The 115343-nt window shown below is 52.6% G+C and carries 98 protein-coding genes, 1 other RNA gene and 1 pseudogene (1 of these 100 only partly in view); 50 read left to right on the top strand and 50 right to left on the bottom strand.

Going from position 1 to position 115343, the window contains the following annotated elements; all coding sequences use genetic code 11:
• The first annotated feature begins 131 nt into the window (after positions 1–131).
• Entirely contained in the window at positions 132–842 is a 711-nt protein-coding gene (locus EO763_RS06580; RefSeq protein WP_161528457.1) for an aspartate/glutamate racemase family protein, read from the top strand.
• A 171-nt stretch (positions 843–1013) separates the two neighbouring features.
• Here EO763_RS06580 and ypfM read toward each other — a convergent pair whose 3' ends face one another.
• A complete protein-coding gene (ypfM, locus tag EO763_RS23900; protein ID WP_137739554.1) occupies positions 1014–1073 on the bottom strand; it encodes a protein YpfM in 60 nt (19 codons plus the stop codon).
• Between the two features lie 233 nt (positions 1074–1306).
• On the opposite strand from ypfM, the gene EO763_RS06570 reads away from it, so the two are divergent.
• Genes EO763_RS06570 through EO763_RS06555 form a run of 4 tightly spaced genes read left to right on the top strand, consistent with a single transcriptional unit; the run spans position 1307 to position 3681 of the window.
• Complete coding sequence (locus tag EO763_RS06570; RefSeq protein WP_161528456.1) at positions 1307–1684, top strand: ArsC family reductase; 378 nt, start codon at positions 1307–1309, stop codon at positions 1682–1684.
• A 1-nt stretch (position 1685) separates the two neighbouring features.
• On the top strand, positions 1686–2813 hold the full coding sequence (gene dapE / locus EO763_RS06565; protein ID WP_039488864.1) for a succinyl-diaminopimelate desuccinylase: 1128 nt from the start codon (positions 1686–1688) through the stop codon (positions 2811–2813).
• Positions 2810–3484, top strand: a complete 675-nt coding sequence (locus EO763_RS06560; RefSeq protein ID WP_161528455.1) for a M15 family metallopeptidase — start codon at positions 2810–2812, stop codon at positions 3482–3484. The genes dapE and EO763_RS06560 overlap by 4 nt, the downstream gene beginning before the upstream one ends.
• Before the next feature lie 2 nt (positions 3485–3486).
• Positions 3487–3681 carry a YpfN family protein gene (locus EO763_RS06555; protein WP_010309028.1) on the top strand — a complete coding sequence of 65 codons (195 nt, stop codon included), beginning with the start codon at positions 3487–3489 and terminating at the stop codon, positions 3679–3681.
• Between the two features lie 92 nt (positions 3682–3773).
• On the opposite strand, the gene EO763_RS06550 is transcribed toward EO763_RS06555, so the two are convergent.
• The 3 genes from EO763_RS06550 to EO763_RS06540 form a co-directional block, all read right to left on the bottom strand.
• Complete coding sequence (locus tag EO763_RS06550; protein WP_161528454.1) at positions 3774–5444, bottom strand: methyl-accepting chemotaxis protein; 1671 nt, start codon at positions 5442–5444, stop codon at positions 3774–3776.
• A gap of 370 nt (positions 5445–5814) precedes the next feature.
• Positions 5815–6432, bottom strand: a complete 618-nt coding sequence (ypfH, locus tag EO763_RS06545; RefSeq protein ID WP_161528453.1) for an esterase — start codon at positions 6430–6432, stop codon at positions 5815–5817.
• A gap of 164 nt (positions 6433–6596) precedes the next feature.
• Positions 6597–6824 (bottom strand): DUF1272 domain-containing protein, encoded by a 228-nt coding sequence (locus EO763_RS06540; RefSeq protein WP_103164828.1) that lies wholly within the window; start codon positions 6822–6824, stop codon positions 6597–6599.
• Between the two features lie 228 nt (positions 6825–7052).
• Here EO763_RS06540 and EO763_RS06535 point away from each other — a divergent pair, with 228 nt between their 5' ends.
• Positions 7053–10007, top strand: a complete 2955-nt coding sequence (locus EO763_RS06535) for an autotransporter domain-containing protein (RefSeq protein WP_161528452.1) — start codon at positions 7053–7055, stop codon at positions 10005–10007.
• Between the two features lie 88 nt (positions 10008–10095).
• On the opposite strand, the gene EO763_RS06530 is transcribed toward EO763_RS06535, so the two are convergent.
• From EO763_RS06530 to EO763_RS06515, 5 genes are all read right to left on the bottom strand, one after another.
• Positions 10096–12828: a M16 family metallopeptidase gene (locus EO763_RS06530; protein WP_161528451.1), complete on the bottom strand. Its 2733-nt coding sequence runs from the start codon at positions 12826–12828 to the stop codon at positions 10096–10098.
• A gap of 33 nt (positions 12829–12861) precedes the next feature.
• On the bottom strand, positions 12862–13869 hold the full coding sequence (locus EO763_RS24015) for an ABC transporter ATP-binding protein/permease (protein WP_280117254.1): 1008 nt from the start codon (positions 13867–13869) through the stop codon (positions 12862–12864).
• Complete coding sequence (locus tag EO763_RS24010) at positions 13862–14629, bottom strand: SbmA/BacA-like family transporter (protein ID WP_280117253.1); 768 nt, start codon at positions 14627–14629, stop codon at positions 13862–13864. Before EO763_RS24010 ends, EO763_RS24015 begins: the two co-directional genes overlap by 8 nt.
• Before the next feature lie 76 nt (positions 14630–14705).
• The gene (locus tag EO763_RS06520; RefSeq protein WP_161528450.1) at positions 14706–17081 is read right to left on the bottom strand and encodes a TonB-dependent siderophore receptor; all 2376 of its coding nucleotides are present in this window, start codon (positions 17079–17081) and stop codon (positions 14706–14708) included.
• Between the two features lie 88 nt (positions 17082–17169).
• Positions 17170–17418, bottom strand: a complete 249-nt coding sequence (locus EO763_RS06515) for a hypothetical protein (protein WP_161528449.1) — start codon at positions 17416–17418, stop codon at positions 17170–17172.
• A 74-nt stretch (positions 17419–17492) separates the two neighbouring features.
• On the opposite strand from EO763_RS06515, the gene EO763_RS06510 reads away from it, so the two are divergent.
• The 7 genes from EO763_RS06510 (at position 17493) to EO763_RS06480 (ending at position 23299) form a co-directional block, all read left to right on the top strand.
• Positions 17493–18014, top strand: a complete 522-nt coding sequence (locus tag EO763_RS06510; RefSeq protein WP_010301596.1) for a sigma-70 family RNA polymerase sigma factor — start codon at positions 17493–17495, stop codon at positions 18012–18014.
• A 9-nt stretch (positions 18015–18023) separates the two neighbouring features.
• On the top strand, positions 18024–18992 hold the full coding sequence (locus tag EO763_RS06505) for a FecR family protein (protein ID WP_244322068.1): 969 nt from the start codon (positions 18024–18026) through the stop codon (positions 18990–18992).
• Positions 18993–19208: 216 nt separating this feature from the next.
• On the top strand, positions 19209–20090 hold the full coding sequence (locus EO763_RS06500) for an energy transducer TonB (RefSeq protein ID WP_161528448.1): 882 nt from the start codon (positions 19209–19211) through the stop codon (positions 20088–20090).
• 78 nt (positions 20091–20168) lie between these two features.
• Complete coding sequence (locus EO763_RS06495) at positions 20169–20909, top strand: MotA/TolQ/ExbB proton channel family protein (protein ID WP_161528447.1); 741 nt, start codon at positions 20169–20171, stop codon at positions 20907–20909.
• Between the two features lie 14 nt (positions 20910–20923).
• On the top strand, positions 20924–21346 hold the full coding sequence (locus EO763_RS06490; RefSeq protein ID WP_039488841.1) for an ExbD/TolR family protein: 423 nt from the start codon (positions 20924–20926) through the stop codon (positions 21344–21346).
• Between the two features lie 126 nt (positions 21347–21472).
• Positions 21473–22738 carry a thioredoxin gene (gene trxA / locus EO763_RS06485; protein ID WP_161528446.1) on the top strand — a complete coding sequence of 422 codons (1266 nt, stop codon included), beginning with the start codon at positions 21473–21475 and terminating at the stop codon, positions 22736–22738.
• 189 nt (positions 22739–22927) lie between these two features.
• A complete protein-coding gene (locus EO763_RS06480; protein ID WP_161528445.1) occupies positions 22928–23299 on the top strand; it encodes a hypothetical protein in 372 nt (123 codons plus the stop codon).
• A gap of 80 nt (positions 23300–23379) precedes the next feature.
• Here the strand turns inward: EO763_RS06480 and EO763_RS06475 are convergent, their stop codons facing one another.
• The 5 genes from EO763_RS06475 to dapA all read right to left on the bottom strand — a co-directional run bounded on the left by EO763_RS06475 (position 23380) and on the right by dapA (position 28912).
• Positions 23380–25434, bottom strand: coding sequence for a tRNA(Met) cytidine acetyltransferase TmcA (locus tag EO763_RS06475; protein ID WP_161528444.1), 2055 nt, complete (start codon positions 25432–25434; stop codon positions 23380–23382).
• Positions 25435–25451: 17 nt separating this feature from the next.
• Positions 25452–25904, bottom strand: coding sequence for a DUF441 domain-containing protein (locus EO763_RS06470; protein ID WP_010301569.1), 453 nt, complete (start codon positions 25902–25904; stop codon positions 25452–25454).
• A 218-nt stretch (positions 25905–26122) separates the two neighbouring features.
• Positions 26123–26836, bottom strand: a complete 714-nt coding sequence (gene purC, locus EO763_RS06465; RefSeq protein ID WP_039488834.1) for a phosphoribosylaminoimidazolesuccinocarboxamide synthase — start codon at positions 26834–26836, stop codon at positions 26123–26125.
• 143 nt (positions 26837–26979) lie between these two features.
• Positions 26980–28017, bottom strand: a complete 1038-nt coding sequence (gene bamC / locus EO763_RS06460; protein WP_161528443.1) for an outer membrane protein assembly factor BamC — start codon at positions 28015–28017, stop codon at positions 26980–26982.
• 16 nt (positions 28018–28033) lie between these two features.
• Complete coding sequence (dapA, locus tag EO763_RS06455) at positions 28034–28912, bottom strand: 4-hydroxy-tetrahydrodipicolinate synthase (RefSeq protein ID WP_161528442.1); 879 nt, start codon at positions 28910–28912, stop codon at positions 28034–28036.
• Between the two features lie 441 nt (positions 28913–29353).
• Here dapA and EO763_RS06450 point away from each other — a divergent pair, with 441 nt between their 5' ends.
• The 6 genes from EO763_RS06450 (at position 29354) to arsC (ending at position 34382) form a co-directional block, all read left to right on the top strand.
• Positions 29354–29905: a glycine cleavage system transcriptional repressor gene (locus tag EO763_RS06450; protein WP_010286503.1), complete on the top strand. Its 552-nt coding sequence runs from the start codon at positions 29354–29356 to the stop codon at positions 29903–29905.
• 53 nt (positions 29906–29958) lie between these two features.
• Complete coding sequence (bcp, locus tag EO763_RS06445) at positions 29959–30426, top strand: thioredoxin-dependent thiol peroxidase (RefSeq protein WP_039356343.1); 468 nt, start codon at positions 29959–29961, stop codon at positions 30424–30426.
• A gap of 192 nt (positions 30427–30618) precedes the next feature.
• Positions 30619–31716: an AAA family ATPase gene (locus EO763_RS06440; protein WP_425281363.1), complete on the top strand. Its 1098-nt coding sequence runs from the start codon at positions 30619–30621 to the stop codon at positions 31714–31716.
• A 2-nt stretch (positions 31717–31718) separates the two neighbouring features.
• Positions 31719–32381, top strand: a complete 663-nt coding sequence (locus EO763_RS06435; protein WP_161530353.1) for a DUF4276 family protein — start codon at positions 31719–31721, stop codon at positions 32379–32381.
• A gap of 151 nt (positions 32382–32532) precedes the next feature.
• On the top strand, positions 32533–33996 hold the full coding sequence (gene bepA / locus EO763_RS06430) for a beta-barrel assembly-enhancing protease (RefSeq protein ID WP_161528440.1): 1464 nt from the start codon (positions 32533–32535) through the stop codon (positions 33994–33996).
• 14 nt (positions 33997–34010) lie between these two features.
• The gene (gene arsC / locus EO763_RS06425) at positions 34011–34382 is read left to right on the top strand and encodes an arsenate reductase (glutaredoxin) (protein ID WP_208851989.1); all 372 of its coding nucleotides are present in this window, start codon (positions 34011–34013) and stop codon (positions 34380–34382) included.
• Between the two features lie 82 nt (positions 34383–34464).
• Here the strand turns inward: arsC and hda are convergent, their stop codons facing one another.
• From hda to upp, 3 genes are all read right to left on the bottom strand, one after another.
• Positions 34465–35172 (bottom strand): DnaA inactivator Hda, encoded by a 708-nt coding sequence (gene hda / locus EO763_RS06420; RefSeq protein WP_005976214.1) that lies wholly within the window; start codon positions 35170–35172, stop codon positions 34465–34467.
• A gap of 98 nt (positions 35173–35270) precedes the next feature.
• The gene (gene uraA, locus EO763_RS06415) at positions 35271–36560 is read right to left on the bottom strand and encodes a uracil permease (protein WP_161528439.1); all 1290 of its coding nucleotides are present in this window, start codon (positions 36558–36560) and stop codon (positions 35271–35273) included.
• A 204-nt stretch (positions 36561–36764) separates the two neighbouring features.
• The gene (gene upp, locus EO763_RS06410; RefSeq protein WP_010307474.1) at positions 36765–37391 is read right to left on the bottom strand and encodes a uracil phosphoribosyltransferase; all 627 of its coding nucleotides are present in this window, start codon (positions 37389–37391) and stop codon (positions 36765–36767) included.
• Positions 37392–37711: 320 nt separating this feature from the next.
• On the opposite strand from upp, the gene purM reads away from it, so the two are divergent.
• From purM to speG, 3 genes are all read left to right on the top strand, one after another.
• The gene (purM, locus tag EO763_RS06405; RefSeq protein WP_161528438.1) at positions 37712–38749 is read left to right on the top strand and encodes a phosphoribosylformylglycinamidine cyclo-ligase; all 1038 of its coding nucleotides are present in this window, start codon (positions 37712–37714) and stop codon (positions 38747–38749) included.
• Positions 38749–39387, top strand: coding sequence for a phosphoribosylglycinamide formyltransferase (gene purN / locus EO763_RS06400; protein WP_040031266.1), 639 nt, complete (start codon positions 38749–38751; stop codon positions 39385–39387). Before purM ends, purN begins: the two co-directional genes overlap by 1 nt.
• Positions 39388–39574: 187 nt before the next feature.
• Positions 39575–40150: a spermidine N1-acetyltransferase gene (speG, locus tag EO763_RS06395; RefSeq protein ID WP_161528437.1), complete on the top strand. Its 576-nt coding sequence runs from the start codon at positions 39575–39577 to the stop codon at positions 40148–40150.
• Between the two features lie 398 nt (positions 40151–40548).
• Here speG and ybbP read toward each other — a convergent pair whose 3' ends face one another.
• A complete protein-coding gene (gene ybbP / locus EO763_RS06390; RefSeq protein ID WP_161528436.1) occupies positions 40549–42978 on the bottom strand; it encodes a putative ABC transporter permease subunit YbbP in 2430 nt (809 codons plus the stop codon).
• Positions 42975–43706 carry a putative ABC transporter ATP-binding protein YbbA gene (gene ybbA / locus EO763_RS06385; RefSeq protein ID WP_010307452.1) on the bottom strand — a complete coding sequence of 244 codons (732 nt, stop codon included), beginning with the start codon at positions 43704–43706 and terminating at the stop codon, positions 42975–42977. The genes ybbP and ybbA overlap by 4 nt, the downstream gene beginning before the upstream one ends.
• Here ybbA and tesA point away from each other — a divergent pair.
• The 3 genes from tesA to EO763_RS06370 all read left to right on the top strand — a co-directional run bounded on the left by tesA (position 43632) and on the right by EO763_RS06370 (position 46082).
• Positions 43632–44312 (top strand): multifunctional acyl-CoA thioesterase I/protease I/lysophospholipase L1, encoded by a 681-nt coding sequence (gene tesA / locus EO763_RS06380; RefSeq protein ID WP_208852007.1) that lies wholly within the window; start codon positions 43632–43634, stop codon positions 44310–44312. The genes ybbA and tesA overlap by 75 nt on opposite strands.
• Before the next feature lie 28 nt (positions 44313–44340).
• On the top strand, positions 44341–45111 hold the full coding sequence (locus EO763_RS06375; RefSeq protein WP_039540426.1) for an SDR family oxidoreductase: 771 nt from the start codon (positions 44341–44343) through the stop codon (positions 45109–45111).
• Between the two features lie 110 nt (positions 45112–45221).
• Positions 45222–46082 (top strand): thioredoxin family protein, encoded by an 861-nt coding sequence (locus EO763_RS06370; RefSeq protein WP_161528434.1) that lies wholly within the window; start codon positions 45222–45224, stop codon positions 46080–46082.
• A gap of 432 nt (positions 46083–46514) precedes the next feature.
• Here the strand turns inward: EO763_RS06370 and EO763_RS06365 are convergent, their stop codons facing one another.
• On the bottom strand, positions 46515–47708 hold the full coding sequence (locus EO763_RS06365; RefSeq protein ID WP_161528433.1) for a nicotinamide mononucleotide deamidase-related protein YfaY: 1194 nt from the start codon (positions 47706–47708) through the stop codon (positions 46515–46517).
• 220 nt (positions 47709–47928) lie between these two features.
• Between EO763_RS06365 and tyrP the strand changes: the two genes are divergently transcribed.
• Complete coding sequence (gene tyrP / locus EO763_RS06360) at positions 47929–49137, top strand: tyrosine transporter TyrP (protein WP_161528432.1); 1209 nt, start codon at positions 47929–47931, stop codon at positions 49135–49137.
• 262 nt (positions 49138–49399) lie between these two features.
• Here tyrP and EO763_RS06355 read toward each other — a convergent pair whose 3' ends face one another.
• Positions 49400–49939: a YfaZ family outer membrane protein gene (locus EO763_RS06355; protein ID WP_103198888.1), complete on the bottom strand. Its 540-nt coding sequence runs from the start codon at positions 49937–49939 to the stop codon at positions 49400–49402.
• Positions 49940–50188: 249 nt separating this feature from the next.
• Between EO763_RS06355 and EO763_RS06350 the strand changes: the two genes are divergently transcribed.
• Positions 50189–50401, top strand: a complete 213-nt coding sequence (locus EO763_RS06350; protein ID WP_244322067.1) for a catalase — start codon at positions 50189–50191, stop codon at positions 50399–50401.
• Between the two features lies 1 nt (position 50402).
• On the opposite strand, the gene menE is transcribed toward EO763_RS06350, so the two are convergent.
• From menE to menF, 6 genes are all read right to left on the bottom strand, one after another.
• A complete protein-coding gene (gene menE / locus EO763_RS06345; RefSeq protein WP_161528431.1) occupies positions 50403–51872 on the bottom strand; it encodes an o-succinylbenzoate--CoA ligase in 1470 nt (489 codons plus the stop codon).
• Positions 51860–52831, bottom strand: a complete 972-nt coding sequence (gene menC / locus EO763_RS06340; RefSeq protein WP_161528430.1) for an o-succinylbenzoate synthase — start codon at positions 52829–52831, stop codon at positions 51860–51862. The genes menE and menC overlap by 13 nt, the downstream gene beginning before the upstream one ends.
• Complete coding sequence (gene menB / locus EO763_RS06335; RefSeq protein ID WP_010301311.1) at positions 52831–53688, bottom strand: 1,4-dihydroxy-2-naphthoyl-CoA synthase; 858 nt, start codon at positions 53686–53688, stop codon at positions 52831–52833. The genes menC and menB overlap by 1 nt, the downstream gene beginning before the upstream one ends.
• Before the next feature lie 5 nt (positions 53689–53693).
• On the bottom strand, positions 53694–54509 hold the full coding sequence (gene menH / locus EO763_RS06330; RefSeq protein WP_161528429.1) for a 2-succinyl-6-hydroxy-2,4-cyclohexadiene-1-carboxylate synthase: 816 nt from the start codon (positions 54507–54509) through the stop codon (positions 53694–53696).
• Positions 54497–56179 carry a 2-succinyl-5-enolpyruvyl-6-hydroxy-3-cyclohexene-1-carboxylic-acid synthase gene (gene menD, locus EO763_RS06325; protein ID WP_161528428.1) on the bottom strand — a complete coding sequence of 561 codons (1683 nt, stop codon included), beginning with the start codon at positions 56177–56179 and terminating at the stop codon, positions 54497–54499. The genes menH and menD overlap by 13 nt, the downstream gene beginning before the upstream one ends.
• Before the next feature lie 245 nt (positions 56180–56424).
• A complete protein-coding gene (gene menF, locus EO763_RS06320; protein ID WP_161528427.1) occupies positions 56425–57747 on the bottom strand; it encodes an isochorismate synthase MenF in 1323 nt (440 codons plus the stop codon).
• 330 nt (positions 57748–58077) lie between these two features.
• Between menF and EO763_RS06315 the strand changes: the two genes are divergently transcribed.
• From EO763_RS06315 to rcsB, 3 genes are read left to right on the top strand one after another with little or no spacing between them, the layout of a single operon-like run.
• A complete protein-coding gene (locus EO763_RS06315) occupies positions 58078–59247 on the top strand; it encodes an MFS transporter (protein WP_161528426.1) in 1170 nt (389 codons plus the stop codon).
• A 16-nt stretch (positions 59248–59263) separates the two neighbouring features.
• On the top strand, positions 59264–61948 hold the full coding sequence (gene rcsD, locus EO763_RS06310) for a phosphotransferase RcsD (protein ID WP_161528425.1): 2685 nt from the start codon (positions 59264–59266) through the stop codon (positions 61946–61948).
• Between the two features lie 8 nt (positions 61949–61956).
• Positions 61957–62607: a response regulator transcription factor RcsB gene (rcsB, locus tag EO763_RS06305; protein WP_005976164.1), complete on the top strand. Its 651-nt coding sequence runs from the start codon at positions 61957–61959 to the stop codon at positions 62605–62607.
• A 43-nt stretch (positions 62608–62650) separates the two neighbouring features.
• On the opposite strand, the gene rcsC is transcribed toward rcsB, so the two are convergent.
• Positions 62651–65506: a two-component system sensor histidine kinase RcsC gene (rcsC, locus tag EO763_RS06300; RefSeq protein WP_161528424.1), complete on the bottom strand. Its 2856-nt coding sequence runs from the start codon at positions 65504–65506 to the stop codon at positions 62651–62653.
• 115 nt (positions 65507–65621) lie between these two features.
• A complete protein-coding gene (gene gyrA, locus EO763_RS06295; RefSeq protein WP_161528423.1) occupies positions 65622–68261 on the bottom strand; it encodes a DNA topoisomerase (ATP-hydrolyzing) subunit A in 2640 nt (879 codons plus the stop codon).
• Between the two features lie 260 nt (positions 68262–68521).
• On the opposite strand from gyrA, the gene ubiG reads away from it, so the two are divergent.
• From ubiG to EO763_RS06265, 6 genes are all read left to right on the top strand, one after another.
• A complete protein-coding gene (gene ubiG / locus EO763_RS06290; RefSeq protein WP_104213327.1) occupies positions 68522–69241 on the top strand; it encodes a bifunctional 2-polyprenyl-6-hydroxyphenol methylase/3-demethylubiquinol 3-O-methyltransferase UbiG in 720 nt (239 codons plus the stop codon).
• Positions 69242–69587: 346 nt separating this feature from the next.
• Positions 69588–71873: a class 1a ribonucleoside-diphosphate reductase subunit alpha gene (gene nrdA, locus EO763_RS06285; protein ID WP_039494145.1), complete on the top strand. Its 2286-nt coding sequence runs from the start codon at positions 69588–69590 to the stop codon at positions 71871–71873.
• Between the two features lie 122 nt (positions 71874–71995).
• Positions 71996–73126, top strand: coding sequence for a class Ia ribonucleoside-diphosphate reductase subunit beta (nrdB, locus tag EO763_RS06280; protein ID WP_161528422.1), 1131 nt, complete (start codon positions 71996–71998; stop codon positions 73124–73126).
• Between the two features lie 3 nt (positions 73127–73129).
• Positions 73130–73390, top strand: a complete 261-nt coding sequence (gene yfaE, locus EO763_RS06275; protein ID WP_161528421.1) for a class I ribonucleotide reductase maintenance protein YfaE — start codon at positions 73130–73132, stop codon at positions 73388–73390.
• Positions 73391–73663: 273 nt separating this feature from the next.
• Positions 73664–74578 (top strand): SPFH domain-containing protein, encoded by a 915-nt coding sequence (locus EO763_RS06270; RefSeq protein WP_010301277.1) that lies wholly within the window; start codon positions 73664–73666, stop codon positions 74576–74578.
• On the top strand, positions 74578–75033 hold the full coding sequence (locus EO763_RS06265; RefSeq protein ID WP_161528420.1) for an NfeD family protein: 456 nt from the start codon (positions 74578–74580) through the stop codon (positions 75031–75033). Before EO763_RS06270 ends, EO763_RS06265 begins: the two co-directional genes overlap by 1 nt.
• A gap of 57 nt (positions 75034–75090) precedes the next feature.
• On the opposite strand, the gene cueR is transcribed toward EO763_RS06265, so the two are convergent.
• On the bottom strand, positions 75091–75492 hold the full coding sequence (gene cueR, locus EO763_RS06260) for a Cu(I)-responsive transcriptional regulator (RefSeq protein ID WP_161528419.1): 402 nt from the start codon (positions 75490–75492) through the stop codon (positions 75091–75093).
• Positions 75493–75608: 116 nt separating this feature from the next.
• On the opposite strand from cueR, the gene copA reads away from it, so the two are divergent.
• The 3 genes from copA to ybaK all read left to right on the top strand — a co-directional run bounded on the left by copA (position 75609) and on the right by ybaK (position 79875).
• The gene (copA, locus tag EO763_RS06255) at positions 75609–78332 is read left to right on the top strand and encodes a copper-exporting P-type ATPase CopA (RefSeq protein WP_161528418.1); all 2724 of its coding nucleotides are present in this window, start codon (positions 75609–75611) and stop codon (positions 78330–78332) included.
• 174 nt (positions 78333–78506) lie between these two features.
• The gene (locus EO763_RS06250) at positions 78507–79325 is read left to right on the top strand and encodes a TraB/GumN family protein (protein WP_161528417.1); all 819 of its coding nucleotides are present in this window, start codon (positions 78507–78509) and stop codon (positions 79323–79325) included.
• A 70-nt stretch (positions 79326–79395) separates the two neighbouring features.
• Positions 79396–79875, top strand: a complete 480-nt coding sequence (ybaK, locus tag EO763_RS06245; RefSeq protein WP_039494133.1) for a Cys-tRNA(Pro)/Cys-tRNA(Cys) deacylase YbaK — start codon at positions 79396–79398, stop codon at positions 79873–79875.
• Between the two features lie 309 nt (positions 79876–80184).
• Here the strand turns inward: ybaK and EO763_RS06240 are convergent, their stop codons facing one another.
• The 7 genes from EO763_RS06240 to ushA form a co-directional block, all read right to left on the bottom strand.
• Positions 80185–81567 carry a glycoside hydrolase family 28 protein gene (locus EO763_RS06240; RefSeq protein ID WP_039485995.1) on the bottom strand — a complete coding sequence of 461 codons (1383 nt, stop codon included), beginning with the start codon at positions 81565–81567 and terminating at the stop codon, positions 80185–80187.
• A 266-nt stretch (positions 81568–81833) separates the two neighbouring features.
• On the bottom strand, positions 81834–82820 hold the full coding sequence (gene yjiA, locus EO763_RS06235; protein WP_039472416.1) for a GTPase: 987 nt from the start codon (positions 82818–82820) through the stop codon (positions 81834–81836).
• Positions 82821–82836: 16 nt separating this feature from the next.
• The gene (locus tag EO763_RS06230) at positions 82837–83040 is read right to left on the bottom strand and encodes a YbdD/YjiX family protein (RefSeq protein ID WP_161530350.1); all 204 of its coding nucleotides are present in this window, start codon (positions 83038–83040) and stop codon (positions 82837–82839) included.
• 145 nt (positions 83041–83185) lie between these two features.
• Entirely contained in the window at positions 83186–85339 is a 2154-nt protein-coding gene (locus EO763_RS06225) for a carbon starvation CstA family protein (RefSeq protein WP_039494130.1), read from the bottom strand.
• Between the two features lie 291 nt (positions 85340–85630).
• On the bottom strand, positions 85631–87637 hold the full coding sequence (locus tag EO763_RS06220; protein WP_161528416.1) for a discoidin domain-containing protein: 2007 nt from the start codon (positions 87635–87637) through the stop codon (positions 85631–85633).
• Positions 87638–87799: 162 nt separating this feature from the next.
• Positions 87800–89818 carry a discoidin domain-containing protein gene (locus tag EO763_RS06215; RefSeq protein ID WP_161528415.1) on the bottom strand — a complete coding sequence of 673 codons (2019 nt, stop codon included), beginning with the start codon at positions 89816–89818 and terminating at the stop codon, positions 87800–87802.
• A 235-nt stretch (positions 89819–90053) separates the two neighbouring features.
• Positions 90054–91703, bottom strand: a complete 1650-nt coding sequence (gene ushA, locus EO763_RS06210) for a bifunctional UDP-sugar hydrolase/5'-nucleotidase UshA (protein ID WP_161528414.1) — start codon at positions 91701–91703, stop codon at positions 90054–90056.
• 668 nt (positions 91704–92371) lie between these two features.
• Between ushA and ybaL the strand changes: the two genes are divergently transcribed.
• Entirely contained in the window at positions 92372–94057 is a 1686-nt protein-coding gene (gene ybaL / locus EO763_RS06205; protein WP_161528413.1) for a YbaL family putative K(+) efflux transporter, read from the top strand.
• Between the two features lie 104 nt (positions 94058–94161).
• Here the strand turns inward: ybaL and hemH are convergent, their stop codons facing one another.
• The 8 genes from hemH to EO763_RS06165 form a co-directional block, all read right to left on the bottom strand.
• A complete protein-coding gene (gene hemH, locus EO763_RS06200) occupies positions 94162–95124 on the bottom strand; it encodes a ferrochelatase (protein ID WP_107332486.1) in 963 nt (320 codons plus the stop codon).
• 418 nt (positions 95125–95542) lie between these two features.
• Positions 95543–96187, bottom strand: a complete 645-nt coding sequence (adk, locus tag EO763_RS06195) for an adenylate kinase (protein WP_010303043.1) — start codon at positions 96185–96187, stop codon at positions 95543–95545.
• Positions 96188–96451: 264 nt separating this feature from the next.
• A complete protein-coding gene (htpG, locus tag EO763_RS06190) occupies positions 96452–98335 on the bottom strand; it encodes a molecular chaperone HtpG (RefSeq protein ID WP_180829749.1) in 1884 nt (627 codons plus the stop codon).
• A gap of 180 nt (positions 98336–98515) precedes the next feature.
• Positions 98516–99121 (bottom strand): recombination mediator RecR, encoded by a 606-nt coding sequence (gene recR / locus EO763_RS06185; protein WP_014914551.1) that lies wholly within the window; start codon positions 99119–99121, stop codon positions 98516–98518.
• Complete coding sequence (locus EO763_RS06180) at positions 99121–99450, bottom strand: YbaB/EbfC family nucleoid-associated protein (RefSeq protein ID WP_005976112.1); 330 nt, start codon at positions 99448–99450, stop codon at positions 99121–99123. Before EO763_RS06180 ends, recR begins: the two co-directional genes overlap by 1 nt.
• Positions 99451–99490: 40 nt before the next feature.
• Positions 99491–101554, bottom strand: coding sequence for a DNA polymerase III subunit gamma/tau (gene dnaX, locus EO763_RS06175; RefSeq protein WP_161528412.1), 2064 nt, complete (start codon positions 101552–101554; stop codon positions 99491–99493).
• 74 nt (positions 101555–101628) lie between these two features.
• On the bottom strand, positions 101629–102180 hold the full coding sequence (gene apt, locus EO763_RS06170; RefSeq protein WP_161530349.1) for an adenine phosphoribosyltransferase: 552 nt from the start codon (positions 102178–102180) through the stop codon (positions 101629–101631).
• A 217-nt stretch (positions 102181–102397) separates the two neighbouring features.
• On the bottom strand, positions 102398–102793 hold the full coding sequence (locus EO763_RS06165; protein ID WP_161528411.1) for a DUF454 family protein: 396 nt from the start codon (positions 102791–102793) through the stop codon (positions 102398–102400).
• A gap of 210 nt (positions 102794–103003) precedes the next feature.
• On the opposite strand from EO763_RS06165, the gene priC reads away from it, so the two are divergent.
• Positions 103004–103540 (top strand): primosomal replication protein PriC, encoded by a 537-nt coding sequence (priC, locus tag EO763_RS06160; protein ID WP_161528410.1) that lies wholly within the window; start codon positions 103004–103006, stop codon positions 103538–103540.
• A gap of 35 nt (positions 103541–103575) precedes the next feature.
• The gene (gene rsmS / locus EO763_RS06155) at positions 103576–103746 is read left to right on the top strand and encodes a pleiotropic regulatory protein RsmS (protein ID WP_072014096.1); all 171 of its coding nucleotides are present in this window, start codon (positions 103576–103578) and stop codon (positions 103744–103746) included.
• A gap of 57 nt (positions 103747–103803) precedes the next feature.
• Here the strand turns inward: rsmS and acrR are convergent, their stop codons facing one another.
• Positions 103804–104445 (bottom strand): multidrug efflux transporter transcriptional repressor AcrR, encoded by a 642-nt coding sequence (gene acrR, locus EO763_RS06150; protein ID WP_161528409.1) that lies wholly within the window; start codon positions 104443–104445, stop codon positions 103804–103806.
• A 165-nt stretch (positions 104446–104610) separates the two neighbouring features.
• Between acrR and EO763_RS06145 the strand changes: the two genes are divergently transcribed.
• The 6 genes and pseudogenes from EO763_RS06145 (at position 104611) to EO763_RS06120 (ending at position 110949) form a co-directional block, all read left to right on the top strand.
• Complete coding sequence (locus tag EO763_RS06145; RefSeq protein WP_161528408.1) at positions 104611–105804, top strand: efflux RND transporter periplasmic adaptor subunit; 1194 nt, start codon at positions 104611–104613, stop codon at positions 105802–105804.
• 28 nt (positions 105805–105832) lie between these two features.
• Positions 105833–108960 (top strand): annotated as a pseudogene (locus EO763_RS06140) (efflux RND transporter permease subunit).
• A gap of 232 nt (positions 108961–109192) precedes the next feature.
• On the top strand, positions 109193–109441 hold the full coding sequence (locus EO763_RS06135) for a type B 50S ribosomal protein L31 (protein WP_039506474.1): 249 nt from the start codon (positions 109193–109195) through the stop codon (positions 109439–109441).
• Positions 109442–109458: 17 nt separating this feature from the next.
• Positions 109459–109602, top strand: coding sequence for a type B 50S ribosomal protein L36 (ykgO, locus tag EO763_RS06130; protein WP_005976091.1), 144 nt, complete (start codon positions 109459–109461; stop codon positions 109600–109602).
• A gap of 721 nt (positions 109603–110323) precedes the next feature.
• Entirely contained in the window at positions 110324–110692 is a 369-nt protein-coding gene (gene tomB / locus EO763_RS06125) for an Hha toxicity modulator TomB (RefSeq protein WP_005976089.1), read from the top strand.
• Positions 110693–110745: 53 nt separating this feature from the next.
• Positions 110746–110949, top strand: coding sequence for an HHA domain-containing protein (locus EO763_RS06120; RefSeq protein WP_005976087.1), 204 nt, complete (start codon positions 110746–110748; stop codon positions 110947–110949).
• Positions 110950–111413: 464 nt separating this feature from the next.
• On the opposite strand, the gene ffs is transcribed toward EO763_RS06120, so the two are convergent.
• Positions 111414–111510: signal recognition particle sRNA small type (gene ffs, locus EO763_RS06115), an RNA gene on the bottom strand.
• A gap of 185 nt (positions 111511–111695) precedes the next feature.
• Here ffs and EO763_RS06110 point away from each other — a divergent pair.
• Complete coding sequence (locus tag EO763_RS06110; RefSeq protein ID WP_015839360.1) at positions 111696–112016, top strand: MGMT family protein; 321 nt, start codon at positions 111696–111698, stop codon at positions 112014–112016.
• A gap of 19 nt (positions 112017–112035) precedes the next feature.
• Here EO763_RS06110 and EO763_RS06105 read toward each other — a convergent pair whose 3' ends face one another.
• Entirely contained in the window at positions 112036–112617 is a 582-nt protein-coding gene (locus tag EO763_RS06105; protein ID WP_039490514.1) for a YbaY family lipoprotein, read from the bottom strand.
• Positions 112618–112829: 212 nt separating this feature from the next.
• Between EO763_RS06105 and tesB the strand changes: the two genes are divergently transcribed.
• A complete protein-coding gene (tesB, locus tag EO763_RS06100) occupies positions 112830–113693 on the top strand; it encodes an acyl-CoA thioesterase II (protein ID WP_010303014.1) in 864 nt (287 codons plus the stop codon).
• Positions 113694–113825: 132 nt separating this feature from the next.
• On the opposite strand, the gene amtB is transcribed toward tesB, so the two are convergent.
• Positions 113826–115112, bottom strand: coding sequence for an ammonium transporter AmtB (gene amtB / locus EO763_RS06095; RefSeq protein WP_039490511.1), 1287 nt, complete (start codon positions 115110–115112; stop codon positions 113826–113828).
• A gap of 39 nt (positions 115113–115151) precedes the next feature.
• A protein-coding gene (gene glnK, locus EO763_RS06090) for a P-II family nitrogen regulator (protein ID WP_002208627.1) crosses the window boundary here: on the bottom strand, positions 115152–115343 show its 3' portion. Its footprint extends 147 nt past the window's final position; the window shows 192 of its 339 coding nt (coding positions 148–339); the start codon falls outside the window, past its right edge — the gene reads right to left on this strand; it ends in the stop codon at positions 115152–115154.

Here is a 115343-nt window from a genome sequence, read left to right as displayed (position 1 = left end):
GGATAAAAAGTGATAAAAGTCGCTAAAAATGTATACCGCGCAACTCCGCTGTCCTATTTTAACCCGATGCAGAACGCAGAGAGTTCAGTTCTGGCCAATTCATCACTTTTTACGATATGAAGGAAGGCACTATGGTAAGCAAAACGCTGGGTCTGATCGGGGGCATGAGTTGGGAATCCACCATCCCGTATTACCGCATTATCAACGAGTATGTGAAAAGCCAACTTGGGGGCCTGCACTCCGCCAAAATCATCCTGCACAGCGTTGATTTCCACGAGATCGAACGGTTGCAGTCACAAGGTGATTGGGAGCAGTCAGCCGCTGTACTCAGCAATATCGCAGTAGGATTACGTCAGGCGGGCGCAGAGGCGATCGTCATCTGTACCAACACGATGCATAAAGTGGCCGATGACGTTGAACGGGCCTGCCAGCTTCCCCTTTTGCATATTGCCGATGCCACCGGTACCAGCCTGAAACAACATGGATTAAAGAAAGTTGGTTTGCTCGGAACCCGCTACACAATGGAGCAGAATTTCTATCGCCAGCGCATTCAGGAACGATTTGGCGTGGAGGTGATGGTTCCTGACCATGAGGGGAAAGAGGCCGTTAATCGCATCATTTACGACGAGCTGTGTCTGGGGAACATTAACGACGTATCAAGGCAGGTCTATCGGGACATTATCCAGCAGCTTGAACAGCAAGGCGCGGAAGGCATCATTCTGGGTTGTACGGAGATCCCGCTGTTAATCGGTGCTCAGGATGCAAAGGTTCCTCTTTTTGATACCAGCAAGCTCCACGCGATTGCCGCCGCGAAATTTGCACTTAGTCAGCCATCGTCATGAATTAGTTAGATAAAATAAAAAATTATACGCAAACTAATAATAGCCTCTTTTATTTACTCAGGTTTCCCCTTTTTACAAAGAAAAAAAGCAGTATTGAGAGACTCAACACTGCTTTATTCGTATGATTTTATTCCTGGTATGATATGCAATGACTAACAGTACTTCTCGTTATTATTTACGTAACATTGCTTCAATAAAATCTTTCCAAGTACTCACTTCTACTTCTACCATGCGAACCTCTTGGTGATTAACGGCGACGCATTATACGCACACTTTTTAATCAGGGAAAAGTGTTATGAAAGTATAAAAATCATACTTCCTCACATTTCTGCAACACAGTTCACAGTAGATCTCCCCGCCTTTTTTCGGCATGCTGGGCTATCGCACGATTAGGCTCAGTCAGGCCGTGCTGTCCTAAACAGCAATCGTCATGCAACCCAATAAGCAGAAAGGATTTTATCCCTATGGCGCTGACCATGTACGGCATCAAAAACTGTGACACTATAAAGAAAGCGCGCCGCTGGCTGGACGAGCAACAGGTAGCCTATCGCTTCCATGACTACCGTGCCGACGGTCTGGATGAACAACAGCTCCAGCGTTTTATCGACCAACTGGGGTTTCAGGCCTTACTCAACACGCGCGGAACGACCTGGCGCAAGCTCAGCGAAGAATGGCGTGAACAGATCACCAGCGATACCCGCGACAGCGCAGAGGCCGCCAAAAACCTGATGCTGGAGCAGCCAGCAGTGATTAAACGGCCGTTGCTGATGACCGATGACGGCCACGCGCTGCTTGGTTTCAGTATCGACAGCTACCAGAAATTTATTGCGGAGAACAAATAACGTGTCTTGCCCAGTCATAGAACTCGCTCAACAGTTAATTAAACGCCCTTCCCTCAGCCCGAATGACGAAGGCTGCCAGGCGCTCATGATTGAACGCCTGACGGCGATTGGCTTTACCGTCGAAGCGATGGATTTTGGCGATACCCAGAATTTCTGGGCATGGCGCGGCACAGGGAAAACGCTGGCGTTCGCCGGACACACCGATGTGGTTCCCAGCGGTGATGAAAGCCACTGGCAGCATCCACCGTTTGAACCCATCATTCGTGACGGCATGCTGTACGGTCGCGGCGCGGCGGACATGAAAGGTTCACTGGCTGCGATGGTGATTGCCGCCGAGCGCTTTGTCGCCGCCCACCCTAATCATCAGGGGCGTCTGGCGTTCCTGATTACCTCGGACGAAGAAGCCAGCGCCGTTAACGGCACCGTAAAAGTGGTTGAGGCGCTGATGGCACGCAACGAGCGGCTGGACTACTGTCTGGTCGGCGAGCCGTCCAGTACGCATGTTGTGGGCGATGTGGTAAAAAACGGCCGTCGTGGTTCTATCACCGCGAATCTGCGCGTACACGGCGTGCAAGGGCATGTTGCCTATCCTCATCTGGCGGACAACCCCGTTCACCGTGCAGCTCCGGCGCTTAACGAACTGATCGCAACCGAGTGGGATCAGGGCAACGCCTTCTTCCCGCCAACCACCATGCAAATCGCCAATATTCAGGCAGGCACCGGCAGCAATAACGTCATCCCCGGCGAGCTGTCTGTGCAGTTCAATTTCCGTTTCAGCACCGAATTGACGGATGTCTTAATCCAGCAGCGCGTGGCTGAATTACTGGATCGCCACCAGCTTAATTACACCATCGACTGGACGCTCTCCGGCCAGCCATTCCTCACCGCACGCGGCGATCTGGTCGATGCCGTGGTGAATGCCGTCAAACATTACAACGAGGTCACCCCAGAGTTGCTGACCACTGGCGGCACCTCCGATGGCCGTTTCATCGCTCGCATGGGCGCGCAGGTCGTTGAACTGGGGCCCGTTAATGCCACGATTCACAAAGTCGATGAATGCGTCAGCGCAGCAGACCTACAGCTACTGAGCCGCATGTATCAGCGCATTATGGAGCAGCTCATCGCATGATGACGCCAGCTACGTTAACCGGTAAAAGCGACCAGCATCTGGTCGCTTTACACGGCCATCATCGTCTTCAGCCGGAGGCGGTAACCGCGTTTCTGGCGCTACAGCAGGCGGCAAAAACGGCGGGATTTAACCTACAGCCCGCCAGTACGTTTCGTGATTTCGAGCGCCAACGTCAGATCTGGAATGGCAAATTTCGCGGCGAGCGTCCCGTTATGGATGCCAATAGCCAGCCGCTGGACGTGTTATCTCTGGAGGAAGGCGAGCGCTGTGAAGCGATTCTGCGCTGGTCCGCCATGCCCGGTTCCAGCCGCCACCATTGGGGCAGCGATCTCGATATCTACGATCCCGATTTATTACCCGCAGGCCGTTCGCTCCAGTTGGCGCCGTGGGAATATGAAGAAGGCGGTTACTTTGCCGCACTGAACGCGTGGCTGAGTGCACACATGCATGAATACGGTTTTTATCGGCCTTATGCGCACGATCTCGGCGGTGTCGCAGCCGAACTCTGGCATATCAGCTATTATCCACTAGCACAGTATGCGGAAGAACAGCTGACACCCGACCTCATTCTTGCCGCTTGGCAAAATGAAGACATTGCAGGCTACCACTGGCTTTGCCAGAACTTGCCGCAGCTGTTTACCCGTTATATTCATAATGTTGATGAGGCGTAACCATGGCATGGCTGGCTGATTACTGGTGGATAATTCTGATTGTCCTGATAGGCATGCTGATTAACGGCATCAAAGAATTGCGCAATGTTGACCATACGCGTTTTCTGCTCAACAAACCGAAATTGCCCCCGCATCGTGACAACAACGACAAGTGGGACAAGGAAGAAGACGAAGACTGGCCGAAGAAAAAACCCTGACACCTATCATCGCCAAACCGCCTGCGCGCGAGCTAAGCCCCGTGCGGCAGGCGGTTTGGATGCTTACCCTTCCGTTAAAACGCTCACGTCTGCTAAAACGTTTCCCAATTCGCATTCGATGACCCAGCATGAGCGGGTTTGGGTAACAATGATTTTGGTAATGCAGCAAGAGAAGGTGCGCGCTCGGCACGATGTTCCTGCGCTGCGGCCTGATCAATCTTGAACACCGCTACCGCGTTCTGTAAATATCTGGCCTGCTCTTCCAATGCCGCCGCCGCAGACGCAGATTCTTCAACCAGCGAGGCGTTTTGCTGGGTAACACGATCCATTTCATTGACCGCCTGCCCAACCTGATCGATCCCACGGCTCTGCTCATCGGATGCCGACGCGATTTCCCCCATAATATCCGTCACCCGGCTCACGGCACCGACGATTTCCTTCATCGTGTCACCCGCATCTTTCACCTGCAAAGACCCAGTATTGGCGCGGCTCACCGAATCATCAATCAGCGTTTTGATTTCTTTGGCAGCCTGAGCACTGCGCTGCGCCAGCGTTCGCACTTCGCCCGCCACCACGGCAAAACCTCGCCCTTGCTCCCCGGCTCGCGCCGCTTCTACCGCTGCATTCAGCGCCAGAATATTGGTTTGGAAGGCGATGCTATCAATCACGCTGGTGATGTGGGCGATTTTTTGTGAACTGTCGGCTATCTCATTCATCGTTTTCACAACATTATCGACGACAGTGCCGCCTTTATTGGCCGTTTCCGACGCATTTTTTGCCAGCAGCGTAGCCTGACGTGCGTTGTCTGAGTTCTGCTTCACCGTTGAGGTCAGCTGCTCCATGCTAGCCGCCGTTTCCTGTAGCGATGCCGCCTGTTGCTCCGTGCGCGAAGACAGATCGTTACTGCCCACCGAAATTTCACTAGCTCCAGCGTGGATGGAGTGGGAACTGTCGCGTACCAGACTGACGGTGCGGATTAATGACTGCTGCATATGATGTAGCCCTGCCGCAAGCTGGCTCATCTCGTTACGACCGGTCGCATCGATAGGATGTGTCAGATTGCCCTCGGCAATCGCACTGATATGCCGCATGAGCGTACGCAGCGGATGCAAAAGAATACGCTGCAACCCGATCCAACTGAGGATAATCACCAGCACAACAACCACAGAGAGTGCGCCCAGAAGCCACAGCATCGTTTCAAATGCCGCGTGGTTTTCCTGTAGCCCGTCATCCGACAGCTGGTTTTGCGCCGCTCGCCACGTAATATAGGCGTCCTGCATAGCCACGTTCAGCGGCGTCGCACCGCTACTCAATTTCATCGCCGCCCCCGCTAACCCACCGGAAAGCGAATCCACAATATCATTCAGTAGCTTGTCGTAAGCGGTATAGCTCGCCTCAAGTTTTTTGGATAACGCTTCATCCAACCCGGGCGTATTAGGCAGAGACAAATAGTGTTTATAACTACTCTCTGAGGCGGCCAATTGCGATTTTGCTTGCTGTAAAAGAGCCTGCATAGCCTCTTTATCCGCATTCCCCATCATCATGTTTTGTATAATAGAACCGATAGCGATGCGCGTCTGATTCATCATAATCCATGCATCGGTAAATGCGGCTACATTCTGGTTAGAGCGTTGGGAGACAAGGAATCCCTCTCTGTCGTTAATCAGTGCGCGAACGGATAGCGCACCGGTTAAGAATTGAGATATCCCCAAAACAAACAATAAGATAACAAGGATGGTAATGACTTTAATACGCTTAAACATGGCACACCCTCTTTTTCCATAAGGATGTGATATTTATATCTGAAAAAATAAGATAAATATTGAACACTCAACACAAATAAAAACATTGCCTATATTATTTAACATCCCAATATGGACTATATTATTTTTAATATGGATAAAACCTTATCTCTAAAAATAAAGTCTCCATTTTGAATAGAGAAGTGAAAGAATGAGCAATAAGATAATTTAATGGAATAAAGATTAGGTCATTCGAGTGAAATGATAAAACGTGAACGGGTTGAACAGCGCAAGGCGTTGATCCTTTAAAGCCAGCCCATAAAGATCCGAGCATTTAAGGGAACCAACGCACATGCAGCTTGAAGTATGACAGGTATAGCGGGATAGATTTTTATTTGAGGTAAGACAACGCCTGTTTCAACATCCGTTCATCAATGCCGTGTCCGACAGCGGGGACGACATCCAACGTAAACGACGTCCCCAGTTCCTGAAAGCGCTGAGCGGCAGCGTGAGCATGTCCAACCACAATCACGCCGTCCGCTTCACCGTGAATCAGGTGTACCGCGACATCGGCAAATGCCTTTTCTGGCAACACAGCAAAGCGACCGCTGAACGCGATAATGTGCCCAGCCAGCGAGGATTCAGACTTCAACGCCTCCAGCGACATAATACTGCCCTGTGAGAAGCCCACCAGCACGGTGTGTTCCGCACTCATACCGCTTTGCGCCTGCCAGTGGCGTACGGTATCAATAAAGCGCGGCAGGTTTGCTTCAATGCGGGAGATACGATCCTCTTCCGTGATTCCCTGAACAGAGAACCACTGTCGCCCGTCGCCATAGCCGCTGCTGAACGGTCCAGCAACGCTGACCACCATCGCCTGCGGCAACGCGGCAGCAAAATAGCGCCCAATCTGCGCCATGCCTGCCGCGGTATCGCCCACGCCATGAAACAGCAGGATTAACCGATTTGCTTCCGAAGGCTGCTGAACAACAACATAATCTTGACTCACGTTTCTCTCCTGAAGGCATGCGCCGAAGGCGTCACCTGCCGATATTCGTCATAAGGTACGGTTAATCCTCACTATACGCCGTGCACTAACAGGAGAAATCGGGAATTACTGAACGAGATGTTCCATTTTTTGCAACGACAGACAGGGATGCTCGCCCCTCCCTGTCAGTGCGGTTTGATAATACGGATCGTTGAGGCCGGATCGTTCGCCAGACAGCGAGCTGGGCGTACCGGCCGTTTAACCAGTTCTCCACCGCAGTTCGGGCAGGCGTGGTGAAAGACGGAATCCGCACAGTCAGGACAGAACGTACACTCATAGGAACAGATGTACGTTTCGGCATCCGCCGGCAAATCACAATCGCAGTGCTCACAGTTGGGGCGTAATTCCAGCATCGGCTTATCCTGACTCAGCAAAAATAATGGGTTTCTCGCTGTCACTTTCCTGTGGTTATTGCACAAAGATCAGTGAAGGGGAATGAAGTTCTTTTCTACCAGAAACTGCCCTTCATGCAAATAAGGTTTATTCACCAGAATAACGCCTCTTATTAGCGGCAATTGGCTTTCCAAATCCCTGTTTCTTTGGGAGGCGGTTCCATGTTCTAAAAATACAGGGAAAATAAAATGACAGCAGCGCGGCGATTCTCATTAAAAAGAACCGTTTCATTAAAAAATCACGTATTCAGGCAGTCAATCATCGCGGCCAATATCAGTCTCGCATTGCTGATGTTGGCAGGCTGCGGCAGCGGTGGAGGTGGCGGCGGTGAAACCGCCAGCGTCGCGCCAACATCGCCGCCCACAACGACACCGACTACGCCGACAACGCCAACCACACCTACGACGCCGGAAACGCCAACAGCATCCGCCGTTAAAGTCGGAATTATTGATTCCGGGTTGGAAGCCGCTCGCCCGGAATTTAATTACAGCAATCTCCATTTCACCTCTTTTGTCGGTGGTTCACAGCTTAACGATAATCAGGGCGTTAACGGCCACGGCACGCTGGTGGCACTCGCGCTGGCAGGTCTGGCGACGGAAAGCTATGCGGGAGGTGTCGCGCCGGACAGCGAACTCTATATTGCGCAAACGTCGTTAAATAACCGCTTTGACTATCAAAACACCACGTCTGCCGTGAATTGGCTGCTCAACTCAGGCGTGAAAATCATCAATATGTCCTATTCCGCAGACGAACGACTGACGACCACCGAGACATTTAACAGCGCCAGAAACAATTTTAGCTATCTCTTAGTGCGTAACGAATTGAAAAGTATCGTCGATGCCGAAGCGCTGAGTATTGTCGCCACGGGGAACAACGCTGGCTCCACGCCGTCACCCAATACCCAGATCCCGCTGATTTTTGGCGATACCTCGCTGCAAAAAGGCATTTTGGCCGTTACGGGCTATATCCCCGAATGGGTTGGTCAGGAAGGCAATGAACGCCCTGCTGAGATGTATCTTTTTGATAAATGTGGCAATGTCGCCGTCTACTGCATGAGCGCACCGGGCTATGTCGATTATCCCGTTGCGGGCAGCAGCGCTTCAGAGCGGTCGCACGGTACCTCCTTCGCGGCTCCACGCGTTGCAGGCGGGGCTTCACGAGTACAGGCCGTCTACCCGTGGATGACCGGATATAACCTGCAACAGACGTTGCTCACTACCGCGACCTACCACACCGATGGGTATACTCGCTACGACGCAGAGAATTCTTACTACGAAATCATCCGAGACAGCGACGGCAACGTCACAGGAAGTGTTTTCCATCCGGCCTATATTTCGGTAGCCGACACCGCCAACGGACGCCCTTATAACGATACCTTTGGCTGGGGCGATCTGAACGTCGAAAAAGCGGTAAAAGGCCCGGCCATGTTTTATGCCGATAACTTCACCGCGCGTTTAACCGCAGGCGACTACACGTTCGCTAACGATATCAGCGGCGATTACGGCCTGATCGTTAACGGTGCCAGCAATGCGGGAGGCGTTCTGCATTTGACTGGCAACAACACCTATAAAGGCGATACGCAAATCACCGCTAACAGCCTGTACGTTGACGGCGCCATTGCGGGCAACGCCAGCGTATCCGGCTCAGGCACGCTGGCAGGAAAAGGCCGTATTGGCGGTAATGTGAGTAACACGGGTCTCGTTGCCACCACCGCAGACGGTGGGCTGACCGTCGCCGGCAATTACACTCAGGGCAGCAACGGCCTGCTGAGCGTAACGCTGGCCAATCCGCTCACCGTGGAAGGCAGCGCAGCACTGGATGGCACATTGCGCGTTGGCCTGCCCAGCAATACCTACCTCGTCCAAACGCAGGAAACACTGCTGCACAGCAATCAGGGGATCAGCGGCACGTTTCGCACTACCGATCTCGGACTGTTCCTGACGGGGAACCTGACTTACGGCAGCAACGATGTCACAGGCGCATTCAGCCGCCTGAACACCGTAGAGGCCGCCACCAGCAGCGGCTTGCACAGCACCGCACAGTTGCAGACCGCCGCCAATATCGAATCGGCGCTACAGGTTGCCGACCGCTGGTCAACCTTGTCCTCAACCAACGAGCAGCAATCCAGTTTGCTGGCGAAAGCTACCGCCTTCCAGCAGTTAGGCAGCGCGAGTGCCGCCGCTACCGCGCTGGATTCGCTATCCGGTCAGGCGCATGCCTCCAGCAATGCCATTTTGTTTAACAGCCTGGATTATCAGAACCAGCTCCTGAACAACCGACTGGATCTGTTAGGGAGCGGGAAAAACTACGGACTGTGGATTGAAACCGGCAAGCTGCGCGGCGACCTGAAACAGTCCGGCTATCTGGGCAGCCATTACGATATCACCCTCACCGCCATCGGTACGGACACCGACTTCAACACGCCGGGGCTACGCGCTGGGATTGCCTATACCAACAGCCAGATCAAAGCAGACTACGACGGTAGCGGCGGCAGCAGTGAGAATGAACTGCACGGGGTGATGACCTATGCGCGCTATAACCTCACGCCAGAATGGTACGTTCAGGGCAACCTGAGCTATCAGCACGGCCGCGATAAGCTGAAGCGATCTATCCTGCTGAACAATGTCGAAGCCGTTTCCAGCAGCACCTCAAGCGATAGCTGGCAGAGCCTGCTCAAAACTGGCTACGCGTTGGCGCTCAACGATATCTTTAGCGTGCAGCCCTATGCAGGACTCAAATACAGCTACCTGTCCACTGGCGGCTTTACGGATACCGGCAGCGCATTGGGTCTGACAGGCGAAGGCAACGATTATTCCCGTACCGTAGGTCTGACAGGGCTTAACCTGCGCGCCCTGCTGCAATGGAATCAGGGATGGTGGAGCAGCGTCGGCGTGAGCGGTGAGTATCAGCATGCGTTCACTAACCCATCGCTTGATGTCTCCGCCCGCTGGAGCGGACTGGGCCGCGAAGGAGAACGCCTCGATATTCCAGGCATTCGACTGGATAAAGACTCGCAGTGGGCAGGCGTGAGACTGGACGTCGGTAAAGCGGCGGATGCCCGTTTCTTCCTGCGTGCTGACAAACACTTTGCCGATCGTGGTAACGAAGAAGTGCTGCGCGGCGGCGTCGACGTTTCCTTCTGATAACGCATGACGCCGGCGATGTCTCCGTCGGCGTCAACATTAAAAAATAGTCGTACAACGGCATCGGGGAATACCGTCGGGCAATGGTTCAAGCGACATGCGTTTCATCTGAGGGATTCGTTTCATATAAAGAGTCGCCATCGCCCGCAATCACGTGTATGTCGCCCAACGCTAATGCCTGAATCGACGCTTGAATTAACGTCCAGTCTCCCGCAATCAGCCATGTCAATGTTTCTGGATGAAAGAGTTCTTTTGCCAGCGTGTTCACGTCATCAACCGTGGTACTGCTAATACGTTCCTGATGGCGCTGCCAGTGATCGTCCGGCAGTTGATAACGCACGAGGTGAGACAACATACTGTTCAGGCCGCCCAGTCCTTCAATAGAACTTTGCAACCTCAGCAACGCCGCGTTCTTCACTTCCTGTAATTCGTCTGCCGTAACAGGACGATCGCTGAGAAGCGCACGATATTCATCAAAGATTTCCTGCATGGCCGCCGCGGTGCGATCGGCCTGAACCGAGGTTTGTACCGAATGAATCCGTGAGCCCACATCATTCAACAGCTGGCCGTGTGCGCCATAAGTCCAGTTTTTGTTTTCACGAAGATTGAGGTTAATGCGTGAGGTAAACCCGCTGGCAAGCACGTCGTTCAGCATCGTGAAGCTGGCTTCATGCGGCCATTCGAGGCCAGGAATGATGGTCGACGCGGCAATAGCAGATTGCTCGGCACCGGGAACATCAAATACAAAGACCTGGCTTTTCCGCGTCGAACTCAACCGACGATCGCTGGCCTGCTCGGTTTCTTGAGACCACGGGATCGCGCCGATCGACGCATTCAGCACTGGGACGATTTGATCCAACGTGGTATCACCCACAATGACTATCGTGCCCCCAACCGGCTGGATCGCGCGTGACTGGTACTGCTGAACGTTTTCAAACGTCACACGTTCCAGGCTCGCTTTTGTCCCTTCAATCCCTGACGGTTTACGGTAAGGATGCCCCTGCGGGTACATCACCGCGGGCAGTAAACGGCTCACCATTCCACTGACGTTGTGTTTTAACCCGGTCAGGGTGTCCCGCATCACGCCACGTTGGCGTTCAAAGTCGCTCAGCGCTAACGTGGAATGCTGAAAGCGATCCAGAAAGAGAGGAAGCAACGCGGATAGCTGCGAGGGTCGGCATGACAGCGACAATGTTGTGGTTTGATCGCGTCGCCACACATTAATCGAGGCGCTTAACCGACGAACCGCGCTTGAGAATTCAAACGCATCACGCTCGCCAGCGCCTGACTGATTAAGCAAATCAAACAGTAACGCCGCTTCACTCTGCGTATTCTCTTTCACGCGGGGTAATACCAGTTCGATATTGACGGTGGGATGGCTGTGCCGCGCTATCAGAACCAGCGGTAACCCGTTGTCTAATCGCCCGTGTTGCACGGCGGGAAGCTGGAAAGGCGCTGGACATAAAATCGCAGGCGGTGTTATCGATCCGGCGGGCTGCACGGTGGTCGTTGCTGAGGTAAACGGAACGATGTGCAGCGTATGGCACGCGCGTGCTAACCAGTGCTGTGCCGCTTTCCGCACGCTGTCGACATCAGCCTGCTTGATGATCGCGATAATCTGCCGATAGCGATCGGCATCCCCTAACAGCACATGAGAATTGGACAGTAGCCCTGCGATCGGCGCAGAAGTCTTGTGAGCGTTGGCGAAAGAAGATAATGCGGTGATTTTCACCAACTCCAGCGTCTCGTCATCGACACCGTGAGATAGAAAACGTTGCAGTATATCGTGTACGGACTGCTCAATTCGACTCAGCGCGACACCGGGCACTGCCGTTGCCGTAATGGTGAACTGGCTAACCAGCGCGGCGTAATTGATGTTTGCCGTGACATGGCTGGCAATTTTTTCTTCATACACCAAATGCTTAACGAGTAGCGAAGCAATACCAGAGGCAAACAAATCTGCGGCGATAGACAGCAAGACAGTCGCCTTGTCGCCATAAGGCGGGATGTTCCAGGACAGCATGACGCTGCCATTCGGCACTTTGGCCTGATAAACATCGCGCCGGTTTTCAGGAATATCGGGCACCCACACGGCAGGTCGGGAGAGCGGCGGGCCAGAAGGAATATGACCAAACCAGGCGGTCACTTTTTCCCGCGCAGTTTGCTCATCAATCGCACCGGATAACGCCAGCACGGCGTTTGATGGCGAATAATAGGTACGGAACCAATTCTGCACATCTTCCAGCGTCGCCTCTTGCAAATCCTTCACTTCACCGATAACGGTGTGCGCATAAGGGTGTGAAGCAGGAAAACACCCTTTTAATTTCAGCTCGTGGAGTTTGCCGTAAGGGCCACTTTCCGTTTGCAGTTTTTCATTCAGCACGACACGACGCTGCTGATCGAGCGAGTCTTGATTGATGGTTGAATAGAAATGCCCCATCCGATCCGCTTCCATAAACAGCGCATAGTCCAGTGACCCGACCGGCACAGTTTCATGATAGGTGGTGCGATCCTGTCCGGTATAAGCATTCAGGTTTGACGCACCGGCTTTCAGGAGATTTTCCAGAAAAGAGCCCGGTGCATTTTCACTTCCTTCAAACATCAGGTGTTCAAATAAATGCGCAAAACCCGTTTTTCCTGATGGTTCATCTTTTGAACCGACCTGATAAATCAGGTTCAGCGAAACCAACGGTGCATCATGATTTTCATGGACAATAACGGTAAGCCCATTGTCCAGCACAAACGTGGTAGACGGAATATCCACATTGTCATAACGCTCATCGTCTTCTGGTCGTGGCTGTGCGGTAAGCTGTGTCGTCACACGTATTCCTCAATTGATTGGTTGAACGGTTAGTCAGGACGCGTAAAAAACCCGATCCGAAGCCTGAGGCTGCGGCGCTTCATCACCCGTTGCCGTCTCGCTTTTATGACGGCTGTCACTTTCAGCTAACGGTGTCAGATGCAGGTGATGAGTATGCAAGGCGGCCAGCGCTTCCCGATGCGCCACGCTGATAATGGCGCTGTCCGGCAAGCTGGTGACCAGTGCCTGATAAACCCGCTGCTCGGTCTCAGGATCGAGCGCGCTCGTCGCTTCATCCAGGAAAAGAAAGTCGGGACGATGTAGCAATGTCCGGGCGATCGCCACTCGCTGCTGCTCGCCGCCGGATAACCGCTGCTGCCAGCGATCTTCGACATTCAGTTGTGAGGCCATGTCCGGTAATTCGCTGTCAATCAGTACCTGGCGACACTGCTCATCGGTGAAGTCCTGCTCGTTAGCGGGGTAGCACAGCGCGGCTTTCAGCGATCCCGTTGGGAGGTAGCTTTTTTGCGGTAAAAACAGATAGCGGCAGCGGCGAGGACGCGTAATCGCCCCGCTACCGTGATGCCATAGTCCGGCACAGGCACGCAGCAACGTGCTCTTACCCACGCCGGACGCGCCGTTGATCATCCAGCGTTCACTGGGTAAGACCTGCCAGTCGTCTAACGCCGTCAGCGCACGACCATCCGGCGTGAGCAGCCGTAAACCCTGACAGGAAAATTCAGATCCATCGTGTTCCGTCACCCGAATAGGCGATGGCGACTGTTCGCTTTTATTCAGCGCTTCTTCCATATCCTGCAAACGCTTGGTCAGCGCCAGCCAGCGCGTGAAGGCCTGATACGCCTGCATAAAATAGCTCAGCGTCGCCCCGAGAGAGCCGTAAGCCATCTGAATTCGCGTCAAATCGCCAAAGGAGATCTCTCCACGCAATAGCTGCGGCAGCGCCAGTAGCGTCGGTAACGGTGAAAGGAAATGGCTAAACAGACTCTGGCCAAACGACACTTTGAAGCCGCGCAACAGCACGGACAGCGCATTGTCACGCACGCGCGCAAAACCGCTGGGCGAGCCGTTCGCCTTCCCGCGTCCCGCCCTGATAGAAGGCAATCTGTTCGGCATTTTCACGTAATTGAACGCCCAGAAAGCGGAAGTCACCTTCCGCATTCTGCTGGTTCATGTTCAGCTTGATCAAAGCCTTACCGAGCCAGTGCGACAGCAAAATCTGGAGAAAGTATTCGATATAAAGGGCATAGACCATATAGCCGGATATCGCCCAGTCACTGCCCATAAACGAGAAGCGCAGCACCCCAGACACCGACCACAGCAGTGCCGTGTACGTTACGGTACTGATGACGACTGAGATAAGACTGAGGAAAAAATTCAGCGAGGCGGACACCAGCTCATTAACGTCATCGGCGATACGCTGATCGATATTCGACAGCGCACCGTCCCTTTCTATTTCGTAATAAGCCGATGTCCCCGTCCAGCGCCGGATATAGTGGAGCGTCATCCAGGTACGCCAGCGCAACGCCAGATAGCCTTGACCGAGTACGTTTACCCATCTCAGCATCATCGCACTCAAACCGAGGATGAAACTGAAGATAAACAGTGGCTTTATTTGCTCCCAATCCAGCCCAATCAGCGCGTCGGTGAATTTCCCCGATATGCGGTTCGCCTCCACGCTGATGTAGGCCGTACCCAGATTGATGCTAATAATCACCACCAGAATAAACAGCGCCAGATACTTCTCCGGCGTCTGCCAATAGGGCATAAGAATCTGACCGATGCCCGGTCTTGTCGTACTCATCTCACTTGCGTTCATGCGCCGTTTCTACCTGCTGATTCGTGTGAATGACCGTTCTCGTCATTTGTCGAACGGATGATCAGAACGAATACGTCCCGGTGAGACGCCACGTCCGCCCTTCTTTCACCCCGATATACAGCGGCGTGGTGCTGGTGTAGTAGATATCGCGATCGAAGACGTTATTAACCCCCAGCGTCAGCGACCAGTCAGGCTGGCGATAGAACACTGATGCATCGGTTGACGCCGAGCTGCCGATGCTGAAGGGGTTATTGCTCGGACCGTTCTGCGTTTTCGATGAACCGCTGATACCGACTGACGCACCCGCCCCCTGATAGCGCCCAGACTGCACTTCATAAGACGTCCACACGTTTCCAGAGTGGCGCGGCGTAATCGTGCTGCGAACCGTGGTAGGATCCTTGTTATCCGAGTAGGTATAGCTGGCCGTGACATCCCATCCCGGCAGCAAAGAGCCGTTCAGATCCACGTCAAAGCCTTCACTTTTGCGTCCTGTTGTCGCAATGGGGAAACCGTTGCTATCCGTTACCGCCAGGTTTTTTTGCTCAATGCTGAACACGGCGGTCGTCAGCGTCAGGTTATCGTCAAGCAGGTTGAATTTCAGCCCGGCCTCTTTAGACTGCCCCGTCGTTGGCGGAAGCTGGACACCAGAGCGCGAGACCTGCGCACTGCCGCTAAAGCTATTCAGCAAGTTGGCGTAAATCGTGACGTCCGGTGTGATATCGAAGCTGACACCATAGTTGGGGATCCATTTGGTCGCGGTATACGTCGAGGCACGCGACCCCACCAGATAGCTGTTGTTCCATGTCGAACGTTTAACGGCCAGTTGGAAATGCAGGCGGTCAAAGACGTCGATCTGATCCTGAAACAAGAAACCGCTTTGAATCAGTTTGGAGGTATACGTCCGGCTGTTAGGTTCACCGATGGCTGGAAACACGAGTGAATCCGGGTTATAGACATTGCCATTCGTCATCAGAATAAAGTTGCCGTCATAGCTGGCATAACGTTCATGCTTATAGTCATGACCGAACAGCAGCGTCTGGGTGACGGGCCCGGTTTCGATTTTTCCCCGAATGTCATTTTGCTGGCTCCACGTCTGATTGGTGGATTTATAAGCCAGCGGGTGGCTGGTTTTGTCGCCATTAGCGGCAATCAGCAGCGTTTCGTTCATCTTCATCTGAGACGCGGCGCTCTGAAAACCGGCTTTGCTATTGAACGTCCAATCACCGACGAGCTTTTGCTCCAGCTCATAATACACATTCGTCGTTTTCGTCTTGTTATGATCGTCTTTATCGCCCAGACGATATTCCGGCAGCTTCTGTATTCTCCCGTTGGCGTAAATCGTCCCGGCTGGCCCCGACTTACGCGCCTGATTCACTTCTGCGCCAACCGTGATCCGCGTCTTGTCATTTTGCCAGGTCAAGGCGGGGGCTAAATAATCGCCGTGGTTGCCGTTGTAATCAGGAAAGGAATGCTGAGATTTCATGGTTGAGGCATTCAAACGGTAGCTAAGCGATTTATCATCCGTAATCGCGCCGCCCAGATCGATAGCCGTTTTGAATTCTCCGTAACGCGCCGCTTCTACCTTGAGAACATGCAATGGCTCTGTGACCGGCTTTTTACGCACGACGTTAATCGTCCCTGCGGCGGAGCTACTCCCCGCCAGCACCGACTGTGGCCCCTTCAACACTTCGACACGTTCGATACCTTCAATTGACGTACCCTGACCGATCCCCGCATTGCTGGAGCCAGACAGGCCATCCGTCGCGCCGGACGTCACAGCATAGCCACGCATCCAGAATGTAGGCGTACCGCGGTTTGATTGTATGGTAACGACGCTGCCCGAGTTTTTTAACGCCTCTTCCAGCGATGTAGCCTGACGCGCGTTAATCAGCTTATTACTGATAACCTGAACCGACTGCGCCGTTTGCTGCAACGATGTACTGGTGCGTAATGCCGAAGACGACGTGCTGGGGTTTAATACCGTTTCATCTTCGCTACCTGCACTTACCGTAATTGCTGGCAGCGTTTTGTCGCTGGCCTGCGCCACTTCTGCATCATTGGCACGAGAAGAAACAATGGTCAGCGTGCCATTGTCCGTCGTCGTCAGTAATAACGGCGTGCCTTGTAATAAACGCAGAATCGCCTGACGCGTTGAATAGTTGCCATTCAGCGCCGGACTCTGGTAATTCGCTACCAGCGCAGGATTAAAAGAGAGCGTTTGTTTGCTTTGATTGGCGATAGCCAATAATCCTTTTTGCAGGTCGCCCGCAGGAATAGAAAATGCCACGGTGTCATTTTCACCCGCCGCGTAGACGGCCATAGGAACAGCCGTTGCACCCACGAATAACGCAGAATGAATCGCCAACATATTCGTGAAAAATAAGCGTTTCTTAAAACTTAACCCCAGAGCGGGAGAGGCAGCATTACGTTTTTTCATTTTTCCCTCGTCAATTGCTTCAACAAATCAGTTTTTATTGGTCTTCGTATGAGTTGTGCAATGACGATGAAAAAGTGACAGCAGGAAGTCATTTTTTCCCGTAATTATTTTTTCGCGCCAGCAAACATATTGATTTGGAAAATACTTTTTCTCTGTATTTTTTACTCTGTGAAATACCGATCTCCGAGGTGCTTTCTTTTTTATTTCCTTTCACAGACGTATCCGGAAATAGCCATTTACCCATTTCAGGCAATAACAGAACATTTCTAACTAACCATAGAAAAAAAACGTGGTTTGACTCCTGCAAATTTTGACTTAAAAACAGCACAGGACGCATCGTTCCTTTTGTTCTGCGGCCCTGGGGTATCCCGGCTCAAGCATTGTTGTGATTTACGCTATTTAAGGATGCCCATGTACACAGAGGCTGTTAAAAAACCCGACTTGCTGTCGCTGATATTTCGCAGCGATTATCGCTGGTTAACAGAAAAATTACGCCGCCGTATTGCCTACGGCTGTGAAGCGGAAGATGTCGCCTCTGAGGCATTTTTACGTTTAGCGTCTTTGCCGAATCTCGCCAACGTACAAGAACCGCGTGCGATGCTCACTACGCTCGCCAAACGCGTACTGTATGAAAACTGGCGTCGTCGCGATCTGGAAAAAGCCTATCTCACGGCGCTGGCAAGTAAACCTGAATTTCACCATCCGTCGCCGGAAGAGCAACAGCTTTTGATGGAAGCGCTGCTTACTATCGATCAGGCGCTGGATGGGCTATCCATCAAAGCACGACAGGCCTTTCTGTTCAGCCAGCTTGATGGCATGACCTATGCCGACATTGCCGTACAGCTCGATGTCTCCGCCAGTATGGTGAGGAAGTATATCGCCAAAGCGCTGACCAACTGCTATCTGGCCACGCAGGACAGCAGTGACTTATAGGTGAACCGCATGGCAAGACGACACATGGATGACCCGATTGCCGAAGAGGCAATTGAATGGATGGTGCTGCTGCGTTCTGGTGAAGCAACCCAGACCGATTATGATGAGTACCGCCGCTGGCGATACGAAAACCCGCTGCACGAGCGGGCCTGCCAACGCATTGAGCGAACGCTGGGGAAATTCCAGCCGCTGCTTGCCGCGCTGCCTCATGAACCAATTCGTCAGGCGCTCTTAGCACCATCAGGTCGGCGGAAAGTCCTGCAATACGGGCTGGGGATGGTAGCTGTCGCGTCGCTAAGCAGCCTGATGTTTAATCAGCACTACCCTTTGTCGCCGCTTGTGTCCGACATAAAGACCGCAACGGCACAGCGCCAGCAGGTTCCACTCAGTGACGGCAGTATGCTCATGTTGAATGCGCGTACCGCTGTCGATATCAACGTGCACCCAGAGACGCCAGTGCGTCAGGTTGCTCTACATAACGGCGGTATCTTCGCCAATATTCAGCCAGATACGCAGCGCCCCTTCGTGATCGCCACCGGTATGGGCGATATCGTCGCCCTTCAGGCCAATGTGAACGTGCGTTATGAAAGTGGTGGCATCCATGTCGGCGTGCTGGACAACATCGCCAAAATTACCAACCACGCCGGACAAAGCCTGCGCCTTCACGCGGGTCAGGGTGTCTGGTTCGATCGTTCCACGCTCTATCACGTCGCCATTACGCCAGAATCAGAAACAGACTGGTTACACGGCCGGCTGGAAGTACGCGATCGTTCGTTGGCTTCCGTCATCAGTACGTTACGTGATTACACCCCCGGCATCATCCGGCTCGATCCCGCTATCGCCGATCTGCGCGTCAGCGGGAATTTCCCGCTCGATAATCTGAACTACACGCTGGATTCACTGGCGCAAACCATGCCTATCGCGATTGTGCATACCACCGATTACTGGATACATATCCGCGCCGCCAAGCCGACATAAACGGTAATCCACAAAAAAACGCTGGGAGCGTTTTTTGACGTCACGACGTGACGGCCCGTCAGGGTGGCAACCAAGGACGGTTGCCACAAAAAAATTTCACGCGCGTGGTGACACTTTTTCTGCCTCGTTGCACATCGTTAATAGAGGTCATCATAGTTCCGTGTTCAGGGCTGGATGAAACGTCCGACACCGTAAGCCAGAGCAGCAGAGGAAAACGTGCAACAGGCATCCGTGCAACACCTTTCGTTAAACGCGCGCGTCGACGCGGCTCCCGCCGCACGGCGTGACGTCGTTCCCGCACAGCCGTCGCGAAGTGTGACGATGGCTGCGCCCGTTCGGGGAGAAATGGGGAAGATCGCGCTCAGCTTTCTGACGGTCGCGCTGATCCATGCGGGTGTCGCCGCGTTGCTCATCACGCATACCACCGAATACACACCGATCAATCTGCTTAATCCGGCAGCCAGCATCAGCATTCAGGCCACGATGGTTGAAGCGCCAGAACCCGAACCGATTTCCGAGCCGTCGCCGGAACCACCCGTGCTGACGTCAGAACAGGGTGAGCGTGAAATTGCACCCGTCCCTGAAAAGCCCGTCGTTGAGGAACAGCAGACGCCGCCCCCGACGGTCAAAAAAGAAGTTCACCAGCCGCCGGTGAAGCCAGTAGTCAAACCGCAGCCCGTCCGACCTAAAACTATCGCCGAGCGTCAGCCTGCGGCTCGTTCTACACCGGAGCCTTCCCCCGCTGCACCGGAAGCGACACCAGGCCCGCTGACTACCGCCAGCAAAGGCAACCTGATGCAGAACAGTCCGGGTGCACAGCCCAAGCAGGTCGCTTCCGTCGGCTGTATCGTTCCGCAGCCTGACTACCCTCGCCGCGCCAAACGTCTCCAGCAAGAAGGCAACGTGCTGGTTCGTCTGGTCATTAGCCCAGAGGGACGCTTGATTCGGCACGACATTGCCCGCAGCAGCGGCTATAACGCCCTCGATCAGGCCGCGATTGACGCCGTAGCGCAGGCGCGCTGTACGCCTTACCGTGAAAACGGACAGGCCATTACCGTCATGACGGTTCAGCCCGTCAATTTCCGGCTGACTCATTAAGAAAGAATCCGCGTTGAAATAGCGCATCCGCCGTTTCGCAGACACGCCCGAATCAGGTTATTGCATAAGAGGTCACACATGAACACGTTAGATATCCACCATTTTTGGCAGCAGGGCGATCTTGTTACTCACTCGGTAGCCATCATTCTGCTCATCATGTCGCTGCTGTCATGGACGGTCATGCTGCTCAAAGCACGGCAACTGTTTGCATTGAACAAGAGCGTGCAATACAGCCGCAATACCTTTTGGCAGGCGACCAGCCTGCAAGAAAGCGTCGAGAAATTCGGCAGACAGCGTTTTAATCCGTTCCGCGATCTGGTGATCGAAGGACATGCGCTGCTGAAACACCCGCACAAATTCTCTTCCACGCTGGGCGGACACGTCGATCTCAGCGACTGGCTGGTGCGCGGCCTGAGCAACACGCTGGACACCAACTCAGGGAAACTGCAATCCGGCCTCGGAACGCTGGCCTCGATTGGCAGCACCGCACCGTTTATCGGCCTGTTGGGCACCGTATGGGGCATTTTTCACGCGTTGCAAACCATCAGCACCATCGGCCAGCCCGATCTGGCGCAGGTGGCTGGCCCGGTCGGCGAAGCATTGATCATGACGGCATTTGGCCTGTTCGTGGCGATTCCCGCCGTATTAGGGTTCAACGCCATCAACCGCCGTAACCGTATCGTCCTGCATGCCATGAACCGCTTTGCACACGATCTCCATGCTTATCTGCTGACGGGCGCACGCGTAGATACCAGCATTACCGACCTGAATAGCCCCGCGCGGTATGAAGCGGCTCACCCCGTTGAACGCTCCGCCTGAAGAGGAACACCGCCATGAGTATGTCATCCCCGTTTGAAAGTCAGGAAGACGCGCTGCTTAACGACATCAACATGACGCCGTTTATCGACGTCATGTTGGTGCTGCTGATCGTGTTTATGATTACCCTGCCGGTCATTAACCACGCCGTTAAAGTGGAGCTGCCGCGTGCCAGCGTCGAGAAAATCAAGAAAGATCCTCAGGCCGTGGATATCGCGATTACCGCGACGGGGCAGATTAACTGGAATAAAGAAGCGATTGATGATGCCCAACTGATCGCCAAACTCGATGCGGCCTCAGCCGACGGCACTCACCCGAATATACGGCTGTTTGCCGATCAGGCCGTCGAGTATGGCCGGGTCGCGTATGTGATGACTAACGCCCAACAGCGCGGCCTGAGCAAGATTGATTTCGTCCTGCAACCCGTCAAAGCCCCCTAACCTTCTGTGTTGATGCGGATAACCAATCGACAACATAACCGTGACGGCTCGCCATAAGCTGAGCTGTCACGGTTAATGACCCGCATCCCGCTCATTGACTCACGATTTTCTCTGAATGGAGACACCATGTCCGACGCCATCATCACTGCCAGTGACACCTCGCTGGATACCTTACTCAATCATAGCGACAAGCCTATTCTGCTTGACCTGTGGGCACCCTGGTGTCAGCCGTGTAAAACGCTGGCTCCTCTGCTAAACACCATCGCGGACAACACGCCAGACAACCTGACCGTCGCCAAGCTGGATGTGGAGCAATATCCGGCATTGATGCAGCGTTTTGGCGTGCGCGGCATTCCTACGCTACTGCTGTTTAAAAACGGACAGGAAATTTCCCGGCAAATCGGCGTGAAAACGCTGGCACAGCTGCGTGGCTGGCTGGAATCGCACCAGATTGCGATACAAAACACCACACAGCCGTTGGCAGACACTCGCGTAACGTGGGGAGCGTTCTATGGCGATGCGTCGTTGCACAATTTTCTCCACCAGCGGCTGTGTCAGCATGCAGCGGACGGCGATATTGAACAGGCATTTTCTCCCTACTGGCAGGACAACAAAGGCTCGGTTTCTGCCGTACTGGCGCACAGCGCGGATATTCGCATCTTTGAACGTATCACTGGGCTACCTGCCGCACTCGGTCTGCTGCTGGAAAAGCTGCCGAGCACCACGCCAGCGCAGGTTGACGCGCTCTTTGCCGCCATCGCGCCGGGAAAAGCCGTAGATGGTGTCGCGCTGCAATGGCTACAGCAATGGTTAGACGATGCAGGCAATCTGTGGTCAGACTGGCTGGCAGACAGCACGGTAGACGGCCTGCGCAAGCAGTGGATTCGTGCGATTTCGCAACGGTTAGCGGGAGAAACCGTGGCAGAAAGCGAATGGACAACCCTGCATCAGCAGGCGATAAGTTGGGAAGAGAAAGCCTCCGGTGAACTCGGCCTGGAAAAAAATATGGCGGCAATACTCGCGAGCCTATCGCCGCCACCAGCCGCATCTGATGTGGATAGCTGGCGGGGTATCAGTATTACACTCGGCTTCGCGCTGGCGCAGATCATGCAAATTAACGACGGATGGAACAGAGAAGAACGCGCAACGCCGGATAAACGCTTCCGCTGGTTTAAAGAACAGGAAGACGCCACGCCTAACAAACAGCTAACGGACGAGCAAATTACCGCGCTCCGTAAGCAATGGCTTCAGGAGAATCCGGATTTTTCCGCGAAAGAGGACGCATTTTATCAGCGCTATCCGCAGCTATTAGAAGCGCAGAAAATCCCCTTACAGGAAACGCTGTGGGCATTGCTCCGTCGTGCACCCGCCTTCAAACCGCAGTTGGATTGATACCGTAATCTGCGCCTCACGGATGAGGCGCAGTATTCGTCGAGCGAGCAGACAGCCCCCATTCTCGCCAGCGCTTCAAGAGCACTTTCCAACAGAACCTCAAGCGATAACGGGCAGAGCCTGATAAAATTCGCCACTCGTATCCGGTAAGTAGAGTCGGACCGTTTGGGAAAAATAAGGCGATGAGAGATGACACGTGACAGAGATGAAATTTATCGGCTCGCGAGCGATCTGTTGAGGGGCATCCAGCGTAGCGATCCCGCAGCGCTACTCGATTTTGGCGTGAGCCCTGCTATTTACGAAGAGATTCTTGAAGAGCTGGATAGCGCGGGGGAATCCGTTGCAGATTTGACGCTTCCGCCTTTCGACGTTGCCTTTACACCCGATAAAACGGGCAGAATTCCCCTGTACCGTTACGACATTGACGCCGATGCTCCGCGAAAGAGAGTCGAGTGCCAGCTCTGGTCTGGAGAGAGGAAAACTGACCTCACGTTAATTGCCGACTACTCTGACGAACAGGGGAAAACGCCGCTGACTTTCCGGCTGCTAGAGACGCAGTAATCCACTTCATCTTCCTATATTCGACGTACCTGTACGATTTGCGAGTTCTGTCGTCTTCAATCACGCAATAGCAATACTCGTCAGTAGTCACCTAATACGACGGTTCTTCGCCAGCACTCACTGCGTTGCACATCGAGATCGACCAGCGCAGCAGCGGCCTCTTCTCGCCAACGCCTCAGGAGCGCTTTTTTGCCAGTCAACCCCAGCGTCGTGGTTATCTGCTCGCTTTCACCTGGCTTTTCCGCCAGCAGGCGTAGCGCAGGCAGTGGCAATGTAGTGTGACTCAACAGGCGGCAAAGCGCAGCGAAGCTGGCCTCCATCGGCCGATGCGCAAACGCAAACCCCGCCAGCTCACGCCAGTCGTCTTCATCCAACTCGGTATTTTCTGTCTGCGGCAGCGCAAGGTTCAGCGGAATCAGGCGTTGTAACCAGAACCAGTCACGCGCCAATTGCCGGCTTCCCTGCTCCGCCAGTCTATGTCCCGCATCACTCAGCGGCAGTATCGCCATCGCGCTGTAACAGCCGCTGCTGGCTTCAAGATGGCTACCGATACGCACCAGTTGAAACCCACACGACTGCCAGAATGCCCACAGCTCTGGCTGATAGCCGAAGCTAACCGACAGGTAATCCAGCGCCTGTCGCTGTGCCTCACGCATCTGTTCAGCCATTAACGCGCGACCCATCCCCTGTCGGCGATATGCCGATGCCACCGCAATCCGACTCACGCGGCGAGCACGTAGCGTTGGTGCATACCATAGCCCGGCGTGTGCCGCCAGCGACTGCGCCACCAGATTACCGCGCGGGCGTCGCCGTCCGGCCCACACCTCATGCGCCAGTGAGGCAGACAGTCCACCCTCCTCCACCAGCCACAGTACGCCACCAATCTCGCCCGCCATCTGCGCGCTGGCAATATGCATGCCCGGCGCATCCATCAGACGGCGCAAATCCAGCGGCGAGGTACGGTAATGCGCACTGCACAAGAGCGCGTAACACCACGTCAGGCGGTCAGGATGTGTCAGCCAGTCGTCAGCACGTTCAATTCGACTTTCCAACGCAGAAGAGGAAATAGGTCGATCGGGCGACTGCGGGGAATGAAACGCTTCGGGTTCGTTAAATAACAATGCCCGATCCAACACCCGCTCCAGCGGATCGTTAACGGCCCAGCGCAAAGGTTCGTCCAGCGTAAATGCCCGCCACTGCGGCAGCATCGCACAAAATTTGAGAAGAAATCCTCTCCCGGTGCCTTCATACCCCTGCACCGTCGTGGTCATCAGAATACGGGAAAAATACGGTAACAGCGCGGAGAGCACGGAAGACGGGATCGCCGCCGCTTCATCAATTAACAACCAGTTGACACTGGGTGCGCCATGAAGGCGACAGTGTGCCAGCAGCGCATCCGGTGCCCAGAATGGCACATCGGCACGCGCATGCTGTTGCAGAATATCCGCCGCCGCGCGGGAAGGTGCGGTGATCCAGCAGGCTGCGCGACTCCGCTGCGTCAGCATTCCCGCCAGCGCCGATTTCCCTCGTCCGCGCGGGGCGGTAATCACCAATACGCCAGACTCGGTGGCGTTCAGTTCATGCAGAATCTGCTGCTGTTGCGCGGTCGGTTCACCGCTAGCTGGCTGCCAGTCCGATCGCACCGCCAATGGCCGAATCGCGAACGCCTGATCCTGCTGCCAGAGAACGACGTCCTCATCGGCTAACAGCTGGCGCTGAAAATGTTGAATAAAGTGCGGGGTAGCAATCGGCTGTTCTTGTTCGCTCCAGCGCAGGCTGTCTTGATCCGGCTGTGTCGGCCATGCCTGCCACGACGGCACCAGCATAATCAGCCAGCTACCGACCTGTAACGTGCCTGACAGCATCGCCAGCGCCTCGACATCCACGCCGCTACGTGCATCAAACACCGCGTGAAGAAACTCCCGTCCCAGCAGCGTCCGCACTCGACTGGCTGGCAGTGCGGTGACGGAATTAGGTGCGGATTCGCTAACCCACAGCCAGTCGCCGGACAATTGGCCACTGAGCGCCAACGCCTGCTCTTCACACCAGTTCGCTTCACCGCTCAGCACCAGCAATCGCCGGACACCATAGCGCTGCTGCTGGCGTTGGCTGTGGAGAAAATCACGCAACATCATCACACGCGCCGAATCAATCAGGTCTTGCCGATCAGCAGAGAAAGCAGCCCTGCGGCGATCAGCGGACCAACCGGAACGCCGCGAAACAGCGCCACGCCCATGACCGTCCCCACCAGCAGTCCGGCCACAACGGAGGGCTGGTTGCTCATCAGCGACACGCCGCGTCCGCCAAGCCAGGACACGACAACACCAATGAGGATCGCCAGCAGAGATTTCCAGTGCAGGAAGGAATGCATGACTTCACTGGCGGTAATTTTTCCGCTGGCAATCGGTGCCATCACACCAATCGTCAGAATGACGATACCGATGCTCAGGCCGTATTTTTCTACCCACGGAAAATAGCTATTCAAGGGCGTGATGCGTATCGCCAGAAGAACCAGAATCGCCAGCGTGACGGTCATGTTGTGGCTGATGATACCCAGCCCCGCCAGGACGAGCAGAATTAACAATGTTGGATCGAGATAGGTCATGGATGCGAGTCTGTCGAAAGTCGTCGGGTTGCGCATTAAGCAAACCGCGATGATAGCATTAATCGGGGTCAGGGGCAGGAATCGAAATAAGGGGTAAGCCAGCAAATCATTCAGACAGAGACGAGAAGAGAAGGCAGCTTTTCGAGAGAAAAATAGGTAAAAGATTCAGGCCGTCAGCCTATCGCCAGCCGACGACCTGAACGTAAACGATTGCGCAGTTAGTCTAATTTTACGCCGATACGGTGCGCAACTTCTTCATACGCTTCAATCAAACCACCGAGGCTCTGACGGAAACGGTCTTTATCCATTTTGTTCAGCGTTTCTTTGTCCCACAGGCGGCTACCGTCCGGTGAGAACTCATCACCCAGCACGACTTCACCTTTGAACAGACCAAACTCCAGCTTGAAATCGACCAGAATCAGCCCAGCGTCGCCAAACAGTTTGCTCAGCACGTCGTTCGCCTTGTAGCTCAGCGCTTTCATGCGAGCCAGATTCTCTTCATTCACCCAGCCGAACGTCTTACAGTAAGATTCGTTCACCATCGGGTCATGCATCTCATCGTTTTTCAGGAACAGATCGAACAACGGCGGGTTCAGCTCGATGCCTTCTTCAATACCCAAACGTTTTACCAGCGATCCCGCCGCGCGGTTGCGCACGACACACTCGACCGGCACCATCTCCAGCTTTTTCACCAGCACTTCATTGTCAGACAGCAGGCTCACCATTTGAGTTGGGATTCCAGCTTCTTCCAGCTTGCTCATGATGAAATGGTTGAATTTGTTATTCACCATTCCTTTACGGTCAAACTGTTCAATGCGTGCACCGTCTCCTGCTGATGTATCATTGCGGAACTCCAGCACCAGTAGATCGGGATCTTCGGTGGTGTAGACGGTTTTCGCCTTTCCACGATACAGCTCAGCTAGCTTTTGCATCTTTAATTACTCCACACAGTGAGGGTCAACAAGTACGACCCGATATTTAACGCTTCCCCGAACGGTTGCCGATAGCGCCCGTCAATTTGGGTAGAGATTGTTGAATGAAGAAGGGCCGGATAATCCGACCCTTGGTTTATGCGTTATTTACTGAACGCCGCCTGGAATACGGCCACCAGTGCATCATTCTGAGACTGGGTTAGCGTATGCCCTTTGGAGTCGATAAATTGCAGACTGCTGCGGTTGTCTAAATCGCCGACCTGCAATTTGTAATCACCGTTAGGCAGTTCAGGATTTTTCGCGCCCAGGTCATCCCAGGTTCCGCCGCTCGGCGCACGATACGTCACGGAGACAGAACCCTGCGGACGGCTGCGATCGTTAACCTTCATGCCGATCTTGTCCAATGCGACAGGCAGACGATCCCACACAACGGTATACGGGCCGCGCACAATCAGCAGTGGCAAGCCAGTGTCATCCGCCCCACTCTGCACATCCAGCGAACCGATGGTGCGGTTTGCCAGTGCGTTTTCGCGTGCGGTTGCCTGAGAATCCAGACCATTGCTAAGCGCATTCAGCATCAGGCCCGTGTAGCGCTGAGCCTGATCGCCCGTCGTCACCGGCTGACCGTTCAGCTGTAATCCCAGCAGTTTCACAACCAGTGCGACCTGATACCCCTGCTGCTGCACGGCAATCTGATAACGCCCTTGATACGGGACGTCTTCATCTTCACGCGGCCATGAAATCCAGTCGGTTGTCAGCGTTTGGCTGGCATCCTGACGGCTGGCAATGGTAAACGCTTTGTCTTGCAGCACGCGGATAACCTGAGACCAGAGCTGGCTGTTTTGCGCGCTGTTTTCTAACAACAGCGTGGCCGTATCTCCTGAGATCTGGGTGCGGGAACCATTCAACAAAGCCAATGGCTGCACAGGAGGACGAATATCCAGCTCCTTGCCGATCGCACCATTCAGGGTAACTGGCGGTATATCATAATCCCCGTTCTGCACCGGTAAAATCATCCCGGCAGGCGTATTCAGCGCGTGCAGCGCCGGTGCCTTCAGATAGGATTCATCGCCACTGACCTGACGTTTATAGCGCTGATCGCTGGAACAAGCCGCAAGCAACATCACGAGTGATATGCCAACAACTTTCGCCACCATCGACTTTTGTAATGAATAACTCATTAAATCTCCCTAACGATTACAGCAAACCCGCTTGCTTAAGTGCTTGCCCCATCACCGTGCGGCCGGAATCGGTCAGCGGTGTCATCGGCAGGCGCAGCGTATCGGTCGCCATGAGTCCCAATTCCTTACAGGCCCACTTCACCGGAATAGGATTGGGTTCAACAAATAATTTCTGATGCAGTGGCATCAGGCGCTGATTTAAACGGCGCGCTTCGACAAAATTGCCCTGCGCCGCCAGCTTGCAAAGTTCCGCCATTTCGCGTGCAGCAATGTTCGCCGTTACGGAAATCACACCGTTACCGCCGAGTTGCATAAAGTCCAGACCGCTAGCGTCATCGCCGCTCAGCAAAATGAAGTCTTCACTAACCAGCTCTTGGATCTGGCTTACCCGACTTAAGTTCCCCGTCGCTTCTTTAATTGCGACAATATTTTTCACTTCGGACAAACGGGCAACAGTTTCCGGCAGCATGTCACAGCCGGTGCGGGAAGGTACGTTATACAGGATTTGCGGCAGATCAGTATGCTCGGCAATCGCTTTGAAGTGCTGGTACAGGCCTTCCTGCGTCGGTTTATTGTAGTACGGCGTGACCGTCAGGCAGCCAACAACGCCTGTGCCATGAAAGCGTTTGGTCAGTGAAACGCCTTCAGCGGTAGCATTCGCACCGGTTCCAGCGATGATAGGAATACGTCCGTCGCTCAATTCCAGCGTCAGCAGCACGACATCGCCATGCTCGTCGTGGCTCAGCGTGGCGGATTCCCCCGTCGTGCCGACAGAGACAATCGCCGATGTACCGCTAGCGACATGATAATCAATCAGTTTTTTCAAGCTCGCCCGATCGACGGCGCCTTTGGCGTCCATCGGCGTAACTAGCGCAACAATACTTCCCGTAAACATTGGCCATCCCCTCCACAAACAAGTGCTTCATGGTACTTTTGACTTCTATGCAAAAGCAAGCGGACAAGGGCGTTGTAGGTGCCTGACGCAGGTTTTTTTATGACGCAGTAAACGAAATTAAAAATGCTTCTGACGTTTTGGGGAAATAGGCTGGCAAGGATAGCTAAAATTGCTCCCGTTTTTTATGGCGGACTACCCCTGCCCGCCGCCCTTCGGGCCGCCGCAAGCGGCGTTAAAAATTGCTCCAGGTTTTTTACGGCGGGCTATCCCTGCCCACCGCCCTTCGGGCCGCCGCAAGCGGCGTTAAAAATTGCTCCGGGTTTTTTACGGCGGGCTATCCCTGCCCACCGCCCTTCGGGCCGCCGCAAGCGGCGTTAAAAATTGCTCCGGGCAATTTTTTATGTTTACCATGTATTAATGGGAAAAAAGACAGGAAGCATGATGTTGCCAAGCTCACAAGAACACTATCTGGTTATTACCGCGCTGGGAGTTGATCGTCCCGGTATTGTCAATGCGATTACCCGCCACGTCAGTAGCTGTGGCTGTAACATCGAAGATAGCCGTCTTGCTATGCTGGGCAAAGAGTTCACTTTCATTATGCTGCTGTCCGGCAGTTGGAACGCGATAACGCTGATTGAATCGACCCTGCCGCTGAAAGGCGCAGAGATGGATTTGCTGATCGTGATGAAACGAACGGAGTCACAGGCCAGCCAGCCAACGCCCTCAACCGTCTGGGTGAAAGTTGACGTTGCCGACTCCCCTCACATCATTGAACGTTTTACCGATTTGTTCGATTCTCACCAGTTAAACATTGCTGAGCTGGTTTCAAAAACCCAGCCCGCCGAGGGTGACAAGCCGCCGCAGCTGTATATTCAGATTGCCGCACATAGCTCTGCCACGCTTGATAGCTCAATTATTGAGCCAGCCTTTCATCAGCTATGTACAGAATTGCACGCACAAGGCAGTATTAGCGTCGTTAACTATGCCCAATAGTATAAATTATGGGTATATCCACAGCATGAAGAGAAACAAGACGGAGAGTCGTGATGAACACACTGAAAGCCGGTGATATTGCACCGAAATTTAGCTTGCCCGACCAAGATGGCGAACAAGTAAATTTAACCGACTTCCAGGGACAGAAAGTGTTGGTGTATTTCTACCCTAAAGCGATGACGCCAGGATGCACCGTTCAGGCCTGCGGCCTGCGCGATAATATGGACGATTTGAAAAAACATGGCGTTGAAGTTCTCGGTATTAGCACGGACAAATCAGAAAAACTGTCCCGCTTTGTCGAGAAAGAAGTCTTAAATTTCACGCTGCTTTCTGATGAGGATCATCAGGTTTCAGAAGGATTTGGCGTTTGGGGAGAAAAAACCTTCATGGGGAAAACCTATGACGGTATTCATCGCATCAGCTTCCTGATCGATGAAAACGGCAAGGTGGAGAAGGTGTTTGACGACTTCAAAACCAGCAACCACCACGACATCGTTCTCGATTATCTGAAAAGCGCCTGATTCACCGCTTTCAGATTTTCCACCGGCACCGTCATACGTGCCGGTTTTTCCCTGTTATTCTCCCTCTTCATCACGTTTTTCCATTTGGTCGTTTTCATTCCACCCTCATCTCTGCAATTTTGCTCACCGTAAGCCATATTATTGATGCACAATAGCCATGCTCATATCGCTAAGAGGTGAACCGCGCAGATGATAAAAAAAGCAGCTCGCAATACACAAATCAGCCGTATTGTGATTCAAGGATATAAATCTATTGCCGCCTGTGATGTGGAAATGCGCACGTTGAACATTCTGATCGGGGCTAATGGTGCCGGAAAGTCCAACTTCATGGGATTTTTTCGTCTGGTAACGAACCTACTCGCTGAACGCTTACAACTTTTTGTTGGCAAAAGTGGTGGGCCTGATGCGCTACTTCACTTTGGGCGTAAAAATAGCCCTTATTTGGAAGGAAATGTCTTCTTTACAGACACAAACTACCATTTCTCTTTGGTGCCGACGAACGATAACCGGATGATGTTTCAATCTGAAGATATATTCCAACAACATGGGCCCGTGATGACCAGTGGTCATTTTGAATCACAGCATAAGACATACCGTTCTTACAATGGCTCAAACAAACTTGATGATATACTTCCTCTGTTAGAAACAGTGGAGGTTTATCATTTAAATGACACGAGTGAAAGCGCCAGGATTAAACAAATCCACCGTATTAACGATAATGACTATTTGCGGGAAGACGGTGCAAATTTGGCCGCGTTTCTATTCCGGCTACAAAAAAATCATATCGCGCACTATCAACGTATCGTTAAAACGATCCAGATGGTTGCCCCTTTTTTTGGTGATTTTTATCTCCGGGCAACGCCAGATAATCCCGATAGTATTCAGCTCGAATGGGTTGAAAAAGCTCAGGATATCCCGTTTAAAGCCCATGAACTTTCTGATGGCACATTACGTTTCATTCTATTGGCGACCGTGTTGCTCCAGCCTGAGAGTTATATGCCCAGCACCATCATTATTGATGAACCAGAATTAGGTCTACACCCCTATGCCATCAGCGTACTTGCAGCCCTTATCCGAAGTGCCAGTGAACAGCGCCAGCTTATTGTTTCAACACAATCTGTAGAATTAGTGAATGAATTTGAGGCCAAAGATCTGATTGTCGTCGATAAACATCTTGGTGCATCCACGTTTAAACGTTTAGATCAGGACACACTGCAAGACTGGCTGGAAGATTACAGTCTGGGAGAACTGTGGAAGAAAAACATACTTGGCGGGAGGCCACAACGATAATCATGACGAGGATTAATGTTTTTGTTGAAGGACAAACGGAAGAAACATTTGTTCGCGATACGTTGGCCCCTTATTTTGTGCGGCAAGGTATTTACCTTAATGCGATTCTGGCACAAACCAGCCGGGGACATAAAGGTGGAATTGTCAGCTATGGAAAAGTGAAACATCAAATTACCAAACTTTGTCAGCAAGATAAGAAAGCCTGGGTGACAACATTAATTGATTATTATGGTTTACCAACTGACTTCCCTTTGCTTGCACAGGGAAAATCAACTAATGGCGATATTTACTCATGGATTTCGAATTTAGAAAACGCCTTTCATGATGATGTCGCTCAACCTAATTTTATCGCCAATTTTTTATTGCATGAATTTGAAGCGTTGCTGTTTTGCGAACCAGAAAAATTCGCAGACTGGCTTGAGGACAAAAGACGGGTGACAGAACTTAATAATGTTAAACTCGCTTTTGATTCTCCTGAATGCATTAACAATAGTCCACAAACGGCTCCGTCAAAACGTATTCTTGCAGCAATACCGGAATATCAAAAGACGCTACATGGGCCACTGATTGCTGCTGATATCGGGTTGGATACGATTCGTCGGCAATGTCCTCACTTTGAAGGCTGGCTACAGCGTCTGGAAGCATTGAAACCGCTTCAGTCCTGATGAATTTATCTCTGTAAGATGAAATTTCTTCCATGCTGATTTCCACCTTCACCACGTTTTTCCCGCTCGGGCATTTCTTTGTCTGCCATCGCTGGCTAAGATAGTCAGCAGAATGCTTTCACGTTAGCTGTTGATAAGGTTATCTTCCGTTATGTCTATTCGGTTAAGAAAAACGGTCATGTCTGTCCTGTTTGGGACATTACTGGCTGGCAACCTGCTTCCTGCTCAGGCCGACACGCAGGATCGGCTGCCGGATATCGGCACCACCGCAGGCGGTACGCTCAGTATCAATCAGGAGCTGGCGATGGGCGATTTTTACGTCCGCCAGTTGCGGGCCGGTGCGCCACTTATCAACGATCCGCTGCTGTCCAATTACATTAACCAGCTCGGCAACAGATTGGTCAAACAGGCCGATTCGGTGCGTACGCCGTTCCATTTTTACCTGATCCGCAATGACGACATCAATGCCTTCGCCTTCTTCGGCGGCAACGTGGTGCTGCATTCCGCGCTTTTCCGCTATGCCGATAGCGAAAGCGAGCTGGCCTCGGTGCTAGCGCATGAAATCTCTCACGTTACCCAGCGCCATCTGGCGCGCAGCATGGAATCACAGCAGCGTAGCGCCCCGCTTACCTGGGTCGGCGCGCTCGGTTCTATTCTGCTGGCGATGGCCAACCCACAGTTGGGGATGGCGGCGCTCAGCGGTACGCTGGCGGGCGCGCAGCAGGGCATGATTACGTTCACGCAGTCAAATGAACAGGAAGCAGATCGCATCGGCATTCAGGTATTGCAGCGCGCGGGCTTTGATCCACAGGCCATGCCGAATTTCCTACAGAAGCTGGCCGATCAATCACGCTATGCGTCCAGACCGCCGGAAATGTTGCTGACTCACCCCTTGCCGGAAAGCCGCCTGTCCGATGCACGTAACCGCGCTAACCAGATGCGTTCAACGCCAGTACAGTCCTCTCAGGATTTCCTGTTCGCCAAAATACGCACCTTTGGTATGTATGGCTCACCGGAGCGTCCGCTGAGCAACGATCTGCTGGAGCAATGGGAAAAAGGCAACGTGCGGGAGCAGCTAGCTGCGAAGTATGGCCGCGCGATACAGCTTTATCAGGCAAAGAAGTACGATGAAGCACGTAATGTGCTGCAACCGCTGCTAAGCAGCGCGCCTGAAAATCCGTGGTTTCTGGATATGATGACCGACATCGATTTGGGACAAAACCGCGCGACGCAGGCTATCGCCCGCTTACAAAACGTGCCCGGAATGCAGGCGAACCCGGTACTTCAGCTTAATCTGGCGAATGCTTATGTGGAAGGGAAACAACCTGCTGCTGCCAGCAAAATACTGTATCGCTACACCTACGCACACCCTGACGATTCGAACGGCTGGGATCTGCTGGCACAAGCCGCTGCTGCACAAGGACAGCGGGCAGAAGAACTGGCCGCACGAGCGGAGAGTCTGGCACTCAGCGGCCAGCTCGATCAATCTATTCGGTTACTGAGCAACGCAAGTTCACTGGTCAAATTGGGGAGTCTGGAACAGGCGCGTTACGATGCCCGTATCGACCAGCTCCGCCAGTTGCAGCAGCGCTTCCGCCAGTACCAAAAATCCTGATCAGGAGCATGACGATGACACAGTATCCAATCAAAACATCCGTGACGATTTACCACAACCCGCGCTGCTCCAAGAGCCGTGAAACGCTGGCGCTGTTACAAGAACACAATATTACGCCTGACGTCGTGCTCTATCTCGACACGCCGCCCGATGCAGCGACACTGTCTCAGTTGGTCAAGCAGTTGGGCTTTACTAGCGCACGCGAATTGATGAGAACCAAAGAAGAGATTTATCAGCAGTTGGGGCTGTCCGACGCCGCACTAACGGAAGCGCAGCTGATTCAGGCGATGATCGATAACCCCAAGCTCATCGAGCGCCCCGTCGTCGTGGCGCAAGGTCAGGCTCGAATCGGCCGTCCGCCAGAGCAGGTGCTGGAAATACTGTAGTTGTAAACGATAACTGTAAACGATAACTGTAAACAATAACCGGAAGCGATCCTCAACGACGATCGTTAATAACGATCGTCAATTACAGTCCGAGGATCTCTTTCACAAAAGGAATAGTCAGCTTGCGCTGGGCGGTGATGGAAGCGTGGTCAAGCTGATCGAGCGTCATAAATAACGTACGCATTTCCCGATCCAGGCGCTTAAGCAGAAAACGACTGACGTCTTCCGGCAATTCAAACCCGCGCAGCCTGGCACGCAGCTGTAGCGCTTCCCCTTTTTCGTCATCCGACAGCGGTTGCAGCTTGTAGATTTGTCCCCAATCGAGACGAGAAGCCAGATCGGGCAGGCGTAAATTCAGCTGACGCGGCGGACGATCGCCGGTAATCAACAACCGGGCGCGCCCTGTTTCCTGAATGCGGTTATACAGATTAAACACCGCCATTTCCCACTCTTCATCGCCCGCGATAGATTCGATGTTATCGATACACACCAGCGCCAGTTGCTCCATCCCTTCCAGCACATCCGGTACAAAGTAGGCACGTTTATCCAGCGGCACATAGCCCACCGCACGTTCCTGACGCGACAGTTCGGCGCAGGCAGCATGCAGCAGATGGCTGCGCCCGCCCCCTTCGCGTGACCAGAAATAGATATAGCTACCATGCTCCTGATACAAAGCATTATTGACGGCGGCAAGAAGAGACGCGTTTTCACCCGGATAGAAACTGGCAAATGTTTCGTCATCGGGTAAGTAGAGTGGCAATGAAAGCTGTGCCGGCGTGTTCAGAATCACCTCAAGCAAAACGTGCAGGAAACGGATCGAGTTTATCACAGAAACCGGCCCCTGTTGAGGACGCGATATGCACGGCCTCAACAGGGGGAATGATGCGGCTATGAACGGGCGTCGTTCTCTTCCGGCGCATCGAGGATCTCTTCCTCTTTGCGGAACAGGCTGATGACCTTAAACAACAGACTCATGCCGATACCGACAACTGTCGCCAGCGCCATGCCTTTCAGTTCGGTCGAACCCAGATGCACTTTCGCGCCACTGACGCCGATGATCAGAATCACGGAAGTCAGGATCAGGTTTTGTGCTTTGTTGTAATCCACTTTGGATTCAATCAGCACGCGAATACCGGATGCACCAATTACGCCGTACAGCAGCAGCGACACGCCGCCCATAACCGGAACCGGTACAGCCTGAATCGCCGCCGCCAGTTTGCCCACACAGGAGAGCAGGATCGCGAGGATCGCCGCACCGCCGATCACCCAGGTGCTGTACACTTTGGTAATGGCCAGCACGCCGATATTTTCGCCGTAGGTCGTGTTCGGCGTAGAGCCGAAGAAGCCAGACAGCACGGTAGAAATCCCGTTGGCGAACATAGAGCGATGCAGACCCGGCTCACGTATAAGGTCTTTCTTCACGATATTCGCCGTTACCACCAGATGGCCGACGTGTTCCGCAATCACCACCAGCGCCGCAGGCAGAATCGCCAGAATGGCAAACCACTCAAAGCGTGGCGTATAGAATGTTGGCATCGCGAACCAGTGCGCTTCACGAATCGGGGTCAAATCGACCACACCCAGCGCGAACGACAGCGCATAGCCAGCGAGTACCCCGATCAGAATCGGGATAATCGCCAGAAAGCCGCGAAACAGCACCGAACCCAGAATGGTGATCGCCAGCGTCGCCAGTGAAATCGTCACCGCGGTGGAATCGACAGACGTGCCATCGGCAGGCAGCAACCCGGCCATTCCTGCCGCAACACCCGCCAGTTCAAGGCCGATAACGGCGACAATCGCCCCCATCGCCGCAGGCGGGAACAGCACATTCAGCCAGCCGGTGCCCGCTTTCTTAACAATCAGCGCCACCAGACAGAACAACACGCCGCACATAATGAAACCACCCAGCGCAACTTCATATCCCAGCGGCAACAGCAGTAAAACTGGGGAAATAAACGCGAAGCTCGATCCTAAATACGCCGGGATTTTGCCCTTACATATGAATAAATAAAGCAGCGTACCCACACCGTTGAATAACAGTACAGTGGCTGGATTGATCTTGAACAGAATGGGTACCAGAACGGTAGCGCCAAACATCGCGAACAGATGCTGGAAACTCAACGGGATGGTTTGTAACAAGGGTGGTCGTTCACTTACCCCGATGGCGCGACGAGTCATCTTCAATATCCTCTGTAGTGTTGCTATTTATGTGTCTTCTTATGGCAGCCAGACTTATCCCGCCCCACAGCGGTGATGAAGCAAGAAAAGGTTGACTGCTGATGTAATAAAGCACCGCATGTGACGAAACACAGGCTCTGGCGCACCATAGGAAATACTTAGGTTTACGCCAAAAAAAAGCCGACTATCAAGTCGGCTTACCTGTTATTTGGTACCAAATATTTTATCGCCCGCATCACCAAGGCCCGGCATGATGTAACCCTGCTCGTTGAGGCCTTTATCGATGGATGCCGTGTAAAGCTCGACATCTGGGTGGGCTTTTTCCAGTGCGGCAATCCCTTCTGGCGCCGCGACCAACACCAGCACCTTAATGCTGTGACAACCCGCTTTTTTCAGCAGATCGATCGTCGCGATCATTGAACCACCGGTTGCCAGCATGGGGTCAACCACCAGCGCCATGCGCTCCTCAATATTGGAAACCAGCTTCTGGAAATAAGGAACAGGCTCCAGCGTCTCTTCATCACGGTAGATGCCGACAACGCTGATACGCGCGCTAGGCACATTTTCCAGCACGCCGTCCATCATCCCCAACCCTGCACGCAGAATCGGTACGACGGTAATTTTCTTGCCTTTGATCTGATCGACTTCAACCGGACCGCACCAGCCATCAATGGTGACTTTTTCGGTTGCCAGGTCAGCCGTCGCTTCGTAAGTCAGCAAACTTCCCACTTCGGAAGCCAGCTCACGAAAACGCTTGGTGCTAATATCGTTCTCACGCATCAAACCCAGCTTGTGTTTGACGAGTGGGTGTTTCACCTCGACGATCTTCATCATTATCTCCCCATCGGCTAGTGGACGGACAAAAACGCCAAGCGCGTTTTAAACACCGCCTGCGGCGGGCACGAGAGCCCGTCGTAAAAAAATCGCGGGATTATACCGCCTTTTTTACTTAGCGCCATATGATTAAGCCTGATCCAGATCAACCGAGGAGAGAAATTGTTGCCATTGACGAAAAATAGCCAGCCGATGACTCATCACTCGCAAACGATTGCCTACACTGTTAGAATTAGCGCGCATTATTTTTACCACAGTATGTTTTCTAAATACCGTGTTTTCTGAATACGACCCGTAACCTTCGTGGGGACTCAGCAGTGACCGACAAAACCTCTCTCAGCTATAAAGACGCAGGCGTGGATATCGATGCGGGTAATGCATTGGTAGACCGTATCAAAGGTGTAGTGAAACAGACCCGTCGCCCGGAAGTTATGGGTGGATTGGGTGGTTTCGGTGCCTTGTGCGCCTTACCGCAAAAATACCGCGAACCGATTCTGGTTTCCGGCACTGACGGAGTCGGCACCAAACTGCGCTTGGCGATGGACCTGAAACGCCACGATACTATTGGTATCGATCTGGTTGCGATGTGCGTGAACGATCTGGTTGTTCAGGGCGCTGAGCCGCTGTTCTTCCTCGACTACTACGCCACGGGCAAGCTGGATGTCGACACCGCTGCCAGCGTCATTACTGGTATCGCGGAAGGCTGTAAGCAATCAGGCTGTGCGCTGGTCGGTGGCGAAACCGCCGAAATGCCGGGTATGTATCACGGCGAAGACTACGACGTTGCTGGCTTCTGCGTCGGTGTGGTAGAAAAATCAGAAATCATTGACGGAAGCAAAGTTCAGCACGGCGATGTTCTGGTTGCCCTCGCTTCTAGCGGCCCGCACTCAAACGGCTATTCGCTGGTGCGCAAAGTGCTTGAAGTCAGTAAGACCGATCCAGAGCAGTTCGAGCTGGAAGGCAAATCGCTGGCCGATCACCTGCTGGCCCCGACCAAAATCTACGTGAAGTCCATACTTTCCCTGATTGAAAAAGTCGATGTCCACGCAATTTCTCACCTGACCGGCGGCGGCTTCTGGGAAAATATCCCACGCGTGCTGCCAGAAGGTATGCAGGCGACGATCGACGAATCCAGCTGGCAATGGCCTGCTGTTTTCAACTGGCTGCAACAGGCTGGTAATGTCAGCCGCCACGAAATGTATCGTACTTTCAACTGCGGTGTTGGTATGATCATCGCACTGCCAGCCGAACAGGCAGACGAGGCCGTTGCATTACTCAACAGCAGCGGCGAAAACGCATGGAAAATCGGCGTCATTACTCAAACCGATGCCGGAGACGCAGTGGTTATTAACTGATGAAAAACATCGTTGTGCTGATTTCAGGTCATGGAAGCAACTTACAGGCGTTAATTGACGCCTGTAAGAACGGACGCCTTAAAGGAAAGATCGTCGCCGTATTCAGTAATAATGCGGAGGCTTACGGGCTAGAACGCGCACAGAATGCGAATATTCCTACGTGCGTCCTGAACCCTGAAGACTTTGCCGACCGTGCTGCATTTGATGCCGCACTAGCAAACGAAATTGAGCAATATGAACCCGCGCTGGTGATCTTAGCAGGCTACATGCGGATTCTTAGCCCAGAATTTGTTGCCCAGTTTGCCGGCAAAATGCTGAACATTCATCCGTCTCTGCTGCCCAAATATCCCGGCCTGCATACACACCGCAAGGCGCTGGAAAATGGCGATAGGGAACATGGGACGTCCGTTCATTTCGTCACCGATGAATTAGACGGCGGCCCACTGATTCTGCAAGCGAAGGTGCCTGTATTTAGTGACGACACGGAAGAAAGCCTGAGCGAGCGCGTGAAGACGCACGAGCACACGATTTATCCGATGGTCATCAACTGGTTCCTGAACGGCAGACTGGTGATGCGTGATAATGAAGCCTGGCTGGACAGCGTTCGCATTCCGCCACAGGGCTATGCTGCCGAGTAGTTCTGTCACTGTTTCTAATATACTTTAGCCCTGTGTCTCACCGATGCGGGGCATTTCTTGCGATGTTTCATTCCACATTGAGAGTTCAGCGCCAACCTCCCCACAGCTATACTCACGCTGGCATATCCATGCCAGCGTGACGCCGGCAATGCCGTTTCACATTTATCTAATCAATTAAGGATTCACTATGTCCGGTACGAGCAATTCTGTTCGGCTACGACCGCTGGAGCGAGACGATCTTACTTTTGTTCATCAGTTGGATAACAATGCCAGCGTGATGCGTTATTGGTTTGAAGAGCCTTACGAGGCCTTTGTCGAACTCAGCGATCTGTACGACAAGCATATTCATGACCAAAGCGAGCGGCGCTTCATTATTGAACATGAGCAAACCAAAGTAGGTCTGGTTGAACTGGTGGAAATTAACCATATCCACCGTCGCGCGGAATTTCAGATCATTATCGATCCCGCCTATCAAGGCAAAGGCTACGCCAGTGCGGCGGCCAAGCTGGCAATGGATTACGGCTTTTCGGTATTGAACCTCTACAAGCTTTATTTGATTGTGGATAAGGAAAATAAGAAAGCGATCCATATCTACAGCAAGCTGGGGTTTGAGACAGAAGGCGAGCTGATCCATGAGTTTTTCATCAACGGTGAATACCGCAACACGATCCGCATGTGCATTTTCCAACATCAATATATGGCGAAGCACAAAACCGTGACGGGCACCGGCGGCGAAGCACCAGGAAGTTCTCTCAGCCAATAAGGTAAAAAGGCCAGCGTTGCTGACCTTAGAATATTGACTTCCCCTTTCGCACAGTCTCTGTGGCTCGTGTTATGTAGGTTCAGAGACGGTTTCGTGCGCCATAATACTGTCATTTCATTCTACCTCGTAGCACGCGCCCGACGCAGGGCGCTCAGTCGCCGCCGCCCTGCGAACCCTGGCTTCCGGCTAAATTATGTCGCTACGCGGTGCCATCGGTGTTCATGACCGCTGATCGAGCCGCCAGTGACGCGTTCCCTACGCGGCACTGGCTTTCGCGACGTCCTGTCGCTCACTCGGCATTCATGCCCACCGCTGCATAATTTTTTACGCCGGATGATGCTAAAAACCATCGTGTCATAGCGTTTCTGTATAAGAGATTAACGCACCGTATATAAATTTTACCCCGCGAATTGCCGGAATAGCGCTTTACCGCGCAAGAGTCGTAGCCCCAGCCAGCCGCCGCAGAGCGACAGAAGGAACGCCGCAATTAACGGGAGCGTTATCCACATCCCGATATTCGGTTCCCAGGCAAAGTTAAAGACCTTACGCTGCAACAGCCACAGGGCCGATTCTGCGCCAATCGCCGCTGCCGTTCCCGCAACCAATCCCAGCACCGCAAATTCACACCACAGCGTGGTACGCAGCAGGCGCAATCCGGCTCCCAGTGTGCGGTATACCATCAATTCCTGACGTCGCTGGCGCATCCCGACCTGAATCTGAGCCAGCAACAGCAGTACACCGCAGAACAGAACCAGAATGACCATAATCTCCAGCGCGCGACTCACCTGCTGCAAGACCTGCCCAACCTGACGCAGAATACTGCCGATATCCAGCACGCTCACCGTCGGGAACTGGCGGTTCAGCTGCGTAATCATCTTCTCATCGCCATCGTAGCGGAAGCTGGTCAGCCAAGACTGTGGCTGGTTATCCAACGCCCCCACGGGGAAAATAAAGAAGAAATTCGGACGCAGGCTCTCCCAATCAACCTGACGGAAGCTGGTCACCGTGGCGCTAAACGGCTGCGTGTCGCCGGTGAAGGTCAGCGTATCGCCAATCTTGATGCCCATCTCTTTGGCTTCTTTCGCTTCCATCGAGACTTCACCCGTCTTCGGCGCTTCGCCTTCCACCAATACGTTGTGCTGTGGAATCCCGTTCATCCAGGTCAGGTTCAGCTCACGGTTCACCGTGTTACCGCCCGGATCGTCCTCGTGGATCACTTCCGTAGCAACCTGCTGATTAATCTCCGTCAGGCGTGCACGAATAATCGGGAAGAACTGCTCTGGCGTCACGTCATGCTGAGAAAGGAACTCCCTCACCTGCGGCACCTGTTCCGCCGTGATATTCAGCAGGAAATAGTTCGGGCTGCTCGGCGGCAACTGCTGCTGCCAGCGCTCCAGCAAATCACCGCGCATCACTAACAGCAACGCCAATAGCATGAACGACAACGAAAACGCCGCCAGTTGGCTGAGCGTCGACCACGGCTGACGCAGCAGGCGATTAATGGCCAGACGCAACGCCAGTCGTTTAACCGTCAAACGCCGTAACAGCAGCAGACCGCCCCAGCCAATAACACCCAGCAGTAGCGACAACACCGCCACACCGCCGAGCAGCGACCACAGCAGCACGCCGCCACCGGACAATACCGCCAGCAGCCCGACAACAATAATCAGAACAATCGGCAGGTAATAGCGCAGCGGCCACACGTTCGCCACCACATCCTGACGCAAAACGCGCAGCGGCTGTGTCGCCAGCAGCAGTCGATACGGACGCAGCCCAACCAGCAGGGAGATCAGCACCAGCGATCCCAGCGCCCATACCCACGGCCACAGCCCGGATGCAGGCAATGCAGCGGGCAGCACCGGAGCCAGCATTTTCATCAGCAGCGCCTCAAACCCAAGGCCGAGCACGCTACCGCAAACCGCAGCCAGACCCAGCACGGAAAGCCACTGCCCGATAATTAATCGCCTCAGCGCTTGTTTGCCAGCTCCCAGCGTTTTCAGAATGGCGACCAAATCATAGCGGCTGCGGCAGTAGTGCCCCATCGCCACCGCAACCGCAGCAATAGACAACAACAGCGTCAGCAGCGCCGACAGCAACAGGAACTGCTGCGACCGCTTTAACGACTGGCTCAGTGCACCTTCGGAATCTTCCATGCCATACCAGCGCTGATCGGGCTTGAGCTGTGGCTTGATGAAGTTGCTAAATTCGCTAATTTGCTTCTCATCGCCGGAAAACATGTAGCGCCAGGTAATACGGCCCCCCGGCTGAATCGCCCCCGTTTTCTCGACATCGTCCAGATTCATCAGAATACGCGGCGCGGTCTCAAACGGATTGAAGCCGGCATCCGGTTCCTGAATCAGTTCACCGCTGATGCGCAGCGAGGTATCGCCGACATCCAGCATGTCACCGACTTTCAGCCCAAGCAACGCCAGCAGGCGCGGGGCCACCAGCACCGTTCCCGCTTCCGCATGCAACCCTTCAGGGCGCGTCTGCAAATTGCCGTACAGCGGATAACGCTGGTCAGTCGCTTTAACCTGCGCCAGTTGCGGTGTATCGCCCGCGAACGTCATGGTCATGAAAGAAATCTGTCGGCTGAGCGTCAGTCCGCGCTGCTGCGCGTCCAAAAGCCAGTCTTCCGCGACAGGCCGCGACGCACGCAGCACGCGGTCGCCCGCCAGAAAATCACGACTCTGCTGGCTGAGTCCTTTTTCCATGCGGTCGCTGATCGTGCCCAACGCCAGCACGCAGGCCACGGCCAGCGTTAGCGCCAACCAGACAATCAATAAGGAAGGAGAGCGCCATTCGCGCCAGAACCATCGCCAGATCATGCGTCCTCCCGCAGCTTGCCGTCGACCAGACGCAGGCGCCGCTCGCAGCGGGCCGCCAATTGCTCATCGTGCGTCACCAGAATCAGCGTGGTGGCATAATCACGATTGAGGGAAAACAGCAGATCAACAATGCGCTCACCGGTTTTACGATCCAGATTCCCGGTAGGTTCATCGGCAAACAAGACGTTAGGACGACCGCTGAACGCGCGAGCCAGCGCCACACGCTGCTGTTCACCACCAGAAAGCTGAGCGGGAAGATGATGTAAGCGCTCACCCAACCCGAGCTGCTGTAAAAGCTGCTCAGCCTGTCCACGACTATGGCTGTCACTTTCGCCGCGCAGCAACGCGGGTAATTGCACGTTCTCTAGCGCATTCAGCGTCGGCACCAGCATGAAAGACTGGAAGACAAAACCGACATGCTGGGCACGCAGCGCCGCACGGCCTTCTTCATCCAGTGCGCTCAGCGATTTGCCCATCAGACTAACGTCGCCTTCGGTGCCATCATCCAGCCCTGCCAGAATTCCCAGCAAGGTGGATTTCCCCGAACCGGATTCACCAATCAGGGCAATTGTCTGCGCAGGTTTGACAATGAGCTCAACTCCGGTAAGGATGGAAAGCCGATTTTCTCCTTGACCAACGTGCTTACTAAGATGATGAACTTCAAGAATGTTTTCTACGTGCGCAGTTTTGCTTGGCGTAGCACTCGCTGGGCTGGTCTTCGCAAACATGTTTTCGTCCTTTTGCTTCTGGGATTATGCAGCGTACGCGCTTTCGCCGCTGACACATTATTAATTCTGGGCGATAGCCTCAGTGCGGGCTATCAGATGCCGATCGCTAACGCGTGGCCAACGCTATTGAACACGCAGTGGCAGACGCAGAAAAAAGGCGTCGCGGTGGTTAACGCCAGCATTAGTGGAGACACCACCGCACAAGCGCTAGCGCGTCTTCCTACCCTGCTGAAACAGCATCAGCCGCGTTGGGTGTTGATTGAACTGGGCGGCAATGACGGGCTTCGGGGATTTCCCGCACAAAATATTGAGCAGGATCTGGCGAAAATCATCACGCTGGTCAAACAGGCTAATGCCCAACCGTTGCTCATGCAGGTTCGTTTGCCGACCAACTATGGCCGCCGCTACACCGAGTCATTCAGCAATATCTACCCCAAACTAGCGGAGCAGTTTGCGCTTCCTCTGCTGCCTTTCTTTATGGAGCAGGTGTATCTTAAACCGGAGTGGATGATGGAAGACGGCATCCATCCTACCCGGGATGCCCAACCGTTTATCGCAGAATGGATGGCGGAGCAGCTGGAACCCTTAGTTAACCATGAGTCTTAATAAATAGGCTTTTGAATTAGGTAAAGTTATGCAAAAAACGGTCTTCATTACGGGTTGCTCCAGCGGTATTGGCCTGATTGCCGCTCAGGATCTGCAAAAACGTGGCTATCGCGTGATTGCGGCCTGCCGCCGCGCAGAGGATGTCGCTCGTCTGACTGCGCTCGGTCTGGAAGCGATTACGCTCGATCTGGATGACAGCGCCAGTGTTGAACAGGCCGCTGCGGAGGTGATCAGACTGGCCGATAATCGCCTGTACGGTTTGTTTAACAACGCCGGATACGGTCTGTATGGCCCGTTGAATACCATTTCGCGCCAGCAGCTTGAACAGCAGTTTTCCAGCAACCTGTTTGGCACGCACCAGCTCACACAGCTATTATTACCCGCGATGCTGCCGCATGGTGAAGGCCGCATCATCCAGACCAGTTCCGTGCTTGGACTGGTGTCTACACCGGGTCGCGGTGCGTATGCCGCCAGCAAATATGCGCTGGAAGCCTGGTCGGATGCGTTGCGTATGGAATTACACGGCAGCGGCCTGCACGTCAGCCTGATCGAGCCCGGCCCGATCAGCACGCGCTTTACCAATAACGTGGCACAAACGCAGACGGACAAACCGGTTACCAACCCCGGCATCGCTAAACGCTTCACGCTGCCGCCGGAAGCGATCTTGCCGAAGCTCCACCATGCGCTGGAAAGTTCGCGGCCAAAATTACGCTATCCCGTGACGCTGGTGGCTCACGCCTTAACCTGGCTGCGTCGTTTGCTACCGGGGTGTCTTCTGGATAAGGTATTACGAGGATAAGGTCGCAGAGGGCGATGTATTGCGCACTCTCCTCTGCACAAGGCTTGTAAGTCACACCGACAGGCCCCATCTAAGAGTCAAATGAATTCAAGAAGTAAGAGAGACTACTCATGTTAGAACAACAAGCGACTATCGTTGACGTCAATGAATCCAACCTGCATCAGGTGTTGGAACACTCCATGACACTGCCAGTCCTGTTTTACTTCTGGTCGGGGCGTAGCCAGCACTGCCTGGAGCTGGAACCGGTGCTGGACAAGCTGGCGCAGGAATACGCAGGACAGTTTGTTCTGGCGAAGGTTGATTGTGATACCGAACAGCGCGTCGCCGCACAGTTTGGCCTGCGCTCAATCCCAACCGTGTATCTGGTTAAAGACGGGCAGCCGCAGGATGGTTTTCAGGGTCCACAGCCGGAAGAGGCGATTCGTGAATTGCTGAAACGCGCGCTACCGAAAGAAGAAGAGCTGAAAGTCGCACAGGCGCAGCAGCTGATTCAGGAAGACAAACTGCCAGAGGCAATGCAGTTACTGAAAGACGCCTGGCAACTCAGCCAGCAGCGCAGCGACATCGGTCTGATGCTGGCGGAAGTGCAGATTCAAATTAAACGCAGTGAAGAGGCTGAGGCCGTGCTGGCCACTATTCCTTTGCAAGATCGAGACACGCGTTACCATAGCCTCGTGGCGCAGATTGAATTGCTGAAACAGGCGGCAGACACGCCGGAAATTCAGCATCTACAGCAGCAATTGGATGCCGATCCGCAAAATGCGGATCTCGCGGTACAGTTGGCTCTGCAACTGCATCAGGTCGGCCGTAACGAAGAAGCGCTTGAGCTACTGATGGGATTCCTGAAGAAAGATCTGGCCGTCGCTAACGGCAGCGCACGTAAAACGCTGATGGACATCATGGCCGCCCTCGGCACCAGCGACGCCCTCGCCGCCCGCTATCGTCGGCAGCTCTATTCGTTATTATATTGATTTATCTTGTGAAAAAGGCCAGAACATTGATTCTGGCCTTTTTATTTTCAGGCAAGCATTAGCCATCGGCTTATAGACTTATCGTCTTATGCTAGATTGATGTGATGGTTTCGGGCGTGCTAACCCGGCGTAAAAATTGCGCTGAGGTGAGCGTTACCGCCGAGTGAGCGGCATGGACGCCGCGAAAGCCAGTGCCGCGTCGGGAACGCGTCACTGGCGGCTCGACAAGCGGGAACGATCGCCGAAGGCACCGCGTAGCGGCGTAATTCACGCCAAAAAGCCTAGGGGTCACGGGGCGAGCGGCGCTTGAGACGCCCCGTGTCGGGCGCGTGCTATGAAATAGCATGAAAATGACGGTATCATCGCGCACGAAACAGCCTCAACAGTGACATAAAAATACGACTCAGAGGCAGTCTTAGATCCCCCCGCTGACTACAACGTCTCCAACACCGTGATCCAACCATGTCCGCCGTAGACAGACCAGCCATTTAGCCAGCGGCGCAGCATGTTCATCGCCAGCATCGCAACGACTTCCTGATGGGTTTTCAGGCTGTAGCGCTGTACGTTGAACTGTATCGTTTGGGCAAAAGATCCTTCCGGCGTATACAGCGCTAATGACAGCTCCGCATCGTTCCGGTTCCCCACGACCAGCGCTAACGACGCACCCTGACGCTCCGCCAGATGGCGAGCATAGTCCACTAACCCAGACAGGCTGGTATCCTCAACGTTTGCCAGCAGTTCTCCACCCGCCAGCGGAACGTTCGCCGACTGGAGCTGCCAATTGAGCAATCCTGCCGTGAAGTGTTCACTCACAGCCAACGTCATATCACGCTCGGCCAGACGCCGTGCCAGCTGTGCCGGTAACCCTTCGGTTCCTTCAAAGATGGTATTTTCCCCTGCCACGGCGCACACCGTTTCCCACAGTTGCTCCATGTTTTCCTGCTGTGCAGCAGGGCCGGTCAGCTTCAACTCGATAATCGGCATAGAAGAGCGGTAGCCCAGCACCACGCCCGGCGGTAACGCCATGCCGTCCAACTGGCTTGCCAGATCGCTCTCGGAGCGGCCAAAGGTGGTCAGGCGTAGGCACAGTGGGGCATCGGCGACAGCAAAGCGCTCGCGCAGGCGCGGCATAATTTGCTGGTCGACCATGACCTTAAACTCAGACGGCACGCCCGGTGTAAAAAACATCAGGCACTTGTTCAATTGCAGCGCGAAACCACAGGCGGTGCCCACCGGGTTATCCACCATTTCCGCGCTTGCTGGGATTTGCGCCTGTTTGCGGTTGCTCGGTGCCATCACTCTGCCACGATCGGCAAAGAAAGCCTCCATACGCGCCAGCCATTCCACGTGCTCAACCAGCCCTTCTCCTGCGGCGGTGGCCGCCGCCAATGCGCTGAGATCGTCGCTGGTCGGCCCCAGGCCGCCGTTCACAATCAGGATATCGGCTATCTGGCTACGCTGCGTTATCGCAGTCACCAGCGCATCGAGATCGTCCCCCACCGTCATCCGGCTGGTCATCGGTAATCCCTGCTGAAACAGATAATCCGCCAGCCAGGCCGCATTGGTATCAATAATCTGACCATGCAGCACTTCATCGCCGGTACATAACATCTCGACCCTAAGCATTTTTTATTCCTCGTGACGATCCTGAAACCACTTTAAAAAGTCGCATGAACAAACACAATGTTTCTTTCTGCCTGCCCGATAACGTATCGCCTCCGACGCCCCTCACTCCAGTGTAAATATAAAATTACACCCCTCGTAACGGCGTTTTGACAGAAATCACTGAATACTCTACCCTGCTGCCAAAAATATCTGGATAGCCACGCTATTTATAGAGGAATAGGTGAAAAATCGTACTCTTGGCAGCATTTTTATCGTTGCAGGCACCACTATCGGAGCTGGAATGTTGGCGATGCCGTTAGCCACCGCAGGCGTCGGATTTGGTACTACATTGATGATATTGATCGGTCTGTGGGCACTGATGTGTTACAGCGCCTTATTGCTGGTTGACGTGTATCAGCATCAGCCGTCGCACACCGGGCTGGGCACGCTGGCAAAAATATACCTCGGTCGCTGGGGACAGTGGATTACCGGCTTTAGTATGTTATTTCTGATGTATGCGCTCACCGCGGCCTATATCAGCGGCGCAGGCGAACTGCTCGCCAGCAGTATCAGCCAATGGAGTGGCTACTCACTTCCACTGTCCGCAGGCATTCTGCTCTTCACGCTGGTTGCTGGCGGCGTCGTCTGTATCGGAACATCCTCAGTCGATTTGTTTAACCGCATCCTGTTTAGCGGCAAAGTGCTGATGCTCGTCATCATGCTGGCCGTCATGGTTCCCCATATTCAGCGCGTCAACCTCTTAACGCTGCCGCTGCAACAGGGTCTGACACTCTCGGCATTACCCGTCATTCTGACGTCGTTCGGCTTTCACGGCAGTATCCCCAGCATCGTGCACTACATGGGTGGCGACAGCCGTAAGCTGCGCCGGATATTCCTTATCGGTAGCGTGATACCGCTGATTGCCTATATTTTCTGGCAGCTCGTGATGCTGGGCAGCCTCAGTTCTTCAACATTCAACGCTATTTTGGTCGATCAGGCGGGATTGAATGGGTTGATGCAGGCTATTCGCACGCTGGTTGCCTCACCGCACGTTGAACTGGCCGTCCACCTGTTTGCCGATCTGGCACTGGCGACCTCTTTCCTCGGCGTGGCACTTGGACTTTTCGATTATTTAGCCGATCTGTTTAAACGTAAAAATAGCATCATCGGGCGCGCGCAAACGGGCTTACTGACCTTTATTCCCCCGCTGGTGTTTGCCCTCTTTTATCCGCAAGGGTTCGTGATGGCGCTGGGCTATGCGGCGATTGCGCTGGCCGTGCTGGCATTGCTTATTCCGGTCTTGCTGAGCTGGCAGGTGCGCAAACAGCGCCCTGAAATACGCGCGACGCGCGGTGGCGCACCGGTCTTGGCACTGGTCTTCACCAGCGGCGTCGCCATCATCCTGATCCAACTGGCGATGGTGGCAGGCTGGCTACCGTCAATCAGTTAACCCTCCGTGCATAAAAAAACGCTGGGAGCGTTTTTCAACGTCGCTTGCGACGGCCCGCAGGGTGACGGACAAGGATGTCCGTCATAAAAAAAGAGCGTGAACTCAACATTCACGCTCTTTTTTCTTTCGAACCACTATACCCTAAATAATTCGAGTTGCAGGCAGGCGGCGACGCAGTGAATCCCTAGGAGCTTACACAAGTAAGTGACTGGGGTGAGCGAGGAAAGCCAACACACCTGCGGCTTGAAGTATGACGGGTATATTAGAAGTTCAGACCAACGCCAACATAGGCAGAATCCGCCAGTCTGTTATCTGGGCCGTTCTCGCGCGCCATATTGATGTAGCGGTAGCCGACATCAACGCTCAGCGGTGCAAACACCTGCCAGCGAACGCCCGCTTTCCCTTCAACATAGTGATCGACATGGCTGGAGAAGGCATCTGGTGAATAGTAACCTTCACCATACAGCGAGAACTGACGGCTCAGCGGCCACTGCACGCCACCGCCCAGTGCGACGCCATAGCCATCATTACCGTGATCCTGATTCAGGTACAGCGCTTTACCGCCCAAAGTCAGCTTGAGTGGACCAACAGGAATGGTGTATCCCAGACCGAAGCCGTATACGTCATTGTTGTTGTCGCCGTGGGCGTAGCTTACATTACCCGCAAGCCCAGGAATGCCCAGACCGAAGCCCGCACTGGCGCCTGCGTAATCGCGACCCGCTTCCCCGGAAAGGCTAATGGCATGTACAGAAGCACTTGCAAGCAACAGGCTTCCCGCACAGGCAATCACAAACTTTTTCATTTTCAATATCCTTAAAAACCGTCGTTAAACGCGCGTGTAAAGGTGTTATCGTTGCCGATTCTACCCGAAACGCCCCCTCACTCCAGCACGAAATTGCCCTGAGCAGCGATTTATTCTTTTAATAATCATGAAAGTTTGCCTTCACCGTTGCTGACAATGGCAGTAATAAGTGCCACCTATTTGCTCAAAAAAGACAAAGTGAACAATAGTATTCACCATGGATGACAACAAAACAGGCAGAAGGAAACAATGATGAGAGAAGAAGAATTAGCCGCAGGAAAGCGCACCACGGCGATAGATCCCCCTCACACAGTGAGTTCCGACAGACACAGCCCGATGCGGTTTCAGGACAGGTGGTTTCTGGAGAAGCTGGCGCTGTTTGATCGTGAAACCAGCGCCAATAATCAGACCAGTCATCCACGAAAGGTGGCGAAACCCAGCACCAGCGCACCGGACAACTAGCCTACGGACGCACTGCGCGACCTGTTGTGTTGGGCGAATGGTGCGTTGCATTGACCCAGCTTTTCACCTGCTGGCGAGAAAGCTTAATCCCACCATTTTTCAGTTCAACAGGCAGCGCATAATACGCGACCGGACGCTGAAATCCGGCAAGCTGCGGCTGTAGCCAATCGCGTATCGCATCAAGCGTCGTGGTTTGTGCCACCTCCAATACCGCAACAGGACGGTGGCCGAACTCCGCATCGTCAACGGGCACAATGCAGGCCTGTTGAACATCGGGATGAGCCAACAGCACGGCTTCGATATTCTCGGGCTGAATCCCTTCCCCGCCGCTGAAAAATTGATTATCCAGACGCCCCAGAATGTGCCACTCACCTTCAGTCAGTAGCCCGCGATCCCGAGTGTGAAACCAGCCGTCACCATCGACGAGTGGAATCAGTTTTCCGTCACGCCAATAGCCAGCGGCCAGCGTGCTCCCACGCAGCAGAATTTCATCCTCTACCAACCGGATCTCTCGCCCGTACAGCGGCATGCCGACGCCCGAACGCCCGTCAGCACGTTTCGCGCAGACCGTGGACGCCAGTTCCGTCAGACCATAGCCACACCAACAGCTGACGCCTCGCACTTCCGCCTGTTGCGTCAGCGCCTGCGGGATCATCGCGCCGCCGAGCAATACGGCCTTTAATGCCGTGGGGAATGTCCCCTCTGACAGCAGTCGCCACAGTTGCGTCGGTACCAGAGAAGCATGGGTGCAATCGCGCAGCGCACTATCCAGAGGCTGATGCGCACGGACAACAATCGTTGCCCCAGTCACAAGCCAGCGCCAGACAATGCCCTGCCCGGAAACGTGAAAGAGCGGAAGTGACAACAGCCAGCTGTCGCTGGCGGAAAATGCCATCATCTGAACCACACCTTCCGCGCTGGAGAGATGGGCAGCAAACGAATGCACCGCTGCTTTTGGCATCCCGCTAGAGCCGGATGTCAGCGTCAGCGTCGCCAGCCGATCGGCCTGCCAGCGTAGTCTATCGATACGGCGGCTTTCCTTGGCATCACACAGGGGTAAAGAATCAGACGGCAGAGAAAGCGTGCGTACAGCCTTCGGCCACGATTTATCATTCAGGCACAGGCCATACGTTACATTCAGCGCAGGCAGTAGCGCCTCGGTTAATGCATCAGGTAACTGTGGATTCAGCGGCAGTACGCGCACGCCGCACTGTAACAGCGCCAGATAGCTGAACAGCATCTGGACGCTATTTTTCCCGCGTAGCGCGACCGTACTATCGGCCATAACGCCCTGCTGGGTGAAATGCTCTGCCAGTTGATCCACCCGCTGGGCAAGCGACTGCCAGCTCCAGCGGGTTTCATCTTCAATCAATGCGACAGATTCATTCAACGAAACAGACTCATTCACCGAAACAAACTGGGGCGTCTGGCTAGCCCAGTGTCGCCACGGCCAGTCAGTCAGGATTGCCATACCACGTCCAGTTGCTCAGCAGCCAGCAGCGGCAACGCGCTATCCGGCCAGCGTTGAATCACCTGCGCCTGCATCAGATCCAACGTGTCCAGCCCTGGAACCGTGTCCGGCGTCAGCCAGTGTGCCAAACGCGCCAACTGCGTTAAGCCCAGACTGGATTCGATGCTGGAGCTGATCACCGCCGTTAATCCAGCCTGATGCGTTTCCTGCACCAGCTGTTGGCAGCGTGCGAGACTACCGACCAGCGTAGGCTTGATCACAATCGCGCTCACGCCCGGCTCGGCTTCTACCCGAAAATCCGCCTCGCGCACGCTTTCGTCCCAGGCAATGTTAATGCCCGTTTCCCGCGCAAACTCGCGAGATTCTTCACGGGTTTTGCAAGGCTCTTCAAGAAAGGCAATGCGCGAACGCAATGACGGGGCAACATAACGAGCGAAGCCGTCGGCTTTGGCTCGCGTCCAACTGCGGTTGGCATCCAGACGGAGTTTCAGATCCGGCAAGGCTTCCAGCAGCACGTTAACGATCATGCCGTCACGCACCGCTTCGTACAGACCGACTTTGATTTTTGCCACTTTCTCACCCGGCATCGCCTGTAGCATCTCAAACAGCTCGTCAGGATCGCCGCTGCACAATGGCGCTTTGCGATAGTCCGCCGCCTGCGGCAGATGTCGATCCAGCTCGGCCTGCGCACAGCTCAAGCCAAAGGCAACAGAAGGCGGAAGATCGTCAGAAAATGCCTGTCCTGCTGCCCACGATTGTAGCTGTTCAAGCGCGGCGGACTCCGCCTCTGCCAGCGTTTCCACGCTGAACTCCGGCAACGGCGCAATCTCGCCCCAGCCCAACCGCTCGCCGTCTTGCAGGCGAACGATAAGTCCATCGCGGGTTTTCAGACGCTGATTGCGCAGCACCACTCCGGCTTCCATCGGCACGCTGTAACGATAGAGAGTGACCTGACGCATTACGGATTCCGTTTGAATTTGCTGAAGTCAGGCTGACGTTTTTCATTGAACGCGTTGCGGCCTTCCTGCCCTTCGTCTGTCATGTAGAACAACATGGTGGCGTTACCCGCCAGCTCCTGCAAGCCCGCCTGACCGTCGCAGTCTGCATTCAGCGCCGCTTTCAGGCAGCGCAGCGCCATTGGGCTGTTTTGCAGCATTTCACGGCACCAGCGCACAGTTTCTTTTTCCAGATCCGCCAACGGTACTACCGTGTTAACCAATCCCATATCCAGCGCTTGCGCAGCGTCGTACTGACGGCACAGGAACCAGATTTCACGCGCTTTCTTCTGACCCACGATGCGCGCCATGTAAGAAGCGCCCCAGCCGCCGTCAAAGGAGCCGACACGCGGACCCGTTTGACCGAAGATAGCGTTTTCTGCCGCAATCGTCAGGTCACACATCATGTGCAGAACGTGTCCACCACCGATGGAATAGCCTGCGACCATCGCGACAACTGGTTTCGGACAGGTACGGATCTGGCGCTGGAAATCCAGCACGTTCAGGTGATGCACGCCGCTGTCGTCCTGATAACCGCCGTAGTCGCCGCGTACTTTCTGATCGCCGCCGGAGCAGAATGCTTTATCGCCCGCGCCGGTCAGGATGATCGTCCCGATGCCGTCATCGTGGCGGGCATTATCGAGCGCCTGAATCATCTCTTTTACCGTTTGCGGACGGAACGCATTGCGTACCTGAGGACGGTTAATGGTGATTTTGGCAATGCCATCGATGGATTTATGGTAGAGGATATCGGCGAAGTCGCCGCTGCAATCGTGCCATTCAATCGGTGCATAAAGCAGGTCTTCACTCGGATAAAGCATAGTTATCAATCCTTAACGGGATGCAAAAGAAAAGAGCGAACTCGCTCGGCATAGGCCGTTGGATTCGCCTGATGAGCATTATGACCCGCCTGAGGCACACTCAGTAACGGCAGGCCGTATTGCGCCGCCAGCGTTTGAAACTTCACGTCGCTGGCACCGCATAAGTAAACAAAAGGTATCGACAGGTGCTGGAGGCGTTCCACCAAAAAAGGCTGCCGCCCCAGCGAGGTGGCTTCCAGCATTGCCGCAACGGACGCACCGTGATTGGCGCTGCGGCGAGCAACCAGCTGTTCACGCTGAGTAGAATCAACATCGGCAAAGACCGCCTGCTGATACCAGTCCTGCAAGACCGCTGGCAGCGGTTCCTGACGAAAACGCTGCACCCAGCGTGTATCATGGTGGATGCGTTCCGTACGCTGCGCGGGCGTTGCCAAGCCGGGATGTCCGCCTTCGACCAGCAGCCCCAGCATGCCGTCATGCTGCCCGTTGCAGGCGTGATACATTGCGATACGCCCACCGAGCGAATAGCCTAGCAACCAGTAATTCTCAATGCCTTGATCCAACAGCGTCTCGCTTAACTGGCGGCTGACATCGGCAAAATCTGTTGTGGTTATCGTTCGCGACGCGCCGTGTCCGGGTAAATCCACCAGCAGCACGGGCCAGTCACGACAGAACGGCAGGATGGGCTGCCAGTCCTCACCGCTGCCTAATAAACCATGCAGGCACACCAGCCACGGCTGCCTCGGAGCCACCGCGCCATGCGTCACTTTCCGGCAGCCTAGCCCTTGAAAATCTATCCCTTGAAACTCTAGTGCGCCCACGTCGCCACCTGAGCGACCAGTTCATTGAGCGTTTCCGCGCCGTCCTTCGGCTCAACCACCACTTCCAGCAGCGTGACGCCGCCCTGAGCCCAGCAATCCGCTACCGTACCCGCCAGCTGTTCCCAGCTCTCGGCACGTACGTAATTCAGGCCAAACATCGCGGCAGCGTGCCCGAATTCCACATTTTGCGGCATGCAGTAAAACGCTTCACGCTGTGCAACCGGCGTCGGCAGCAGGGAAAATATCTGGCCGCCGTTATTGTTCACCACGATCAACACCAGCGGCGCGGGAGACTGACGCAGCAACGCCAGCGCATTCAAATCGTATAACGCGGAAAGATCGCCGACGATGCCCAGCGTGGTTTTTGACGTAGCACGCTGTACACCGGCCAGCGTGGAAATCAGGCCATCAATGCCGCTGGCACCACGATTACCGTACACCGGATATCCCTGCGGGAGCTGCGCCAACGCGTCGATTAGACGCACCACGAGACTATTGCCGACAAACAGTTGCCCATCCGGTGGCAACAGCGCTGGTATGCGCTGCGCCAGCTGTGCCTCACCAAAGCGGGAAGCCAGATGTGCGTCGACCTGCCGCCGCGTTTTGTCGGCAATATCCACCAGCAAATCCGCCCACGATGCTTGTTTATGTGCGGGATGCGCAGACAGCCATTCACCCACGTCCGCCACCAGACGGCGTCCGCGATGGTGAGCCGGATCCAACCGTCCCGGTAGATCATCGATTAACCAGAATTCTTGCGGCTGGCACTGTTCCTGCCATTGCAGCAGGCGCTTACCCGTCAGGCTACCGCCGAACTGCAAGACAATTTCCGCCTGCTGTAAGCGAGCCGCTGCATCAGGATGCGCGAGCCAAATATCCGCACAAGGTAACGGCTGCCCACTTTGCGACAGGACATCACCAATCAGCGGCCAGCCCAGTTCGTTCGCCCACGCGGCGAGTTGCGCCCCTTGTTCAGGGCTCACGCGACCGGCGAGGACAACGCCCCGCTTCTGTCGCCACTGCAACCAGTCCGGTTGTACCGCCAACGTACTCTGGCGCATTTCACGCAGCCAGGGTTCACGACTATTCCACCAGTCGCCCAGCGTCATCAACCAGTCCTGATACACCGTGCCGTCATCGGCACCGTAAAGCGGTTCGGCAAAGGGACAGTTAATATGCAACGCACCGTGCATCAGCCGCGCCATTGCACTATCCACAGAGGAAACCAGCCAGCTAGCCGGAATATCGGGCGTAGGGCGTGGCAAATCCAGCGTCAGCGTGGGGTGTGAAGCATACAGTGCATGTTGACGAATCGCCTGATTTGCACCGCAGTCAATCAGCTCCGGCGGGCGGTCGGCCGTCAGAACCACCAGACGTTCACCGGTCAACCCCGCTTCAATAATGGCTGGATAAAGATTCGCGGCAGCGGTGCCTGACGTCACGATAATCGCAACCGGCTCACGCGAGGCTTTTGCCAGCCCCAGCGCCAGATGCCCGAGCCCCCGCTCGTCAAAATGCGTGTGGCAAATGAGTGCGCGATTATCCGCCGCAGACAGCGTCAACGGCGTAGAGCGAGAACCAGGCGCGATGCAGACATGCCGGACACCGTGGCGGGTCAGCGATTCCAGCAGTAATGTAGCCCAGCGGCGATTAAATACACTTGTTGACATGTTGTACTCAACAACTCAGGTTGCAGGTTATACCCGTTATACTTCAAGCCGCATCGCGCTGTTCAAAACGCTAACGTTTTGTCGCGCAACTCGAATGATTTAGGGTATTAAGCAAATACTAATGATCAAACTGTTGGCGGTCTGGTTGCCCTTCGGCAAACATCGAGATCAGCCTTATTATATTTTTTTTTATCACGCTGACTTTGATATAAACCAGTACCTCGCACAACAACCCTAAAACAAAACTATGACATATCACCGTCTAACAGGGATCTTAGCCCTGCTGCTTTGTTTTCTAACTCCTGCCATTCTTGTTCTGGATCAGAACCCGCCACAATTCCGGCACCGGCATAGAGCGTTAAAACATGATCTCGCACTTCGGCCGAACGTAGCGCCACGCTGAATTCAGACTGCTGACGCGAAAGGTAACCTGCGGAACCTGCGTACCAGCCGCGTTCAAACGGTTCATGTTCGGCAATAAAACGGCGAGCCTCTTGCCTCGGCAGACCCGCAACGGCTGCCGTAGGCTGTAACGCATTCAGGCACGCGCTATCGGATGCAGTGCGCAGCGTGGCGTGAATGGTACGGCGCAGATGCTGTACTTTACGCAGGCGCACAATTTCCGGCGGCATGACATCCAGCGACAGCGCGGACTGCTGTAGCCGCTGGCAAATATCATCCACCACCAGCATGTTCTCGCACTGATTTTTGGTGTCATTCATCAGCCAGTCGGCCAGCTCAGAAGCTTTATGCGCATCGCGATCGCTTGCCACCGTCCCCGCCAGCGCCTCGGTTTCCAATTCGGTTCCCCGCCGACGATAAAGCCGCTCTGGGCTGGAACCAAGAAACGCATGACGCGCATCGTGCGCCAACATGAAATGGTAACAGTGGTGATTCGCCGCTCGGCTGGCAGCCATAAAGGTGGTGGCCTGTAGCGGCTGCGTCAGCGTTAACGTGGTCGCCCGCGCCAGAACCACCTTCTCCATCAGCCCAGTATTAATGTCATGCAGCGCCCGCTGGAGAAAATCGATCCATCCCTGACGCTCCGGCTGATGCCTGACGGACTGCACTTCCGCATGCAAAAGAGGCTGCGACGCGGGTGGTAGAAGAAGATTAATAAACGCCGAGGCTTCAACGGCATCCTGTTGCAAGGATATGTCACTGAACAAATTAATACTCAGGCTGAGCGTATCATCCTGACATCGTAGTTCTGCCCGGGGCAAAAACAGGTAGCCGGATGACGCAACGTCGTCCTCTTTCGTTTGATTAAACGCGTTTAGCCCCCAGATGCGCACATCGGAATTGCATTGCTGCTGAGCAAGAAACGCCTCGGCGTCCTGAATGTGGCGAAACCCGCACACGTTGCCACACACGGCAGCTTCTTCACGATCCTGACGATGCTGCCAATAGAACTGGGGGTACACTGGCTGGATCGCCAGCCACGGCAATAGCTCAGACGCGTCGCTGAGGGCCAACGAGCGCGTTATTTGTCTGAAACCTGCGCGTTCAGGCTGTGGCTCGCGCAAATCCTGCTGCAGATGCCGCAGCAAGTCGGAAAGTTGTTTCACCGTTACCCCGGAGACCTAACACAAAGTAGGGGATTATACGGGAAAAAAACACGTCGTGGGTGAGAGGTTACGCAAGACCATAACGGTGAGCACGGACTGAAATCGCACCAAACGGCAAAACGGGTCGCGCGCATCGCTCTAAAATCCTATGACATCATCATTATTGCTTCAATTGACCGATTCTTTTGCCGATTATCTAATCGGCATTTTTTTGCCCGCGCCACGGCCCCACGCATCCCTTCTCCCCTTACGCCAGGATTCTTTCCATTCAGACCGCTAATTATGGTAAAAATAGGCCCTTGTTACATCGACCGGATAGCCTCGTTCAGGATGAGTACAACGTTGAATTCCAACCCGTTATGCATTAATCAGAATTTGCCAGGCAAGAAAGCACAGGCAGCCACGCGCATCGTTTTCTTTGTTGCGGGCTTTGCTATGGCTTCCTGGGCGCCGCTGGTGCCCTTTGTCAAAACGCGGCTGGCTATCAGTGATGCCTCTCTGGGGATGTTGCTGCTTTCTCTCGGTATTGGCTCGCTCTTAGCCATGCCGCTTACCGGTTTTCTCACCAGCAAACTAGGGTGCCGCAGCGTTATTTTGCTGGCAAGCGCGCTGCTTTGTCTGGTGTTGCCCGCGCTAACGCAGGCAGAAACGCTGCCTCTGATGGCGATAACACTGCTCTTTTTCGGCGCGTCCATGGGTATGATTGATGTCGCGATGAATATTCAGGCCGTCATCGTGGAACGGGCGAGCGGCCGGGCGATGATGTCCGGGTTTCATGGTTTCTTTAGCATTGGGGGAATTGTTGGCGCAGGCGGCGTCAGCGCCCTGCTGTGGCTTGGCCTGTCCCCGCTGATGGCGATTCTGGCGATTGTCGCGCTCATGCTGATATTTATGGCAACGGCGCATAAACACCTGCTGCGCACCACAAATCAAGATGACGACAGCCCGCTGTTTGTCATCCCGCGCGGCTGGGTGATGTTCATTGGCTCACTGTGCTTCATCATGTTCTTAGCCGAAGGTTCCATACTGGACTGGAGCGCCCTCTTCTTAACGGTTGAACGCAACCTGAGCGGCGCGCAGGCGGGCATGGGCTATGCGGCATTTTCCGTCGCGATGACGCTGGGCAGGCTGAACGGCGATCGCATCGTTAATGCGCTCGGCCGCTACGCGATTCTGACCGGTGGCAGCCTCTGTGCCGCACTCGGTCTGGTGTTAACGATCAGCATTGATAATGCGATAACCGCCATTCTTGGCTTTGTGATGGTGGGTATCGGCGCATCGAATGTGGTACCGATCCTTTTCAGCGCAGCAGGGAATCAAAAGATCATGCCGCCAAATCTGGCCATCGCCTCCATTACCACAGTGGGCTATGCAGGTATTCTGATCGGCCCGACCATTCTTGGCTTTATTGCACAGTTCAGCAATTTGGCTACCGCATTCGGGTTTGTCGCACTGCTATTGCTGGGCGTTAGCGCCAGTGCGCGTGCCGTTATCCGCTAATCAGGAGCGTTAATTGATGCCAGCCATGATCCTGCGTTATTTTTCACTCCTTACGGTGCTGTCGCTCCTGATTACCGGAACGTTCGGCTATAGCTACATCAACGATTTGCTGGCGGACAAAAAACGTTCTCTGACGACCATTGCTCAGGGCATACAAAAACGCGTCGATACCTATCGTTTTGTCACCTACCAAATATATGGCAGTCTGAACAGCGAACCGACCGCTAGCGACACCAACATCACCTCCATTAATTTAATGCCGAATGTTTTCTACGTAGAAAAAAATGGTCAGAAAACGGACGCGCTGATTTTTGGGCAACATGATAAAGGGACACTCACCTCGGTTCGCCGGATATCACGTTATCTTGATATTCTTTGGGGGGCGGAGAATAGCGTCTATTCCATGTATTACCTGAATGGCATCGACAACAGCCTGACGATGATTTCCACGCAGACGCTGAAAGATATCTCCTCGCAGTTCCGTGGGAATTATATTACGGTCATCGCCGAAGCCCGCCGGACGGAAATGCTCCAACAGGCGAATGTGCTAGACGAGCGCGAAAGTTTTTCCCCGCTGCGTAAATTACGCTTCTATAACGACTACTATTTTACGCTGCGCACCACATTCAATCAGCCGGGCCATCTGGCGACGATTCTGGCGTTCGATTTACCCATTAACGATTTAATCCCAGACACCATTCCGCGTGAGCATCTTATGCTGAAGCCGGATACGCCGGCGGCCAGCAATTTAGACAACAACAATGGCGAAGGTACGGCTGACATTCAGCTTCATGGTTCTAATCTTGAAATCTCCGCCACGCTCGTGAATGCACCAATAAAAATCGTTTTTCAGGTGCCTATAAAAGTCCTGATTATTGATTCATTGCGTAATAACGTCTGGCTTCTGCTACTGAATCTGGTTCTGCTGAGTTTATCCATCGTCGGCTTTTATCTTTTCCGTCGGCGGTATGCGCATCCCAGCGAGGATGTCTCTCATCAGTTGGAAAAGACGCTGAATATTTACCGAGAAACAACGGGTAGAATCCCGATGGGCGTACTGGTTTATGATTTCAGCAACAATAAAGTCGTCATCCAGAATGAGCGCGCAGAGCAGTTACTTCCGCACCTGAGCCTGCAAAAAATCACCAATATGGCGGACGAACATCAGGGCGTCATTCAGGTCACCATTAATAATGAGATGTATGAAATACGCCAAATCCGCAGCCAATATTCATCTGACTATTGTCTCTTCCTCCTGCGTGAACAGGATAAAGAGATTCAAGTGCAGCGGAGGCTGCTGCTCGCCCAGCGTGAATATGAAAAGAATATCCATGCCAGAAAACGGTTATTCCAAAACCTGCTCAGCGAATTCAAACAACCGCTGATTTCGCTGCGACAGCATATTCATGCGCTACGCCACAGCGATACAGCAACCGTACCGACACCCACGCTGGATCAGCTAACGGCAGATACCCGCAGTGCGATCGAACTGCTGGAAAATATCGCCTTGCATGAAAAGTTGGAAGCGCAGGAATGGACTGTGGTCAACGACAATTTTTCACTGCTGACGCTTATCGACCAGGTTCTCCTTGAGCTGCTGCCACGGTTGAATCAAAAAGGCCTGACCCTATTCCATCATTACAATCTGGATATGAATCAAACCTACGTGGGCGATGCAGAGCTATTGAAAAAGACGCTGGCGCTGCTGCTGAATTATGCGGTGACCAATACGGATTACGGCAAGGTTACGGTGTCGATTGATAGAAAAAATAATGAGTCGGATACGCTGATTATTCAGATCAGCGATACGGGAACGAATGTTTCTGGCAAAGAGCAGGAAAATATTCGGCATCCTTTCCTGCATCCTGCGACGTCCGATCGTTTCGGACAAAATTCAGGATTGACCTTATTTTTGTGCAATCAACTCTGTAATAAACTGGGCGGCGCGTTAACTATCAACAGTAAGGCTGGGTTAGGCACACACTATATTCTGACGCTAAAACTGGAACCGGAAGCGCTTCCCGTTGAGGAAGAAAAACTGCTGGATGGTATTACCGTTCTGCTGGATGTGACGTCTGATGAAGTACAGCATATTGTCGGCAATATGCTGACGGGCTGGGGCGCAAATTATCTGCTTAGCGATGAACGCCAGATTAATCAGGAAGCGGATATCTGCATGACTGACGATCCGGAGAAAAAAGCAGATTATACGCTGCTGTTGAGTCATGACGATGACACCGTAATGCCTTTGGGCCCGCGCCGTTTGCGGGTGAATTATAATATCAGCCACCTCCTGCAGGAGGCATTACTTAAGTTGATTGAGCTACAACTGGAAACATTACCCGATACGCTACAGGAAGGGGAACCGGATAGTGTCGAATTTTACGCCGCACAATTGGCATCAAGCGACTATTATTCGCTGTTCGTGGAGACAGTACCGGATGATTTAAAGAGGCTGTATACTGAAGTGGAAGCAGGCGATTTCCCGTCGCTTTCGCAGACGGCACACCGGCTGAAAGGCGTGTTTGCCATGCTTAATCTGCATCCTGGCAAACAGTTGTGTGAACAGCTTGAACAGCATATTACCGCGCATGATAGTGAACAGATCGAGGCTAACCTTCATGAAATTGAGAGGTTTGTCAATGCATTACTATCCCCAGTAGAACCTAAAGGGCAGCAAGGTAGCCAACAAGATGAGTAACCAAAACGATGAGTAACTTAAACGTAATTATTGCCGACGACCATCCTATTGTCCTTTTTGGCATCAAAAAATCGCTTGAGCAGATTGAATGGGTCAATGTGGTTGGCGAATTTGAAGACTCAACAGCGCTGATCAATAACCTACCTAAGCTGGATGCTAATGTTTTAATCACCGATTTATCCATGCCAGGCGATAAATACGGCGATGGTATTACCCTCATTAAATACATTAAGCGCCATTTTCCCCACCTCTCTATTATTGTTCTTACTATGAATAATAATCCGGCGATTCTGAGCGCAGTGCTGGATTTGGATATCGAAGGCATCGTACTGAAACAGGGTGCACCGACCGATTTACCCAAAGCGCTGGCGGCCCTGCAAAAAGGGAAGAAATTCACGCCAGACAGCGTATCCAAAGTGCTGGAGAAAATCAGCGCCAGCGGCTACGGCGACAAACGCCTGTCTCCGAAAGAAAGTGAAGTGCTACGCTTGTTTGCAGAAGGCTTTTTGGTTACCGAAATCGCCAAAAAATTGAATCGTAGTATTAAAACGATCAGTAGCCAGAAGAAGTCAGCCATGACCAAGCTGGGCGTCGAGAACGATATCGCCCTGCTGAATTACCTGTCTTCCGTTAACGGCGGCGCAACGCAGGTCGATTAAGTTTTTCCTCACCTGCACCAGCAGCCGCTGGTGCAGGTGCTGGTTATTCCATAGATGTTCTCGCCTGACGCACCACGTTGCTGTAATGCGCCAACGACTGCTGCAACGTATCCAGCGTAACCGGTTTTGACAAACAGTTATCCATCCCAGCACCAAGGCAACGATCTCGTTCTTCTGCCAACGCATTTGCCGTAACACCGATAACAGGGAAGCGTAATCCCTGCTCACGCATACGTTGTGTGAACAAATAACCATCCATATTCGGCATGTTGACATCCGTCAGCACGATATCAATGTGATTTTTACTCAACACGCTCAGCCCATCTACGCCATCATTCGCCGTCATCGCTTGATAGCCCAGAGAACCGAGCTGATCCGCCAACAGTCGACGGTTGATGGGGTGGTCGTCAACCACCAGAATCATAATGTCGCCATTCTCAGCCCGTACGTAGCTGGTCAGCGGCGGTGAAATCTCGACGCGATTTCTGTCTTCGCTTTCTGAGCGATAGATTTTCTCGAGCAAATCAGGCAAATGTTGAGGTGTGGACGTCCCTTGCACCCAGTGCCCGTCGCTCACTTCCTGCGCTGATCCGTTATGCGCGCCACTCATCACGATATGGGCTCGAACGGCAATGTCCTCTGTCGACGTATAATCACTAATCATCACATCATCAGGCGATACAGTTTGATTCTGATAACGCGTGACCTGCACCCCCTGTCCCTGCAACAGCGTCAGCAGATAAGCCTCCAGCCGGGCATTCCGTATCCTCAACCAGCACATTTTCCCTTGCAGACTGGCATTGATCGCCGCTGGGGCATAGTGCGCTTTATACAGCGGAATTCTTACGCCAAACAGGCTGCCGAGCCCAGGCTCCGACTCGATGGTAATGTCTCCATCCATCAGATTGACCAACTTCTCACAAATCGCCAGCCCTAATCCCGTGCCCTGAAAATGACGCTGGACACCGCTCCCAGCCTGGAAGAACGGGTCAAACAGCTTCACCGCCTCGCGCGGTTGAATGCCCACGCCAGTGTCACGCACCACAAACTCCAGATAGCCATCACGACAGCCGACTTCGAAAATGATGCAGCCCGTGTCTGTAAATTTGATGGCATTACTCAGCAGGTTAGATAACACCTGCTGCAAACGTACGGGATCGCCGAACAGACTGACCGGCACATTAGGAGCGATAAAACAGTACAGCGTCAGACGTTTCTTGACCACCAGCGGGAGGTAATTGCTGGTGATGTGGCTGATGACCTCATGCGGCGCAAATTCACATGGTTCGATCTTCAACTGCTCCGACTCAATCTTGGAAAAATCGAGGATATCGCTAATGATTTTCAGCAGAAGCGAAGAAGAGTTGTTCATCGCCGCAACCAGGCGGTTGGCGTCCTGCGGCAGCGATTTAGTTTGCAGCAAATCGAGATTACCGATAATTCCGTAAAGCGGCGTACGCAATTCATGGCTGACAGTGGCAAGGAACATCGATTTAGACTGGCTTGCTTGCTCGGCAGCATTCGCCATTTCCTGTAGCGACTCTTCCATTTTGACGCGTGCGCTGACGTCCAGCAGCACACAAATCGCCACGTTTTCATTACGATAGCGCGAATGGACAAAGCTGATTTGCAGGTGATGATTACGGCTGGTCATGACATCTACAAACTTGGACTGCTGCTCGCAAATGATACGGGTAATTCGCAGCCTATCCTCGTGGGTAAGCAGGTTGAGATAGTTGTGCGCCAGCTCATTACTGAGGATGTTTGTGCCGTCGTTAATACGCAGGATGCAAATCCCTACCGGAGCCGACGCCACAATCTTACGGTTGAATTGCTCATTCTCTTCCAGTTGGAACGCATTCACCTCCGCAGGCAGCAGCATTTTCCGCTCAAACACCAATGCCAGCACAAACAGCAAAATAGCCCATAGCATATTCAGCACAAGCATGTTGATCATCAATGCGCTGATGTGAGAAAGCAGTACCTTCAACGGCAGCGAGTACACAATGCTGAACGACGTAGGCAGCAGCGATTTCTTCAGAATGAGTTCATCATAACCATTCACATAGCCAAAATAGTTATGATCGGAGGGGTAGTTGCCTACCGAAGACGCGTAGCGCTCCTTATCGTCGGAAAACTGTAAAACGACCTGATTATATTGATCCAGCAGCCGAGCGCCGATCGGAAATTTACCTATGGTGACGAAATCATCCAGACGAATTGTCTGTTCAATCCCCATGATGACTTCCAGTTTGTTATCGACATAAATTGGCGTCAGTGCATATAAATAGCCAACATCGGGGATAGACGCAGGGGTAATCCAATAGACCGTTTCATCACGTCCGCTTTGGGTGCGACTCTTCTTCTGCTCCTGAAACCGATCCTGCACATTTTTAAGCAAGTTATCACGGTCGAGCGACTGATTACGAATGCCAAAATCAACCATACAGCGCCGATCGCCGCCGATAAAAAAGACTCGATTAAGATCGTAGACGGCAGAGAAATTATCCTGCCAGCCATTGAAAAAATGGCTCAATGAGAGCAGGGTCGCATTCCCGCCATATTGCGTGGAACAGGTTGCGCCGGGAGCCAGCGCATAAACGGAGACGCCGGGGCCCCCTTCCGTTGGCGGCTCTGCCTTTTCTCTTGCCAGCATCAGGCGATTTGCCGCCAGATACTGGAGTTCACGCACAATATCCGACGCGTGTCGGATGTAACCCTGAGACTGCTCAAAGCTGAGGTTATACTCCTGCCGCAGCTCTGATTCTTTTTCATTCAATACTTTAGTGACATAAAAAACGGATATCAGTGCGCCCAACACCCACAGCATGACCGCCAGAACCCGAAACAAATAGCGGGACACCTTTAATGTGGTCTGGAATGAAGCGAGATATTTCAAATGGATACCGTTGAATAATGGAAGAACCCGTTTGCTGATACACTACCGAGAGTCGATAAAAAAAGCCAGCGCATCGCGCTGGCTTACTCTGCTCATTCCGACTTAATGAAAAGGCTTATTCGTCATCTTCAGCGATATCATCATCGCCATCAATGTCATCGATAGCATCATCGTCTTCGACAACTTCGCCTTCAACTTTTACTACGCCATCCAGCTCTTCATCTTCTACTGGCTCAGCAACGCGTTGCAGGCCGACAACATGTTCGTCTTCCGCCGTACGAATCAGCGTGACACCCTGCGTGTTACGGCCAACGATACTGACTTCTGATACACGAGTCCGCACCAACGTTCCCGCATCGGTGATCATCATGATCTGGTCTGCGGCATCAACCTGAACCGCGCCAACCACTTTACCGTTACGTTCGCTGACCTTGATAGAGATAACCCCTTTCGTCGCACGCGACTTGGTCGGGTACTCGCTCACGGCAGTACGCTTACCAAAGCCATTTTGCGTGACGGTCAGGATATCGCCTTCGCCGCGAGGAATGATCAGAGAAACGACACGATCTTCGCCTTGCAAGTTGATACCACGGACGCCCGTTGCCGTACGGCCCATGGAACGCACCGCCTGTTCGGAGAAGCGAACCACTTTGCCTTCCGCAGAGAACAGCATCGCTTCATCGCTACCGTCGGTCAGGTCAACGCCAATCAGCTCGTCACCTTCATTCAGGTTAACCGCGATGATCCCCGCGCTGCGCGGACGACTGAATTCCGTCAGCGCCGTCTTCTTCACGGTACCGCTCGCGGTTGCCATGAAGATATGGCGGCCTTCTTCATATTCACGCACCGGCAGAATCGCCGTAATACGCTCATTCGGTTCAAGCGGCAGCAGGTTGACGATCGGACGACCACGCGCACCACGGCTGGCTTCCGGCAGTTGGTACACCTTCATCCAGTACAAGCGACCACGGCTGGAGAAGCACAGAATCGTGTCGTGGGTGTTGGCCACCAGCAGGCGATCGATAAAGTCTTCTTCCTTAATACGAGCAGCAGACTTACCACGACCACCGCGACGCTGGGCTTCATAGTCGCTCAGTGGCTGATACTTCACGTAGCCCTGATGAGACAGCGTAACAACAACATCTTCCTGGTTGATCAGATCTTCGATATTGATATCAGCGGTGTTTGCCGTAATTTCCGTGCGGCGCTCGTCGCTGTACTGCGTTTTGATCGCTTCCAGCTCTTCGCGGATGACTTCCATCAGACGCTCAGGGCTATTGAGGATATAAAGCAGCTCGGCGATTTCCGCCAGCAGCGCTTTATATTCATCCAGCAGCTTTTCGTGCTCCATGCCGGTCAGCTTCTGCAAACGCAGATCCAGAATCGCCTGCGCCTGCGGTTCCGTCAGGTAATAGTGACCGTCACGGATACCGAACTCTGGCTCCAGCCACTCTGGACGCGCAGCATCATCGCCCGCACGTTCCAACATCGTGGCAACGCTACCCAGTTCCCACGCTTGTGCGATCAGCGACGCTTTCGCTTCAGCAGGTGACGCAGCACGGCGAATCAGTTCGATAATCGGATCGATGTTCGCCAACGCAATAGCCAGACCTTCCAGTATATGAGCACGGTCACGGGCTTTACGCAGTTCAAAAATGGTACGACGCGTCACCACTTCACGGCGGTGGCGCACAAACGCAACCAGAATGTCCTTCAGCGGCATGATCTTCGGCTGGCCCTGATGCAGAGCGACCATGTTGATGCCGAATGACGTCTGAAGCTGCGTCTGGGAGTACAGATTATTCAGTACCACTTCGCCCACGGCGTCACGTTTAATCTCGATGACGATACGCATACCGTCTTTATCGGATTCGTCACGCAGCGCGCTAATGCCTTCGATACGTTTATCTTTGACCAGCTCGGCAATTTTCTCGATCAGGCGCGCTTTGTTCACCTGATACGGAATTTCATGCACGATGATGGTTTCACGTCCGGTTTTCGCGTCCGCTTCAACCTCGGCACGTGCACGGATGTAAATTTTACCGCGCCCGGTACGATAGGCTTCTTCAATGCCGCGTCGGCCATTAATGATCGCCGCCGTCGGGAAATCTGGGCCTTTGATGTGTTCCATCAACCCTTCAAGGCTGATGTTTTCATCATCGATATACGCCAGACAGCCGTTCACGACTTCCGTTAGGTTATGCGGTGGAATGTTCGTTGCCATCCCGACTGCGATACCGGAAGAACCGTTAACCAGCAGGTTGGGAATACGCGTTGGCATGACGTCAGGAATCTGCTCGGTGCCGTCATAGTTCGGCACAAAATCGACCGTCTCTTTTTCGAGATCGGCCAGCAGTTCATGAGCAATTTTCGACATGCGAATTTCGGTATAACGCATCGCCGCCGCGGAGTCGCCGTCAATCGAACCGAAGTTGCCCTGACCATCAACCAGCATGTAACGCAGTGAGAAAGGCTGCGCCATACGTACGATGGTTTCATAAACGGCAAAGTCGCCGTGTGGGTGGTATTTACCGATGACATCCCCGACGACACGGGCGGATTTTTTATACGGTTTGTTCCAGTCGTTACCCAGTACGCTCATCGCATACAGTACGCGGCGGTGTACCGGTTTTAGTCCATCACGAACATCTGGTAATGCACGCCCGACAATAACGGACATCGCATAATCCAGATACGAGCTTTTCAGCTCTTCTTCAATGTTGACCGGTGTGATTTCTCTGGCAAGGTCGCTCATGGAGCCGCTATCCCTCTATTTAGGCATCTACCCGTGTTCAGAAAAGTGAACCGTTCAGATTAGGTGAACTGTTCAAAAGGTGAAAAATTATATCACAAACCGCCGTTTCGGGGGAAACTCCCTTCCGCCCTGAACAGACTGTTTTCCCAATGGACTTTATTCACAGGCTATCCCTCAGAGAAAACGGACACCGCTGCACGTTGCGACACGAAGGGAGTATACTCGCGGCAGTAGAAGATAACGAAAGGCAGTGATGACACATGAATGTAGAGAATCAAACTCCGAACGTTGACCATCAGGAGATTGCCAAATTTGAGGCTATCGCTTCACGCTGGTGGGATTTAGAAGGTGAATTCAAACCATTGCACCGCATTAATCCGCTGCGTCTGGGCTATATTTCGCAGCACGCGGAAGGCCTGTTCGGCAAGAAAGTGCTGGATGTCGGCTGCGGCGGCGGCATTTTGGCCGAAAGCATGGCGCATGAAGGCGCGGACGTCACTGGGCTCGATATGGGCGCAGAACCGTTGCAGGTCGCGCGTTTGCATGCGCTGGAAAGCGGTGTCGCCGTTGATTACGTGCAGGAAACGGTAGAAGCGCATGCACACGCTCATCCGGGCCTCTACGATGTCGTCACCTGTATGGAAATGCTAGAGCATGTTCCCGACCCACAATCCGTGGTGCAGGCCTGCGCCAAGTTGGTCAAACCCGGCGGACACGTCTTTTTCTCCACCATCAACCGCAATGCGAAAGCGTGGATGATGGCTGTTATCGGTGCGGAGTACGTGCTAAAAATGGTGCCACGCGGCACGCACGACATTAAGAAATTCATTCGCCCGGCAGAGCTGATGCACTGGGTTGACAGTACACCGCTGCGTGAAAAGCATATCACCGGGCTGCACTACAACCCGCTGACGGACCACTTTAAACTGGGTCCAAACGTGGACGTGAACTACATGCTGCACACTCGCCACGATAAATAGAACCGATTAAGAATGCTCTTAAAAGATGCGCGGTTTTTGCCGCGCATAATCATATTGATGACGAAACCAGCAAAAGATCACAAAGCACATCCCGCACAAATTAAGGAAAGTATCCTTAACTACCTTGTTTGATGGGGTTTTTAACAAAATGTCTGTTCTTAAATCCTTAAATTAACGAAAAATCAACTCTTGTTCTTAAAAGAATCCACACTACAATACTCACCATGTAGTAGCTATTTATCAAAAAATATCTATATCTAGTATTTATCCACAGAGTTAGTCACAGGGGTGTTTCTGTGAATAAACAGGGGATATTTTTTATTTTCACCAACAGGTAAATCCCAACATGAACCAGAGCTTGCTCGTTACCAAACGCGATGGCAGTAAAGAAAAAATCAATTTGGATAAAATCCACCGCGTCATTACCTGGGCCGCAGAAGGTTTACACAATGTTTCCGTTTCTCAGGTCGAACTGCGTTCACACATTCAGTTTTATGACAGCATCAAAACCTCTGATATCCATGAAACCATCATTAAGGCCGCAGCCGATCTAATCTCTCGCGAAAGCCCGGATTATCAATATCTGGCCGCGCGTTTGGCTATCTTCCATCTGCGTAAGAAAGCCTACGGCCAGTTTGAGCCGCCTGCTCTGCTGACTCACGTCACCAAGATGGTAGAACTGGGCAAGTACGACAAACACCTGCTGGAAGACTATAGCCAGGAAGAATTCGCCCAAATGGACGCTTTCATCGATCACTGGCGTGACATGAATTTCTCCTATGCAGCGGTGAAACAGCTGGAAGGGAAATACCTGGTACAAAACCGTGTCACCGGTGATATCTACGAAAGCGCCCAATTCCTGTACATTCTGGTCGCCGCCTGCCTGTTCTCCGGCTACCCGCGTGAGACGCGTCTGGATTACGTTAAACGTTTTTATGACGCGATCTCTACGTTCAAAATTTCTCTGCCAACGCCAATCATGGCGGGGGTGCGTACGCCAACGCGTCAGTTCAGCTCTTGCGTGCTGATCGAATGTGGCGACAGTCTGGATTCCATCAACGCAACGTCCAGCGCTATTGTGAAATACGTTTCTCAACGTGCCGGTATCGGCATTAACGCGGGCCGCATCCGTGCGCTCGGTAGCCCAATTCGCGGCGGTGAAGCGTTCCACACGGGCTGTATTCCTTTCTATAAACACTTCCAGACGGCAGTGAAATCCTGCTCTCAGGGCGGCGTACGCGGCGGTGCTGCCACGCTGTTCTACCCGCTGTGGCATCTGGAAGTGGAAAGTCTGCTGGTACTGAAAAACAACCGTGGCGTAGAAGGCAACCGCGTGCGTCACCTCGATTACGGCGTGCAGTTGAACAAACTGATGTATCAGCGTTTGGTAAAAGGTGAAGAGATCACCCTGTTCAGCCCATCTGACGTCCCCGGGCTGTACGACGCTTTCTTTGCCGATCAGGATGAATTCGAGCGCCTGTATGTACAATATGAGCAGGATGCCAGTATCCGCAAACAGCGTATCAAAGCCGGTGAGCTGTTCTCCCTGATGATGCAGGAACGTGCTTCCACAGGACGCATTTATATTCAGAACGTTGACCACTGCAACACGCACAGCCCATTCGATCCACAGATTGCGCCGGTTCGCCAGTCTAACCTGTGTCTGGAAATCGCGCTGCCGACCAAGCCGTTGAACGACGTGAATGATGAAAATGGTGAAATCGCGCTGTGTACGCTGTCTGCTTTCAACCTCGGTGCCATCAATAGCTTAGACGATCTGGAAGAGCTGGCGACGCTGGCCGTGCGTGCGTTGGATGCCCTGCTGGATTATCAGGATTACCCGATTAAGGCCGCAGAGCGTGGTGCGATGGGTCGCCGTACATTAGGTATTGGCGTCATCAACTTCGCCTACTATCTGGCGAAAAATGGCGTGCGCTACTCCGACGGCAGCGCTAACGGCCTGACGCACAAAACGTTTGAAGCTATTCAGTACTATCTGTTGAAGGCATCGAATGTGCTGGCACGTGAGCAAGGTGCCTGCCCGTGGTTCAATGAAACTACCTATTCACAGGGTATTTTGCCTATCGATACCTATAAGCGCGATCTGGATGCGATCTGTAACGAACCACTGCATCTCGACTGGGAAGCGCTGCGTAATGACATCAAAGAGTACGGTCTGCGTAACTCCACGCTGTCCGCGCTGATGCCATCTGAAACCTCATCTCAGATCTCCAACGCCACCAACGGTATTGAACCGCCGCGCGGCCACATCAGCGTCAAAGCGTCCAAAGACGGCATTCTGCGCCAAGTGGTACCGGAGTACGAAACGCTGAAAGACGCTTACGAACTGCTGTGGGATATGCCAAATAACGACGGCTATCTGCAACTGGTTGGTCTGATGCAGAAATTTGTCGATCAGGCGATCTCTTCCAACACTAACTACGATCCGTCACGTTTCCCATCAGGTCGAGTACCGATGAAACAGCTGCTGAAAGATCTGGTCACGGCCTACAAATTCGGCGTGAAAACGCTGTATTACCAAAACACCCGTGACGGCGCGGAAGACGTACAAGACGATCTGTTGGCAGAACCGCAGGACGACGGCTGCGAAGGCGGCGCGTGTAAGATTTAAGCCAATAATGAAAGGCTGCCGATGCAGCCTTTCTCTTTTATAGCAGGCGTCGCTGCCTCGCCCCTTATGGGCCTTCACAAGCGGCGTTAAAAAATGCTACCGGCATTTTTTTGGAGAGACTCATGGCCTATACCACGTTTTCACAGAACAAAAATGACCAACTGCTAGAACCGATGTTCTTCGGTCAGTCGGTTAACGTTGCACGTTTCGATCAGCAAAAGTATGAAATTTTCGAAAAACTGATCGAAAAACAGCTGTCCTTCTTCTGGCGTCCGGAAGAAGTTGACGTGTCCCGCGATCGCATCGACTATCAGGCGCTGCCCGATCATGAAAAACACATCTTCATCAGCAACCTGAAATACCAAACGCTGCTGGATTCAATTCAGGGACGTAGCCCAAACGTAGCGCTGCTGCCGCTGATTTCTATCCCTGAGTTGGAAACCTGGGTGGAAACCTGGGCTTTCTCGGAAACCATTCACTCACGCTCCTACACGCACATCATTCGTAATATCGTGAACGATCCATCGCTGGTGTTTGACGATATCGTAACGAACGAAGAGATTTTGAAGCGCGCCAAGGATATCTCTGGTTACTACGACTCGCTGATTGAGATGACCAGCTACTATCATTTGCTGGGTGAAGGGACACATCAGGTTAACGGCAAGACCGTGACCGTGAACCTACATGAACTGAAAAAGCAGTTGTATATCTGCCTGATGAGCGTAAACGCGCTGGAAGCCATTCGTTTCTACGTCAGCTTCGCCTGTTCATTTGCTTTTGCAGAACGCGAACTGATGGAAGGCAATGCCAAAATCATCAAGCTGATCGCCCGTGATGAAGCGCTGCACCTGACCGGCACGCAGCACATGCTGAACCTGATGCGTTCGGGCCATGACGACCCAGGAATGGCGCAGATTGCCGAGGAATGTCAGCAAGAGTGCTATGACCTGTTCGTGCTCGCTGCTCAGCAAGAAAAAGAGTGGGCTGAATACCTGTTCCGTGATGGTTCGATGATTGGTCTGAACAAAGATATTCTGTGCCAGTACGTGGAATACATCACCAACATCCGCATGCAGGCGGTTGGGCTGCCGCTGCCGTTCCAGACGCGCACGAACCCAATCCCGTGGATCAACGCCTGGCTGGTGTCCGATAACGTACAGGTCGCGCCACAGGAAGTTGAAGTCAGCTCTTATCTGGTCGGTCAGATCGATTCAGAAATCAGCGACGACGATCTGAGCGATTTCCAGCTGTAATCGATGAGCAATCCAACGATCACACTGCGCACATCCGGTGCGCAGTTTTCCTGTTCAGACGACGGCTATTCGCTGCTGGATGTACTGGAGTCTAACCGAGTCAGCATTGAATATCAGTGCCGCTCCGGCTATTGCGGCTCCTGTCGACTGCGTCTGGTGAAAGGCAGAGTAGCGTATCGTCAAACTCCGCTGGCCTGCATCCAACAGGATGAAATCCTCCCCTGCTGCTGTATGCCTCAGGGCGATATCGAACTCGATATCTAGCCCCATTCCCTCACAGGACATTCTCCTTACCGCGTTTACTGGCGGGCGTATTTACTGCCCGCTTTCATACCCAAGTGAGTTACACTACCCACTAAAATCGTTTTTCGACTGCTATATACCCTAAATAATTCAAGTTGCGGGACAAAACACAGGTGTTTTGAACAACACAAAGCGTTGGCCCGTCAGGGCGAGGCTCAGAGATGAGCTGAGTATTACCAACGAACATGCAGCTTGAAGTATGGCGGGGATAAAACAACCTGGAGGTTTTAGAATATGCTCACCGTCATTCCTATTTTAATCTTTGTTGCACTCATCATCGTCTGGTCAGGCATCAAAATCGTACCTCAGGGATATCAATGGACTGTGGAACGGTTTGGTCGCTATACCAAAACGCTGATGCCGGGGCTGAATCTGGTCGTGCCGTTTATGGATCGTGTTGGTCGTAAAATCAACATGATGGAACAGGTATTAGATATCCCCTCTCAGGAAATAATCTCACGCGATAACGCCAATGTAGCCATTGATGCCGTGTGTTTTATTCAGGTGATCGATCCCGCGCGGGCCGCCTATGAAGTTAGCAATCTGGAACAGGCTATCGTGAACCTCACCATGACCAACTTCCGTACGGTGCTGGGTTCCATGGAGCTGGATGAAATGCTGTCTCAGCGCGATAGCATTAACACCCGCCTGCTGCACATTGTTGATGAAGCCACTAACCCGTGGGGCGTGAAAATCACCCGCATCGAGATTCGCGACGTACGTCCACCCGCTGAACTGATTGCCGCCATGAACGCGCAGATGAAAGCGGAGCGTAACAAACGTGCCGATATTCTGGAGGCCGAAGGGGTACGTCAGGCCGCTATCCTGAAAGCCGAAGGGGAAAAACAGTCGCAGATTCTCAAAGCTGAAGGCCAACGCCAATCTGCCTTCCTTGAAGCAGAAGCGCGTGAGCGTGCAGCAGAAGCGGAAGCACAGGCGACTAAAATGGTATCCGAAGCCATCGCGGCAGGTAACATTCAGGCGATTAACTACTTCGTCGCACAGAAATATACTGATGCGCTACAGCAGATCGGTTCTTCTAATAACAGCAAAGTGATCATGATGCCGCTGGAAGCCAGCAACCTGATGGGGGCTATCGGTGGGATCACGGAACTGATTAAAGATAGCAAAAACAGCCGAGGTCAATAATGGGCATTGAACTGGTGATGGAAAATGCGCACTGGTTCTGGCTGTCGCTCGGCGGTCTGCTTTTGGCCGCCGAAATGCTGGGTGCCAGTGGCTATTTGCTGTGGAGCGGTTTATCGGCAGTATTGGTTGGGCTATTAACGTGGGTGATGCCGCTGGGGTGGCCATTACAGGGAACGATTTTCGCCATCCTGACGATCGTTACGGCACTACTCTGGTGGTATTGGCTGCGTAAACGAACGCAGTCACGCCCACCGTCGATGCTCAACCAGCGCGGGCAACAACTGGTTGGACTACGCGCTACGCTGACCGATCCGGTGATCAACGGTTTCGGGCGGGTAAACATCGGTGACAGCAGTTGGCGCGTGAAATCAGAACAAGATCTGCCCGCCGGTACGCAGGTTGAAGTGATTGCCATCGATGGTATCACGCTGCATGTGCGCCCGACTGAGCGCTAACATAACGCATTATTTGGGGGAGCCCGTCTCCCCTTTGTGACACTATTCTTTTTGACACTACCCTTTCTGACAACAGCCCGCCAGATTATTGATTATCGGACACTCCGCCCCCCCATCTCCCGGACACTGTTCGGCCAGCGCCAGCAAATGTTCACGCATCGTTTTCAGCTCTTCGATATGCATCTCGATTTCCTGCACTTTCTGCAAGGTTCGTGCTTTTACATCCGAACTTCGCCGCAGCGGATCGTTAAATAACGTAACCAACTCTCGGCATTCATCCAGATTAAAACCAACCTGGCGCGCCTGACGCAGCAGCGTCAGCTCTTCGACGTGATGGTCGTCGTAGCTGCGGTAACCATTTTCAGAACGCAGCGGCGTAGTCAGAAGTTCTTTCTCTTCATAGAAGCGAATGGTTTTACTACTAAGACCGGTTTTTTTCGCAACATCACTGATATTCATGATTTCCCCCTTGACCCTCCCCTTGCTAGAAGGTTTACCTTACTCAATAACTAGTAGAAATCAGATGGCCGGTCAACGTCTTTCACCGCCGGCTGTGATCACGGGAGAAAATTATTATGTCTCAAACTATCGTGTTGTCGTTGCAGGGACTGACCTGCGGACACTGTGTCCAACGCGTGAAAAAAGCACTGGATGCGTTGCCTGCGATCGAACAAACCAACGTCACCCAACAGTACGCCAGCGTCAGCGGTGACGTTGATTCCCAGACGTTGATCGACACTATTGAGCAGGCTGGCTACGAAGCACAGCTTGCTACCACGCCGGATGTCTCTCTTCAGCTTTCCGGCCTGAGCTGCAATCACTGCGTCGCCGCTACGCGTAAAGTGCTGGAAACCATTCCCGGCGTCGTGGCGACGGATGTCACCACAGAGCAGGCAACCGTGTATGGCAACGTTGAGGCCACAACACTGATTAGCGCCATTGAAGAAGCCGGCTATCACGCCAGCGTGCAGGAGAACATTCACCCAAAAACTGAGCCGCTGGCACAGGTAGCGACGACGCCGGAAGCGCTGCCAGCGGCCGAGAGTACTCTTCCGGCAATAACAACACTCGCCACCCGCGATGACGACAGCGTACAGCTCCTGCTTCAGGGCATGAGTTGCGCCAGCTGTGTGAACCGCGTACAAACTGCGCTACAAAACGTCAGCGGCGTCACACAGGCACGGGTGAATCTGGCCGAACGTAGCGCGTTAGTCAGCGGTCACGCCGAACCGGAAGCGCTGATCGCCGCCGTTGAGCAAGCGGGCTATGGCGCGGAAATTATTCAGGACGAAGAAGCTCGCCGCGCGCGCCAGCAGCAAACCTCTCAGCAGGCTATTCGCCGTTTCCAATGGCAGGCCGCGCTGGGATTACTGCTTGGTGTGCCGCTGATGTTGTGGGGCGTACTGGGCGGCAGCATGAGCCTGACGCCGGAAAGCCAAACGCCGTGGCTGGTCATCGGTATTTTGACGCTGGCGGTGATGGTGTTCGCTGGCAGTCATTTTTACCGTAACGCCTGGCGCAGTCTGAGAAATGGCACCGCGACCATGGATACGCTGGTCGCGCTGGGAACGGGTGCCGCCTGGCTTTACTCTATTACCGTCAATCTGTGGCCGGATCTTTTCCCGATGGCCGCGCGCCATCTTTATTATGAAGCCAGTGCGATGATCATCGGTTTAATCAACCTCGGTCATGCGCTGGAACAGCGTGCCCGTCAACGCTCTTCGCGGGCGCTGGAACGGTTACTGGATTTGACGCCCCCCACCGCCCGCGTCGTGACGCCGGAAGGTGAAAAATCCATTCCGCTATCCGATGTGCAGGCCGGCATGACGCTGCGTCTGACAACCGGCGATCGTATTCCTGTCGATGGCGAGATTTTGCAAGGCGAAGTGTGGGTGGATGAAGCCATGCTGACCGGGGAACCGATCCCGCAAGCCAAAACGTCCGGCGATACGGTTCACGCAGGTACGCTGGTTTCCGACGGTAGCGTCCTCTTTCGCGCGGACGCCATCGGCAACCAAACCACCCTATCGCGAATCATCCGACTGGTCAGGCAGGCGCAAAGTAGCAAACCCGCTATCGGCCAGTTGGCGGATCGTATTTCTGCCGTGTTTGTTCCCGTCGTCGTGGCCATCGCCCTTCTCAGCGGTGCAATCTGGTTCTTCGTGGGGCCACAGCCGCAGATTGTCTACACGCTCATTATCGTCACGACCGTTCTGATCATTGCTTGCCCCTGTGCGCTTGGGCTGGCAACACCGATGTCGATTATTTCCGGCGTCGGACGTGCCGCAGAGTTTGGCGTGCTGGTGCGTGATGCTGATGCCTTACAGCAGGCCAGTAAGCTGGATGTGCTGGTGTTTGACAAAACCGGTACGCTAACCGAAGGACAGCCGCGCGTCGTGGCGATTCATACCTTCGCCGACGTGACGGAAGTTCAGACGCTAGCCTGGGCGGCTTCGCTGGAGCAAGGCTCGAATCACCCACTGGCAAAAGCGATTCTTGAACGAGCAGAGAGTCTGACATTCACGCAAGTCGAACAGTTCCGTACGCTGCGCGGCCTCGGCGTCAGCGGCAAGATCGGTGATGCCGACCTGCTGCTGGGGAATCCAGCGCTGCTCAAACAGCATCAGGTCGATATCACCGCAGGCGAAACGCTGATCAATGAGCAGGCTCAGTGCGGTATCACGCCGGTATTGCTGGCGGCAAATGGCCACATCATTGCGGTGTTTTCCATCCACGATCCGCTGCGAGCGGATAGCGTCAGCGCCTTGCAACGTCTCCACCAGCAAGGCTATCAGCTCGTCATGCTCACGGGAGACAACCCGCTCACAGCGAAAAGCATCGCGAAAGAAGCGGGTATCGACCAAGTGATTGCTGGCGTGCTGCCAGACGGCAAAGCGGAAGCCATCAAAAAGCTACAGGCTCAGGGCAAGCGCGTGGCCATGATTGGTGATGGCATCAACGATGCGCCAGCACTGGCACAGGCCGATGTCGGCATTGCGATGGGCGGCGGCAGCGATATCGCGATTGAAACCGCCGCTATCACGCTGATGCGCCACAGCCTGCACGGTGTCGCCGATGCGCTGGCGCTCTCCAATGCCACGCTGCGCAACATGAAGCAGAACCTGCTGGGCGCATTTATCTATAACTCGCTGGGGATCCCCATTGCCGCTGGCGTGCTCTACCCGCTGACCGGGACGCTACTTAGCCCCGTGGTGGCCGGTGCAGCGATGGCGCTCTCCTCCATCACGGTGGTCAGCAACGCCAACCGCCTGCTGCGTTTTAAACCTAAAAATCAGTAATACAAACGCGGCGCGTTGTTGAGACGCGCCGCGTTTGGCCTTTCTGAAAATCATCGTGATGTTTATCGCCTGTAGCCAGACTTATTCAACCGCGTTCACTCCAGCTTCGGTATACCTTGTATTGTTCCGCATCTAGCGTTTAGCATAGTTATTCCACATCAGGAGACGGAACCAATGGGGCAACTGCTGCGTAGAATCGCGACTTTTCTTGGCTTTATCTCACCGCTGGCTTACGCCTACCCAGCGATAGACGTTCAGCTTACCAATGAACGACAGCTGCATCTGGTCGGCAGTATTCATATGGGTAGCAAGGATATGGCACCGCTGCCCGATACGCTGTTGCAACAGCTCCGGCAGGCGACCGCACTCATTGTCGAAGCCGATATATCCGATTCACATTCCCCCTTCGGACACAGTGACGCCGAGCCACCGCTCGTACAACGCCTCAGCCCAGAAAACTACCGCCAGTTGCAAAAAATCTGCGAGTCGCTCTCTTTCGATGAGAGCAATATCAGTACGCTTCCTGCCTGGCAGGCCGCACTGATGCTACAAGCGAGACAGGCACAGTTGCTGGGCTTACGCCCCGACTACGGCATCGATTATCAGTTGATTAACGCCGCGAAATCTCACGGTATTCAGGTTATCGAGCTAGAAGGACAGAAGACGCAGGTTGATTTGTTACAACAACTACCGCAGGGCGGCCTGCTGTTGCTGGAGGATACGATTAAACACTGGCGCACCAACGCCCATTTGCTACAAACGATGGTGGGCTGGTGGCTAGACAGCAGACCTAGCAAATATGCGCCGGATATCCCCGCGACGTTCAGCAATGAAATGACCGACCTGTTGATGGGCCAGCGTAACCGCCGCTGGCAGCAGCAACTTCAGGCGTTGCCACCCGGAAATTACGTTGTGGCCGTAGGCGCACTGCATCTGTATGGCGATGAGAACTTACCCACGCTGCTCAAAAATGGTCATACCGCAACCCCATGAAAGAACACGTTATGACGCGTAACCGCGTCCGCAAGATAAGGCCCGCAACAGGGTTAAGGATAGTGAAATCATGACACCCGCAGTCAATCTGCTCGAAAAAAACAAGGTCGCCTTTACGCTACACAGCTACCACCACGACAGCGATGAAACCAACTTTGGCGAAGAAGCGGCCAGAAAGCTGGGACTGAATAAAGAACAAGTTTATAAAACGCTGCTTGTTTCTCTGAATGGTGATGCGAAAAATCTCGCCGTGGCCGTTACGCCAGTCGCCGGCATGCTGGATCTCAAGAAAGTCGCCCGTGCGCTGTCGGCTAAAAAAGCGGATATGGCCGATCCGGTCATCGCTCAGCGTGTCACAGGTTATCTGGTAGGAGGAATCAGCCCACTTGGGCAGAAGAAACTGTTGCCAACCGTGATTGATGAACCGGCACGCCAGTTCGGTACCATTTTCATTTCCGGCGGTAAGCGTGGGTTGGATATTGAACTATCGGCAGACGATCTGGCGCGACTGCTGCGCGCCACCTTTGCCGATATCGCCAGGCATGATTAATACTCGTGATTAAATGAGCATAACCTGCCTGACGATGTAGCATCAAAGGAAGCAGATAGCAGAGGACTCCACGGCCAGTGTGTCCCCTGCTACCGCTTCATATACTCGTCATACTTCAAGTTTCATGTGCGTTGGCTGCACTACTCGACACACTGGCGTGTGGCTCGCCCCGTTGGGGCCGCTGCAAGCAGCGTTCAAACTAGCCTCTGGCTGGTTTGTCAGTCACCCGAATCACTTACTTGAGTAAGCTCATCGGGATTCCTTCCCTTGCCGCCTTCCCGAAACTCGAATTATTTTGGGTATAATCGATTACTGATCGACTTTCGCCCCTTTATCCAACTGCATCACTGGGCCTTCTTTCACATTCAGCGTCAAGCCTTTGGTCTGCAACTCCGCATTCCTTACGCGAATGCCTTTATCCGCATCAATACGCACATTATCAAAGTGGAAACCACTGAGTGGGGCTTCCGGTACGCCGATAATATACGCAGCGGCCTTGGTCTTACCGGTCGACTCCAGATTCTCGATCGTCACATTGCTGAAATGCGGCGTCTTGTACTGATCAAATGGCTGCTCTGGATCGGTATCCGGCGGATAAATTTGCTCCCCCATCGTGAAGCCGCCTTCGGCCAGCATCTTGTCTACTTCAGCCTGCACAATCGGCGCAGCTTTGTAGTAAGCGGCAAAGACCAGCGGGATTTCAACATCCACCATTTTGGTATTACGGTAAGTGATGTTTTTCACTTCGCCGCCTTTACCACGCAGGGTTTTAATGCGGATACCGTACATGGAACCTTCGAACTGGTTATTTTCAACCAGCACGTTATTTACGCCGCCGGAGGTTTCGCTGCCGATAGAAATGCCGCGCCCCTGCTTCAGGATATTGTTGGCGATATAGATGTTATCCACGACGCCATTCGGGAAGCGGCTATCCGGCTTCTCGGCTTTTATCGCGATGTGGTCGTCATTACAGTCGATATAGTTGTTGGTAATACGGATATTCTGGCTGTCGATCGGGTCGATAGCATCGGTATTTGGCGCATGCCACGGCGATAGAATCCGAGTACCGTTCACATCCACATCATGCGAGTAACGCATCACAACGTGGAAGCTCGGGGAATGCGTCAGCGTGACGCCATCCACCAGCACGTTATTAGAGCTTTTGATATAAATCAGACGTGGACGATCGGTGCCGCCTTTCTTGCCAGTTGCACGAATATTCTCGCGCCAGCGCTCCCACCAGACAGCGCCCTGCCCATCAATGGTGCCTTGGCCAGTAATAGCCACATTCTGTGCATCGGCAATACTGATAAAGGGAAGCCAGCCATTTTCCGCTTCAGCGTACTTGGTTTTTTCCGTCGCGCGATACGCTGCTTCTTCGGTCGACGCGACGATGGTCGCATCTTTTGCCAGATCCAGCCTTATGTTACTTTTCAGGAACAGCGGATCGACCAGATAGTTACCGCGAGGAACGTGTACCGTTCCGCCGCCAGCCGCAGCACAATCATCAATCGCTTTCTGGAAAGCCTGGGTATTCAGTGCGATTTGTAGGCGGTGGCCTTCGGCCCCGTATTGCGTGACGTCACAGATTTTATCTGGGAATTTTACGGAGCTGGCCGCTTGTGCCGAACCAGCCTGAATACCCAATGTGATGCAGGAAGCCATTAATGACAGAGCAAGACCACTACGCATACTTAACCCCACTAAAAAATGAAATATCGTTTTAATAAAATACCATTCCTATTCCATTAAAAAGCGAGGGGCGATCACGTTTTAGATGTATTCGTAATAATTACAATAAGGTAGGATTTTTTTCGTGCAATTGCACGATTCCCATCCTGCAAATGTACCTATGGCAAGGCAGTGCCGCCGCATAAGCAGAGTAAGGGGTGCAAAAGAAAGTAGGATAGAGGGAATGGTGCTGGCCTGAGCGACCAGCACAGAGAAGATAAATGGCGTTATGCCGTCAGGCGAGCGAAAGCATCACGGATTTCCTGTTCAGGTAAATCCACACCGATAAACACCAGCACGCTCTTTCTTTCTTCATCAGCGTGCCATTCTCTGTCCCAGTCGGCGCTATACAAGCGCTGAACGCCCTGAAACAGCAGGCGGCGGTCATCACCGTTGATGGCCAGAATGCCTTTATAACGCAGCAAATTATCGGAGAATTGCAGCAACAGGTTTTCCATCACATCGGACACAGACTGAAGCTCAACCGCCTTATCGAGGTACACAACGATTGATTGCACGTTATTCTGCGCGGGGGCAACAAAGCGAAATACTGGCGTTTTCACGTCCAGCTTGTCGCTGAGGACAAAACCGTCAATGTTAAACAACACGCTCAGATCGATATCGCCATGGACGACAGGGTAGATCGGTGCACGCGCATTGATACGCTGAAGACGCGGTAGCAGCGTTTCGTCTTCGCTTGCCACGTCGGTTTTGGTTAGCAGTATGCGATCGGCATAGCCAATCTGCGACTGTGCGATGGTGAACTGATCGAGCTGCTGCTGCGCATGTACTGCATCCACCAGCGTGATAATCCCGTCCAGAACAAAGCGTTCACAGATAATTTCATGCGAGAAGAAGGTCTGCGCCACCGGCCCCGGATCGGCCATCCCGGTGCATTCAATAATGACGTGATCAAAATCGAGCGTGCCATTATCTACGCCATCAATCAGATCGAGCAGCGCATCGGCCAGTTCATTGGACTGCGTACAGCAGATGCAGCCATTGCTTAGGGTCGTAATTTGACTGGCGCGTTCTCCAATTAACGTATTATCAATCGGGACTTCGCCAAATTCGTTTTCAATCACGGCGATTTTATAGCCGTGCTCGGCATTCAGAATATGCCGTAATAAGGTCGTTTTTCCTGCACCAAGAAACCCTGTCAGAATGGTGACATACACGGGTTTAGTCACATCAGATGATAAAGGTTGAGTCATAACAGATCCCAAGTCGTTAACAGCAACGCATCCCGCCTTTGCCGTCTCCGCCGTAACGCGCCTGCTGGCGTTCGCGGAAGAATTCTTCGTGCGTCATCGCAGGTTTATCCGGGTGATTAGTCTGCATATGCTGCACATAGGTATCATAATCTGGCATACCGACCAGCATACGCGCCGCCTGGCCCAAATATTTTCCTGCTTTTCCCAGATTGCCAAACATCATTACCTCCAGACTATCGCCTGCAATAGCGGCTAGATAAAAAATACCCTGTATAACGTTATACATTATACAGGGTATCTGTACCCGTCATCTTTCACGTTCAGCCTTGCTAGCTGTCTCGCAAAATCCGACGGGCGCGAGTCACTTAGTGGCCGGAAGAAACTTTAACGCCACCTTCAGGAACCGGAACATACGGGGTTTCCTGATCGGTACGTTCAGCCACTTTACGTGCAGCCAGTGCCGCTTTAATACCGTACGCAATAATACTGTACACCACGATCAGGAACAGAATGCTCAGACCAGCGTTGGTATAGTTGTTAGTCACGATATGGTTCATGTTCGAAATCTGCTGCGCGCTCAGATCGGCACCGCCTTCCGCAATTTTGCCCTTGAACATGTTCGCCATGTAGAAGAAGCCTTCCAACTGAGGATTGTCGCTGAACAGTTTCAGACCCAGCGCCCAAGTAGTACAGATCAGCAGCCAAATCGCCGGAACCAGCGTTACCCAGATGTACTGCGTACGTTTCATCTTAATCAGGATAACCGTACCCAGAATCAGCGCCACGGCAGCCAGCATCTGGTTAGAGATACCGAACAACGGCCACAGGCTCTTCACGCCGCCCAGTGGATCAACCACGCCTTGATACAGCAGGTAGCCCCACAGGCCGACGCAGCCCGCCGTACCGATCATACCGGCAATCAGAGAGTCGGTTTTCTTCAGGAACGGAACGAAGTTACCCAATAGATCTTGCAGCATGAAACGGCCAGCACGCGTACCTGCATCCAGTGCCGTCAGAATGAACAGCGCTTCAAACAGAATACCGAAGTGATACCAGAAGCCCATGTTGGCACCAGGAATGATCTGATGGAACACATGTGCGATACCAACAGCCAGCGTAGGTGCACCGCCTGCACGGTTCAGAACGGAAGGTTCACCGATGTCTTTCGCCGTTTGCAGAATCTGCTCAGGAGAAATCACAAAGCCCCAAGAGCTAACCGTCGCCGCCGCGTGGGCAGATACGTCCTGCAATTGTGCCAGAATCATCGGCGCATCAGCAGTGCCCAGACGATGCAGATCCGGCATCGTAATACCCAGCGCCGCTGGCGGAGTATTCATCGCGAAGTACAGACCCGGTTCAATGATAGACGCCGCAACCAGCGCCATGATCGCCACGAAAGATTCCATCAGCATGGCACCGTAACCGATGAAACGCGCATCGTTTTCGTTAGCCATCAATTTCGGCGTAGTACCGGAAGCAATCAGCGCGTGGAAGCCAGACACCGCGCCACAGGCAATCGTAATAAACAGGAACGGGAACAGCGTACCTTTCCAAACCGGACCGGTGCCATCCACAAACTGCGTTACCGCCGGCATTTTCAGATCAGGATTCAGAATCACGATACCAATCGCCAAACCGACGATGACACCAATTTTCAGGAAGGTCGCCAGATAGTCACGCGGCGCCAGAATCAACCATACTGGCAGCAGTGCGGACACGAAGGCATAACCAATCAGCGTATAGGTGATGGTGGTATCTTTGAAGGTCAGCGCCGGGCCCCAGTACGGGTCATGTGCCACAACACCACCAAACCAGATTGCCAGCACCAGCAGCACGATCCCGATCACCGAGATTTCACCGACTTTACCCGGACGGATAAAGCGCATGTAGACGCCCATAAACAGCGCGATCGGCACCGTAGAACACACGGTAAAGACGCCCCACGGACTTTCTGCCAGCGCTTTCACCACGATCAGTGCCAGTACGGCAAGAATGATGATCATGATAAGGAAGCAGCCGAACAGCGCAATCGTACCCGGTACCGGGCCTAATTCCTTCTTAACGATTTCGCCTAACGACGCGCCATTACGACGGGTCGAAATAAACAGTACCATGAAGTCCTGCACGGCCCCCGCCAACACCACGCCGCCCAGCAGCCATAAGGTGCCCGGCAAGTAGCCGACCTGCGCGGCCAGTACCGGCCCAACCAGCGGGCCCGCCCCTGCGATAGCAGCAAAGTGGTGCCCGAACAGGACGTTACGGTTCGTTGGCACATAGTTAAGACCGTCGTTATTCACAACGGCGGGGGTTGCTCTGGTCGGATCTAACTGCATGACTTTTTGTGCGATATACAGGCTGTAGTATCGATAAGCCACGAGGTAAACGGCGACAGAAGCAACAATAATCCATAATGCACTAATATGCTCACCGCGACGTAGTGCGACTACGCCGAGGCAGGCAGCCCCGATGATTCCAAGAATCATCCAGGGGATGTGTTTAAGAATGGCGTTGCTCTTCATAAGACATCCTTCAATTAAAAATCACAATCGTTTGATTTTGTTAGCTGTAGAAAAATAAACCCTGGTAATGCGTCGTGCGATAACGCGGGTTATCGCGTATTTCAGATAAAGGAAAATAGTGGCGGCACATTACGCCATCGCGTACGCGCGTGGGGCGGGTATTTGGGTAGGCGGCAGAATAGCGAGCTAAGCGGTTAGAATGACGCAGTGAGTGGCTGGGGATAAATTGGGCGGTATAAAACGAAAAGGCCGCGACGTTCGCGGCCAGTAGTGTGTTAATGTGATGAGCGATTACGGAACCTGATACGCCAGTTTGTAATTACCCGCCGTCGCGGGGCGGAATGTCACGCTGTCCGTGCGCCAGCGGATTTCCACTTCCGCAGGTGACTGCACTTTCCAACTGGAAGCATCGTTGACGTTCAGTACCAGTCGGTCAATGGTCGCGACATCTGCCGCTGGATCGGTAATATCGAGTGCGAACGCAAACGCGAGAGCGTCCGGCACGCCGTTATTGGATGAAAACAGTTGCGTCCACTGTGCCGCCGTAATGCCGCCGAGCTCGGCTGGCGTCATACCGTCCGCAATCAGTGCTTCTGCACCTGTGGTATCTGCTGACAATTCGCCAACATCAACCCACGCCCCGTTCCGCAAGACGTGCCAGTTCACTAAATCCCGCGTCACGGCGACACGCACTTTGCCATTACCCGTCTGTGTGGCGGTTAGCGTGGCGGCATTGATTTTTGCCCATGAGCCCGCAGAGGCAGATAATAGGGATTTATTGATAACAATTTGTGAATTCGGGAGATACGTCAATTTAATATTACGCTGATTCTCTGCATGTACTGAGAACGGAGAAATAGCAGAAACATCAGATCCATTAATCGTCCCAGATGATGAAAAACCACGACCAAAGTCAGCTGTTGCAATATTCTCCAGCAATCCATTATTAACCGTATACCATGCATTATCACTGCCATTAATCAACATGCGGGCATGAGGGAATAATTTCATGTTTTGTATAACAACATAGTTAGTATTTGGGTTTGATTCAGTGATAATAATTCGGTATGACGCATACGCTACTGATGAGGATATTCTGTACTCTCTGATAACCCCAGCGTTACTATTCGTATCATTATTAACAGAATGAAGGGATTCCCATGTAATCCCATCATGACTTCCCTCAAATCGCCATGATCGCGGGCTACTGATAACAGATGATAATCGATTCTGGATTGAATAGCCGCCGATAGCTTCCGGGCTCGGTAGATCTACCCGCAACCACTGAGGTGCTTCAGCTGTTGGTCCAACTTCAGAATTCCAAAAACCAGGATTGGTCGACGAAAACGCCATCCACCCAGAATATGCAGGAGTGTATATCGATGATGAAGAAATCGTATATCCGCTCGGAGATACATTTGATTCCATTTCAGGGATAATGGAGGTTGTTTCCGTATCATCGATTGATAACGCTTTAGCTCCAGGTTTTATATTTGTAAAATATTCTCCACCTGATTCAGCCAACTCAACAATGCCTCCCACATATGGCTTTACTTGCCCATCAAAAACAACTGCATTTGTCACGTTATAATGTGGTTCACTCGACGCATTAAAGTCATCAACAGCGTAAGCCTGATTTGCTGCACCCTCTTCTTCTTTCAGCGCATACGCCGCGAGATTAAACGCATTTTGTGGGCTGATGCTGAACACGTGGTTTTGCCCTGCTGTTGCGCCCTGACGATCGGCGACGATATAAGCCGAACCGCCGCTGCCGGAACCACCAATCGCACTGATAATGGTTTTCTCATTCACCGGGTTATAGCTCAGCGTCACACCCGCCCCCGCTTCCAGCGAGGAATGGATGAGCTGCTTCGTTTTTTGCGTGTAGTCGGTGATATCCGCTGTAGTGTGAGTGTGATCAGCGGCCGCAACGCCCATCTGCGCTGGCGTCGGTGAAAAATCACCGCTGCCCAGCAACGATTGACCAAAGAGCGTACGGATAGTGGTGCCAGAGATTAATTCAGCCTGCTTGGCATTCCAGACTGCTTTTTCATCCGGCGAGGCAAATTTTCTGGTGGCGGTTTCGGTAATCTGATCGGCCGTATAGTCGCCAGCTTGTGCAGTGACAACGCCAGTTCGTCCGAATACGGAGGCAACGCCAGAAACACCAGGTTCTTGACCACCGCCATTGTCTGAATGGCAGCAAGTGTGGGGATCAACCTGGACAGGAGGATAAACGGTACATGTTGATTTCCCCGTACTGTCACAGACATTGATTTCAATATTTACGCTTTTCATTATGTTGATAACTCCGTTAATAAAGGGCATGGGGAGTATCACTTAATTTCCAGAGAGATTATTTTAAATTACTTTAATAACTTGCCATTCAATTTTATATAAAGTTCAGAATAAAAAAGCCGCGACATACGCGGCCAGTGAAATATGTTATCGGGTGAATAATTACGGAACCTGGTACGCCAGTTTGTAATTACCCGCCGTCGCGGGGCGGAATGTCACGCTGTCCGTGCGCCAGCGGATTTCCACTTCCGCAGGTGACTGCACTTTCCAACTGGAAGCATCGTTGACGTTCAGTACCAGTCGGTCAATGGTCGCGACATCTGCCGCTGGATCGGTAATATCGAGTGCGAACGCAAACGCGAGAGCGTCCGGCACGCCGTTATTGGATGAAAACAGTTGCGTCCACTGTGCCGCCGTAATGCCGCCGAGCTCGGCTGGCGTCATACCGTCCGCAATCAGTGCTTCTGCACCTGTGGTATCTGCTGACAATTCGCCAACATCAACCCACGCCCCGTTCCGCAAGACGTGCCAGTTCACTAAATCCCGCGTCACGGCGACACGCACTTTGCCATTACCCGTCTGCGTGGCGGTTAGCGTGGCGGAATTGATTTGTGACCACGCGCCGGACGTCAGTGATTTTTGAATGGCTATTTGTGTATACGGAATATACGACGACCGTAGATCAATTTGAGCACTACCAACAACCTTGATTGGTAGCATGTCAGAAATTGATGCATTTGATACCCAGCCCGAATTAATGAAACCACTATCAAAATCAGCAGAGGAAACCTCAGTCAATATGCCATTATTCGCGGAATACCATTTATCATCACTGCTAATTAAAACTTTTTCAGACTGAAATAAATTAAATTTCTTTAATGTTAAATAGTTATTGTTATTGCAACCAGCAGTAACAAATAACCGGAAGCTTTTATATTTACCAGAGGAGGTGAAGTTATAAATCCGGACGGCACCAAGCGTATTATTGATGTCACCATTTACAACATGTAAATCATCCCAAGTATTACCACCATCATTAGAACCCTGAAAAACCCAGTCCTTTGGTCCATTATTATAAATGACTGTCCTGTTAGCAAAGCTATAACTGGAAATTGTCGTCGGGGTTGGTAGATCGACCCTAATCCAGTGAGGATTAGCTACAGTCGCAGCATTTAACCCTCCCCAACAATCATATTCATTACTAGATAAATTATTGTCATTATCAAATGCAAAATAGGGTAAAAACTGAGGCCTTGACATATCACTAGCACTAATGACATATCCAACTGGATTTGTATTTGATGTCATCTTCGGAACAACAGATTTTTTAACAACGGAAATATTAACATACTTCCCATCTGCTCTAACTGGTGCTGAGAAAACATCACCGTCGTTATTAAGTGTGAACGTATCACCAGAGTATTCATGCATTACTCCATCAAAAATAACCGCGCTCGTCACGTGATAATTTAGTTCACTCGACGCATTAAAGTCATCAACAGCGTAAGTCTGATTCGCCGCTCCCGCTTCTTCTTTCAGTGCATACGCCGCAAGATTAAATGTATTTTGTGGGCTGATGCTGAACGCATGGTTTTGCCCTGCTGTTGCCCCCTGACGATCGGCAACGATATAACCCGAACCGCCGCTGCCGGAACCACCAATCGCACTGATGGTGGTTTTCTCATTCGCTGGATTATAACTCAGTGTCACGCCCGCCCCGGCTTCCAGCGAGGAATGGATGAGCTGCTTCGTTTTTTGCGTGTAGTCGGTGATATCCGCTGTGGTGTGCGTGTGATCCGCGGCCGCAACGCCCATCTGCACTGGCGTCGGTGAAAAATCACCGCTGCCCAGCAACGATTGGCCGAAGAGCGTGCGGATAGTGGTACCAGAAATTAATTCAGCCTGCTTGGCATTCCAGACTGCTTTTTCATCCGGCGAGGCAAATTTTCTGGTGGCGGTTTCGGTAATCTGATCGGCCGTATAATCGCCGGGCTGTGCGGTTACGACACCAGTGCGCCCGAATACTGAGGCAACACCAGAAACACCGGGTTGAGGTTCGCACTTATTATCCACATCCACATGGCAGCAAGTGTGGGAGCCCGCTTGAATAGGGGGATTAACAGTACAGGTTGATTTTTCCGCGTTGCCACAGACGTTGATTTCAATATTTACGTTTTTCATCGTACCGACTACTCCGTTAGTTAGGGGGTATCAGGAGTATCGTGTATTTGGCTGGTCTGTTATTTTAAAGCGCTTTACTAAATATAAGATTATTTAACAAATTAAATCAGTAAATTAGAATTACTAACCTTTGGCAATTAAAGGCTTAAATGCAACACGGCGTCTCAGAATAACACCCAGAAAAAATGGCGGTTTATGTCATCAGTGAAGAGACAAAAACCGCCATCACTATTGGTTACTTATAAACGATCTCACCTTTCGGCGCGTAGGCTTCCGCGTCTAGCGGTGAATGCTTCTCGATGTATTGTTTCAGCACTTCAGCATCGACAAAGCCCATGTTCACATAGCCCGGCAGATTATCAAGGCGCGGATAACCATCACCGCCCATCGCATTAAAGTTCAGCGTTGCCATACGGTAAACTTTATCTGCCTGCAACGGCTCACCTTTGATCTTCACATTTTGCACACCCTGCCCGTCTGCCGTCAGGCTGACGTTGAGGAATTGCGCATAAGCACCGGAATCCACCTTTTTATTGGCGGCTACGGCCAGATATTTTTCGACGTCGCTGCCTTTCATATCCACATAAACCAGCGTGTTGGCAAACGGTTGAACCTTCAGTACATCTTTATAGGTGATATCACCTGATTCAATTGAATCGCGTACACCGCCACCGCTCATGATGGCAAAATCAGCTCCTGCACGCTCAAGCTGTGCCGACAATAGTACGCGTGCCAGATTGGTCTGACGGAAACGCACCTGATTGCGATCGCCTTCCAGTTTGCCCTTCACGCTACCGATCTTGATGCCCAACTGCTCCTGCCCTTTTTCCTGGAACGGCGTCAGCATTTTCATAACGTCAGAATCCTGCATGATTTCATGCGTATAGAAAACACGCTCGGTCTTGCCGTCTTTCTCTACCTTTTTCTTCAGGTTGATCGGAATCAGCTGATAATGCTCAAGCTTCAACTCACCATTGCGGAATGTGAAATCGGCACGGCCGACATATTTACCCCACTCATGCGCTTGAACAATCCAGGTGCCGTTCTGGCGATCGGGTGCACAAGGCGTGCCCGGCACATAATCCACCTGTTTTTTATTTTCCTGCGCCATACAGACCGGATCCTGCGAGTGGCCGCCGACAATCATGTCTAGATATCCAGCCGGCAGGCTACGCGCCATTTCCACATCACCCGGCGCATTCGAGCCATGATTACCATCGTCATAGTGCCCCATGTGCGTCGCGGCAATAATCACATCTGGCTTTTCGCTCTTCCGCAATTGCTCAACAACCTGCTTTGCTTCCGTGGAAGGATTACGGAATTCAATATCGGTAAAATACTCAGGATTGCCTAATTTGGCCGTATCGTCCGTTGTCAGGCCGATAACCGCGATTTTCACACCTTGCTTGTCGAACAGGGCATAAGGCTTAAATAAGCGCTGACTGGTGCTTTTTTGGTAGATGTTGGCCGATAACAACGGGAATTTCGCCCATTTCTCCTGTTGACGCAGGACAGACAGCGGATTATCGAACTCGTGGTTGCCGAGTGCCATGGCATCATAGCCGACCATGTTCATACCACGGAAATCTGGCTCTGCATCCTGCAAATCAGACTCAGGTACACCGGTATTAATATCACCACCGGAAAGCAGCAGTACGCTGCCACCTTTACTCGCCACTTCCTGGCGAATCTGATCGACCAGCGTTTTTTGCGCCGCTAGCCCATATTCACCGTGGTCGTTATGCCAGAAGTGGCCGTGATGGTCATTGGTATGCAAAATAGTGATGGCGTATGTTTTATCTTTTTCCCAAGCCATTGACATAACAGGTGTTAGCGCTAGCGATACCGCCAGCGTACATCCCAAAGCTTTTGTTGAAAAGCGCATGATAAATCTCCGTTTATTTTAAAGACCCAGTGGAACCACTGAGAAATTCACCATACAAATTAGCACAGCAAGATGAACAATGCGCGAAGCGCATTCACCCTGTCCGTCAACAATGTGCGATAGCCGACAAAATCAGATTAGGTATAGCCGTTAGAGTGATATCGCGCTGACTCGACAGTGTCGCCGTCTCGTCACGAACTCTTGCTAATATGGGTGCTTCATCGGAATGATCCGGCATCACACCATTTATCCCCTGTTTTCTGGCGTTTGACGCCAGTGGATAAAATTATTCCGCTGAATAGACAGAAAAGCAGTGAGGCATTACGGCCAAGAACATCACGCCATCAGAATAATTACGCATGTTTATCAATGCTTATCGCGAGAAACCATCCCTAAATCTGTGTTAGACTACCTTTAACTGGAGAAACTGATATTTTTCATAAAATACCACTTTTATCCAAGCAACATTTCGCTATATGCAATAGAATTTATCTATACCCAGAGTAATTGGCGTTGCAGCCAAACAGCAAACGAACGAATCCCAATACGCTTTTCGGTGCATAATAAAAGTCATAAGGGTACGTAAGCGCTGCTAACCACGCTGTAACTTCAAAGCAAGAAGGGTAAATCCGCTCAATTACGTTTCACCTATGGCACAAGGAGTTGGGATGCATGCTGCAACACCGCTAATTTCTACTATCGCTGGGGGGCTGGTTCTTGCCTTCCTCCTTGGTATTCTGGCACACCGCCTGCGTATCTCTCCCCTTGTTGGTTACCTTGCCGCAGGCGTTCTTGTCGGTCCTTTTACACCCGGCTTCGTTGCCGATACTTCACTGGCATCAGAACTCGCGGAACTTGGCGTAATCCTGCTGATGTTTGGCGTTGGCCTGCACTTCTCACTGAAAGATCTCATGGCGGTAAAGTCCATCGCCATTCCCGGCGCGATAGCCCAGATTGCCGTGGCAACGCTGCTTGGAATGGGGTTATCCACCATGCTGGGCTGGAGCCTGGCGAGCGGCCTGGTTTTCGGCCTTTGCCTCTCAACCGCCAGTACTGTGGTTCTGCTACGCGCGTTGGAAGAACGACAGCTTATTGATAGTCAACGTGGTCAAATCGCCATCGGCTGGCTGATTGTGGAAGATCTGGCGATGGTCCTTACGCTGGTTCTGCTACCGGCCTTCGGCGACATGATCGGCTCTGAGCATGCCGACACCAGCAAACTGCTAACCGATTTGGCTTGGACCATCGGTAAAGTGATTGCATTTATTACCCTGATGATTGTCGTAGGTCGTCGTCTGGTGCCGTGGGTATTGGCAAAAAGCGCCAGCACCGGTTCACGTGAGCTTTTCACGCTGGCAGTGTTAGCAATGGCACTGGGTATCGCCTTTGGCGCGGTGAAACTGTTTGATGTCTCCTTTGCACTGGGCGCATTCTTCGCTGGTGTGGTATTGAACGAATCTGAACTCAGCCAGCGTGCGGCGCACGACACGCTGCCGCTGCGAGATGCCTTCGCCGTACTGTTCTTCGTTTCCGTCGGTATGCTGTTTGATCCGATGATCCTGCTGAACGACCCCATTTCCGTGCTGATCACGCTGGCAATTATCGTGTTCGGTAAGTCGGCCGCCGCTTTCGTGCTGGTTCGACTCTTTGGTCACTCTAAGCGGACAGCATTAACGATTTCCGCCAGTCTGGCGCAGATCGGTGAATTTGCCTTTATTTTGGCTGGACTCGGTATTGTGCTGGGGCTGCTGTCCGAAGAAGGGCGGAATCTGGTACTGGCCGGTGCCATTCTCTCCATCATGATAAACCCGTTGCTGTTTACGCTGCTTGAACGCTATCTGGCGAAGCACGAAACAATAGAAGAACAGATTGTGGAAGAAGCGATTGAGGAAGAGAAACAGATTCCTGTCGATATGTGCAACCATGCGCTGCTAGTCGGCTATGGTCGTGTTGGTAGCCTGATTGGTGCCAAACTGCATCAGGCCGGAATTCCCATCGTTGTCATTGAGAATTCACGTACACGTGTTGATGCACTGCGTGAACAGGGAATTAAAGCCGTATTAGGTAACGCCACCAAGCCTGAAATCATGGATATTGCGCGTCTGGACTGTGCCCGTTGGCTATTGCTGACCATTCCGAACGGCTATGAGGCGGGGGAAATCGTCGCTGCGGCTCGTGAGAAGCGTGCCGATCTGGAGATTATCGCCCGCGCGCACTATGACGATGAAGTCAGCTACATTATGGAGCACGGTGCCAACGAAGTGGTAATGGGGGAGCGGGAAATCGCCAATAGCATGATCACTATGTTGAAGCTGGATGACATTCCACCCGCGCCTCAGGCATGCCCTATTTAAATGCCTACACGCTGAATACGAAAATGGCGGGCAAATAAATGCCCGCCATTTTTTGCGTTGCATAGTATACCTTCAAGCATCGCCAGACAAAAACTGTCTTGCCCCTACTCTGCTTTGCTCACTAACTGTTCCAGCAGATCAATGTGCAGCGGATCGTCATTGAGCGCTGGAATATAGTGGAATGCCTCTCCGCCTGCGTGCAGGAAAATTTCACGGTTCTGTTCCTGAATCTCTTCCAACGTTTCCAGACAGTCAGCGGAAAAACCGGGGCACATAATCTGAATGTGCTTGATGCCCTGCGCGGGCAGCCCCTGCATGGTTTCATCCGTATATGGCGTCAGCCAAGGTTCACGGCCAAAACGCGACTGGAAGGTCATCATTATTTTGCCTTCCGGCAGCCCCAGCGCGGCAATCAGCGCCTCTGTAGTCGCCCGACAGCGTTGTGGATAGTCATCCCCTTCATTGGCATACCGCTCGGGAATGCCGTGATAGGAAATCACTAATCTGTCTGGTTCACCGTGTTCAGCAAAAGACTGCTCAACACGGTGCTTCAACGCCGCAATATAAGCAGGATGTTCGGCGTAATCACGGATAAAGCGAATCGCAGGCAACTGACGATTATCACGCAGTTGCGCCGCTAACCCATCCCACACGGCTGCTGTTGTTGAGCAGGAATACTGCGGATACATCGGCAAGACCACCAGTTGCGTTACGCCTTGCGCCAGTAGCTTATCCAGCGCCGAACGCAGACTGGGCGAACCATAGCTCATCCCCAGTTCAACAGGCGTTTCCGGCATACGTGCAGCCAGTGCCTGCTGCTGCCGACGGCTAATCACCAACAGCGGCGATCCCTCTTCCATCCAGACCGATTGATAGAGCTTCGCCACTCGCGGTGAGCGTGTTGGCAGGATGATACCGCGCAGCAGCGGCCACCATAGCAGACGCGGTGTGTCCACCACGCGCCGGTCGCTGAGAAACTCCGCCAGATAACGCCTCACCGCCTGCGGCGTCGGGGCATCGGGTGTCCCTAAGTTCACCATCAGCACGCCGTATTTCTCTTGTTTCATCGCCGTCTTCCTTTTATGGAGAAGCAGGCTTTCTCTCAGCCCGCCAGTGCGTAACATCAAATGTCTATACCCTAAATAATTCGAGTTGCAGGCAGGCGGCAACCGCACGAATCCCCAGGAGCTTACTCAAGTAAGTGACTGGGGTGAGCAAGGACAAATTGGCTTAGCCAATTTGAACGCCGCTTGCGGCGGCCCTTCGGGCGAGGCTCAGAAGTGAGCCGAGTATTGCCAACGAACATGCAGCTTGAAGTATGACGGGTCTATTGTAGCGAAAAAAAGCTAAACAAATACGGGTAGATAGCAGGGATAACGCCGATGCTATCAATAGAGGAAACAAAGCAAACGAGGATTTCAGAACGAAAAAATGCCAGATGGTCGTCTGGCATTCAGATGTTTGGATATGATTCGTGTAGAAAAATTAGCCCAGAATGGTTTCCAGTTCTGCGCGAACTTCTTCCACTTTACGCGTGCCTTCTACTTTGAAATAGCGCGTGTTACCCGCGTCAGCTTCTTTCTGATAGTAAGAAACCAGTGGTGCAGTTTGCTGATGGTACTCAACCAGACGCTTACGCACGGTATCTTCCTGATCGTCTTTACGAATAGTCAGATCTTCGCCCGTCACGTCGTCTTTGCCTTCAACTTTAGGCGGATTGAATTTTACATGATAGACACGACCGGACGCCGCATGAACGCGACGGCCAATGATACGATCGATGATCAGTTCATCAGGAACAGCAAATTCGATAACGTAATCCACATTGATGCCTGCATCTTTCATCGCATCAGCTTGTGGAATGGTGCGTGGGAAACCATCCAGCAGAAAACCGTTACGGCAATCCTCCTGGGCGATGCGCTCTTTAACCAGAGCAATGACCAACTCATCAGTGACCAGCTTACCTGCGTCCATGATTTCTTTAGCCTGCTTGCCCAATTCAGTACCCGCTTTTACCGCTGCACGCAGCATGTCACCCGTGGAAATCTGCGGAATACCGTATTTCTCCATGATGAATTGAGCCTGAGTACCTTTGCCTGCGCCCGGAGCGCCCAGCAGAATAATACGCATCGCGTAAATCCCCTTGCTATGTAATATTTATAAAATAAATTTGAAAAACGCTAAACCATACCATTCCAGACGCTTATGCTCAAGGAACGGGCTCGCTTCAGCAACGCGCAGGCAGATGAAAAAAAGCCAGATACCTAAAAATACGGTTTGCCGTCTTCCCAATGTTGCCATTCAGTGTAGACGAAGAAACACCCAATAGCGGAAGGAAGCGTAAAAGTCAGGGGAAAGACCCCGGTTGGCACCGGGGTCTGGAGGATATCACTATCAGGCACTTAACAGCTGATTCATACGGCGGATGAACAGGTTCGGATCGTCCAGCGTACCGCGTTCGGCCAGCAGAGCCTGATCCAGCAGCAGTTCAACCCACTCGCCAAACTCGGCTTCATCAGAAACGTCAGCCGCACGTTTAATTAGCGTGTGCTCCGGGTTCAGTTCAAAAATGTACTTCACTTCCGGAGCCTGTTGGCCCGCTGCGGCGAACAGTTTCGCCATCTGCGTGCTCATCTCGTCAGCATCCGTTACGACAATAGCAGGCGTATCGGTCAAACGGTAGGTGAAACGCACATCCTTAACGCGCTCGCCCAACAGGTTTTTCACACGATCAACAAATGGCTCCAGCGCTTTCTGTGCTTCTTTCTGCGCATCGTTTTCTTCATCAGCCAATTTGTCTAACGTGTCATCTGCTTTACTGACCGACTGGAAGGATTTACCGTCGAACTCGGTCAGGTAGCTCATCATCCATTCGTCAATGCGCTCGGACAACAGCAATACTTCGATGCCTTTCTTACGGAACAGTTCCAGATGTGGGCTGCTCTTCGCCGCCGCATAGCTGTCTGCGGTGATGTAGTAGATCTTGTCCTGACCTTCCACCATCCGGCTAACGTAATCCTCCAGCGATACCGTCTGTGCGGAGCTGTCGGATTGCGTAGTGGCAAAGCGCAGCAGTTTCGCGATCGCTTCGCGGTTGCTGCCGTCCTCCGCTGGGCCTTCTTTCAGCACCAGACCGAACTGTTGCCAGAACGTTTGGTATTTCTCCGCGTCATCTTTCGCCAGTTTATCCAGCATTTGCAGCACACGTTTAGTCAGCGCATTACGCAGGTTCTGCGTCACACGGCTGTCCTGCAAAATCTCACGGGAAACGTTCAGCGGCAGATCGTTGGAATCAATCAGGCCACGAACAAAACGCAGGTAGTTCGGCATGAACTGCTCGGCATCATCCATAATAAAGACACGCTGAACGTACAGTTTCAAACCGTGTTTATGATCGCGGTTCCACATATCCCACGGTGCACGGGCAGGGATATAAAGCAGACTCGTGTATTCCTGCTTCCCTTCCACACGATTGTGGCTCCAGCTCAGTGGATCGGTAAAGTCATGGGATATGTGCTTATAAAACTCGTTATATTCCTCATCGCTGACTTCAGATTTACTGCGCGTCCACAGAGCCTGTGCTTTGTTAATTTTTTCCCAGCTAACGGTGGACTCACCGCCTTCTTCTTCGCTTTCTGTCTGGGATTGGATTTCTACCGGCAGCGCGATGTGGTCGGAATATTTGCTGATGACGGAACGCACACGCCAGTCATCCAGGAATTCGTCTTCACCTTCACGCAGATGCAGGGTGATTTCCGTACCGCGATCATCTTTGGTGATGTCGGCGATGGTATAATCCCCTTCCCCAGCAGATTCCCAGTACACGCCCTGATCGGCACTCGCTCCCGCGGCACGGGTACGCACGGTCACTTTATCCGCCACGATGAAGGCAGAGTAGAAGCCCACACCGAACTGGCCAATCAGTTGGCTATCTTTAACCTGATCGGAACCCATAGATTCCAGAAAGGCTTTGGTGCCGGATTTCGCAATCGTACCGAGATTATCAATGACTTCGTCACGGCTCATGCCGATACCGTTGTCAGAAATCGTCAGGGTGCGTTTTTCTTTATCCGTAGACACACGCACGCGCAGATCGCCATCACCCGCATACAGCTCTGGTGTGGACAGCGCGCGGAAACGTAGCTTGTCTGCCGCATCGGAGGCGTTGGAGATCAATTCACGCAGAAAAATTTCTTTGTTGGAATAAAGCGAATGGATCATCAAATGCAAGAGTTGCTTAACTTCGGACTGGAACCCGCGAGTTTCTTGGCCTTTCATACTCATTATTGCTTACCTCAATCCTAATATTATTCAGGCTGATTAAACTGACGATAAGTAGCAAGTGGGGATAAACCGAGGGGATTTCAAGGGGTAAATTTCAGCGAAAAAAGAAAACGGTGAGATGAAAGAGAAAAACAAGACTGCGGCTGCCAGATAATGATGCTGGCAGCCGACAGATTAAAACCGGAAAGGCTGACGACCCGCGAGCGAATGGGAAAGCGTGGTGCCATCGACCATTTCCAGCTCACCGCCAACGGGAACGCCATGTGCAATGCGGCTGGCCATCACGCCGTGCTGCGCGCACAGTTCCGCGATATAGTTTGCCGTAGCATCGCCTTCTACCGTCGGGTTGGTAGCCAAGATCACTTCGCTTATCGATTCCACTTGCAGGCGCTCTTCCAGCCGCCCCAAACCGATATCGTCCGGGCCAATGCCATCCAGCGGCGACAAATGCCCCATCAGTACAAAGTACCGACCGGCAAACTGCCCCGTCTGTTCAATGGCATGAATATCAGCCGGGCTTTCTACCACGCAAATCTGCCCGTTTTGTTGGCGGCGCGGGTTCGAGCAAATCGCACAAACGTCCTGCTCGGTGAATGTCCGGCAATCGCTACAGTGACCGATTTCGGACATCGCCCGCGTCAACGCCTGCGCCAGACGCATACCGCCACTGCGGTTACGTTGCAGGAGTTGAAACGCCATGCGCTGCGCCGACTTGGGCCCAACGCCCGGCAGGCAGCGCAGCGCTTCCATCAATGATTCAAGAAGCGGACTGGTCTGCATCAGAACGGCATCTTGAAGCCCGGCGGCAGTTGCATACCGCTGGAAACAGACGCCATTTTCTCTTTTTGCGTTTCAGCAATACGACGAGCGGCATCGTTGAACGCCGCAGCGATCAGGTCTTCCAGCATCTCTTTGTCGTCTTCCATTAGGCTTGGATCGATCTCAACACGGCGGCAGTTATGCGCACCATTGATCGTGATTTTCACCAGGCCTGCACCCGATTCGCCCGTGACTTCCAGATTCGCCACTTCTTCCTGCATCTGCTGCATTTTTTCCTGCATCTGCTGGGCTTGCTTCATCAGGTTGCCAATTCCACCTTTACCAAACATAGTTTTCTCTCTATCACGTCGGGCTGCACACTCGCAGCGGTTAAACAGGGCGGATACTTTCTTCGTCCAGTTCCGCATCAAAGAAACGCCGCAGCGTTTGAATCGTTGTATCGGCCAGAATTGACTGACGCGCCTGCGCCAGCTTCTCTTCATATATAGCCTGACGCCACTCCAGCGGCGTCCGCACCGCTGGGTTATCGTCTTCAGTAATCAGTAATTCTACAGGATGTCCGTAGTGAGCCGTCAATGCGTCCGCCAGCGTCTTTTGCGCCGCAGGCGAATTCAGATGTCGCTGGGATGAACGCAGATGCAGATGAATCTTGCCTGCCTCTTCGCTCTCTTTAAACGCATTGAGTGCCAGCTGTTGTACCAGCTTTGGTAGCGTCAGGCGATGGATTTCCGCCGCCCACGCATCTCGCTCCAGTGACTCTTCCGCCAGCCGAACCACCAGTTCCGGCGTTTTTTCGTGTTCTAATGCCGAACGCAGCGCTTTTGGCGTTGCTACGTCGACCTTCTCTTCTTCGACTTTATTCTGCGCCCGCCAACGATACGCTTCCGGCTTTTTGGGCTCGGAGGGAGACGTTTTCGCGTTTTGCCGTTGAATGCTGCGCTCAGTCACCGAAGCCAATCGCTCCAGCGCTGAGGTTGCCGGCCGCGTGTTGTCAGACGCTGCCGGTTCAGCCTTTTTTGGTGGCGTACTCCCCTGTTTTCGTAAGAGCTGACTACGCGCCTGTAATAACTGAGCAGTCGCATCAGGCAATTCGCTCTCATCATGCTGCTCCGCTGAAGCAGGCGCGTCCCCTAACGGCGGCGCATAGGCAGAGGCATCCATCGGCGGCTCGGGAGAGTAAGATGACGGCGGCATGTCTTCAGGAGATGCTGTATTTTGCGGCACTAGCGCACGAACCGTCGCCGATACCGCCGCAACGGGCTGCTGCACAGGAGACTGAATAGAAGGCGCACGCGTAGCCTGAGCCGGCGCAGCGCTCACTGTCGCTACAGGCTCGGCGATAATCTGGCTGGGATGAAACGCCAGCGCTCTCAGTAGCGTCATTTCAACGCCCATCCGGCGATCGGGTGCAAAAGGCAGTTCTTTGCGACCAATGAGCATCGTCTGGTAGTAAAGCTGCACCTCTGCGGGCGGCAGTGCTCGCGCCAAATCTCGCATACGCGCTTCAACTGCGGCGTAATCATCACTCAACGCAGCAGGCAGCAGTTGGACCATCGCAATACGATGTAACAGCGTCTGGGTTTCCACTAGCAGCGATTCCCAGTCCACTCCCCGTGCCGCGACCTGGTCTAACAGCGACATGACCTGTGCCCCATCGCCTTTCGCCAGTGCTTCAATGAGTGCCAGCGGTTGCTCATCGTCCAGCGTGCCCAACATTTGGCTAACTGAAACAGTCGTGACCTGCCCTTGCCCCATGGCAATGGCCTGATCGGTCAGACTCAGCGCATCACGCAAGCTCCCATCGGCAGCACGCGCCAGAAGCTGCAGCGCACGAGGTTCACTCACGAGGTTTTCTGCCTGTAATACCTGTTCCAGATGCGCGCGAATCTGTTCGACATCCAGCGCTTTGAGGTGAAATTGCAGGCAGCGTGACAGAATGGTCACAGGCAGTTTTTGCGGATCGGTAGTCGCCAGCAAGAATTTGACGTGCGGAGGCGGTTCTTCCAGCGTTTTCAGCAGCGCATTAAAGCTGTGGCGCGATAGCATGTGTACTTCGTCAATCAGGTACACCTTGAATCGCCCACGCGCAGGGGCGTACTGCACATTATCTAGCAAATCGCGCGTGTCTTCGACTTTAGTGCGAGACGCGGCATCAATTTCGATTAAATCGACAAAACGGCCCTGTTCGATTTCGCGGCAATTGTCACACTGGCCACACGGCGTTGCCGTCACACCCTGTTCGCAATTCAGCCCTTTTGCCAGCAAACGGGCAATCGACGTCTTTCCGACGCCACGGGTGCCAGAAAACAAATAAGCGTGATGGATTCTGCCTAGGGAAAGGCCGTTAGCCAACGCGGTCAGGACATGTTCCTGACCGACAACTTGGGTAAAGGTTTGGGGACGCCACTTACGGGCAAGAACCTGATAGCTCATCAATACCGCAACAGTCGAGTTATTGAGGCGATCATGCTAACACAGCCACGCCGCTATCGGCGAGACTGTTATGATTAATGTCCGGGGAAGTCAACCAGGCTATAGCAGGTGATACCCATCTCGGTCAGGCGTTGCTCGCCACCCAGATCGAACAAATTGATGATAAAAGCGGCATCATTGACCGAGCCACCCAGACGACGGATCAATTTCACCGTGGCTTCGAGCGTACCACCGGTTGCCAGCAGATCGTCGATCACCAGCACATTATCACCCGCGGAGATTGCATCTTCATGAATTTCCAGCGTATCTGAACCGTATTCCAGTTCATAGCTTTCACTGATAGTCGGACGTGGCAGCTTGCCCGGTTTACGCACAGGAACAAAACCTACGCCCAGCGCCAACGCAACTGGGGCGCCAAACAGGAAACCACGCGCTTCAGTACCGACAACCTTCGTCACACCGGTGTTGCGGTAACGGTTTGCCAGCATCTCAATACTGGCCGCATAGGCCACAGGATCTTCCAGCAGGCTGGTGACATCACGGAACAGTATGCCCGGCTTCGGATAATCGGGGATGCTTTTGATACTGTTTTTAATTAACTCTGCCTGCTGCGCTGTTACGGTCATCATAGTTGTGCCTGATAAAACGTTCTGAACATACCAATGCCGGTCGCCACAAGACTTCCATCATCGCATGACGTGATGAAGAGGCATTATGACAAAGAGGAAAATGGCGACCCGCGCACGAAAACGGTCAAATCTAGTCAAAGTGACGGATAAATGCAACTGTCCGCACTCTGGGTGCGTATTTTTTGTATTCCCGTCACAGAGGCCGCCGCTTACGCTATCTTTTCGGATCCGCGCCTTGCATTTGTTGTCCTGGATCAATCACGGGTAAACGAAGCATGAAGGTCAGCAAAATAGCCAAAATGACCAACAGCAAGATCCTGACCCAGACGAGCTTAACCAGCCAGAGCGAAAGCGCGAACGTTAACAGAATCATAGTGACAGCCTTCCATTTTGCCCCCGGCGGCAACGCCCGATGTTGCTGCCAATGACGCAGATAGCTGCCAAACCAGGAGCGGTACAGTAGCCAGTCATGGAAACGCGGGGACGAACGGGCAAAACACCAGGCGGCCAGTAGCAAGAAAGGCGTCGTCGGTAATAAAGGCAACACGACACCCAACGTTGCCAGCACAACGGAAACCCACCCCAATATCATCAGCAACACGCGATACATATTCACCTTTCTGCTTTGTTCACTACAACTATGTTTTGTCTGCGACAATGTCCACCACACTTTATCACCACCTTGCCCGATGGATTAGTTAAGATATCCTCATGCAGTGTAGTAAAGCGACGTAGACTAACGATGCCGATATATACCACGCGCCGACACACCACGCGAAGCTAGCTCGCGGAATCTTAGGCCTGACCGTAAGGGAAAAAAGTGAACACGCATCAATTGCTGCAAGCACTTGAACAACAAATTAACACGCTAGCGAAAGAGCTTGAGCCACTGGCGGATAAAGCCGTGCCGCAATCACGCTTTGATCGTCAGCTTTTTAGCAGCTATGGCACCCGGCTACGTGATTATCGCGCCGAAGTTGAACAAAATTTACAGGCGATAAAGCAGTTAGTTGCAGAGCAGCGCACCGATCGCGTGGCGTTTCTGGCTGAAAAGCTGGTCAGCCAGATAGCTGCATTGCAGCGTGAGCTGGCAACGCAGTCATTACGCAGGCAGGAGCAAAGTAACGCACCACAGCCGGAAGATCTGTATCACAAGCTCGCGGAACATCAGGATTATGAACGCCGCCTGCTTTCTATGATTCAGGATAGAGAAAGCCTGCTCATCACGCAGACGCAATTCAGCGAGCAACAGCGGCTACAAAAAGAGCTGGCGGCGCTGGAAGGACGGCTGTCACGCTGCCGTCAGGCGCTGGCACGCCTGGAACGTCAAATTGAACGCCGTGAGCAAGGATTGTAGCGCGGCGGCGTCACCATGAAATGAGGAACTGATTCATGTCACTTGAAAACGCTCCACCCGAGGTCAATCTGGCGATAGATTTGATTATGTTGCTGGAAGAAAACCAAATCGAACCGCGTATCGCGCTGGCCGCCCTGGAGATTGTACGTACCGATTTTGAGAAAAAACTCTCACAAAAAGACCGTGACGCTAAATCCTCCACCTAAGGTAAAAATAACTCAGATGCTTAAAGGCAACGAGTGTTAGCGCCGTCGTTCAACGGCTTATTCAGCGGGTTTACGTAGCGCCGGGCTAAAATGCAGCATATCGATAAAGGCATCCACCAGCGCTGGGGCTTCCTGATCGAGATCGAAACTTTCCGGCATAAATAGCCAGTTTTCCATCACGCCAGAAAAATAGGCACGCAGCGCGATCGCCGCACGACGGGGATAAATGTCCGTCGGCAACATCCCCACTCGAATGCACTTAATCAGGTTTTCTTCAATATCGACATAGCAGGAGAGATAGAGCTCTTTGCGCGCATTGTACGATTGCAACATTTCACCGACAAACTCACATTTGTGAAAAGCGATCTCCATAATAGATCGCCAATGCGTATCACTAACGGTTAAACGCAGCATATAAATCAATAATTCACGCATCACGCAGAGTGGATTATCAGGGAATTTTGTCTGATACTCTATTTCAAACTCACTGATTTTTGACTCTGCCAGAGCCCAGATCTCATCAAAGATTTCGGCTTTGTTCTTAAAATGCCAATAAATAGCACCCCGTGTCACACCGGCAGCAGTCGCAATGTCAGACAATGAAGTCGCGGACACACCATGCTCAGAGAAGACTCTTAACGCAGTATCCAGTATATGTTGTCGGGTTTCCTGAGCCTGTTTTTTGGTTTTTCGTGCCATAATAATTTGGTTTTTCGTGCCATATCGCTGTATTTGAAGGAAAGCGTGATTTACATACATTCGAGAATGTATGTAACATAGCATGAACATAAGACTATAGCAGCAATGGGTTTTTAAGCTTGTGATCCATTGGTCAATTTCAAATCGGACACTTGAGGTTTATCTATGAACAAAAACAGAGGGCTAACGCCTCTGGCGGCAGTTCTGATGCTTTCTGGCGGCTTAATGCTCGCAGGATGTGATAGCGGCAATAATCAGCAAGGCGGCGCACAGCAGCAGATGCCTGAAGTGGGTATTGTGACGTTAAAAACGGAAGCACTGAATGTCATGACCGAGCTGCCTGGTCGTACAAATGCTTACCGCATTGCCGAGGTTCGCCCACAGGTTGGCGGTATTATCCTCAAACGCAACTTCGTTGAAGGGTCTGACATTAAAGCTGGCGCATCGCTGTATCAAATCGATCCTGCGACATACCAGGCAAGCTACAATAGCGCCAAAGGCTCACTCGCTCAGGCACAGGCTCAGGCAGAAATTGCCCGCCTGACAGTTAACCGCTACAAACCACTTTTGGGCACCAACTACGTCAGCAAGCAAGATTACGATCAGGCTGTTGCCACCTCTCGTCAGGCTGATGCTGCGGTTCAGGCTGCTAAAGCGGCTGTTGATACGGCACAAATCAATCTGGCTTACACCAAAGTCAATTCGCCAATCGAAGGCCGCGTGGGTAAATCCACGGTGACGGAAGGCGCATTGGTGTCAACCGGACAAGCAACAGCATTAACAACCGTGCAGCAGCTTGATCCGATCTATGTTGATGTCACGCAGTCCAGTAACGATTTCCTGCAACTGAAAAAAGAACTGGAAAACGGCACGCTGAAACAAAGCGAAGGCAAAGCCAATGTCCGCCTGCTGTTGGAAAACGGTATGGAATATGCCGAGGCAGGTACATTGGAATTCTCTGATGTTACGGTAGATGAAACTACTGGCTCCATCACACTGCGCGCTATTTTCCCGAACCCACAGCACAATCTTCTCCCTGGTATGTTCGTACGCGCCCATCTTGATTCCGGCGTTAACCCAACAGCCTTATTAGTGCCGCAGCAGGGTGTCACCCGCGATCCGCGTGGTCAGGCCACGGCGATGGTGGTTGGAGAAGGCGATAAAGTAGAACCTCGTACGCTTAAAACCAGTAAGGCAATTGGTGACAAGTGGTTGGTTACCGAAGGCTTGAAAGCGGGCGATCGCGTTATTGTCACTGGTCTGCAAAAAATCAGGCCCGGTGCGCAGGTGAAAACGAAAGAAGTCGCTCCAGAAAATCAGCAGGCGCAACAAGCGTCAGCAGAACCCGCGAAGTCTTAAGACGTTCTAACAGGAGCCGGTACAATTCATGGCTAAGTTTTTTATAGATCGACCCATTTTTGCATGGGTGCTCGCCATCATGGTGATGCTGACGGGGTTGCTGGCAATTGTTAAATTACCGATTGCCCAGTATCCAACGATCGCACCACCCGCGATTGAAGTAACAGCAAATTATCCGGGGGCCGATGCATCAACGCTGCAAGATTCCGTGACGCAGGTTATCGAACAGAATATGAACGGTATCGATAACCTGATGTACATGTCATCAAGCAGCGACTCCTCAGGTACGGTTCAGATTACGCTGACGTTTGACGCGGGTACCGATCCGGACATCGCGCAGGTTCAGGTGCAGAACAAACTGCAACTGGCCATGCCGCTGCTGCCGCAGGAAGTACAGCAGCAAGGGGTTAACGTTCAGAAATCAAGCAGTAGCTTCCTCATGGTTGCCGCCTTCATCAGTGAAGACGGCAAAATGTCACAGGAAGATATCGCTGACTACGTGGCTGCTAACGTTAAAGATCCCATAAGCCGTACATCCGGCGTAGGTGACGCACAGCTGTTTGGTGCCCAGTATGCAATGCGTATCTGGCTGGATCCGAACAAACTGAACAACTATCAGTTAACCGCAGGTGATGTCACTGCGGCGATCAGGGTCCAAAACAATCAGATCGCGGCAGGACAACTGGGGGGGCTCCACCCGTTCCGGGCCAGCAGTTGAACGCCTCGATCATTGCGCAAACCCGACTGAATTCAGCAGAGGAATTTTCTAAAATACTGCTGAAAGTTAACGCGGATGGCTCTCAGGTTCGTCTTAAAGACGTCGCCCGCGTTGAGCTAGGCGCAGAAAGCTATGACGTTATAGCGCGTTTTAATGGTAAACCCGCTGCCGGTATCGGTATCAAACTGGCAACGGGCGCAAACGCGCTGGATACCGCAACCGCAGTAAAAAACTCACTGACCAAATTGGAAGAGTTCTTCCCTTCTGGCCTGAAAGTGGTTTACCCGTACGATACAACACCCTTCGTTAAGATCTCGATCAACGAAGTCGTGAAAACGCTGGTGGAAGCCATCGTATTGGTATTCCTGGTGATGTATCTGTTCTTACAGAACTTCCGTGCCACGCTGATCCCAACCATCGCGGTGCCAGTCGTCTTGCTGGGAACGTTTGCTATCCTCTCTGCGTTTGGTTATTCCATTAACACCTTGACGATGTTCGCAATGGTTCTCGCCATCGGGCTTCTGGTGGATGACGCCATTGTCGTCGTGGAAAACGTGGAACGTGTCATGGCGGAAGAAGGTCTACCGCCTAAAGAAGCAACAAAACGTTCGATGGAGCAGATCCAAGGTGCATTGGTCGGTATTGCTCTGGTTCTGTCCGCGGTATTCGTCCCAATGGCGTTTACCGGTGGTTCCACAGGGGCAATCTACCGCCAGTTCTCCATCACAATCGTTTCTGCGATGGTCCTGTCTGTTCTGGTTGCATTGATTTTGACGCCAGCGCTTTGTGCAACGCTGTTAAAACCGATCGCCAAAGGCGATCACAGTGAGAAGAAAGGCTTCTTCGGCTGGTTCAACAGACTGTTCGAGAAAAGCACGAGTCACTACACCAATAGCGTGGCAAATATCCTACGCAGTACGGGTCGTTATCTGGTCATCTATCTGTTGATTGTTGTGGGCTTGGCGCTGCTGTTCTTACGCTTGCCGACCTCTTTCCTGCCGGACGAAGATCAGGGGGTTCTGCTGAACATCGTTCAGTTGCCTTCGGGTGCGACGCAGGAAAACACCCAGAAAATCATGGACAGAATGACGCAATACTATCTCGAAAATGAGAAAGCTAACGTCAAGTCGGTGTTTACCGTGACGGGCTTCGGGTTCTCTGGTCGTGGGCAGAATGCCGGTCTGGCTTTCGCTAGTCTAAATGACTGGAGTGAACGAAGCGGCAAAGAAAATAAAGTTCTGGCGATTGCAGCAAGAGCAAACGCGGCCTTTAGCCAGTATAAAGAAGCTATGGTTTTCGCAGTCAACCTTCCTGCGATTATCGAACTGGGTACAGCAACAGGTTTTGACTTCCAGTTGATTGACCAGGCTAACCTTGGGCATGCAAAACTAACGGAAGCACGTAACCAACTGCTGGGCATGGCGGCACAACGTCCTGATACGCTGGTGCAAGTTCGTCCTAACGGGATGGAAGATACACCGCAGTTCCGTCTCGATATCGATCAGGAAAAAGCACAGGCGCTTGGTGTGTCACTGTCGGATATCAGTTCAACATTGGCAACCACGCTGGGTGGTTCTTATGTGAATGACTTCATCGATCGCGGTCGCGTGAAGAAAGTTTACGTTCAAGCCGATGCGCCTTTCCGTATGCTGCCGGATGACATCAAAAACTGGTACATCCGCGGTAGCAACGGACAAATGGTGCCATTCTCTGCCTTCACGCAGAGCCACTGGGAATACGGTTCACCGCGTCTGGAACGTTATAACGGCCAACCATCCATGCAGCTCCAAGGTGAAGCCGCGCCAGGTAAGAGTACCGGTGAGGCCATGGCATTGATGGAAAATTTCGTGACCCAATTACCGCAAGGTATCGGCTACGAATGGACGGGTATGTCCTATCAAGAGCGATTATCAGGCAACCAGGCACCCGCAATCTATGCCATTTCACTGATTGTCGTGTTCCTGTGTCTGGCAGCGCTTTATGAAAGCTGGTCAATACCGTTCTCCGTCATGCTGGTTGTTCCATTGGGGATCATCGGTGCGTTAATTGCGGCGAATATGACAGGTCTTGAAAACGACGTTTACTTTAAGGTGGGCCTGCTGACAACCATAGGGTTATCGGCGAAGAACGCCATATTGATTGTCGAATTTGCTAAAGACCTGATGGAAAAAGAAGGGAAAGGACTGATAGAAGCAACGCTCGATGCCGTTCGTATGCGTTTGCGTCCAATCCTGATGACATCACTTGCTTTTATCCTCGGTGTAATGCCGTTGGTAATCAGTAGTGGTGCGGGTTCCGGTGCACAAAACGCCGTTGGTACTGGCGTAATGGGCGGGATGATTACAGCAACCGTGCTGGCCATCTTCTTCGTTCCGGTGTTCTTTGTTGTTGTCCGCCGTCGTTTCGGTAAGAAAGTCGACGACACAACAGCACACTAAGACCGAATACCCTCCAATATCCCTTAAAAGGCCGCCTAGCGGCCTTTTTTACTTTCCAGCCCTTCTTTCCCAGCTAACCCTTATCAAAAACGTGCACAGTGCCGTTTGCATCTTTATCCACCTCTATAGTGGCGTAGAGAATGCTACGGCCTCACAACAACATAATGGTTGATCCTGATGTCAAAAAAGCGCAACATAATGGGTATGTTATAACATAACAAATGAGGCAACAATGAAAGCAGGTATTCATCCTGACTATCGCACGGTGGTATTCCATGACACCAGCGCGGATGTCTATTACAAAACAGGGTCAACGATTAAAACCGATCGTACCATTGAACTAGAGGGTACCAGCTACCCTTACGTCACCGTTGACGTTTCTTCGGCATCGCATCCCTATTATACCGGGAAGCAAAAAGAATATTCCAAAGAAGGCAGCACTGCGCGCTTCCAGCAGCGCTTTGGCAACTTCTTCAAGTAATCAGAGAGGGCTATAAAATGCAGGTGCTTAGTTCACTACGTTCAGCAAAGAATCGTCATAAGGATTGTATTGTGGTCCGCCGTCGCGGGCGAGTTTACGTTATATGCAAATCCAACCCGCGCTTTAAGGCCGTGCAAGGCGGAAAAAAGAAAAAAGGTTAATCTTTCTCGACCACATCCCGATACAGCCTGTGTTATGGCGCTAACCAGACTGTACGGGATGATTTGCATGAAAAAACTTCTGAAACAATAGGATAACGAGCATCAATCAGCCTTATCAACAGAACAATCCCTTCGCATTCCTTCTGTCATTTCTCATATTTTCAGATAGAAATAATTAAATAAGCCGCAGCCGAGTTTATTCTATGTTCGTTGTTACAACAAAAAAACCGAGATTTAATCAAAATATACCCGTCATACTTCAAGTTTCATATGCGTTGGCTGCATTCAGTCACCCGAATCACTTACCTGAGTAAGCTCATCGGGATTCCTTCGTTTGCCGCCTTCCTGAAACTCGAATTATTTAGGGTATAGATAGCAATGAAAACCTTATCTATTATCCGCGAATTTTACGCACGCTTTTGCTATAGTCATATATAGAATGACGTAATCGTAGCCAACTTGGTAGAACTATACTTAAGGTTAAGTCATGATATGTTGGTATTTACGCCAGCCCTATTTCGCGACATAGTAGATAGTAGGAGGTGAAAAATCTTTGTTATCTCATTCATTGCTGAAAAAATCACAATGGTTCAACGCATTGCTTGTGACAGCATGAATACGAAACAACGTTAACGTTTTATCTTGTAAGCTTCATCAGTCTACCTGTTTACCAGGTGTTAACCGCAGTAACACTGAATAACGGCTTAACGGAGGGATTGATATGGATGAGTACACACCAAAACATTATGATATTGCCCAACTCAGATTCTTATGTGAGAATCTGTGTGACGAAAGCATAGCAACGTTAGGTGATAGCAGTCACGGCTGGGTCAATGATCCAACATCTGCGATCAATCTCCAATTAAATGAACTTATTGAGCATATCGCTACGTTTATTCTCACATTTAAAATAAAATACCCTAACGAAAGTGAGCTTTCAGAGCAGGTTGAAAAGTATTTGGATGATACTTACGTCTTGTTTAGCAACTATGGAATTAATGATGCTGAACTGCGGCGTTGGCAGAAGTCCAAAGCAAAATTATTCGGAATGTTCTCAGGGGAGAACGTCTGTACGCCTGCTAAAACTTAAGCAATAATTTATTTATATTTTTTAACCACCAGGTACTGTTTGCATAGGCCATTATGAAAAAAATCGACTATTTGATGCGTTTGCGTAAATGCACAACCATTGACACTCTCGAACGCGTTATTGAAAAAAACAAGTATGAACTCTCTAATGATGAACTGGAGATGTTCTTTTCCGCAGCCGATCATCGTCTGGCTGAACTGACAATGAACAAACTCTACGACAAAGTTCCTACCGCAGTATGGCGATACGTCCGTTAATTCCTAACGAAACGCATACAAAAACTGACATTAAATACACTGCGCCGATAATATTATCGGCCTTTGTTTTTATTATCTTTTTAACGTATTAATTGCGTAAGACTTGTAACAAATTGTATTTTTTATATTAAGTAAAAATGAATTCACCCTCACCTCTCACGCTTATTTCCTCAAAATTCATCGTTTATAACAATCGCATTGATAGCATCCACGAATGGTATATCCCGTGATGAAAATAGAGGATGTAATAATTACCGCAATTATTACTCGCCAAGTAAAGATGCACAGTCATCCTCTCGAAGCAGCAGCGATCGAAAAATGACACCTATCGAGCAAAGAATGGCGGTTCAGCGTTTATGAATGTCAGATCAGAAAACGGGTTTGGCAGAAAATGTTGTTTACGTGCAGAAGATGAAGACCAGCCTGACGATGAAGGCCGCTAACGACGGCAGAAATGGTGGAGGCCCTGCCAGCTACATCCCGGCACACACGTCTCCTGCTGCGGCTGCTTCCTTCCGGACCTGACCGAATCCACAGGTTAGTGTTGCGGGAGAACCGACAGGGCCTCCATTGACGACTTTATAACGGCTTGCACATGATAATCGCAACATGTCACAAAGCGGTGGGCATTATCGGCGATGGGATAGGCAATTGCAAGCTAACACAGACTAACCGTTGTTTTCTTACCCACCCCACTGTGCCACTATGATGTTCAATCGGTTTAGGAACAGCAGGAATATCCGCTGATGTCAGAAGAAAACGATAATTTCCGCCAGCGCGTTTTTCAAATCGTCGCAGCGATTCCTTATGGAAAAATAGCAACCTATGGCGACATCGCACAGCTTGCCGATTCACCCAGGGCATCCCGACAAGTTGGCGGGGTATTAAAACGTCTGCCGAAAGACAGCAAACTCCCCTGGCATCGGGTAATCAATCGTAAAGGGGAAATATCGCTGGTCGGTGGAGACTATGTACGCCAGAAGTCAGCGCTACAGGCGGAGGGCATCATTTTCAATCGTCAGGGAAAAATTGATCTTGCGAAATATCGCTGGCAATACGCGCCATAGCGGCGCGTATCCAGATGAGTTACCAGACTGGTTGCGGAGCCACAGATGACGAAGCAGGTTGCCCCTGAAGCATATGAGGAGTCTGATTCGTCGGATTAGACATCATTGATCCCTGATTTTTCGCTGGTAAGGGGACAGAGGCGACAGGAACCAGCACCAAATCGGCGTTATTCACCCCGTTGCTAATAACCGGCAAGACGTTTTCCGTCACCATTACGATACGATTATCGATTGCAATCGCAGCACTGAGTAAGATACGCGCGTTGGGCTGGATATCAGCCGGGTTATACGGTAGCTCGAATTGGAAAGGTGCCTGCTTCCCTTCTGTACGCGTCACACGCTGGGTAATCACTTTTGAAGGCGCATCCGCCAGCGATGCATCAGACACGGTAACGGTCAAAACGGCGTTGTGAGGTAGCGCAATGCGCTGACGAATATTCACCGTACCGGTTACCGCTGGCATCGCGACAGCCGGGCGCTGTGAGGAAACACTGGTGACAGGTGCGCCAGTTTGAGGAGAAACGCCATAATCACTCCTCTGTGCACATGCAGCCAGAGTCATCGATAACGTGATACCGCCTAAGATATGCCATAATTTCATTCGGTCAGTCTCCTTTATTATTGTCAGACTACCGGTATCGAAAACCGGCACTCATAAATAGTATGATTCAACCAACACAATAATGATGGTGCAATATTCTGATATTTTCCTGAAATCCACACATTTATTGCAGTAAAAAGTCACAATCAGACATTTTACACATTACAAAACAAACAGATAACTAGCCATTCGCATACATTGGGGCCGATACCATGAGTCAATCACTACAACATCTTCTCGACCTCCTGCATTTAGAGAAGCTCGAAGAAGGGCTATTTCGCGGACAAAGCGATGATTTGGGGCTGCGCCAGGTCTTTGGCGGGCAAGTCGTCGGCCAAGCCATGTCGGCTGCCAAACAGACTGTCCCCGTTGAGCGCAACATTCACTCTTTCCACAGCTACTTTTTGCTACCCGGCGATAGCCAGAAACCCATTATTTATGACGTTGAAAACCTGCGCGACGGCAACAGCTTCAGCGCCAGACGCGTTAGGGCTATCCAGAATGGTCGCCCTATTTTTTATATGACGGCCTCATTTCAAAGTCATGAAGAAGGGTTTGAGCACCAGAATGTGATGCCAAACGTCGCACAGCCAGAGGAACTGAAATCCGAGCAGGAAATCGCACAAGACATGCAGCACCTTCTGCCGCCCCGCTTTCGCGATAAATTTATTCAGGCCAGCCCGATTGAGATGCGCCCAGTTAAATTCCATAACCCACTAAAAGGCGAAGTAGACGAGCCGGTGCGACACGTCTGGTGCCGTGCCAGCAGCCCGCTGCCGGACGATAAGCGCATTCACCAATATTTGCTCGGCTATACGTCTGACTGCAATTTCCTACTCACAGCTTTGCAGCCTCACGGCGTTGGCTTTTTGGAGCCGGGCATGCAGGTCGCTACCATCGATCACTCGATGTGGTTCCACCGTGATTTCCGGCTGGATGACTGGCTGTTATATACCGTAGAAAGCACGTCTGCATCCGGTGCTCGTGGTTTCGTTCGTGGGCAATTCTATACTCGGGAAGGTGTGCTGGTTGCATCCAGCGTGCAGGAAGGCGTCATACGTCGCCGCCAGCCGTAAACCTTGCGGCAGCGTCGTAACGTAAAAGACCACCTCATCTGGGGGGTTAAGACTGATAATAAAACAGGCGTGGAGTCTCCTCCACGCCTGTCTACTTGTATTAAGCCATCTCACTGACTAATTTAAGCGTTCTTATTGGTTGTAAGCGCTCTCGCCATGGCTGTTGACGTCCAGACCTTCGCGCTCTTGATCTTCAGGTACACGCAGGCCGACAACCATATCCGCGATCTTGAAGGCGACAAATGCCACCACGCCAGACCACACCAGACAAACAATCACGCTGAACAGCTGCACCCAAATCTGGTGTGCCATCGTCACACCTTCTGCATAGCCAGTACCACCCAGTGATGCCGAAGTAAATACGCCAGTCAGGATGCAGCCAACGATACCGCACACGCCGTGAACACCGAAGACATCACACGGGTCATCCACACGCAGCCATCTTTTCAGTACCGTTACGCCCCACAGGCCTGCAATGCCACCAGCTAGACCGATGATCAGTGCGCCACCCACGCCAACCGTACCCGCTGCTGGCGTGATTGCCACCAGACCGGCGATACAACCAGAGCATGCGCCCAGCAGAGAAGGCTTACCGCGGACCATCCACTCACCGCCAACCCATGCCAGAATCGCAGCAGCAGTCGCGACAACGGTGTTCAGGAAAGCCAGAGCGGCAATACCGTTCGCAGCACCTGCTGAACCGGCATTGAAACCAAACCAGCCGATGTACAGAATCGCCGTACCGATAAATACCATCGGCAGGTTATGCGGTTTGAAGGCTTCTTTGCCAAAACCAGCACGTTTGCCCAGCAGGTAAGCCCCCACCAACCCAGCAACTGCGGCGTTGATGTGAACCACCGTACCACCAGCGAAGTCCAGCGCGCCATCCGCAGCCAGATAGCCACCGCCCCATACCATGTGCGTCATCGGCAGGTAGGAGAACGTCAGCCACAGCGCAACGAAGATCAGCACCGCAGAGAAACGAATACGCTCAGCAATCGCACCGACAATCAGCGCGACGGTGATGCAGGCAAAGGAAGCCTGATAAGCCACGTGTACGAACTGATAGAAGGTGCCACTGATAGATTCAATCCCGATGCCTTTCAGCATAAAGGTGCTGAAACCACCGAAGAAGGCGTTACCTTCGCTGAAGGCCAGGCTATATCCGTAAACGACCCACAAGATACAAACCATCGCGAACGTTACGCTCACCTGCGTCATCATGGACAGAACGTTCTTAGAACGAATCAGGCCGCCGTAAAACAGTGCGATGCCCGGTATAGTCATAAAGAGTACCAATGCGGTACAAATCATAATAAAAGCGTTGTCCGCTTTATCAATCGTCGGTGTCGCAGCCATTGCCCAGGACGGGAGTAATGCCGCCACACCGAGACCTAATGAAGAGAGTAGTTTTTTCATTTTCATCCATCCCTATTTACGTATCTACGCTAGGTGTTGTTAAAGTGCGGCTTCGTCAGTTTCACCCGTACGAATACGGATAACTCTTTGCAACTCGGCGACAAAAATTTTGCCGTCACCAATTTTTCCGGTGTACGCGGCTTTGCTGATGACATCGATCACTTCATCCAGTTGATCGTCTGCAATTGCGATATCAATTTTTACTTTGGGTAAAAAGTTAACGCTGTACTC

Origin of the sequence: Pectobacterium odoriferum (assembly GCF_009931295.1) — a bacterium.
In the GTDB taxonomy this organism is placed as follows: Bacteria; Pseudomonadota; Gammaproteobacteria; order Enterobacterales; family Enterobacteriaceae; genus Pectobacterium; species Pectobacterium odoriferum.
The sequence above is the reverse complement of the archived record's forward strand: the minus strand, read 5'-3'. Positions and strand labels throughout refer to the sequence as shown.

Coding starts and splice junctions, on each gene's coding strand:
- EO763_RS06580 (WP_161528457.1), top strand. CDS start 132: ATGGTAAGCAAAACGCTGGGTCTGATCGGGGGCATGAGTTGGGAATCC.
- EO763_RS06570 (WP_161528456.1), top strand. CDS start 1,307: ATGGCGCTGACCATGTACGGCATCAAAAACTGTGACACTATAAAGAAA.
- EO763_RS06560 (WP_161528455.1), top strand. CDS start 2,810: ATGATGACGCCAGCTACGTTAACCGGTAAAAGCGACCAGCATCTGGTC.
- EO763_RS06555 (WP_010309028.1), top strand. CDS start 3,487: ATGGCATGGCTGGCTGATTACTGGTGGATAATTCTGATTGTCCTGATA.
- EO763_RS06550 (WP_161528454.1), bottom strand. CDS start 5,444: ATGTTTAAGCGTATTAAAGTCATTACCATCCTTGTTATCTTATTGTTT.
- EO763_RS06540 (WP_103164828.1), bottom strand. CDS start 6,824: ATGCTGGAATTACGCCCCAACTGTGAGCACTGCGATTGTGATTTGCCG.
- EO763_RS06535 (WP_161528452.1), top strand. CDS start 7,053: ATGACAGCAGCGCGGCGATTCTCATTAAAAAGAACCGTTTCATTAAAA.
- EO763_RS24010 (WP_280117253.1), bottom strand. CDS start 14,629: ATGAGTACGACAAGACCGGGCATCGGTCAGATTCTTATGCCCTATTGG.
- EO763_RS06520 (WP_161528450.1), bottom strand. CDS start 17,081: ATGAAAAAACGTAATGCTGCCTCTCCCGCTCTGGGGTTAAGTTTTAAG.
- EO763_RS06515 (WP_161528449.1), bottom strand. CDS start 17,418: ATGCGTCCTGTGCTGTTTTTAAGTCAAAATTTGCAGGAGTCAAACCAC.
- EO763_RS06510 (WP_010301596.1), top strand. CDS start 17,493: ATGTACACAGAGGCTGTTAAAAAACCCGACTTGCTGTCGCTGATATTT.
- EO763_RS06505 (WP_244322068.1), top strand. CDS start 18,024: ATGGCAAGACGACACATGGATGACCCGATTGCCGAAGAGGCAATTGAA.
- EO763_RS06495 (WP_161528447.1), top strand. CDS start 20,169: ATGAACACGTTAGATATCCACCATTTTTGGCAGCAGGGCGATCTTGTT.
- EO763_RS06490 (WP_039488841.1), top strand. CDS start 20,924: ATGAGTATGTCATCCCCGTTTGAAAGTCAGGAAGACGCGCTGCTTAAC.
- trxA (WP_161528446.1), top strand. CDS start 21,473: ATGTCCGACGCCATCATCACTGCCAGTGACACCTCGCTGGATACCTTA.
- EO763_RS06480 (WP_161528445.1), top strand. CDS start 22,928: ATGACACGTGACAGAGATGAAATTTATCGGCTCGCGAGCGATCTGTTG.
- EO763_RS06475 (WP_161528444.1), bottom strand. CDS start 25,434: ATGATGTTGCGTGATTTTCTCCACAGCCAACGCCAGCAGCAGCGCTAT.
- EO763_RS06470 (WP_010301569.1), bottom strand. CDS start 25,904: ATGACCTATCTCGATCCAACATTGTTAATTCTGCTCGTCCTGGCGGGG.
- purC (WP_039488834.1), bottom strand. CDS start 26,836: ATGCAAAAGCTAGCTGAGCTGTATCGTGGAAAGGCGAAAACCGTCTAC.
- bamC (WP_161528443.1), bottom strand. CDS start 28,017: ATGAGTTATTCATTACAAAAGTCGATGGTGGCGAAAGTTGTTGGCATA.
- dapA (WP_161528442.1), bottom strand. CDS start 28,912: ATGTTTACGGGAAGTATTGTTGCGCTAGTTACGCCGATGGACGCCAAA.
- EO763_RS06450 (WP_010286503.1), top strand. CDS start 29,354: ATGTTGCCAAGCTCACAAGAACACTATCTGGTTATTACCGCGCTGGGA.
- bcp (WP_039356343.1), top strand. CDS start 29,959: ATGAACACACTGAAAGCCGGTGATATTGCACCGAAATTTAGCTTGCCC.
- EO763_RS06435 (WP_161530353.1), top strand. CDS start 31,719: ATGACGAGGATTAATGTTTTTGTTGAAGGACAAACGGAAGAAACATTT.
- bepA (WP_161528440.1), top strand. CDS start 32,533: ATGTCTATTCGGTTAAGAAAAACGGTCATGTCTGTCCTGTTTGGGACA.
- arsC (WP_208851989.1), top strand. CDS start 34,011: ATGACACAGTATCCAATCAAAACATCCGTGACGATTTACCACAACCCG.
- uraA (WP_161528439.1), bottom strand. CDS start 36,560: ATGACTCGTCGCGCCATCGGGGTAAGTGAACGACCACCCTTGTTACAA.
- upp (WP_010307474.1), bottom strand. CDS start 37,391: ATGAAGATCGTCGAGGTGAAACACCCACTCGTCAAACACAAGCTGGGT.
- purN (WP_040031266.1), top strand. CDS start 38,749: ATGAAAAACATCGTTGTGCTGATTTCAGGTCATGGAAGCAACTTACAG.
- speG (WP_161528437.1), top strand. CDS start 39,575: ATGTCCGGTACGAGCAATTCTGTTCGGCTACGACCGCTGGAGCGAGAC.
- ybbP (WP_161528436.1), bottom strand. CDS start 42,978: ATGATCTGGCGATGGTTCTGGCGCGAATGGCGCTCTCCTTCCTTATTG.
- tesA (WP_208852007.1), top strand. CDS start 43,632: ATGAACTTCAAGAATGTTTTCTACGTGCGCAGTTTTGCTTGGCGTAGC.
- ybbA (WP_010307452.1), bottom strand. CDS start 43,706: ATGTTTGCGAAGACCAGCCCAGCGAGTGCTACGCCAAGCAAAACTGCG.
- EO763_RS06375 (WP_039540426.1), top strand. CDS start 44,341: ATGCAAAAAACGGTCTTCATTACGGGTTGCTCCAGCGGTATTGGCCTG.
- EO763_RS06370 (WP_161528434.1), top strand. CDS start 45,222: ATGTTAGAACAACAAGCGACTATCGTTGACGTCAATGAATCCAACCTG.
- EO763_RS06365 (WP_161528433.1), bottom strand. CDS start 47,708: ATGCTTAGGGTCGAGATGTTATGTACCGGCGATGAAGTGCTGCATGGT.
- EO763_RS06355 (WP_103198888.1), bottom strand. CDS start 49,939: ATGAAAAAGTTTGTGATTGCCTGTGCGGGAAGCCTGTTGCTTGCAAGT.
- EO763_RS06350 (WP_244322067.1), top strand. CDS start 50,189: ATGATGAGAGAAGAAGAATTAGCCGCAGGAAAGCGCACCACGGCGATA.
- menE (WP_161528431.1), bottom strand. CDS start 51,872: ATGGCAATCCTGACTGACTGGCCGTGGCGACACTGGGCTAGCCAGACG.
- menC (WP_161528430.1), bottom strand. CDS start 52,831: ATGCGTCAGGTCACTCTCTATCGTTACAGCGTGCCGATGGAAGCCGGA.
- menB (WP_010301311.1), bottom strand. CDS start 53,688: ATGCTTTATCCGAGTGAAGACCTGCTTTATGCACCGATTGAATGGCAC.
- menD (WP_161528428.1), bottom strand. CDS start 56,179: ATGTCAACAAGTGTATTTAATCGCCGCTGGGCTACATTACTGCTGGAA.
- EO763_RS06315 (WP_161528426.1), top strand. CDS start 58,078: ATGAGTACAACGTTGAATTCCAACCCGTTATGCATTAATCAGAATTTG.
- rcsD (WP_161528425.1), top strand. CDS start 59,264: ATGCCAGCCATGATCCTGCGTTATTTTTCACTCCTTACGGTGCTGTCG.
- rcsB (WP_005976164.1), top strand. CDS start 61,957: ATGAGTAACTTAAACGTAATTATTGCCGACGACCATCCTATTGTCCTT.
- gyrA (WP_161528423.1), bottom strand. CDS start 68,261: ATGAGCGACCTTGCCAGAGAAATCACACCGGTCAACATTGAAGAAGAG.
- ubiG (WP_104213327.1), top strand. CDS start 68,522: ATGAATGTAGAGAATCAAACTCCGAACGTTGACCATCAGGAGATTGCC.
- nrdA (WP_039494145.1), top strand. CDS start 69,588: ATGAACCAGAGCTTGCTCGTTACCAAACGCGATGGCAGTAAAGAAAAA.
- nrdB (WP_161528422.1), top strand. CDS start 71,996: ATGGCCTATACCACGTTTTCACAGAACAAAAATGACCAACTGCTAGAA.
- yfaE (WP_161528421.1), top strand. CDS start 73,130: ATGAGCAATCCAACGATCACACTGCGCACATCCGGTGCGCAGTTTTCC.
- EO763_RS06270 (WP_010301277.1), top strand. CDS start 73,664: ATGCTCACCGTCATTCCTATTTTAATCTTTGTTGCACTCATCATCGTC.
- EO763_RS06265 (WP_161528420.1), top strand. CDS start 74,578: ATGGGCATTGAACTGGTGATGGAAAATGCGCACTGGTTCTGGCTGTCG.
- cueR (WP_161528419.1), bottom strand. CDS start 75,492: ATGAATATCAGTGATGTTGCGAAAAAAACCGGTCTTAGTAGTAAAACC.
- copA (WP_161528418.1), top strand. CDS start 75,609: ATGTCTCAAACTATCGTGTTGTCGTTGCAGGGACTGACCTGCGGACAC.
- EO763_RS06250 (WP_161528417.1), top strand. CDS start 78,507: ATGGGGCAACTGCTGCGTAGAATCGCGACTTTTCTTGGCTTTATCTCA.
- ybaK (WP_039494133.1), top strand. CDS start 79,396: ATGACACCCGCAGTCAATCTGCTCGAAAAAAACAAGGTCGCCTTTACG.
- EO763_RS06240 (WP_039485995.1), bottom strand. CDS start 81,567: ATGCGTAGTGGTCTTGCTCTGTCATTAATGGCTTCCTGCATCACATTG.
- yjiA (WP_039472416.1), bottom strand. CDS start 82,820: ATGACTCAACCTTTATCATCTGATGTGACTAAACCCGTGTATGTCACC.
- EO763_RS06230 (WP_161530350.1), bottom strand. CDS start 83,040: ATGTTTGGCAATCTGGGAAAAGCAGGAAAATATTTGGGCCAGGCGGCG.
- EO763_RS06225 (WP_039494130.1), bottom strand. CDS start 85,339: ATGAAGAGCAACGCCATTCTTAAACACATCCCCTGGATGATTCTTGGA.
- EO763_RS06220 (WP_161528416.1), bottom strand. CDS start 87,637: ATGAAAAGCGTAAATATTGAAATCAATGTCTGTGACAGTACGGGGAAA.
- EO763_RS06215 (WP_161528415.1), bottom strand. CDS start 89,818: ATGAAAAACGTAAATATTGAAATCAACGTCTGTGGCAACGCGGAAAAA.
- ushA (WP_161528414.1), bottom strand. CDS start 91,703: ATGCGCTTTTCAACAAAAGCTTTGGGATGTACGCTGGCGGTATCGCTA.
- ybaL (WP_161528413.1), top strand. CDS start 92,372: ATGCATGCTGCAACACCGCTAATTTCTACTATCGCTGGGGGGCTGGTT.
- hemH (WP_107332486.1), bottom strand. CDS start 95,124: ATGAAACAAGAGAAATACGGCGTGCTGATGGTGAACTTAGGGACACCC.
- adk (WP_010303043.1), bottom strand. CDS start 96,187: ATGCGTATTATTCTGCTGGGCGCTCCGGGCGCAGGCAAAGGTACTCAG.
- htpG (WP_180829749.1), bottom strand. CDS start 98,335: ATGAAAGGCCAAGAAACTCGCGGGTTCCAGTCCGAAGTTAAGCAACTC.
- recR (WP_014914551.1), bottom strand. CDS start 99,121: ATGCAGACCAGTCCGCTTCTTGAATCATTGATGGAAGCGCTGCGCTGC.
- EO763_RS06180 (WP_005976112.1), bottom strand. CDS start 99,450: ATGTTTGGTAAAGGTGGAATTGGCAACCTGATGAAGCAAGCCCAGCAG.
- dnaX (WP_161528412.1), bottom strand. CDS start 101,554: ATGAGCTATCAGGTTCTTGCCCGTAAGTGGCGTCCCCAAACCTTTACC.
- apt (WP_161530349.1), bottom strand. CDS start 102,180: ATGACCGTAACAGCGCAGCAGGCAGAGTTAATTAAAAACAGTATCAAA.
- EO763_RS06165 (WP_161528411.1), bottom strand. CDS start 102,793: ATGTATCGCGTGTTGCTGATGATATTGGGGTGGGTTTCCGTTGTGCTG.
- rsmS (WP_072014096.1), top strand. CDS start 103,576: ATGTCACTTGAAAACGCTCCACCCGAGGTCAATCTGGCGATAGATTTG.
- acrR (WP_161528409.1), bottom strand. CDS start 104,445: ATGGCACGAAAAACCAAAAAACAGGCTCAGGAAACCCGACAACATATA.
- EO763_RS06145 (WP_161528408.1), top strand. CDS start 104,611: ATGAACAAAAACAGAGGGCTAACGCCTCTGGCGGCAGTTCTGATGCTT.
- EO763_RS06135 (WP_039506474.1), top strand. CDS start 109,193: ATGAAAGCAGGTATTCATCCTGACTATCGCACGGTGGTATTCCATGAC.
- ykgO (WP_005976091.1), top strand. CDS start 109,459: ATGCAGGTGCTTAGTTCACTACGTTCAGCAAAGAATCGTCATAAGGAT.
- tomB (WP_005976089.1), top strand. CDS start 110,324: ATGGATGAGTACACACCAAAACATTATGATATTGCCCAACTCAGATTC.
- EO763_RS06120 (WP_005976087.1), top strand. CDS start 110,746: ATGAAAAAAATCGACTATTTGATGCGTTTGCGTAAATGCACAACCATT.
- EO763_RS06110 (WP_015839360.1), top strand. CDS start 111,696: ATGTCAGAAGAAAACGATAATTTCCGCCAGCGCGTTTTTCAAATCGTC.
- EO763_RS06105 (WP_039490514.1), bottom strand. CDS start 112,617: ATGAAATTATGGCATATCTTAGGCGGTATCACGTTATCGATGACTCTG.
- tesB (WP_010303014.1), top strand. CDS start 112,830: ATGAGTCAATCACTACAACATCTTCTCGACCTCCTGCATTTAGAGAAG.
- amtB (WP_039490511.1), bottom strand. CDS start 115,112: ATGAAAAAACTACTCTCTTCATTAGGTCTCGGTGTGGCGGCATTACTC.